Genomic DNA, 115,343 nt, shown 5'->3' on the forward strand with positions numbered 1-115,343 from the left:
GTGCGTATACAACGGTTGAATTGGCAATAGATCAGTCTGCAGTTTCTAAGGATGGTTTAATTGAAGTTCGCAAACCTAATCCTCATGAAAATGATAGAAAGCTGAGGGAGAAATTATTTCATAAGGCTCAAAACCTCTACAGCCATTCTGATAACAGAGGTGATTAAGATTCAGTATTTTACAGACGAATTGTGGTCTAAGATAAACAGTGAAGATGAAGAAGAACGAAACGAAGCGAACCGCAAATGGGATGAGAACGAAGCTCTATACAACCAGCGATTCCAAAAGTTAAAAGGTAAATTGCCTAGGCAAGTATTTGATTTATATAACTCTAGGAGCTTTCATGATTCAAACCTGATCGAAGTTAAAATTAAGCAACTAGATACAAGCATTAAAAGACCGATAAATGTAGAAATAACCTTAACGGATGGAAAGAATTGTTGGCGCATTATTTATAAGAAGATTATCAAACTTCAAGTTGATTATTCTGAGAATGAATCTGCAGTTAGACCTCATGGATTTGGTGACTGGGGGTACGAGGAGATACTAGATGTAAACGAGGATGTCCTGTCTCACGAAATTCTTTTTTCATCAGGCTCTAAGATACTCGTACACTTTAGCAATAAAATGATTGAGATATCTAAAATATAAACTATAGAGGGAGTTAATGCTATGGAAGAGTGATATGCACAAAGGCGAAGGCGTTTCCCCTCCCTGTAAGAGAAGATAGTTTAGTAGTATTTTGTAATAAAATATACGGTAAAATAGGGGGCTAGAGATGAAAGTCCTAAATATTAGTTACCCAACACCTCTATCGGAGATTTCTAAAAAAGATGATAATAATATTGATATTTTTATTGAACTTGAAGATGGATCAACTATTACTGCGGTGGTTAGCACTGCACAAAACTTAATTACTCGAATGAAGGAAGACAATGTTAACTTTGTATCGCCTCCTCAACCTGATATTATTGTTAGTACTTTAACAGAAGAAAATATTAAAAAGGCAGTAGATGAATATGCAATTGGGGATGCCTTCTGGTTAAAATTGTTATACGTAGCTAGTTTAGATAAGAGTGTAATTGATATGGACAGAATTAATCAATATCTAAGCCAGTTAAAAAAGCTAAATGAGGAATTGCTTAACGGGGGATAATATTGAGATAACCAAATTCATATTAAACAGAGGGAGCCTCTTAAAAGCTCTAATAGACTGTACTTCTGGGAACTTGGTATAGAGATCGTTTGGTTGAATTTAGGGACTATGTAAAAAATGAGACATCCGCAAAGATCCTAATACAAGCCAGGAATAAAGGTAAGGGCTGTAAGTTAACTGTTTCTCAGCCCATGTCTATTAAAGCTAAAAAAAAGCACCAACCAAAACGCCCGTTACCACGGCTAAAGTGGAAACGGGCGTTTGTGCTTTATATATTTACTGTTCTCCTGTACACGGGAAGAACAACTTTGGTTCCTGCTCAGACTACAACCACAATCATTTTCTAAAACAACAAAAGCCCTGCCTCTCTTTTGTCCTTGCGGCTCCGATGACCGCGCCAGTGTGAATCAGAAATCCATTAAATCCTTACTTTGGGTCATTCATAGGAATTATCATACCTGGTCAGGTATAGGAGGGCTATAATCTTGTGAGGAACTACATTTAAAAGCGGTTTGCAACTCAAATTATAATAATACTATAGTTCTGTCGTTAAAGCAAGAATATTTTATGAAAATAAAATACCGCTCCAGCGAAAGGCTGAAGCGGGAAGGTGGGATGCGGTCTTTGCGAGTCTATCATCGAGGCGCTCACGCCTAGTTGGCAAAGGTATAGCTGTCGTTCGTTTTTTTCAACATGTCCTTGAATCCGGAAGTAGCGTACAGCTTCTTCTCTTTGGAAATGAACAAGGCCTCCGTATCCGGCGTATCCTCGATGAACTTCAATCCGTCCTCAATGCCGAGTACGAATAGCGACGTGGACAGAGCATCCGCATCGGTAGAATGCTTCGTTACGACGGTGACACTGCTGATGCCGTTTTCAACCGGATAACCGGTTCCGGGATCGAGAATATGCTGGTAGAGCTTGCCGTCTTCTATAAAAAAACGCTCATAGATGCCGGAGGTGACGATGGTCTTGTCGGCCACTTGAATCGTGCCGATCGAATTGCCGCGTTCTTTACCCGGGTCCTGAATGCCAATGTTCCACATCTTGCCGCCCGGCTTATTGCCCATGGCATAAATGTTGCCACCGAGATCGATGATCGCGCTGCTGAAGCCTTGCGCCTCCAGGTACTCGTAAATCGCGTCTGCCGCATAGCCTTTGCCGATGGAGCCGAGGTCGATGGCCATGCCTTCTTTTTGCAAATAAATTTCGTGCGTTTCCTTATTCATTTCTATTAAATGATAGTCGCTTAGCGCTTTGGCGGCTTCGATCAGATCGGCGTCTGGGACCTTGGCGCCTTCATGGCCGATGTTCCACAGCGTGACCAGGTTGCCGATGGCGGGATTGAACTTTCCATCTGTTCGTTTCGCATAGTCGAGAGCTTTCTCGATCAATTCGAACGTCTCATTCGAAACTTCAACTGGCGACTTGCCGGAATGGCTGTTCACCTGGTAGATTTCGCTGCCCTCCAGCGTACGGCTGATTTTGCCGTCAATGTCATTTAGCAGGGCTTCAATTTCGTTGAAATGCTGACGTGTGGCGCGATCATCATATATTTTCACGTTGACGACGGTGTCGAATATGAAGAACGTTTCTCCCATCGGCTTCATGGTCTCATGCGAATTTGCCGTCTTATCGCTAGATTCGCCGGAGGCCTTGGATAGGCCTGGGTCTGTGCCGCAGCCAGCCAATAGAGCCGTTGATAGCAAAAGCGTTAATCCTAAGGTAAGTAGTCTATTGTGCTTCATAAACGCCGCCTCATTTCATTTGCATCTAAATTGATTCATTCAAATTTATTGTATCAAGGGTGGGAAAATGTTTAAAGTACTTTTTTTCACAAAGTAATGATTATTCCATTAAAATCCTTATAAAGTGAGGGATTTGTGACAACTGGGAAAATGAGAGAAATCGCACAGGTTAGTCATTGAACAGGGGTTATAATGAGATCATCTAAGATTTATATAATCAAAAAATAAGGGAGTTTTCTCTATGAAACGTGGAGATATCCTGCTGATCGGCTTGATTGTTGTCATTGCTATGGCATTTCTTGTTCCAAGGTGGTTTTTTGGAGATTTAAGTGAAAACAATCACAATAACAATCCACTTGTTGCAAATATCAAGGTCGATGGCAAGCTGGTACGATCCGTGGAGCTCACGGAAGAGGAGCAAATCATTGAAATTGAAACCGAGGATGGCCTCAACATTTTGAAGGTACATGATTATGGCATAGAAATGATTGAGGCCGATTGCCCTGATCAGTTATGCCTGACCTTCGGGTTTGTCCAGCGTAACGGAGGCACGATCGTCTGTCTCCCGCACAAAATGATCGTAGAAATTGAAGGAGCTTCCGGGGAAGGAGATGAGATCGATGCCGTCGTTAAATAAACCAGCCGCGCCGAGAACGCTTGGCAGCGAGTCATCCACTCTCATGTTGAAAAGAACGGTTATCGTCGCGATTTTCGCTGCGGTTGCGGTTGTACTGAGCCTGATTGAATCGCTGATTCCGATCAATATGGGCGTGCCCGGCGCCAAGCTGGGGCTGGCGAATATTATGGTGCTGACCTGCCTTTATTTTCTGCGGGCGAGGGACGCCTTGATGATGGTGCTGCTAAAAACGCTGCTTACCGCTTTTATTTTTGGCACATTTTCCAGCTTCTTGTTCAGTATTATGGGCGCACTGTTCAGCTTCGCGGCGATGTGGTTTCTGCTCCTGGTAGGACGCAAGAGACTAAGTATGATCGGCATAAGCATCGTCGGGGGGATTGCCCATAATATCGGGCAGCTTACTGCGGCATCGCTGTATTTCCTGACAACGAAAATATTCTATTACCTGCCAATGCTGCTCATTACAGGAGTGCTGACGGGGATTGCAGTCGGGATTGCGGTTCGTTATTTGATTCCTGCGCTTTCCAGATTGTCGTTATTTGAATCTTTTCTGACGGATTAAGGGGGGTGAAAAGATGGCCGCAGCAGCATACGCTTACGAATTGAACGGAGTTTCCTTCGCATATTCGCCGGATACCCCGGTTCTGGATGAGGTGACGCTCCGCATTGCTTCTGGAAGCTGGGTATCGATCGTCGGGCCTAACGGCTGCGGCAAATCGACCCTTGCCAAGCTGCTGGGCGGACTGCTGGCCGCAAACAGCGGCACGATTGTGGTGGAAGGCCGCGAGCTGACGCAGGATTCAGTCTGGGAGATCCGTCCCCGGATCGGCATGGTGTTCCAGAACCCGGATAACCAGTTTATCGGCTCCACGGTAGAGGAGGATATCGCTTTTGGACTAGAGGGGCGCTGCCTCTCCCGCGAGGAAATGATAGACCGGGTGCAGCGTTACGCTGAGAAGCTGGAAATCAGCCATCTGCTGACCAAGCACCCGGCAGAGCTGTCCGGGGGGCAGAAGCAGCGTGTAGCCCTCGCCTCGATCCTAGCGATGGAGCCGGGCATCGTAATTTTCGATGAAGCCTCCTCCATGCTGGATGAGAAGGCGCGCGGAGAGCTGCTGCACATCTGGCAGGACATGCGGAGCAGCGGTGATTACACGCTTATCTCGATTACGCATGACGCGGAAGAGATTATGGCCTCGGACCGGGCGATCGTGCTCCGGGGCGGGGCCATTACTGCCGATACAGCTCCGGCGGAGCTGTTCGAGGATGAGGAGCTGCTGCACGCTTGCCGATTGATCGCGCCTTACCAGGTCAGGCTGCTGCAGGAATTGCGGAAGCGGGGGTTGGATGGGGACTGCATTTTCCCTGGCCGGCAAACGAGGAGGCGGTGACACTATGGCTATTACATTCGAGGAAGTCAGCTATGCATATGATGACCGCAGCTTATGGCGGAGCGGGGCGCTAGAGGGTGTCAATCTCCATATTCAGCCCGGAACGTTCACCGGGATTGCCGGCACGACAGGCTCTGGCAAGTCGACGCTGCTGCAGCATTTTAACGGCATCCTGAAGCCGACCGCAGGGCGTGTGCGGGTCTTAGATGTGCCGATAGGCGCCCAGGAAAAGGCGCCGGCAATGCGCGAGCTGCGCAGGCGGGTCGGACTGGTCTTTCAATTTCCCGAACAGCAGCTGTTCGAGGATACGGTGGAGAAGGATATTTGCTTCGGACCGCTCAACTTTGGAATGTCTCTCGCGGAAGCAAAGGAGCGGGGGAAATGGGCCTTGTCCCTGCTTGGGCTGGATGAATCGATTCTGCAGAGGAATCCTTTTCACCTCAGCGGCGGGCAGATGCGCAAGGTAGCCATTGCTTCCGTCCTGGCCATGGACCCCGAGGTCATTGCCCTAGACGAGCCGACGGCCACCCTTGATCCACAGAGCCGGGCCGAGCTGGCTGAGCTGCTGTCGAAGCTGCACCGGGAGCAAGGGAAGACGGTCATCGTCGTGACGCACCAGATGGAGGAACTGCTGCCCTATGTGGACGGTTGGATCGTGATGAAGGGCGGCCGGACGTTATTCCAGGGGACGACCGATGCCCTGGTCAGGGAAGCCGCCTTCCTGGAGCGGGAAGGGCTGGCCCTTCCGGAATGCATCACGTTATGGAATAGGCTGGCCGCCGAGTACGGGCTGGAGGCGGAGAAGCCGTGCTTAACGCCGGAATCACTGGCGGAACGTATTGCCGAGGTGCTTTCGGCTGCAGGCACATTAAGAGGCAGAGAGGAGAGAATGGCATGCGGGGAAAGCTGCTGATTGGCCGGAGCATCGATACGGGCTCCTGGGTGCATGGCGTCGACCCCCGGGCGAAGCTGACGGCCATGCTGCTGTATCTCATCGCGATTGTCGCTGTCGGTTCATGGCCTGCGCTTGGCGTCGCTGCCGTTTTTTCCCTCGCTTATATGACAGCAACGAAGATTCCGCTCAAATACTACGTCAAAGCGGCGAAGCCTCTCTGGGTGCTGATGGTGTTTATCTTTGCCGTGCAGTGCTTTACGGTGACTGAGGGAACGGCGCTGTGGCAGATCGGCTCATGGACACTTTATTCCGGAGGAGTCAGCCTTGGGCTGATCTCGGCCTCGCGGATGGCGTTGCTTGTATCTTTTACGGCGATTCTTACGTTTACGACGACGCCCGGGCTCCTAAACCAAGGGATGGCTGGCGTGCTGAAGCCGCTGGAGTCAGTAGGATTATCCGCGCAGCGCCTGACCTTGATGATGAGCATTGCGCTGCGGTTCATCCCGACGATTCTGGATGAGGCGCAAAAGATCGTGAAGGCGCAGGCCGCCCGGGGCGCCGATTTGCGGGAGCTGCCTTGGAAAGAGAAGGGGAAAATGCTGGTGTCCCTGCTCGTTCCGGTGACGGTAGGAGCTTTTCGCCGGGCCGAGGAGCTGGTGCTGTCGATGGAATCGAGAGGCTACCGGATCGGGGCGCCGCGTTCGGAATATCACCTGCTCGTCTGGAAGCGCCGCGACACCTGGTTCATTTTATCATTTGCAATCCTGACTGCCAGCGTGCTGATGTATAGGATTTTGATGTGAAAAAGCATGGGGACGAGGGATTCATCGCGTGCGGGCAACACAGGGCTGTTTGGAATGACGGTTGTATAGTGAAAAAAATCACAATAAATTTAACTATATCAATATAGACTGCTAGTACAGCTTAGTTGAGGCAGGAAGGGGAGAAACGCTGTGGCTCGTTATTTTAATGGAAAAGAAGTCGAATTGCTTGCGCCGGCGGGAACATTTGAAATCTTCAAGGAAGTGATCCGTGCCAATTGCGATGCCGTTTATTTCGGGGGACCGAGCCTCAATATGCGCATGATGCGCAAAGGATATAATTTTAGCCGCCCGGAGATGGTGGAGGCGATTGAGCTGGCCCATGGCTTGGATAAAAAAGTGTACGTTACGGTAAACAACCTGCTGAACGAAGGGGAAATCGAAGAGGCGCGGGAATATTTGCGCTTTCTGGAACAGGCGGGGCCGGATGCCATGATCGTGCAGGATTTCGCTGTGCTGGCGCTCATTCAGGACATGGGCTTGCAGCTTCCCGTGCATTCCTCGGTCATGATGAATGTGCATAACCGCGAGATGATCGAGGCGCTGAGCCAGATGGGCGTCACTCGGGTCGTCACGTCCCGGGAGATGGATCTGAAGACTACGCGGTATTTGCGGGAGACGACTGGCATGGAGCTGGAGTACTTTATTCACGGCGATATGTGCTCCGTGCATGGGGCGAATTGCTACTTCAGCTCGTTGGTGTTCGGGATGAGCAGCAACCGGGGCAAGTGCCTAAAGCCGTGCCGCTGGGACTACCGGGTGAAGAAGGACGGCTTCGTGTATCCTTCCGAATATCCGCTTGCCGTGAAGGATATGTTCATGTACGAGCATATTCCCGAACTGATTCATGGCGGGGTGACGTCTTTTAAAATCGAAGGGCGTATGCGCGACACGGAGTTTGTGCTGATGCTGGTCAATGCGTATGGAGACGCGATCGATCGGTACATCGACGATCCGGTCGGCTTTGAACGGAGCCGGGATACCCGGCTGCTGTACGACAACCGCAAGCGCGATTTGTCCACCGGTTATGCATTTGGCCGTCCGGGGCTGTCCTATATGAATAAACGCTATGAGGGGACAGGCAAATTTTATAGCACGGGCAAGGTATTTAGTACGCCGACGGAAGAGCGGAGCCTTGGAAACAAACGGTTGGGTGAGGTTGCGGCTTATCTCGCTGAGGCTGCAGCAAGCAGCAAAGCGGGGCGGCAAGAGGGCGAGCGGAACAATTTGAGCAAACAAGCCGAACAAGGTAAACGAATGGAACGAGGCAAACCAATGGAACGTGGCAGTCAAATGGAACAAGGCAACCCATACAACCAATGCTACCCAAACAATCACAACAGTCGGAATAACCAAAACAATCGAAACAATCAAAACAATCGAAACAATCAATATAGCCAAAATAACCTGAACAACCTGAACAACCGAATGGAGCTGTCCGTGCATGTGAATAATGCGGCCCAAGCGCAAGCAGCGTTTGAGGCAGGGGCCGATCATGTTTATCTTTCGGGCGATGTGTTCGAGCCGGATCGGCCATTTACGAAGCAGGAAATTAAACAACTGGCAGTGATCAAGGGGAACGCCAAGCTGTATTTAGGTTTGCCGCGCATGATGAACGAGCTGCACTTCGAAATATACGACGGACTGCTGTCTGGTGAACGCCTGCCGATCGACGGCATACTCGCGACGAACCTCGGCGCAATCCATAAATTTGCCTCCAAAGGTTATCCGCTTGTGGGCGATATCAATTTGAATATTTTCAATCATTTGGCCGCAGAGATGTATAGGAAGCTTGGTGTAGAGCGGTTTACAGCTTCCATCGAACTCCCGCTCCATGATTTGACCAAGCTGCTGGTGAATGCGGCGGCTCCAATGGAGGTCGTGGTGCACGGCTCGCCTGCCCTGATGTACATGGAGCTTGATTTGTATGAGAACACAGAGGTGTTCGAGCCAATAGGCGAAGAGGACAACCGGTACGTCGATAACCGTACTCTGGTGCTGATGACTGACAAGGGAGAGAACCCGGTTTACCGCGATGTACATGGGCGCTGCCATTTGATGCTGGCCAAGGAGCTGTGTCTGCTGCCCGTAATGAATGAGCTGCAGGATGCCGGACTGTCTGTTTGCCGGATCGAAGGCGCGACCTACCAGCCGGAGCAGTTGCGGTCGATCGTTAGTACGTACAGGGCGGCGATAGAGAGACCAGAAACTGCTGGTGAGCTGTTTGCTGGAATGACCCCAGTCTACGCGGGATATACGCTGGGAGCGCTGCAGTTCGACGGCGTTGCGCCGGGTCAAGTCGAAGCAGTGGATGGAGCTTGTGAAGGGAAACAGGAGAAAGAACGAGTGCAGGTGCGGATGTAGGTGGAAGTGCAATACAGGTTTAGGTGAAGGTGTAGATAGTAGGTGTAACGCAGAGTAAAGAGTAAGGGTAAGAGAGTAAGAGTAAGAGTAAGAGTAAGAGTAGCAATAGCAATAGCAATAGCAATAGCAATAGTAGTAGTAGTAGTAGTAGTAGTAACGAGTTGCAAGCAAGTTTAAATGCAGGTGCAAGTGTAGAAGTAGAAGTAGAAGTAGAAGCAAGAGCAGGTGTAGGTGTAGGTATAAGTGCAAGAGCAAGTGCAAGAGTAAGTGTAAGAGCAGTAGCAATAGCAACAATAGCAGCAGTGCAGTATCAGCATTAGCAGTAAAGTGTAGCTGTAAAGACAAGAACGACAAAAGACTATCTGGCCCCAGACACGATAAATTAACTGTATTTCATGCAGTTATTTAAGAGACTTCTACGTTTGAGGCGGGATTAACTGGATTTCCTGCATCTAATCGGGATATATCATACCTGTCTAGCGGGAGCCTGGCTTTTAACTGCAAGAAATCCATGTAATGAGGCGGAAATGCGAAACGGCCTACTTTTAGATACATGAAATACAGTTAGTATTCTGTTCTTACAACGCACCCCAGCACCAAAGATATAAAAAGTACCCTAAGGGTCTTATTGATCGCCAAATGTCCCACAGTAGCAGTAGGTGGAAGAGCAAGAGCAGTAGCAATAGCAGCAGTATCAGCAGTAGCAGTAAAGTATAGGTGTAAGACAAGAACGACAAAAGACTATCTGGCCCCAGACACGATAAATTAACTGTATTTTATGCAGTTATTTATGAGACTTCTACGATTTAGGCGGGATTAACTGGATTTCCTGCATTTAAACCGGGATATATCATACCTATCTAGCGGGAGCCTGGTTTTTAACTGCAAGAAATCCATGTAATGAGGCGAAAATGCGAAATGGCCCACTTTTAGATACCTAAAATACAGTTAGTACTCTATTCTTACATCCCACTCTATCGTCAATAAAAAGGAGCGGAAACGAAAATGGCGCAATACAGCGGGCCAGATCACATCCTACAACAACGGCAGCAGCATTTTTACCCGTGCACGAGTTATTTTTACCGCACTCCGCCGCAAATCGTCAAAGGGGAGATGCAGTACCTGTACGATCACGTGAACCGGAGGTACACGGATTTTTTTGCAGGCGTATCCGTCGTTGCTTGCGGCCACTGCAACCCCGACATCGTTAGACGCACGGAGGAGCAGCTGAGAACACTCCAGCATACGTGCACCATCTACTTGACTCAGCCGAACGCCGACTTGGCGCAGCGTATGGCGGAGGTGCTGCCAGGAACATTGAAGCGCACCTTCTTCGTGAACAGCGGTTCAGAGGCCAATGAAGGTGCTCTGCTGCTGGCCCGTCTGCATACGGGAAAAAGAGGCTTCATCGCGCTGGAGCAAGGCCTGCACGGCCGCACCTATTTGACGATGAGCGTGACGGGCCTGCGCATGTGGCGGACCGATCCGGAGCTGGAGGCGGATCGGGACGTGACGTTCATTCCCCGGCCTTATGAACGGGGAATGAGCGGGGACGAGGCGGCACAGCGCTCCCTCGCTGCCCTGAGGAAGGCGCTCGAAGAGAAGGGCGGCGAAATCGCCGCCATGATCGCCGAGCCGATCCAGGGCAACGCAGGCATCATCGTGCCGCCAGCGGGGTACTTCGCCGAAGTGAAGGCGCTGCTGGCGGGGCACGGTGTGCTTCTCATCGCGGACGAAATCCAGACCGGCTTCGGCCGGACGGGGGAGATGTTCGCGATCGAGCACTACGGCGTGCAGCCGGACATCGTCACGATGGCGAAAGCGCTTGGCAACGGCGTGCCGGTTGCCGCATTCGCCACGACGGACGAGATTGCCGCCAGCTTCAATCGGCCTTCGGCGTCCACGTTTGGCGGCAACCCGGTATCGGCCGTAACCGCCCTGGCAGTGCTGGACTACATCGAATCCCACCAGCTGGTGCAGCGCTCTAAGCAGCTTGGGGGCATTCTGCAGGAAGGCCTGCGCAGTCTGGCCGCTCACTACCCGCAAGTCATCACGGAGGTGCGCGGAGCGGGTCTGATGATCGGCGCCGAGCTGTGCGGAGAAGACGCCTCTCGCGGCGCCGCCCTGGTAGACGAAATATTAGAACAGATGAAGGACAGAGGATTTATCATTGGCAAAAACGGTGTGGATCGTAACGTCCTGGCCTTTCAACCGCCGCTAGTCATCACGGAGGAGGATATTGCAGGCATGCTCACCGCCTTGGAGGAGACGCTGCGTTCCATAATATGAGCCCAAATGAAATGAACGACTTTTCTCAATATATTGCGTCATTATCAATAGAATAGGGCGGAAGCAACCCGTCTCGTGGGCGGAATAGCGTCCGCTGCTTACTGTGCCAAGGAGTGTGGAAGCTATGGAATACGCCCGCAAAGTCGGGTCCAAAATCAAGCTGTATAGCGAGCTGGTCATGTTCTCGCATACGTTGTTCTCGCTGCCCTTCGCCATCATCTCGATGGTCTGGGCCGCGAACGGACTGCCGTCCGCGCATGTGATGATCTGGGGCCTGATCGCCCTGGTGGCTGCGCGCAACGGAGCCAACGCCTTTAACCGGATCGTGGACCGGATATACGATGCTCAGAACCCGCGCACGGCGCACCGCCATTTGCCGCAGCAATTGCTGGAGGCGAAGGAGGTGCTGCTGTTCGTCGTTATAAACTACGGCATCTTTATCGCCGCCTCGGCGATGCTGAATCCGCTATGCTTCCTGCTGTCTCCGGTGGCGATTTTCCTGATCTCGTCGTACTCCTATACGAAACGTTTTACCTATTTGAGCCACTTGTATCTGGGATTTACGATTGCTTCTGCGCCGATCGGCGCCTGGTTTGCGGTGACCGGCAAATTCGCGTTTACGCCATTTGTGCTCGGAACGATCGTCATGCTGTGGATCGCGGGCTTTGACATCATCTACGGCTCGCAGGACATCGAATTCGACCGCAAGCACGGATTATGGTCGATTCCCAGCTACTTCGGCTTGAAGAACGGCTTGCGCATCGCTGCGGCGCTCCATCTGCTGATGGTCCTGCTGCTGCTCGCTCTTATCCCGCTGCGGGGGCTCGGCTGGACGTACGGCATCGGCATCGGCGCCGCCGTCGTTCTCCTGCTCACGGAACATCGCATCATTAAGCCGGGCAACCGGCAGGTCATGAAGGTCGCCTCTTACAATCTGAATCAGGTGATTAGCATGGTGATTTTATTCATGACATTAATTGACTTTTATTTGGGATAAAAAAAGCGCCTGCCATAACAACAGCTCCCCTCCAATACCGAAGGGGAGCTGCCGCTGTATGCAGTTTATTTTTTCACCGTTTTATTATAGTTGCCAATTTTATCTGTAATCGCTTTGGCGGCGTCGTCCAGCGCCTGCTTGGTGGATTTGCTGCCGCCGAGCGCTTCCTCGATGGCGCTTTCGACGATTTGGCGGGCCTCCGGGAATACGCCCATGACCGCACCCTGTGTGGCCAGGCTAGGCTTGCTGGCATGAAGCTGGTCGACCGCCGTCTGGAATTGCGGATATTTGGCCAGATTGTCCTTCACGATCTGCTCGTCGTAAGCCTTCTTCGTGATCGGGAAGTATCCAGTCGCGATGTGCCATTTGGCTTGCGTCTGCGGCTCGGCAAGGAACTTGATGAACTCCCAGGCAGCCTGCTGCTCTTCTGCCGGCTTATTATTTAATACCCACAAGCTTGCTCCGCCGATAATGACGCCTCCATCAGAGCTGCCGTCCGGCTTAGGAAGGAACGCAGTGCCTACCTCGAACTTGTCGCCTACGCTGTCTACAATGCCCCGCAGCCCTGCCGTGGAGTCGAGCGTCATGCTGACCTGTCCGGCAACAAAGGCTTTCTTTGTGTCATCGGTTTTACGGCCAAGGTTAATAGCTGCCTGGCTGTCGATGAGGCCCTTCCACCATTCCAGCGTTTTTATGCCGGCTTCTTCGTTGACGAGAGACTGGGTTGCCGCAGCGGTGCGGCCGTTGCCGTTGTCCACATATTCGGCTCCCTGATTCGCGAAAAACTGCTCCATAAACCAGCCGTAAATGGCAAAGGAGGCGGGGGCTCCGTTTTTGCTCAGCGCTTCGGCTGCCATTTTCAACTCTTCATAAGTGGCTGGAGCTTTGTCGGGATCAAGGCCTGCAGCCTTGAACAAGTCCTTGTTGTAATACAGAATCGGGTTCGAAGTATTAAAGGGCATGGAGTACTGCTTGCCATCAAATGTATAGTAATTCATAATATTCTCTTCCAAATGGGTGAGATCGTAGTTCTCTGCATCGATGAACTGCTGCACCGGGGTAATGGCGCCGGAATCGATCATGAAGCGGGAGCCAATTTCGTATACCTGAATGAGAGACGGGCCCGATTTGGAATCCATCGAGGCTTTCATTTTATTCAAGCTTTCATCGTAAGTGCCCTGAAAAATCGCCTCAACCTCCACCTTGTCCTGGGAGGCATTGAAATCGGCCACAAGCTGATCAGCGGCTGTGCCGAGCTCGCCGCCCATCGAATGCCACCATACGACCTTCGTCTTGCCGGCCGGTGCGGAGTTCGTGCCGCTTGCTGTATCGCCGGAACCAGCCGCATTACTGGCCGAGGCTTCACCTCCCGTGCCGGTTCCTGAGTTTCCTCCAGCTCCGCCGCAGGCGGATGCGAGCATGGACAGCAGCAAAATCGTGATCAGCAAAAATGAGCGCTTGAGCTTGAACGGTTTCAGTTTCATTTGGTTTCTTCTCTCCCTTTTGATCTGCATTAGAATCATTTATAATCATCCGCCCGTCAGGACGGGTGGTGCTGTATAGAAAAGCTATCCCTTGACCGCCCCGGCCGTTAACCCTCGTACAAGCTGCTTTAGCCCGAGGACGATGAGCAGCAGGGAAGGAAGCAGCACGAGTGCAACTCCGGCAAGAACGACGTTCCAGGCGGTCATTTCCTCAAACTGCAGCATGCTGATGCCGATTTGCACGGTGCGCATGTTAGCGGTGTTCGTAATGAGCAGCGGCCATAAATAACTATTCCAGGTATTCAGGAACACGTATACGGCCAGCGTCGCGAGGCCCGGCCTAGCCAGCGGCAGAACGATACCGGCGAAGTAGCGCGTATGGCCGCAACCGTCGATGCGTGCTGCCTCGAACAGCTCCCGGGGCAGCTGCAGGAAAAATTGCCGCAGCAGAAACACGCCAAAAGCGGATGCGAGGAAAGGAAAGACGAGCCCGGGATAGGAATCGAGCCAGTTCCATGATTTGATCAAGAGGAAATTCGGGATCATCGTCACTTCCCAAGGAATCATCATCGTTGATAGAAAGACCGCGAACCAGAACGCCTTGCCGCGAAATGCGATAAAAGCGAAGGCATAGGCGGCCAGGCTGGCCGTAATCAGCTGTCCGATCATAACGAGTGTCGAGACAAGGAAGCTGTTAGCGATAAAGCGAAACACCGGGATTAGCCGGACGACCGCCTCCAAGCTGCCCCAGTACAAGCTGGACGGGAAGAGAGCCGGAGGGAACTGGCTCGTCTCTTCCGGCGTCATGAAAACCGAGAGAAAGGTGTACAGCAGCGGATAGATAATGAACAGCGACAGCAAGCACAGGAAGAAATATACTATGCCGTGGCGCAGCAGCGGACGGAACAGCGTCATTGATAATGCACCTTCTTTTCCAAAATGGTGAACTGAATGAGCGTCAAGGCCAGAATAAGCAGAAACAGGATGATGGCCATGGCGCTGCCCGTACCGAATTGGTAATTGACGAAGGCTTCCTTGTAAATGGAATAGACGAACACTTCAGTTGAGCCTGCTGGACCGCCTTTTGTCAAAATATGCATTTGCCCAAACGCTTGAAACGAACCGATAACCGAGACGATTAGCAGGAAAAACAGCGTGGGCGATAACAAGGGCAGAATGATGCGGATAAACGTGCGAATAGGTCCCGCTCCATCTACCTTGGCGCTGTCGTACATATCCTCAGGAATGCCTTGCAGGCCGCTGAGCAATACGATGAAGTTAAAGCCGGAATTCATCCAGATTGTCATAACGGAAATCGAAACTAGCGCCCAGCGCGAATCGGTCAGCCATTGTACCGCGGGAAGCCCCGCCAAATCGAGGAAGTAATTGAACATCCCCAGCGTAGGATGGAACAGCATCATCCAGATGACCGCCGAGGTGCTGACCGAGACGGCGAGAGGAAGAGAGAATATAAACTGAAACAGGCGCATCCCTTTGAGGCGGGAATGGGCGAGCGCAGCCATGATCAGGCCGAGGGCAAGCCCGCCCGGAACGGTGAGCAGCACAAACTTTCCAGTAACCTCCAGGCTGTTCCAGAACTGGGCTGAGCCCAGGAGCTGCCTGAAATTGTCTAGTCCGACGTAAGCGGCAATATTGCCGCGGGGGTCGGTCAGGAAGAAGCTGAGGTATACCGATTTAACGAGGGGATATAAGAGAAAAAGGCCGAAGATTACAATGGACGGAGCGAGAAAAAGATAAGCCAGCGCATGCTCCTTCAAGCTTGCCGTTAACCCTCTCCGATAAGCAGACTTGTAGGAGCGAGCGGTGACTGCAGCAGGGGCTGGTGCGTTTCTGACGGTGGTGTTCATAGCGGTTCCCTCCTTGACTAGCGTACAAAGATCATACCTAGTTTAGACAGGGGGAATTAACATGGCATCAACGCGGGGTTAAGCGGCCGTTAAATTTTTGGGAGATCACGATAGAAAGATAGAAAATATAGAAACTTTATTGATGAACTAAAGGCTAATGCAGGCAAGGAGAACAAAGCTGCGAACCTATATCGTCCAGAAAATCTGGGAACAGCAGGGATTGCAGCAGCATTTTACGCATTTGCCCGCATTCATTCCACAGGTTCACCTTTTTTAAATGGATTTTTAGCAGTTAGTTTCTGCGTCAAGAAAGGAGAAGCAGATTTAAATGGATTTCATGTCATTAAAAGAAGGAGAATAGCCAATATGGACTGGGTTCTTGATTTTAGGTGCATAAGATCCATCTAATCCCCTGAAACATGCGCTTAGAGCATAATTAGATACATGAATTCCATTTAGTGCGAGTCACAGATTAGTAGATATAGCATAGTAGCACACAGCGATATAAGGAATATTTACGTAACGGCCCCATGTTAATTTCAACAGTTCACAGAAAATAGAATAAGAAAAATAGAAGAAGACACCTCGATGATGACGAGAGGTGCCTTCTATTGAATATAACAGAACCTGCGGCTTATTTATCCCGCCCCCCAAAGAAGCTGAGCAGCGCCTGTAAATCCCGGTGGGCCGGATAGCTGCTTAACCGATCGATAATTTGCTGCGCCTCGTTCAAATACTGCTGGCTTAACGCCTCGGTTTGCTGGAGCGCCCCGCAGCTTTGAATTGTGGCGATAACTTCGCTCGTATACTCGGCCGGCGTATGCGCTCCGATCGACCGGATTCTAGGTGCAAGCCCTTCATCCTGCAGTGCGAACAGGACGGGGAGCGTCACTTGGCCGCTGCGCAGGTCGCTGCCTGCAGGTTTGCCCAGCTTGGCCGAGGACTGGGTGAAATCCAGAATGTCGTCGCGAATTTGGAAGGACATGCCGAGCTTCTCCCCGAAGCTGTACAGCAGGCCAGCCATTTCCTCGCCTGCACCGGCGGACAGCGCTCCGATCCGCAGGCAGGCGGCCATGAGCTGGGCGGTTTTATTTTTGGATTTTTCCAGGTATTGCTCAATCGTTACGTCGTAATCAAACAGATGGGATAACTGCTGATATTCGCCCAGGCAGAGCTGCGTCGTAACCAGTGAAGACAGATCGTAAGCGTAGCGTTCGCGTTCTGCAGAATAGGCGGAGATCAACTCAATCACCCGGGCCGACATATAATTGCCGACGTGGATTGCCCGGCTGATCCCGAGCTTGATATGTACCGCTGTGTCGCCCCGGCGAACTGGCGAATCGTCGATAATGTCGTCATGAATCAGGGAAGCGGCATGGATGAACTCGGCAGCAGCGGCCAGCCGCCATGTCTTGCGTTCGTCCGGTGCGGGGCCGAAGCGGCTTCCTACGATCACCATCAACGGGCGAACCCGCTTGCCGCCCGAGCGAATAAGTTCTAGAATGCTGCGGGCCAGCTCCGAGGAGCGGGGAACATCTCTGTCAAATTTAACTATATTCTCGATTTCTTTATCTACCGCTCTAAGGGAGATGCCGAGCTCTTCATGCAGGATCATCCTGTTCCCCTCCTCGTCGTAAGTCGCCGCTAAAATAACTTAATGACTAAATCGCTAAATAGCCTTTCGGGTAGTGTTGCGATGATGCTCCAGGCGAAGGAATACTTCAAAGGCTTTCTCCAGCCGCTCATCTTCCGGACGTCCCTCGACGCGCTTGATTTGAATTTGCTTCACCGTAGGGGCCAAGTGGGTGAGAAGGCTGAATTCCTCATAACGCAGGCATTGCTGCACGTAGAAGCTGTATAAATAGTCGCCATCCAGCACTTTGCGGGTGAGCTTGTCGCCGGGCTCAAACAGCTGGCAATCCCGGTGGCGCTGGAGAGCGAGCTTGATGGCAATGTAAATGGAGAGCAAACGAATTTGCCGCTCCGCTGGCAAATCATACTGCAGGAGAAGATGGCCTGCTGTTAGCACATCCTCACGGTCCAAATTAAGGGTAATGCCGGTGTCGGGCGAGATGTCGCCCTGCAATAATTGACAAGCATCTTGAATGAGAGCAGTAATCATAAGAAACACTCCTTAACAAGCAGGTAGGGTTTGCAGGGGATTTCGCACCGATTTCGGCGGTTTCATATCCACTAACGATAATCCTCGGTTAAAAATCAGAGTAATGCGCGCAACCGCACATTACTCTGGAATAAGGGGCATAACTGTGTGCAGTTGTAATGCTTAATCCGTATAAAGATACCATCTGCGAACGAGCGGTATTCTCTTCCAATGCTTCTTGAGCCAAGGCAGTACGTAGTAGTCAAGTCCGAACATGCTGCCCGACCCGCCAATCAGCGCTACGCCAGCCGTCATGTACCAGAGCATTTCGCCCGATGCCATACTCGAGGACCAGATCATGATGCCGAGTCCAACCGTGATGATGGAGGATACTGCGGTGAACAGGCCGGCAATGAGCAGGAGGCCGATAATGATTTCTGCAAAGACCATCCCGGTCTGGAATACGGTCGCAAGTCCGGTATAACCGCCGTCGGATGTATAGAAGAAGAGACCCATAAACCAGTTCACCGTATTTGTGATAAATCCGGGTACCGGGAGTGCCGTAACGGCGGTAGACGCGCTTTCTACAGCGGATGCGGCTGCTTGAGCGTCAACCGTTGTCGTCACAGCCTGCGCCGCTTCGCTTGCCGCCGATATCGCATCGCCTGCATTTGGCGGCGCCGGAATCAGAAAGATATCCGAAGGGTTCTTGAGCACTTTAGGCAGCTTGTCGAGACCTTCCTGCAGCCATTTGTAGCCGACGAATACCCGAAGCGGCAGCAGCCAGAAGTTAGGTGAACGCTTGGAGAAATGGCCGCCTACGAAGCTTCGGTGATTGTTCACGTGGAAAAATTCATGCATCATATAAGTCCATACTTTATTGAAGCCAACCACCGTGAACAGATAGTACATATTGATCAAGTGCTTGAAGAGCATCGCCATGAATCCGCTGACCATGAACATCTTATTCGGCAGTCCCACATTCGCTACGCCGTAGCGGCTGCCGATGCAGACCATCGTACCGTGGAAGCCGGGCTTGTAGGATTTCTTCGGTTTGCCTTTGACATCCGCATAAATGTTATGAGCGATGAGCGGACCTGCTTGCTCGGCGTTTTCGACCATTTGCGGAACCGGACGCGTCTCGCCTTCCGGGATATAGAAGATGTTATCGCCAACGATGTATACGTCCTCATGATCCACGCTTTGCAGCTTGTCGTTCGTAACGATCCGTTTGCGGCCTTCCTGCTGCACGTCGAGCTTGCCGACGAGGTCGGAGCCTTCAACACCCGCCGTCCAGACGATCGTTGCCGCTTCAAGCTCCTTCTCTCCGAGCAGAACGCTCGATTTCGTAACGCCGGTAATTTTGGCGCTCGTTACGATTTCGACATTCATTTTGTTCAGGCGTTTGACCGCCTTGCCGATCAGTTTGTCTGGGAGAATCGGCAGGATTTTTGGCGCCATATCCGCTACGACGAGGCGAACCTCGCTCGGATCGATGTAGAATTCCTTGCACAGCTCATCGCGGAATTCGGCAAGCTCGCCAACGAGCTCTACGCCGGTAAAGCCTGCTCCGACGACAACGAAGGAAAGCTTCTTCTTGCGGATCGCCGGATCTGTTTCCTTGGCAGCTTCGCTGAACATGCGGCGAACCTGTATTTTCAGCTTTACAGCGTCCTCATAAGACCATAAGGTCATCGCATGCTCCTCGGCGCCTGGAATGCCGAAGAACGTTGGCTTACAGCCGGTACCGATAACGAGGTAATCGTATTTGTACGTTTGTTTCTTGGAGCGGAGCTCTTTCGCTTTAAAATCAATGTTGTCGATGTAGTCCAGGACGACATCCACTTTCTGTCCCGCGAAAATTTTCTTTAAATCAATCTGAATGGAATCCTCGGGTGCCCGGTTTGCCGCGACTTCGTGCAATTCCGTCAGCAGCGTATGGTACGGGTTCTTGTCAATCAGCTGGATCTCGACATCTTTGTCTTTTTTGAACAATTTGGCCAGATGCTTAGAGGTGACGACACCGCCGTAACCGCCGCCAAGAACGACTATTTTCTTCAACATATTCACCTTCTTACTTTAGGCTGGTAATCGTGGAGATGTGCTGCTATATAAGCTGAACTGTTGAACTCGATGCGGGGCAGGTACGTAAAATATTCTACGGTCGCTGTTGCTCCAAACATCTTGGATGAAATAGATTTACCCGCATCTCATTCTTTAGTTCATCTTATATAGCGAATGATTTAAGACTATTATTATTTAGCTTGCTCAAGCGCATTGGCTGCAAGATCGTAGTATGACTTCAAGCTGATCGATACGCCGGAGATGGCATCTGTTTTGCCTTCGTCATTGAAGCTAACCGCAGCTGGATCTTGTTTCTCGACCAGGTATTGCTCGGCTTTGGCAGCTTGCTCATGCCATTCTGCTTGCGCGCCGCCATTGGCAACCATGCCGTACTTGCCGTCAATGGAGTTTTGTTTCTTATCTTCGCCAGCTTCGTTCACGCCGCTGAAGTTCACTCTGACGATATTTCCTGCGGATACGATGACGTCAACGGTTTCTTTCCAGCCGGATTTCTCGGCGAATTTATCTTCTTCGGCGTGGTAGTTGCCATCTTTATAAGGTCCTGGCTGGATTGGGCCTGCAGCCAGCGCTTGGTCAGCCAGGTCGAACAAGTCGTTAACGTGAATGGATACGCCGGAGATAGCATCAGTTCTGCCCTCGGCATCAAGGGTTACAGCCTTCGTGTCTTGCTTCTCAATCAGGAAGGCGATCGCTTTGGCTGCTTGTTCATGCCATTCTGCCTGTGCGTTTCCTTTTTCCTTCATGCCGTATTTGCCTTGTTCGGAATAAGTAACTTTGTCTACCGGAACGGTTGCGTTGGTGCCGTTCCAATCGACGTCCGTGATTTTGCCGCCTTCCACCTGCAGCTTCACGAAGTATTGCCAGCCGGATTTTGGATCTTCCTTACCCATGGCGAAGTACAGACCGTCCTGGAATTTGCCTTCTGCAGCTGGAGCTTCGGCAGAAGCGTTGGCAGAGCTGTTCTCGGTAGCTGGAGCGTTGTTGGCCGGCTCCGCCGTATTAGCTTCATTTTTAGCCCCGCACCCTGCAAGAAGTCCTAGCAGTAAAGCGCTGCATAGTAGAATGGATGCTTTTTTCATGTTAAATGACCTCCAAATAATAAAATTGTATATATTAAAATGTGAACCATTTTAATAACGTGGGGGATATTTAATAAGGAAATTCAGGTGTCCAGGACAAACGAGCAAATACCTTTGAGCGCGCCTGCACCAATCTATAGTTCAGCCTATATAAGCTGCGTGCCACTAAGTAGTGAGTCACTAAGCTGCGTGCCAAGTAGTGAGCCATTAAGCGGTGTCATATACTAGATGGAATTCATGTATCTAATTCGGCCCAAAACGAATGTTTCAAGGGGTTAAATGGATTTTATGCACCTAAAATCAAGAATCCAGCCCGAGATAGCCATCTTCCCTCGTTTAATGACCTGAAATACATTTAAATCACCCTTCCCTTCCTTGTCGCCGAAACTAGCTGCAATAAATCCATTTATACAAGTTGAACTATGGAATTGAATGTTGAAAAAGGCTGGAAATCCTTTGTTTGAGGAAAGTTTAGCATATAAATAAAAGCATATATGTGAAATAAATCACTTAGTGTGTGATAAAAAACATCTCCTCTAGACCAATAAGAGGCAAGAGGCTTGATGCAGAGCCAATAAAAGCGGTTACTTATATTTTAAAATTTATTTTTTAAAATATATTACGATATCTTTCTGCTCATTTATAGTTCTCAAGCTCCGGTTAAAACGGAAAAAGGTGTCAATTCTTCATACTTTTGAACCGATAATGTATATACAAGGCAACATCCATTATTTGTGCTAAACGGAAGGAATGAGCATTTCATTGTCGGTGTATAAGAAGTTTTATTCACGCCTATTGCTGAACTATATCGCAGGCTCGCTCGCCGCCGTCATTTCCATTGCCAGTCTTATCATCTTCGCCTTTAAGGAGATCCCGAGGAACGAATATGCCTGGATGCTTGCAGTCATGTTCGTCTCCATTGCGGCCATGCTCGGATTGGAATGGGCGGTATTCTCCAGGCAAATCAGGCCGATCCGCCAGGCGTTCCATGAACCTGTAGGCACCTTCACTGATATGCAGTCGATATATTTAAAGACCCATCATCTGCCTGCGCTGACCGTCAAAAGAATTATCGGGCCGCATTTATTCGGTCTGGCCGTTCCTGCGGCCAGCTTGTCGCTATGGCTCGTGTCCGCAGGAGAACTATCGATTCCGCCTTATTATGTGCTGCTGGCGTTGCTTGGAGGTGCTTTTTTAGCCGGCATGCATGCACTGATTGAATTCTATCTTACCTCTCATTTTATCCGGCCCGTACTGGAAGAGATGCAGTTCCAATCCTTGCAGCTGTTCGGCAGGGAGCTGACGCTCGGCGGCCGTGTGCTTATCTCAATCAAACGCAAGTTAAGCTGGAGTTTTTTTCTGATCGGGGCTTTTCCGCTTCTGTTATACAATCTCGCTGTTCAATTTAGGCTGGGGGATTGGAATGTCGACCATTCTGCCTATTGGAAATGGACTGGTATTGTTCTTCTGATCGGGCTTAGCTTTGCCTTCTTCGGATCGCGGCTGCTGACCCGGGAACTGGAGACGCCGATCCAGCATTTGTACGAAAGAATGGCCGAGGTCAAGGTCGGATACCTGCGGACGGAGGCCAGCGATCTGTTCTCCGACGAGTTCTCCCGGCTCGTCTCTGGCTTCAATCATATGCTGCGAGGAGTACGAATCCAGGCAGCACGCAATGATCAGCTGGTGGAGAGCTATTTTGCGACGCTCGCCGCAGCGCTGGATGCCCGCGATCCATATACGGCCGGACATTCCTTAAGGGTCGCCGAATATGCGGTCCAGATCGGCAATTTAGCCAGGCTCCCGAAGCATGTGGTCGATCAGCTCCGCAAAGCGGCTCTGCTCCATGACATTGGAAAGATTGGCATACCTGACGCTGTACTGCTGAAGGAAGGACAGCTTAGCGAGGAGGAATGGGAACAGATTAAGGCTCATCCCGTATTGGGGGAGGCCATCCTGAAGCAGATTGAGCCAGCCGATGAGATGGCGGCATTTCTGCCGGGCGTCCGCTCCCATCATGAACGCTATGATGGCGCAGGCTACCCGGACGGCTTAAAGGGAGAAGAGATTCCGCTCTTCGGCAGAATTATTGCCGTTGCCGATGCCTTTGATGCGATGACCTCGGACCGCCCTTACCGCAAAGGGATGGATGCGGCAACGGCGATATGCATTCTGGAGAAAGGGAAGGGAACGCAATGGGACCCTTATTTTGTCGGATTATTCGTACAGGCGTATTACGAGAAGCAAACGTCTTGATGATTCCTGATGCCGCTTCATGTTAATATGGTATGAACATAGAAATGCAGAAAGTTCCAATACCTTTTACTTTGAACAAAGCGGGTGGAAAACAGATGGGTCTTGGAAATTCCTTCTTGATGAATTTGGCTATGCTGGTTACCGTCGCTTATTTAGCGAATGTTTTATATAAGTATTGGTTTTTGAAAACGCCGCGCAGGATCAATTACGTATTATCCGTGCTGCTTATGATTTTTTCCGGTTGGATCTGCATGAGGTTTGGCTTCAAGCTGAGCGACAATGTCATCTTCGATCTGAGGTTCGTGCCTCTCCTGATCGCTACAGCCGTATATTCGCAACCACTTACGCTGGTGGTTATCGGCTTTGGAATCGGCTTGGTTCGATTCACGTTTGGCCTGACTGAGGCTGCCCTCGCCGGATTTATAAATTTGACGATTCTGGGCATTGTGTGCGCTGGAATCAACATATGGATGCAGAGAAGCAATTTTCGCTTCGTTATTAAAGGCGGGATCGCTATACTGATCGTCAATGCGGTAAATACGATTAACATTGCTGTATTCGGCGTAATTCCATTCCGAAAGTACATGCTGGAAATTATGCCTGTCGTACTGCCGCTCGGCATCGTATTAAGCGTCGTATTCGCCATGATGCTGCGTGATTTCCAGCTGGACCGCCGCCGCTCGATTGAGCTAAAGCATGCGAACGAACTGCTGCAGAGTCAGACGGAGGAGCTGCAGATAGCGAAGCTGGCGCTGGAGGAACGGGCACAGCAGCTTGCGCTCGCTTCCCAATATAAGTCGGAATTTCTGGCGAACATGTCCCATGAGTTAAGGACACCGCTCAACAGTATTATCAATTTGGCGCAGATGATCTCGGAGAATTATCCTGAGAAGGATTCAGGCTCTGCGGATTATGGACGAATCATCTACAGATCGGGGCAGGAGCTGCTGCAGATTATTAATGATATTCTTGATTTGTCGAAGGTGGAGGCGGGGCGGCTGGAAATCGTCCAGGAGGAAGTAAACGTAAAGGAGCTGCCGCAGCTGCTCTATTTACAGTTCGAACAGACGGCCCGGCAGAAGGGAGTAGCCTTCGACATCAGCACAGCTTCCGATTTGCCGGCTACGGTCATCTCTGATCCCCAGCGAATTGGGCAAATATTGCGCAATCTGCTCTCCAACGCTTTTAAATTTACGGATAAAGGCAATGTCAGGATGGAGATATACAAGGTACAAGCGAATGCGCGGGGCAGAGGCGAATATATCGCATTTGCCGTGAAGGATACCGGGATCGGGATTCCGCCGGACAAGCACAAGGTGATATTTGAACCGTTCCATCAGGGGGACGGCTCCATCAGCCGCAAGTATGGGGGGACAGGGCTTGGTTTGCCGATCAGCAGGCATTTGGCTTGTCTGTTGGGCGGATGGATCGATGTGGAGAGCCAAGAAGGCGAAGGAAGCACCTTTATACTCTACCTGCCTATGTCTCCTTCTGCGCATGTTAAAGCATCCGGTTTGCCTCCAGCTGCCGGGGATAAAGCGATGTTTGCCGGACGCGGCATATCCGGTTAATATTTATACTAGATCAATGAGAAAGGTTGGAATAGATGATGGAAAAGCAAGTATTATCGACAGCGGCAGCGCCTGGAGCGATCGGGCCGTATTCGCAGGGAGTAGTCATCGGCGATCTCATATATACCTCCGGGCAGCTTGGCCTCGTTCCGGAGACCGGACAATTCGCAGAGGGCGTGGAAGCTCAGACAGCTCAAGCGCTGAACAATGTGAAAGCGATTCTTGAGGCGGCGGGAAGCGGCCTAGACAAGGTCGTGAAAACGACGGTATTCTTAAAGGATATGAATGATTTCGTAAAAGTGAATGAAATCTACGGCTCGTTTTTTGCCGAGCCTTATCCGGCACGCAGCGCGGTTGAGGTTGCCCGTCTTCCGAAGGACGGCTTGGTCGAGATCGAAGTTATTGCATTGAAGTAATACTGAAACAGGCAGGCCGGATACCGTAGCCTGGTCAAAGGTCACGTACATTACCTGGGTTATTGCAAGGGATGTAAGTGGCCTTTTTTAAAATGCCGGTCAATCCCGCTCTCGCGAACGCATAAGTCCAATCCATAGCGCATACAGCAATAAAATGAAGGCGAGCACGGCAGCGGTCATACTGAGTCCAGGGATGCTCTTCTGTTCAATGGCAATGGCCGCATAAGCCCAGACGAATACGAGCGGCAGCACACCGTCGCGAGGGCGGAGGGTTATTCCGATAGCAGCAGCGGTCCCTGCGGATAGCAGGATAATCCCTGCTGTTTTGGGATTCAGGCTTATCCCGAGATCTCCATGAAAGAAAATAACAGCAAGATTAACCAGCGTGGCCACGCAAATCCATCCGAAATAAATGCTGAATGGCAGCCGGAGCAGCCAAGTCTCTCCGGAAGTTGGCGTGTATACGTAGCGAGTCTTGGCATAGATGGCGGCAAGCGATAGAAGAAGGGCGATCATGGCGGCAAAGGATAATGCGATATATTGGTACTGCCATAAGAATACCCAGGCCATATTAAAAATGCAGGACAGGATGAACCAATAGGAAATGGCCAGCACGGAGTCCTGTTTTCCGGTATTTCCTCGCAGCTGATATACGATATATCCGGCGAGCAATAGATAGATTAGCGCCCAGATCATAAACGCGTATCCGGCCGGCGTGATGGGGGTATGATACTTGTCGGACAATTGCCCGGTGGTCATCCCGCCTATCGGGATCGCCATGGCCAAATAATTGACGCCGAGGACAGCCGCATAGAACAGCGCGTTCCACCAGCGGAAGGCATTGTTACGAAACATATATATACCTCCTGCGATAGCTTGATTTAGAAATGAACCAAGGATGTAACCAATCTTTGTTTATGATATGAATATACCCAATTAGAGCGAATGATATCAGGCGGTGTGTTATCATATTCATTGGATGCCGATCACCTGGCGAAGCGTTTGAGAATGGCCGGGTTATGGGCAAAATGGATCAGAGGAAATGGAATAGAAACGACGGGAGATCACCATGAATCAACGTCTTTATGCGATATGGCTGGGAGAGGTATTGTTCTGTTTCTCGGGTGAAACATCCGAATCTAAGATTGATGCCTGGGCAGCCTCGCTGCGCAGACTGGAGACGGCGGTAGGGAAGCGGCCATTTCAGCAGGCCGCGCTTCGGCTCGCCGAAGTGCGTTATCCAGCCTCCGCTGGAAGAAGCGCCTTTAAATCCGGCGAACGGAGGGGACTGATAGGGCGAACGCTGGAAGGGCTCGCACTGCCTGTTCAAGACGCATGGCCGCTGCTGCTGGGCTGGAACGAAGCCAAGATAGAGGCGCAGGGGTTTTTGCCTGGGCAAGAGCTGGAATTTTGGAGCAAGGCGGCAAAGTTTGCGCTTGAGCTCATGATGAAAGGGCGGATAGCCCCCGGCATGGCAGAGGTTCCTCTGACCGGGAATCGGCGGCCGAAAGGCCAAGCTTCGGCAAAAGCGCTATGGGGGCCGGAGCTTGACGATCCCGTGGATGAAGAACGGTTCAGGCTGTTGGCTGGAAGCATGCCGCCGATCTGCCTGGCTGCCGTCCAGCTTGGGGGAATGCAGGAGGAAGACGTCGAGGCAAGGCAAATTGCCGTGCTCTACTCTTTTATGAGCGCCATTCTTGACCATGAGGTTCGCAAAGCTGTCGGCGGATTGGGAAGGAAGCTGAATGCGAGCCGGGCTGATTATCGCCGGGGCACCTCTCCGCTGGCTGAGCTATGGTGGAACGGCCTGCTCGCCGCCGTGCCGCACGGGGATATGCAAGGTACGGTGTCGGAGCTGGCTGAGCTGGCTGAGGGCATCAGGGATGCTGGCGGGGGCGAGCCGAAAGTTCAGCACGAGGATGATGAAGGGCGGAGTCCGGGAACATTCCGTTTATGCTTGCGGCTCGAACCGGCGGAAGAGGAGGCGGCAATGCCTGCCTGGCGTCTGTCATTGTGGGCCGAAGGCGTGGAGGATCCTGGCGTTCTGCTGCCCTATGGGCTGATATGGAGCTATCCGGAGCGGGATATCGAGATTCGCGGCAGGGTATATCACGGTGCCGGCGAGCAGCTTTTGCATCGGCTTGGCAAGGCGGCCAGGCTTTCCCGGGCAGTAAGGAAAGCGATGGAATGCCCGCGCCCGGAAGGTACGATGCTCCAGCCGGAAGAGGTATTCGCCCTGCTGAGCAAGGAGGTAGCCCAGCTTCGCAGGCATGGCATTACGGTACAGATGCCCTCCCGCTGGACGAAGGAGGGGCGCCGGACTGCCGGGGTAAGACTGCGGACGGAACAGTGGGGAACGCCTTCGGAATCCGGGCAAGGGCCAGGCAGTACGCCGCGGCTGGGAGTCGAGCAGCTTGTTGCTTACGAGGCGGAGGCGGTGTTCGGCGGAAGCCCCCTGTCCGAAGAGGAGCTTAACGAACTGGCATCGTCCAAGTCGCCTCTCGTTTTTTTTCGCGGGGAATGGGTTGAGATCGATGTGAAGGAAATCCGCCAGGTGCTGAAATTCATGAAGCGCTATAAGACCGGAGAGATGAGCTTCCGTGAGCTGATGCATCTGACCGTGCAGGAAGAAGGCAGCTACTGGGACGGCCTGCCGATTGAGCAGGTGGAAACCGCAGGTCTGCTGTCGCTGCTGCTGGAGGGGCATTCGGTGCGCGGCATGGATGACAAGCCGGTCCCCAGCTTGCTGCGAGGAACCTTGCGGCCCTATCAGGAGCGGGGCTATCGCTGGCTGGTCATGATGCGGCAGCTTGGCTTCGGGGCTCTGCTCGCCGATGATATGGGACTGGGCAAGACGGTACAGGTCATTGCAGCGCTGCTTGATGGAATCGAGGCTGGAACAGTGCTGATCATCTGTCCGACGTCGCTGCTGGGCAACTGGCAGAAGGAGCTGTCGAGGTTCGCGCCGGAGCTGAAGCTGCACATTCACCATGGCAGCGGCCGGCTGCACGGAGAGGAATTCCGGGAGGAATGCGCCAAGCAGCAGGTTGTGCTGACAACTTACCCGCTGGCCGGGCGGGATATGAAGGAGCTGCAATCGGTTGAATGGGCTTCGATTGTGCTTGATGAGGCGCAGTACATTAAAAATTACGGTACCAAGCAGGCACAGAGTGTTATGAAGTTGAACGCCCCGCATCGGATTGCAATGACGGGAACGCCGGTTGAGAATCGGCTCAGCGAGCTATGGTCCATCTTTCAGTTCCTGAATCCCGGCTATTTGGGCGGCCATTCCTCTTTCAAATCGAAATATGCCGGTAGCAGCGAGCAGCAGCCAGCAGAGCTGGCGAGGCTTCGCCAGCTGATTGCGCCGTTTCTGCTGCGCCGGCTGAAGAGTGATCCGGACATCCGCAAGGATTTGCCGGATAAAATTGAATTGAAGTCCTATTGCCCGCTTATGCCGGCGCAAGCTGAGCTGTACCGGGAAGCTGCGGAGGACTTGCTTGGGCGGATCGCGGGCAGCACCGGCATAACCCGCAAAGGGATCGTGCTGTCTACGCTTACCCGTCTGAAGCAAATTTGTGATCATCCGCTGCTGGTGACCGGCGCAAAGGAAACAAGGCCAAAGGTAGAGGCATCCGGTAAAATGGAGCGCCTGCTCGAACTGCTGGATTTGATTATCGACAATAACGAGGCCGCGCTTATATTTACGCAGTATGTGCAAATGGGCAAGCTGCTGTGCGAGGCGCTTGAACAGAAGTACGGCATGGCTCCCGCTTTTCTTCACGGCGGAGTCAGCAAGGCGGAGCGGGACCAGATGGTAGAGGATTTCCAGCAGGGAGGCGGTTCCCCGTTCTTCGTACTGTCGCTCAAAGCTGGAGGGGTTGGCCTGAATTTGACGCGGGCCAATCATGTGATTCATTATGACCGCTGGTGGAACCCGGCTGTGGAGAATCAGGCGACCGACCGTGTGTTCCGCATCGGACAGAAGCGGAATGTCGAGGTTCATAAGCTGATTTGCCAAGGGACGCTGGAGGAGCGTATTGACGAGCTGATCGAGCGCAAAAAAACGCTGTCAGAGCAGGTCGTCGGCTCCGGCGAGCAGTGGCTGACAGAGATGTCGAACGAGGAGCTGCAGCATCTGATTGAGCTGCAGAATTAAATCTGCGAGGAGGGGCGTGCAGGACGATGGAACAGCCTATGGACAATAAGGTTGTGGCGGCCGGTGTGCAGATCGAGCCGGAGCCGGGCGGCTGGAGAATCACGATTCCAGCCGCCGGGGAAGGCACAGAACAGCCCGCTTGTTCTGTGCTGCTGCTGGAAGCAGACGCGCCCGGCCCAGGCCGGCGTCTGCTCCAGGCTCTTGCGCAGCAGCCGCTCAAGCTGGCTGCGCTGCAGGAGGCCGGCGCAACGGCGATCGCCGGCCTCCTGCCCAAGACTCCGCCGTGGCAGCCGGCGGAGGGCCCTCCGCGCAGCGGCAGCAGCAGCTGCAGCTGTGCGGAAGCGTCTTGCGGCCATGCGGCGCAGGCCGCAAGAGCGGGCGCGGCAGCATGGCGCGCGGCCACGCCCGAGCAGCGGCTAACGCTGCTCGGCTGGACGCGCGAGACGCTGCTCGCGGCAGTGCTGGCGGCGTGGGCGGAGGCGGAGCCCCTGCCCGATGCCGCCGAGGCCCTGCGCGCGGCGCTGGGGCCTCAGCAGGAGGAGGCCCGCGCCCGTGCGGGCGGGCCGAGCATCGCCGAGTGGCTCGCGGAGATGGCGGAGCAGGGCGGCCTGCATGCCCCGGGCCCGCAGTTCCACGACGTCCAGATTCAGCTGGACGCCGTGGAACCCCCGCCCCCGGACGCGGATGCCGAGGCCCTGGCCAAGCTGCTCCCTGGTGTGCGGGGTGCAGCTAAAGGCCTCGGTCTTGTGCGCGAGGGCGTCATGCAGCGGGCCGAGGAGCTGGCGCGCCAGCTGGGCCATAAGCCTCGCTAGCCACAGCCAAGGCTGGCGCAAGCCCCTTACGCGCCCGCAAAACAGGACAGCCGTCAAGGCTCCACTCCTTGACGGCTGTCCTGTTATATATCCCGGCTTATGCCGGGCTCGGGAAGAGACGCTTCTGCGGCGCCCATGATCTCCCTGCGCAGGCCGTGCATCTTCTTGTCAAGCGCATCGGCGGCTTTGGCCGCTTCCGTCAGCTCTTGAACGACGTGCGGCGGCACCTGCTTGTCATATTTGTAGAACAGAATATGCTCCATGCTGGCCCAGAAATCCATAGCCAGCGTGCGCATTTGAATCTCCACCTTCATCCAGCGCTGTCCCTCAAACAGCGTTAGCGGTACAGCAACGATCACATGAAGGCTCTGGTATCCGTTCGGCTTCGGCTTTGCGATATAGTCCTTGATCTCAATGATTGTAAGATCGTCGCGATGGCGCAGATGATCCAGCAGCTTGTAAATGTCCTTCACGAACGAAAAGACGATACGCATGCCGGCGATATCGTGAATTTTGTTCACCATATTATCAACGGTCATTTCGAGACCCTTGCGTTCCAGCTTGTCGAGTATGCTCTTCGGTTCCTTGATCCGCGTCTTGATATGTTCGATCGGGCTGTACCCGTTCAAAATTTTCCACTCGGTCTGAATCAGCTTGATTTTGTTCTTCAATTCATCCAGTGCGAGCTGATACAGCGTAGGAAGCTTCTTCCACTCCTCCAGCTTGCGCAGCTGGTCGTCTCCGATTTCCCATTGATACAACTCCCGTAAATCCAGCTGATTTAACAGGGCGCCTTTATCGTTAGCATCTACTCTGTCCAGGATAATCTACTCCTAAGCTAAAAAATGGTTTCGTACGTTTCGTACTGCTCCCTTATTGTACCTTGAACGCCCTGGCAAAATCAAAGCGAATCATTTGTTTAGGGGACTTTTTCCATTATAGCCGGGATCGTCATAATCAGAGTTATGCAGCTTGCCAAGGACGCCCAAACCGATGATGGATCGGCGGGTTTGCTCATCGCCGTACTGGTATAGCAGCGTATAGACCTCTATCATCCGAGCGTTAAATTGTTCTGTAGCATCGTCATGATCCGCGGATTTATAAGGGACCGGTGCGCGCCTGAACGTATAAATATCCTCTTCTGACAGCTCCGCAATTTTGTCGCTTAGCTTAGCGAAATCTTCTTCGTCCAGCAGCACTCTGAATTCCGTGGAGTCCTGGTTAGGCGCTTCCTGGATGCTGCGGTGAGCGACGGATACATAATAGGGCTTTCTTCCTGTTTTCATCCCCAAATTCCCCTCCAGCCTCATTTTTCATTCGATTAATGTCTTTATACACAACGGTTATGCAGCTGAATCAAAGGGAGGATTGGGATTTTCACTAGGCCGCCAAATCTGTTATGATAATTACGATTTCACAGATTGCGCAGTCAGCAAGCTGTTTAATAACTGAGAAGAAACATCCAAGCATTCCCGGCGAACGGGACAATATAGCACAACCACATCAAGGAGTCGGGGAACACGGGAGGAGTATGTCATGAAATTTTTACAGCGGATTAAAGATGGTGCGGGCAAGGTAACCGATAAGGCGCAGAACGCGGTTGAAATCGGACGCTTTAACACGCAGATCAATAATATTGAGCGTGAAATGGGCTTATACTTTCAAAGAATGGGCGAAGTATTCTACGAAGGATACCGTAATAAAGACATGTCGTTAGCGGAGAAGGAAATGATGGATCTAGCGAAAACCTGCGATCTGCTCGCCGAAGAACGGGATGAGATCCGGGGCAAAATCGCTGAGCTTAGAAACGAGCGCCTGTGCTCTTCCTGCGGCAAAGTGGTTACGGAAGAGGCGCTATTCTGCCAATACTGCGGACATAAATTGGGTAAGGCGAATAAGCCGGCGCAGGTTCGTGTGGAAGCGGAAGAGGAGGAGTCTGGGGCTAAGAACGAGCGGCTCAGCGATCCGCTCGCCCTGCTGGAAGAAGGCGCGCTGTTCAGCCATCTCGGTCAAGAGGAACCTGCCCGGTATGAAGAGGCCGAGCCGATTGATCCCGAGGAGGAAGAACGGCGGCTGCGGGAGCTGGAGCGGGAACGCGAGCGCCAGGAGGAGCTGGATCGCCGGATCAGAACATGGAAAGAGAATGTGAAGCTGACGGAGCATGTCTCGGCGGCGAAGGAATCTCTGCACGGCGAGGCGACCTGCCAAATATGTTCGGCGACGCTGGTAAAGGGAACGAAATGGTGTCCGCACTGCGGCTCAGAGCAAATTTAAGCAGGTATGACTGGCCGTCTGGTCAAAAGTTCACCGAGTTGTTATAAATGATGTTTGCTGCGGGGACATTTGAACCGTAGTAAATAGTAGGCGCCAGTCCGGATGGGGACGGCAGCTGCAGGGAAAGCTGTAATTGCGCCTTTTGTTTACTATGATACTTTTAGGAGTGTGGACACCATGGAATGTATCGTTCATTTTGAAGTGGAATACAAGCAACAGACCAAAGAGCTTCGCGGACTTATTTTCCTCGATAAGGGCAAAAAACCATCGGAGCAGGATTTTCTATCGATGTTCGGGGATATGGGGTACAAGCTTCGGCTTGCCGACCAAGAGAACTTGGTATTTTTGCCGACCGAGCCGAGTGCGGAATACCAGAAAATCAGGATCCGCCGGTTGGACACCGGCGAAGAGAACTATCAGACGGAAGGCGAGCTGAAATCGATCATATCGAATCTGCTTCCAAAGGATACGCGCCCGATCTAAGTGGCGCCAAGCGTCTCGAAAATGGTTCATCTGCAAAATATTTGACCAATCCACGAAATACCTCTTTATTTCTATCGAATGTATGAGTTATACTACTAATCATTGTAGAGATAGTTTTCGACAAGATTCTTCATTAGCTTCTCGTATATGTGCAGGAATCGGCCTGCATGTTTCTACCTGATCACCGGAAATGATCGGACTACGGGGAGAATTCGTATTGCCGTGCCAAGGGCGGTTATTTGAGGTTGCTCCTGACCTATACTTTGACCGCAGTTTGGCATGTCATCCCTGGATTAGGGCGAATTCTGCCAGGAGGTCCATTTCCCAGCCTTTGGGAACTGGGCTTTTTTTTATTCCGGTTAACGGTAAGACATGATGAAGAGGATAGGAAACCAAGATAACTTAAGGAGGAAGAGAGATGAAGCTGCTCAAAGATAAGGTGATGGCGGAAGGGATCGTCCTGAGCGATCAGGTGCTGAAGGTGGATTCCTTTCTGAATCATCAGATGGATCCGGTGCTGATGAAGGAGGTTGGCGCCGAGTTTACGCGGAGATTTGGCGATGAACGGATTACGAAGGTGCTGACGATTGAATCCTCGGGCATCGCGCCAGCGATCATGACATCTCTGGAGCTGGGGGTGCCGATGATCTTTGCCCGCAAACATAAATCCCTTACGCTGCGGGATAATATTCTGGTTGAGAAGGTTTACTCTTTTACGAAAAAAGAGAGCAACGAGATTACCGTGTCGAAGAAGTTTCTGAGCTCGGAGGACCGTGTGCTCATTATTGATGACTTCCTGGCCAATGGGGAGGCCGCCTTTGGTCTTGCCCGGATTGTGGAGCAGGTTGGCGCCAGCGTAGTCGGTATTGGCATCGTCATTGAGAAATCATTCCAGCCTGGGGCAGGACTGCTCAATAAGGCCGGATACCGGGTTGAGTCCCTGGTGCGCATCGCGTCATTGGAGAACGGCGCCGTTTCTTTTGTAGATTAATAAATAGACCAGATACGATATGGGGAGGAAAAGATATTTTTATGGAGCGGGAAGCCATTTTTCAAAGAAATAGACATCCATTCAAAACCTTATCGCTAGGCATTCAGCATGTGCTGGCGATGTATGCGGGCGCGATTATCGTGCCGCTGATTGTCGGCAATGCGCTGCAGCTCAGCCATGAACAGCTTACGTATTTGATCGCTATCGATCTTTTGGCCTGCGGTGTAGCTACGCTTCTCCAGGTGTGGGGCAACCGCATCTTCGGGATCGGGCTGCCGGTTATGCTAGGCTGTGCGTTTCAGGCCGTGTCGCCGATGATCGCCATCGGTTTGACCGACGGGATGGGCGTATCGGCCATCTATGGGGCGATTATCGCTTCCGGGCTGTTCGTGTTCCTGTTTTCCGGATTGTTCGGTAAATTAATAGCCTTGTTCCCTCCAGTGGTTACAGGCTCCGTGGTAACGATTATCGGGGTGACCTTGATTCCGGTAGCTTTGACGGACCTGGGAGGCGGCAATCCGGGGACGAATCCCGAATTCGGAAGCCCTCTGAACCTGTCGCTGGGCTTTGGCGTGCTGCTATTCATTATTCTGATGAACCGCTTTGCCAAAGGGTTTCTGCGTTCCATTTCCGTCCTGCTCGGCCTCATTGCCGGCACGATTGTCTCCGCGCTTGCGGGCGGTGTGAATCTTAAGCCGCTTCAAGAAGCGAGCTGGTTCCATATGCCTCAGATGTTCTATTTCGGGGCGCCGACATTTCACGCGTCAGCCATTCTGACGATGATTCTGGTTGCGATCGTTAGCGTTGCCGAATCGACCGGCGTATTTATGGCGCTTGGCAAAATCGTGGATAAAGACATTACGTCGAAGGATTTGGCCCGCGGTTACCGGGCCGAGGGATTGGCGATCGCTCTGGGCGGATTGTTCAACTCCTTCCCATACACGACCTATTCCCAGAACGTTGGTCTCATTCAAATGAGCCGGGTCAAAACACGCGATGTGATCGTCGTCGCTGGCAGCTTGCTCGTCTTGATCGGCTTCGTGCCAAAAATCGCCGCATTGACCCAGCTTGTCCCGGCTTCCGTCCTCGGCGGAGCGATGATCGCCCTGTTTGGACTGGTGCTGTCCTCGGGCGTACGCATGCTGGGGGATCAGGTAGATCTTAACCGTCACGAGAACCTGCTCATCATCGCCTGTTCAGTAGGCATGGGCCTCGGTGTTACCGTCGTGCCGGAGATTTTCCAGCGCGTGCCGGACTGGCTTCGCATTCTCGTTGACAACGGTATTGTTGCCGGCAGCTTCACCGCCATCGTGCTGAATCTGTTGTTTAACGGCTTCCGGGGGCACCAAGCCAAATCGGCATCTGCACCGGGACAGCAGCCGACGGCGGCTGATGAAGCAGCTTCTGCGTCGGCATTATAACATCTATTAGTGCGGAGCATGGTTTGTTCCGGCAAATGTAAGAGAATGACCAAGCCTGTACAGGCTTGGTCATTTTTTGATCTCGGTCATGATAGTTCGGCGCTGCTCCTACATCCGGTTCAATTGCTTCTCGGCAAGCTCGCCGATCCACGGCAGCTTAAGCCACTTGCCTTGCAGAGACGTCAGCATCAGCAGGAGCCAAAGCGCGATTCCAAGCGCGCTTAGCAGCAGCCCCACTACGATGCCGATCAACGGCAGGAAGCCGGCAGCGGCATGGGCGATCATGAGCCCGGCGAACAGCATCACGGATTGAAGCGCGTGAAAAAGAACGAAGCGGCTTCTTTTCTCTACCGCCAGGAATACGACGCCGCCGACAAAAGCGAACAGATAGCAGAGGAAGGCCGCTACATTTTCATACAGACCCGTTGAGGATTTGAAAGGGGACATGAGCATCTACCTTCTTTCTGTCAGTCAAATAAAGGGAATTGGACTGGTTCCCTGTCTCAATAGACAGTGTATGACGAGCCTGCTGCTCACAGAACGGATTGACATTAAAAATAGGATTGGCATATACTATATTACAATGCAAGATAGTTGGAGATATGTTGTGAACTTCCCTTGCAGCACAGCGTATTATCCTCAACTATCTTGCTTTACAAGTTAGTTGGATTTCTAAAATTGCGGACTGTCGAAATGCCGAACTGCCGAATTACAATGTCGAGCTAACTGGAATGGAGAAATGATACATGACGACCTACAGCCAAATGCTAAAGGGCATTCTAGAGGGCTGCATATTGGCCTTGATGGAGAGTAAAGAGGTTTATGGGTATGAGCTTACGACATTGCTGGAGCAGTCGGGCTTGTCGTTTGTAAGTGAAGGGAGCATCTATCCGCTGCTGCTGCGGATGCAGAAGGAAGGGCTGATCTGCGGTGAGCTGCGGCAGGACGGGGTGTCCGGCGGGCCGCCCCGGAAATATTACCGATTAACGGATGAAGGCGTGCAATCGCTGCGGCAGTTTCGGAAGTCCTGGGATGGGCTGCGGCAAAGCGTGGATCACGTACTGACGAAAGGAGCTGGAGGACATGAAGATTAATCAGATGGCAGAGGAGAATAACCGGCTGAGAGCGCAAATGACACAAGAGAATGAGGCGTATTTTGATAATATGGTTGTTTATTTACGCTCAAGCCGAGTCGATCAGGCTAAGGCAGAAGAGCTGCTTCTAGAGACGGCTCAGCACATGCTCGAGGCCCAGCGGCATGGGAAGACTGCTGCGGAGGTATTTGGAGAGGATCCGGAGCAGTACTTCCGAGAGCTGCTGGAACACTTGCCTAAGAGAAGCCTAAGGGAGGCGATATCGGAATATGCGATGATCCCGTGGATCGCCTTAACCTGGATGTTTGCGGTGCAGGCCCTGTTCGGCTTCATCGCCATGGGGTTTGGGAACAAGACGGGTGCCTTCAACCGAATCAGCCTTTTTTCTGTGCTAATGCTGGTTTTTGCCTCGATTGCTGTAATTGAATTGGTGTTGAGGGTGCTGAAGCGCGATAGCGTCAAGCCGGCCGGCAAAGGGCGCGCCTTCAGCCTGAAGATTGCCGTGATTTATGGCGTCTATCTGGCGGCAGTCATATTAGCGGCAGTCTATTTGCACGATAAGCTGCCTGTTATTGAAGCAGCGCCATGGGTAAGCCTGGGGTTGTTCATCGTTGGCCTTCTCGGCCAGAAGTTTATTTTCATGCGAAAAAATTCATGATAGCAACGATATTGTCGTTTTGCCTACAGCAGGGATGTGCTGCCGGCCAGCGAGGGGGCAGGTGTGAGCCACTGCTCGATAATGTCATTGACGATCGTTTTGGCCGCTTCGGGTCTGCGCACAAGATCGATCTCTCCATAAACATGGGCTAACCGCTCCTCGTTTAAGAGAAGCCCATCGATTTGGCGGATCAGGGTGCCCGGGTCATTCGCGATATGGGCGATTCCTTTGCTCTCCAGATACAGGGCGTTATTCAGCTCCTGGCCTGGTACAGGGCGGTACACGAATATGGGAAGACGGCTGACAAGCGATTCTGAGAGCGTAATTCCGCCCGGCTTCGTTACGATACAATGGCTCAGCTGCATTAGCTGGGCTATTTCGCTAATATAGCCGAACAGGTGGAAGTGCGGGTGCTGTCCGAGCTCCTGATCCAGCTTGCGGTGGAGCTCTTTGTTCCTTCCGCAGACGGCGATAACCTGATAGTTGTCTTTAGCGAGCAGCGTCTCGCAAATATCACGGATGCCCTGCATGACGCCGAACGCCCCGGCCATGATCAGAATCGTTCGCCTCGAGGGATCGAGCCGGCAGAGCTGCTCTGTTGCCATACTGGGACTTCGACCGAAATCAGGCTTTAGCGGAATCCCGCTGACCAGCACCCGTTCCGCCGGAATGCCGCGTCTTACGAGATCCTGCATCAACTCCTCCGTAGCTACGTAATAACGATCCACGCCAGGGTGAACCCAGCGTCCGTGCAGGTCAAAATCGGTAACGATGTTGATCAGGGGAAGCTTCAGTCCCGTTTTTTTCAGTAATTTCGGCATGGCTAACTGGGGGAAAGTATGAATGATAAGATCGGGCTCGATGCTGGCGATGGCCTGCTCAAGCTTCCTCATTCCGAGGGAATTGAGCACGCTCAACAAAGATGTATCCGGCTGCAGGTCCTTTGTGGCATTGTACACCCAGCCATAGAGCATTGGCATCGTTTTGAAGCTCTGCATATAGACGAACTTGGTCATTTCGTTCAGCAGAGGATGCGCCTCTGCCATCAAGTCCAGCAGTTCGACATCCGTAATCCCCGACCGATGAAAGCTTGCTTCAAGGGCTTTGGAAGCCTGGTAATGCCCCTCGCCATAGCTGGCATACATAATCAATACTTTGGGCGAGCCTGAGAGCATAGCTAAATCCCTCCCGATGAACTTAAGAATTGGTTATTCAGAAAATAAAGAATCCTAGTTATTGCGGTTAGCTGTGCTTCAATGCAGGCATAATGAACTTTTCCAGCAGCGGCCTGGGGTTCTTCCAGCGGTTTAGATCACTGGCCGCCGTAAATACGACAACGGCATCGAGCGAAGGAATCACATTGATTTGCTGCCCTCCATGCCCATGAGCATAGGCGAATGGAATCCCGTTAGCTTTGGCCGTCCACCAATGATAGCCATAACGGCCATAGCCGGGACTCTCCGGGGCTAAAGGAGTCATTGAGCGGGTCAGCCACTCGGCGGAGAGAAGCCGCTCGTTTTCCCAGACACCGCCCTGCAGGCAGAGCAGGCCGATCTTCGCCATGTCCCGTGCCGTTAAATGAAGTCCGATATGACCCATCGAATGGCCTTCGGGACTGGCACTCCAGGAAACATCTTTAATGCCGAGGGGACCGAACAAGTATTTCCCGGCATACTCCGCCGCGCTCAGCCCTGTCCATTCCGTCAGCAATACGGAGAGAAGATGGCTATCTACACTACAGTATTGGAAGGTTCCGATTTTATGCTGCTCGATGGGGAGCTGCATCATGTATTTTGTCCAATTTCGGCTCTGGTGCAAGCGATGGATGAGTGCCTCTCCCATTTTAACACCTGTTTTCCAATGAAATCCAGAGGTCATTGTGAGCAAATGACGCAAGGTTAGTTGTTCCCAGAGCGGATCCAGCGTCCGGTCAGCGTATTTCCGCAAGTGTGCAGCGATGGGTTCATCCAGCTGCGGAAGGTCTCCCCGGTAACTGGCAACGCCTAGCAGAAGGGAAAGGATCGACTTGGTGGCCGACCTTAAATCATGAAGGTCGTTCGTCTCAAATCCGTTATAATAACGCTCGGTAAGCACGGCATCCTGCCGGGCTACGATGAAGCTGTTCATTTTAGGGAACCGTTGGATGATTTCTTCGTCCGCGGCACAAAGCAGGCTGGCAGCCTCCTTGCTTGGAGCAGGGGGAGTGCTGTGTAAGCCAGCGGTGTGAGCCTTGGCAGAAGGAGCGGTAATGCTGCTGATGGACTGCATGTCATTTTCTCCTTTACTCAGTCTTATATATTTATTGTAACCAGAATTAAGGATGAGCAATAATTTTGCCGATTGTATGAGTATGCTGGGTTTTGATATTTTTCAAAAAAAGTGTGCGTATGGAAGAAAGCTGTAAGGCCTGAGCTGAATATGTTACAATATAAGAGATAGGAGGTTATTCCATCAAGTCTGCGGATTGTCCGGGCTATTCGGACATGTATGGTTGCCAGCTTGATTAAACAGGAATTTCTATGGGTATGTAATAGTGTCAGGTGCCTGCCGAGAAGGCGTAATGCAGCCCAAGACTTCATGAATCAACATCACTTTTCGGCGTTCTCGAAATCGGAGCATTAATTACAAGCGTTCTGGGAGGGAATATGTATGGCAACGAAAGGTCACAATGAAGTAAAGGAAAGTCTGCGGGAGATGACCCGGATATATAAGCCGAAAGACCCGAAAAAATTCGTAAAGGAATACGTCCGGAAATATCGTATCATGGGCGGCTATGAAGAAGAATTAACGGACCTGGTTGAACATGAAATGGGCAAGCTGAATTCAGTCAACTCGTCCGTATCTTGACGCCTCCTGCTGAGTGTCAAGCACTTGCAGTCGTTCATTTAATGAGGAACAGTGGATATCCGTCTTGCAGCGTCATGCCGCAGGGCGGTTTTTTTCTGCTTATTCCTACATATATTATAACAACGCTTATTAACGGGGTGTTAAAGCTCTCGAGAGGAGACGGAAATATTGAAAATCAACCTGAAGACGAGGGAAGAAATATTAAAAATCCGGGAGGCCGGCAAAATCCTTGCCGAGTGTCACGGCGAGCTTGCCAGCCGGATCGGCCCGGGAATGACAACGCTGGAAATCGACGAATGGGTGGAGCAGTACTTGGCTGGCAGAAAAGCAACGCCGGAGCAAAAGGGGTACCGGGGTTACCCGTTTGCAACCTGTGCTTCGGTGAACGATGTCGTCTGCCATGGATTCCCGAACCATCGCCAGCTCCAGAACGGAGATATCGTGACCATTGACATCGTCGTGAACAAGAATGGCTGGCTCGCCGATTCAGCCTGGTCTTACCGCATCGGAGAGGTTAGCGGAGAAGCTGACCGGCTGCTGACCATCACGCATAAAGCCCTGGAGAAAGGCATCGCGCAGGCTGTGGCGGGCAAACGCGTGGGAGATATCAGCGCGGCGGTCCAAGGGGTGGCGAGAGAAGCAGGCATCGGCATCGTGAAGCCGCTGATCGGGCATGGCATTGGCCGGTCCATGCACGAGCCGCCGGATGTGCCGAACTTTGGGCGTGCCCATACTGGACCGCTATTGCGGGAGGGGATGGTCATCACGGTAGAACCGATCCTAACCTCCGGGGATACGGGCGCCGTCCTGTGGGATGATGACGGGTGGACGATCCGTACGGCCGACGGAAGCTTGGGCGGGCATTATGAACATACAATAGCGATAACAAAAGGAGCTCCCGTCGTCCTTACTTCCTTGTGAAGAGGACGTGCGATGGCGGTGCCTTTTTGCCAAGTATAACAAGATCTCCGTATCTAATCCGACTCCTCGTTACTCTTTATGCCAAGATGAACTAGCGTCAAACAGTGGTTTGCGGTCTGTTTTCCTTGAATATACGACGAGAACGATTGTCTTATATGCTGGCTTCCCGAAGGCTAACAGCCCTCAGGCGAAATTGGAGAGAAGGCAGAATTCAGGGGGGGCGGACCGCAAGCAGGGAGCGAAGGGGATTATAATGGAGATGTTGGCGGTAGATGGATAGGTAGATGGATAAAGTACGGGTATAGCCTTAAGTTCAGATTCAAGTACTGGTACAGATACAAGTAGAGTTATACGCACAAAGTAGAGTTACAGGCACAAAAAATACAGTTGCAAGTACAGATAGAAGTAGAGTTACACGCACAAAGCACCGTTATAAATACGGCATAAAGTGTGGTAGGTAAAGGTAAGGGTACAGTAAACAGTTAACGGGGCGGGAGTGCTGGTACGGGTCGAAACTGTAATCTATCGCTGCCGTTAGAGTTATCCTTTCGTCGAGTCGCCGTCAGTAGCAAATTGAATGGGACTGCGAATTAGAATATCTCTTGGATATCACAATAATCTAACCCAAACGGCAGAGATGTCGTTTTTTTATATTTGTGGCTTTTACTTTTCGTTGCTGGTACATATTCGATCATTTGCTAAGTGCAGCAATGATAAGGTCGGGTGTTGAGCCCAATCGGACAAACCCATCATGTACTTCGAAAGAGGCCTGCGACGGATAGCCCGAATATAACGAATCTCATTAGCGTTATATGTACATATTAGCTATTAATTTAATTCTAATGAATCTCAGTCACCTTATTTGCGGTTTATTTTCTTATTGGAGTGGTTAAGCATGAAATAACGTTACATAGCTTCGTTACATTTTAATGTTGGCTCTTTTTAGGTAAATAGCGTTCGTGAGATTCGTTAAAATGCCACGATCCCGTGCTTCAGATCTAGCACCTCGTGTTTCGTATTCCGATCTCACGACCGGCCGCGCGTCTCCATTTCGTTCGGTCGACTATCGTTCGCGTCACGTATCTCGTTCAAGGCCTTGCGTTCTCGTTCCGATCACACTATCATCCGTGTCGTGTTCTCAATTCACGACCCGGTCCCGTGCCGCGTGTACCATCCCGATCCCGGTCTCGCTCTTGATGCCGAATCCCGATCCCGAATTCAGATCCTGACCCTGATCTCAGTCCAGCTCTCCGTTTCACAGCCAGATCTTGGTCAGGTCTCCGTCTAGCTACAATCACGGGAGCACGGGGTTCGGCAGCGCAGTTTGCCACTTGCTGCCAGCGGTAATGGCTCGCTAGCCAGAGGCTTGGAGTTTTTCTGATGAATTGTGACAAGAAATTCGCTGAAATGTCGAAAATGGTTCAAAATGATTTGGCCGAGGGCAAAATGGGAAAGCGCCTCTCACAGTCTAGCGGCAAGAAACGAGGCGCAGGGGGAAACAGAAGGGTGGAAACGCTCGCAAACCTTGTTATGGCGGGCTTTTTCAGACATTTGAACAATTTGTGAACTCCCTTGATCTCATTGACAAAAGAGGGGTTCACTCTTATATTTAATAAGTGATTGTTTTAATTGACAGGATTGCAGTTTCCGTGCTAGGGCAGGAAAGTTTTTCCCCGGGCAAGGGAAAAAGCCTGTAATCATCGGAAGAATACGTAAAAGTGGGGTAGATCAATGATGAAACGGTGGAAGGCTGGGAAAAGGCTTGTTCCTTTGTTTGTTGGGCTGACGTTCTTACTGTCTGCTTGCGGTCGCGAAGACTTGTCTGCACTCAGACCACAAGGCCCGGTAGCACAAGGACAATTCGATTTGATGAAGCTGGCGATTACGATCATGCTCTCCGTGCTCGTAATTGTATTCGGTATTGCGGCCTATGTACTGATTAAGTTCCGTCGCAAGCCTGGGGATAAGGAGATGCCGAAGCAAGTGGAAGGAAATCACCTGCTGGAGATCATCTGGACAGGGATTCCGCTGATTCTCGTTCTTGTCCTTGCTGTAGCGACGGTTCAGAAAGTGTTCGCTTATGGGGAGAACTATTGGGAGGATAAGGATGCCGTTCGGGTAAAGGTAACCTCGCATTTGTTCTGGTGGGAGTTCAATTATCCGGATTACGACATTACGACGGCTCAGGATTTGATTATTCCTACGAATAAGAAAATCGCTTTTCAATTGAAGACTGCAGACGTCATTCACTCCTTCTGGGTACCTTCACTTGGAGGAAAGACGGATACGAATACCGAGGGAACGATTAACACAGCTTGGCTAGAGGCCGAGAAAGAAGGCGTTTACCTCGGGAAGTGTGCGGAGCTGTGCGGACCGTCCCATGCCTTGATGGAATTTAAGGTGAAGGCGGTAAGCCAGGAATCGTTTGATAATTGGGTAGCCGCAATTAAGCAGCCGGTTGAGCCGATCCAGGATCCTGCACTTGCTGAAGTGTTCAAGACGCAATGTCTGAGCTGTCATGCGGTAGGGGATCAAGGCGGGCCGATGGGGCCGAACTTGACGGGTATCGGAAACCGCGAGACGGTCGCGGGCATCCTGATCAACGAAGAAGGCTCGAACAAACCGTTCCCGGGCAAGCCGGTCAAAGACAATTTGATCGAATGGTTGACCAACCCGCAAGAAGTCAAGCCGGGTAACCATATGCCTTCCCCGAAGGAAGACCTTGGGCTGACGGACGAAGAAATTGAAGGAATTGCGGAGTATTTGGCTAACGTTAAGCTGAATTACTAGGTTTTCAGATTATCAGACGGCATTGATGCACAGGACTTTAAAGGGGGTACAAACCTTGGCTCACGCTCACAGTGTCAAGCGGCACAAGGGTTTGATGGATTGGTTGACAACGGTTGACCATAAGAAAATAGCCATTCTGTATTTGATTGCAGGGGGCTTCTTCTTTGGAATAGGCGGGATCGAAGCGCTATTGATCCGCGTCCAGTTATGGAAGCCAATGAATACGTTTGTAACTGCTCAGCAGTTCAACGAATTGATCACGATGCACGGAACAACAATGATTTTCCTTGGGGTAATGCCGATTATTTTTGCGATCATGAATGCGGTAATCCCGCTGCAAATCGGGGCTCGCGACGTTGCGTTCCCATTCTTGAACTCGCTCGGCTTTTGGACGTTCCTGTTCGGGGGATTGCTGCTTAACCTCAGCTGGTTTATGGGAGGCGCTCCGGACGGAGGATGGACGGCTTATGCCCCTCTATCCTCAACGACATACAGTACGACGCACGGCGTCGACTTCTATACCATTGGTCTGCAAATAGCCGGCCTCGGTACGCTGATCGGGGGGATTAACTTCCTCGCGACGATCATTACCATGCGCGCGCCAGGCATGTCCTTCATGCGCATGCCGATGTTTACCTGGACGACTTTCGTTACATCGGCGATGATTCTGTTCGCTTTCCCGGCGATTACGGTCGGTTTGGTGCTTCTCAGCTTCGACCGGATTTTGGGAGCCAATTTCTTTAACGTTGCGGGCGGGGGCAACCCTGTTCTCTGGCAGCATATATTCTGGATCTTCGGGCACCCTGAGGTTTATATCCTTATTCTGCCTGCGTTCGGGATTATTTCTGAAGTCGTGAGTACATTTTCGCGCAAGCGCCTGTTCGGATACAGCTCCATGGTATTTGCGACCATCCTGATTGCCTTCTTGGGCTTCATGGTATGGGCGCACCATATGTTTACGACAGGTATGGGGCCGGTAGCCAACGCGCTGTTCGCTATTGCGACGATGCTGATTGCGGTTCCTACAGGAATCAAAATCTTTAACTGGCTATTTACGATGTGGGGCGGACAAATTACATTCAACACGGCGAACCTGTTCGCCATCGGATTTATTCCAACCTTCGTAATGGGTGGAGTAACCGGGGTTATGCTCGGTTCTGCTCCTGCGGATTATCAGTTCCACGATACTTATTTTGTTGTAGCGCATTTCCACTACGTTATCGTAGGGGGGCTTGTTCTAGGATTGTTCTCTGGCCTGCATTACTGGTGGCCGAAAATGTTTGGTCGGGTATTGAACGAAACGCTTGGAAAAATCGAATTCTGGACGTTTATTATCGGGTTCCACTTGACCTTCTTCCTGCAGCATTTCCTAGGCCTGGTCGGAATGCAGCGCCGCGTATACACATACTTGCCTAACCAAGGCTTTGATCTTATGAACGTGTTGAGTACGATTGGTGCGTTCTTGATGGGTGTAGGGGTTATCCTATTCCTGATCAATATTGTAATTACGGCAAGAAAACCTGTAGGAGTTGAAAACGATCCTTGGGGAGACGGCCGCACCCTGGAATGGGCAATTCCGTCGCCGCCGCCGGAGTACAACTTCAAGCAGCTTCCGCTTGTTCGCGGTCTTGACGCATATTGGAAAGAGAAAATGGCTGGACATAAGGAGATGACTCCTGCTGAGCCGGTAGGTCCGATTCATATGCCATCGCCGACGATTATTCCGTTTGTCATGTCTGTAGGCTTGTTCATAGCCGGCCTTGGGTTCATGTTTACGACGGATGATTTCGGCAATAGCTTCCTGAATTTCTTGTTCAACAACTACATCGTAGTTATTATCGGTTTAGGTATCACCTTCGGCTCGATGATCGTTCATTCCCTGTACGACGATGCGGGATGGCATATTGAACCAGAAGAAATCGATGGGAAGGGGGCAGAAGCATGACCACTCTTCATGCAGAGCAAGCTACAAACAAGCTCCCCCATGAACCGGAGAAGGCAACGTTAGAAGGCCGTAATAAAATTTTAGGCTTCTGGCTGTTCCTTGCAGGGGAAGCGGTTCTGTTCGGTACGTTATTCGCAACATTTTTGACGCTGCGGAATCAAGTGGCTGATGGTCCATCAGCCTCCGAGCTGTTCAGCCTGCCGATTACCGCTGTTGCGACGTTGATCCTCCTGGTGAGTAGCTTGACGAGCGTATTCTCAATTCAGGCCATGCACCGGGGCAACGTGAAGTCGCTCTTAACTTGGCTGACGGTTACGGTATTGCTGGGCCTGGGTTTCCTATGCTTGGAAATCTATGAGTTTTATGAGTATGTTACGCATTACGGATACGGCATGACGACAAGTGCTTTCAGTTCCTCGTTCTACACACTCGTCGGATTCCACGGAGCGCACGTTATTTTTGGTATCTGCTGGATTTCGCTTTTGATCTTCCAAGTAGCGAAAAAGGGACTGACGGTGGTAACTGCACCGAAGGTATATGTCTCGGCAATGTACTGGCACTTCGTTGACGTTGTTTGGGTATTCGTCTTTACGGTAGTTTACCTGCTTGGAAAGGTGGTAGGCTAAACGATGGTCAATCAGCATAACAACGAAGGTTCAATGGTGAAGCACCGGCATCGGCATGAAGGACCTCAGAAGCATGTCGTGGCCTTCATATTCTCGATCGTATTGACCGCGATCGCATTTGCGACGGTAGCGGCAGGGGGCGTGAACACGGCGTTTACGGTCATCCTGCTGATCGCGATGGCTATTCTTCAAGTACTCGTTCAGCTTGGCTATTGGATGCACTTGAAGGATAAGGGACATATGATTCCGATCATATTCATGGCTGGAGGATTTTTTGTTGCCGGGCTGTGTATTATTGCGGCGCTTTACTGGATGTGGTGGTAAAATAAAAAGAGGCGGGCTTGTATATAAGCCCCCTCTTTTGTATATTATGGGGTTAGTTCACAATTTGGACAGAATTCCAAGCGGCGGAGGGAGTTTTTAAATTGCTGGGATTACAATATTTTAGTTTTAGTGATGTTTGGAGTCCCGTCTTTATGTCATTCATGCTGTTAATTACAGCTGGCTATTTCTTGATTGTAGGCCCGCTTAGCGAAAGGTTCCCTCATAGCGAACCGACTTCGGCGGGCCGCAAAGTGATGTTCGTTGCAGGGATGTTCTTGATGCACTTGGCCCAGGGGGGACCAGTCAATTTGCTTGGACATACGATGTTCAGCTTCCATATGCTGAGCATGGCCTTGTCCTATATCGTTGCTCCGCCGCTGCTTATGTTAGGAATACCGCCATGGATTTGGCGTTCGTTCGTACGTTTTTTTGAACGGACTCCGCTGAAGAAGCTGAAATTCATGGTTCATCCCGTCGTTTCTGCCGTCTTATTTAACGGATTGTTCTCAATCTACCATCTCCCCGTAGTTCATGATTATGTTATGCTTAACTTTGGGGTTCACCGCCTGTATTATTTAGTTCTGTTCATTGCAGCGGTACTGATGTGGTGGACGTTCGTCAGTCCGATCCCGGAACGCGCAACTCCGCAGGGCTTGAAGAAGCTTGGCTTCATTTATTTGAACATGGTACTGCTGACGCCGGCCTGCGGTTTGATCATCTTCGCCAGCGAGCCGCTTTACGCTACGTACAGCGATCCTAATATATGGGCTCAAGCGATGGGCTACTGCGTACCCGGCGGAGACCCGGCGGCGCTGCTAAGCCAATTCGGCGGGCCGGAGTTTTTCGGTTTTCTGGAGACCCGCGTAGATCAGCAGGTCGGCGGAATCCTGATGAAATTTATACAGGAGCTTATTTTTGCATCGATGTTGGCCTATGTATTCTTCCAGTGGTATCGGCAGGAGAATAAAGAGGACGAAGAAAATGAGCTGATCGCTGATGTGCCACCGCATGAATTGAATCAGGCGTAAGATCAATAAGACAATTGGAGGATGGAAATGGACCTGTTTACCCTATTCCCTACGCTAAGCACCTCTTTTATCGTTATTAGTGCCATTTTGGTAGCCATTGGCTGGGGACAGATTATTAAGGGCAAAAGAGAAGCCCATAAGAAAACGATGATCGCGGCGGCGATCGCGGCAATCATTTTCTTTATTATCTATACGTCACGTACGGCCTTTATCGGCAACACTGCTTGGGGCGGCCCGGAGTCGCTTAAGCCTTACTACCAGACGTTTCTTATTTTCCACATAGTTCTGGCGACAGTGGCTGCCGTATTCGGTATCACGACCTTGACGCTCGGCTTCAAGGAGAAGTATGCAAAGCATCGCAAGTGGGGCAAAGTTACGTCGATCATCTGGTTCTTCACAGCCATCACCGGGGTAGCTGTCTATGTATTGCTGTACGTACTGTATCCTGGCGGTCATACGAAGCCGGTATGGGATATTCTGCTTGGCACATAAGGAATAAATGGCAAGGCCTCGATCTTGAGCGGTATGCGCTTGAGAGCGAGGTCTTTTTTTTTCCAAAAAAGGGATTGACGCATGAAAACGACCCGTATATACTGTATATAATGATATACACAGTAAGCACACGTATATACACACTGAACATGAAGGATCGTCAAGATCGCAAATATAATTCTAAAGGGCGAAGAAAGGTTGATGAGTTTGAACAACACCTGGAAAGACGCATGGGTCATTTTTAAAAGAGATTTAAGGCTGGATCGGCTCTACTTGTTTTGGAACGTTCTTTTTATGATATATATGGCAGTTGCAATCGGCGCGCTGGCGACTCCATCGCCCAGAGCAGGAGCATACTTGGATCCATTGCAGGATTTTATGTTTTTCGTATTAATTCCTATCACTGGGTTCTATTTCTCCAGAAGGTCTTTTAACTATCTTAAGGAAGATTCGTATACCCGCATGCTGCAATACTACCGGACGCTTCCCATCCCTGCGATTACGGTGTTGCGCGGGCGGATCATTCAGTTGCTTACGGCGACGCTGTTTAATGGCCTGCTGTTTTATCCGGCTTATTATTGGCTCTCGGGATTCACCAGCGACTGGCTTACCGATGTGGGGAGGATGCTCGCCTTCGCTTTGACATGGACCGGATACCTCCTATTCATCAACGGAATTTATATTTACTTTGAATTTCTCAGTACAGGCCGCAGATATCTCTGGATCAGTACTCTTATCGCGCTCGCAGCAGGCATTGTGGCATTTCTGATTCACTGGTTTGACGGGAATGCACTCACATACACCCTGGAGCAGTCCAAGCGGTATTCACTCCTATCGCCGTTGATGTGGGGAATGTTGATCCTTGGTGGATTATCCTTGGCTCTATTTTGCAAAATGACGCTAAGCAAGCTGGGAAAGAGGGACTTGATATGATCGCGGAAATGATTTCCGACAGGGATAAGCCGGAGGTGAGACAGAAAGGTGTGGATCCCCATTCAAATCAATGAGAATAGTGCGGAGCCTTTATATTTTCAAATTGAGACGCAGTTGCGTTCTCTTATCGTAAGCGGGCAAATTGAAGAGGGAACGCTGCTGCCCTCTATTCGGGAATTCGCCAGCAGCTTAAAGTGCAGCGTTATTACCGTCCGGAGGGTATACCAGGACCTGGAGAATGAAGGGCTGCTGCTTACCAAACAAGGAACGGGCACCTTTGTAGCCCGGGTTGGACATAACGAGAGGAGTGAATACCGCCGAATGGTCGTGCAGGAAGCCGTCGAAGCCGCCGTAGAAGCGGGCTTATCCGTGCAATATAGCGAGGAGGAGCTGAAGGCTCTTTTTCTAGAGATCATTAAGAACAAATACCGTTCGCATATGGGGGAGGGGAGCTAGGAATGAACGAAACTTTGGCGCTGGAGCTTAAAGACGTCATAAAAAAACGGCGGCGTAGAATGATTGGGCCAGTCAATCTCCAGATTCCCCAGGGACACATCGTCGCGCTGGTTGGGTCTAACGGTTCTGGGAAAAGTACGATTCTCCACATGCTGACTCGGAGCCTTATTCCGGATGAAGGGGAAATCAGGTGGTTTGGGGACAAGAGCGCCGGCGATTTGCCGCAGGAAATCAGAAGCAGGATTGCCTATGTGTCGGAGAATCCGCTAGTAGAGGAAAACTACCAGACCGCGGAGCAGGCCGCGAGCTTCCGGGCTCACTGGTATCCATCCTGGGATCAAAAGAAATTTGAACGCTTGATGACACACTTTGAGGTGCCGCGAAATGAACGGCTAAACCGCATGTCCAAGGGGGAGCGCCGTAAATTTGAGGTTGCTGCTGCCCTGGCCGCAAGCCCCAAGCTGCTTATTCTCGATGAACTATCGTCCGGGCTTGATCCATTTATCTGGAAGGATATGCTCGCAGAGCTTCAGTATAGCATGCTGGAAGAGGATGTTACCATCATCATGGCGACCCATGTCGTAGAGGAAGTAAGACGGCTTGCCGACTACATTGTATTGGTGCATCAGGGTAAGGTGCTGGGCATGGCGGAGAAAGACCTGCTCTACGGAAGCTGCTATGAGGTATGGGTTCGCGGTGATTTAGGCGAATGGACGGGAAGGCCTGAGCTCATTCGGTGCGATGAGGATGAGCAGTCGATGCATAAATTGATCGTCCGGGATGAAGCTTTTATGAGTGAACTCCAGCAGTCCAAGGATCTTCAGGTATTGCGGACCCGGGCCCTTGAATTGGAAGAGGTGCTCCAACTATGGATCCAAGGGCACGCACCGGAACATAGATGATATTTATTTATGGAATTGATAGAAATAGAGGCATGGAACAAGGAGGCTGAAACGATGGCTAAACCATTGGTATTGGAACAGGTAACGAAGCAGTTCGGGGAGAAAACGGCGGTAAACGGCATTTCCCTCCAAGTCGAGGAGGGAGAAATATACGGGCTCCTTGGCGGCAATGGAGCAGGTAAAACAACGACTATGCGGATGGTGCTCGGGTTAATATACCCCGATGCGGGGCGAATTCTCTACCATGGGCAGGAATACAGCAGCGAATTGCAGCACAAGATGGGTTATTTGCCGGAGGAACGAGGTTTATATCCGAAAGTAAAGGTCAGTGATCAAATCATTTATTTGGCCCGGCTGAAGGGAATGTCGGCTCAAGAGGCGGACAAAAGTCTGCGTTACTGGCTGGAACGCTTCGAGGTGCCGGATTATTATAACAAGAAAATTGAAGAGCTCTCCAAAGGGAACCAGCAAAAAATGGGCTTTATCGCAGCTGTCGTACATAAGCCCAAGGTGCTGATCCTGGATGAAGCCTTCAGCGGACTTGATCCGGTTAATGTCGAACTGCTTAAAGAGACTGTAAAAGAGCTGCGGGATGGAGGAACGAGCATCCTGTTCTCTACCCACCGCATGGAGCACGTGGAGGAGCTGTGCAGCAATATTACGATTCTGCAGCGTTCCAATACAGTACTGCAAGGGAATATTCAGGACATCAAGAAGCGCTATCCGCGCGAGGAGGTTCTTCTTCATACGACGGGAACGGTTTCCGGCCTGGAGGCCATCCCGGGGGTAGTGCGGGTTGAACACCGCGAGCGCGGCTATTCCATCCGGATTTCCGATGTAGCGGCCGCTCAGGACATTTTGCGCCGGGCGATGGAAGAGAGCACAGTTGAGCATTTTGAAATCAAGGAACCGACGTTGAATCAAATCTTTATTAAAGAGGTAGGTGAGTCGCATGAATAAACTGCTGCCGATCATTAATTTCACCTTTGCCAATAAGGTCAAGACGAAATCATTTGTCGTTACTACCGTTATTTTTGCCCTGCTGCTATCCATCGGTATTCATGTGCCGTATCTGATTCAAATATTCTCGGGAAACGAGGGCGCTGCAAGTTCCCAAATTGGCCTTGTCTATGGCAACCAGCCTGAGATTGCAGCGTCGCTGGAGGCGTTTATCGACAAGCAGCCGGATGGCAAAATCAAGCTCGTGAAATACGAGCAAGCGAATGATCAGGCGCTCATGAACGATATCGAGAACGGAACGATCAAGGGATACCTGGAGTTCGGCGAGGCTGAAGGGCTGCAATTTCCGAAGGTTATGTACACCTCTAAGAAGAACAGCATGGATTTAACGCTTCACTCGACGCTCCAGCCCGCACTGGAGAACGTGAAAATGCAATACGTCACTCGTGGAAGCTCCCTAACCGAGGAGCAAATCGCGGCGATAAGCGCTCCAGTTATCGTCGAAGAGCTGAAGGCTGAACAGGCCGCAGGGACGGGCAGTACTGCCGTTGCAAATGAAGGCTCTAAGACGGCTGCGGTCAATTACGTTATTGTATATGGGCTTATCATTCTGTTCTTCATGACCAATATGATGACAGGCAACATGATTGCTGCTGAGGTAACTTCTGAGAAAAGCTCGCGGATCATGGAGATTCTGGTAACGAGCGTTTCACCGCTGACGCAAATGTTCGGCAAAATTCTAGGCATGTTCCTGGTCGGTCTGCTGCAGATCGCCATCTTCATCGCCGTAGTTGCCATCAACCTTGCATTGCCGTACAATCAGGCATCCTTGGGCGAGTTGAATTTGGATTTATCGCAAATGGATCTATCCATTCTGCTTGTTGGACTTATTTTCTATATTCTGGGCTATTTCCTCTATGCAACTTTGTACGCAGCGGTTGGCTCCATTGTCAGCCGCACGGAGGATCTTGGCCAGGCGGTGATGCCGATCACGATGCTATCTCTGGCAGCATTCTATGTGGCGATGTTTAGCTTATCGTCTCCGAATTCCCTTCTGCTCAAGGTGTGCTCTTACATTCCGTTCGTGTCTCCCGTCACGATCCTGCTGCGGTATGGCGCAGGGGATGCAACGCTGCTGGAGATAGGGCTGTCTCTGCTGGTCCTTATTGTCGCTATTGTCTTCTTCAGCTGGCTGGCCGCCAAGATTTACCGTACGGGAGTCCTGCTGTACGGCAAGCGTCCGACGATGAAGGAGCTGCGCAAAGCGATGAAGGCGTACAAGATTTAAATCGTGTGAATTTTAAAAATATCGTTGTAAACAAAGGAGAAGATGAACATGAAAAATTGGAAACGATCGCTCTTATCCCTCTTTATTTCTGTAGGCTTGCTTGCTGCGGCGGCCCCGGCTATGGCTGCTCCACAGCCAGCTTCGGTCAAGATCAACAACCAAAACGTTGAATTCGCGACAAATGCGCCTATTGTTGATCAAGGAACTACGATGGTGCCGCTGAGATCAACGCTTCAAGCAATGAATGTTCAATTAAGCGATGTACAGGATAGTACGATTCATGTCGTGATGGACGGCAAGGAGATTGTGCTGAACAGCAAGACAGAGCTGATTAACGGCGATACGTACGCGCCGATTAGAATCGTCGGCGAAGCGGCAGGCTATAAGGTGCATTGGGATCAGCAATCCCGCACAGTGTTTCTTATCTCCGAAGCTACGGGAGAAGGTGCCCGCGGCTTCATGTGGGAAGTCAAACATGACGGCAATACGGTCTATCTGGTAGGATCGATGCATATTGCGGACGACAGCTTTTATCCGCTGCGTTCGGAATTCGAGGATGCTTTTGCCGAAGCGGATTATTTGGGGGTAGAAATTGACCTTAGCAAGGCTGCTGATGAAGCCAATCAGAAGCTGATCTTGGATGTGGGAATGTATCAGGACGGTACGACTTTGAAGGATCATGTGTCCAAGGAGACATATGCAAAGCTTCAGGATATTTTGCAGCAGAACGGCCTGGAGCCAAACGCCTTTGATGTCTTCAAGCCATGGGTCGTCGAGAGTACCATCAGCACGCTTAAATCGATGCAGTCAGGTTATGAAGCCTCTGCCGGAATAGACCTGTATTTCATCCAGAAAGCCATAGAACGCAAGCTGCCGGTGCTGGAACTGGAAACCTACGAGTCCCAGCTGAGCATGCTCGACGGGTTCTCCAGCGAATTGCAGGAGAAAAACCTAAATACCGCCTTGGATAACTTCGATGTTTCAGCTGAACTTGTGGACGATATGGCCGATATGTGGAAATCAGGGGATGATCAGAAACTGCTTGAGTTCACCGAGAGCATGATCGAGGATCCGGAGTATTACAAAGCGATGCTGACCGACCGGAATATCGTTATGGCCGATAAAATCGATGGATACCTGAAAAGCGACAAGAAAGCGGAATATTTCATTGTAGTTGGCGCCGCGCATTTCGCCGGCAAAGACGGCATCGTTCAGTTGCTGCAGGATAAAGGCTATTCCGTCGTTCGCAAATGAGCGTTCGGATAATCTTGCCAAGGCTACTAAGGTAAGTTATAGTGAAAGTAACTGAATATGGAGTGCGGGTGCTGGATAAAGTCCGGCTGAGATTGGAACCTGATGTTCCGGACCGTTAATCTGATCCAGGTAATGCTGGCGTAGAGAACATATCGAATTTAAAGCCATTCGTGTATTCTCGAATGGCTTTTTTGTGTCTTGCAGCCGGTAAATACAAAACGGAGGTAGAGTTGGCAGATGAGAGATTTTCGTTTGTACGCTATTACCGATGAAAGAAGCCATCCTGGCAGGGAGCTTGTCGAAGTGATGGAGGAGGCTATTCTTGGCGGCGCAGATATCGTGCAGCTTCGGGACAAGCACAGTGATCGGAAAGCCGTGCTGGAGAAGGCAAAGCGGCTTCGCGAATTGACCCGCAGGTATGATGTCCCTTTTATCGTCAACGATTATATTGATATTGCGCTTGAGGTAGATGCGGACGGCATTCATCTGGGCCAGGGCGACACGCCGCTTCCTGCGGCCAGGGAGCTGGTCGGCGGCAAAATCATCGGCATTTCCACGCATGCGATCGAGGAGGCGCTGCTGGCAGAACAGCAGGGAGCGGACTATATCGGCGTTGGTCCCGTATACCCGACGGCTACGAAGGCGGGTGCAGCACCAGTAACGCTTTCCTATGTTCGCGAGGTAGCGGAGAAAATTCGCATTCCGTTTGTGGCGATCGGCGGCATCAAGCTGCATAATGCAGATGAAGTGATCGCGGCCGGGGCAACGCGAATCTGCGCGGTGACCGAAATTGTAGGTAATCCGGACGTGCGAGGGACGTGCGAGGCTTTTATTCGCAAATTAGAGCAAGGGGGAACGGCTCATGGGAAATACGCACAGCGTTGAGCTGAAGGTGAATGGTGTTAAGCACTGCTTGCAGGCGGGAACTGTTCAAGATGTTGTCGCCCATTTTGGCTTGACGGGCAAGCCGGTTATCGTGGAAGCGGACGGTGTGATTTTGACCCCTGAGCAGTGGGCGGATACAACGGTGTCTTCAGGGATGGTTATCGAGCTGGTTCATTTTGTGGGAGGGGGTTAAACGGATGCGGGACGATGCATTGCGTATCGGCGGTCGCTCGCTGTCGTCGCGTTTTTTTATTGGCACAGGGCTGTTTCCCAACCCGTTCGTGCAGAAGGAAGCGATCAAAGCTTCCGGGGCGGAAGTGCTTACGTTTGCTATTCGGCGCATTAATCTCGACGCGGTAGAGGATGATTCCATATTGCAGCATATCGAGGATGACGCTTTTCAATATTTGCCGAACACATCAGGCGCAAGCACGGCCGAGGAAGCGGTCCGGATTGCGCGGCTTGCTAGAGCCTCCGGCCTCAGCGACTGGATCAAGGTTGAGATCAGCGCGGACGCGAAGACACTGCTGCCCGACCCGATTGAGACGCTTAGGGCGACGGAAATGCTGGTCAAAGAAGGATTTACGGTGCTTCCTTATATTTCGGACGATCCGGTCATCTGCCGCCGGCTTGAAGAAGCCGGGGCTGCTGCAATTATGCCGGGAGCAGCGCCGATCGGCACGGGGCTCGGCATATTGAATCCTTACAATTTAGGCCTGATTGTAGAGGAAGCGGGCGTGCCCGTTATCGTGGATGCCGGGCTGGGGACGGCAAGTGACGTGACGAAAGCGATGGAACTAGGCGTAGACGGGGTGCTTATGAACACTCCGGTAGCCAAGGCGAAGGATCCGGTCATGATGGCGGCCGCCATGAAGCACGCGATTGAGGCAGGAAGGCTAGCTTATTTATCCGGACGAATTGCCCGGAAGAAGTATGCTTCCGCGAGCAGTGGCCTGGAACAGTTTATTTTGAAATAGCCCTATGAAAAATGGCGCCTGGGAGCGATAGCATGATGCAGAATATAGTTATTATGGGCGGCGGCGTTATCGGATTGTCCTGCGCCTTTGAATTGCGGAAGCGGGGGCATAACATAACTCTGCTGGAAATCGGCAAATGCGGCGGTCAAGCTTCGGGAGCAGCCGCCGGTATGCTGGCGCCATACTCCGAAAACCTGGAGGAGCCGGACGAATTCTTTCGACTGTGCCTGGACAGCCTGCGGCTGTATCCCGCATGGCAAGCGGAGATCAGGCAGATGTCAGGAGAAGCCTTTGAATATGCCAATTCTGGCAGCCTTTATGCGGTATACCACGAAGCGGATATTTTGGCCTTGGAGGGCAGGCTGCTCTGGCAGCGGGAATTCGGTTCCTCCGGCCGGATTGTCGAGGGAGAGGAGCTTCGGCGGATTGAGCCGGGGATCTCCAGCGAAGTCAAGGCGGCATTATATACCCCGGAGGAGAGCCATATTTATGCGCCGCATTATGTGCAGGCGTTAGAGCAGGTTTGCCGGAATATGGGCGTGCGTATTTACGAGCATTTGGAGAGCGTGGACATTGTCGATTGGCTGCCAGGCCCTGGTAAAATGCCGGAGCAAACGCAAGCACCACGGGCACAGGGTCAAGGACAGCTGTTCGGTCTGCTGCAGGGGCAGCAGCAGTCTCTGCGCCGCGAGATCGTCTTGAAGTCCAAGGATGGCCGAAAATTTCCGGCAGATCGCTTAATTGTATGCTCCGGCGCTTGGGCCCAGGAACTTTCCGGAACGATTGCGCTCCCCCTTCCGATTTATCCGATCCGCGGGCAAATATGCGCTTACGATAACGCTCGGCATACGGTGAGGGGTATGGTGTTCAACAATCAAGGATACGTGGTCGCCAAAGATAACGGTACCGTCGTATGCGGCGCATCCGAGGATATTGCCGGATTCGATACTTCGGTAACGGAGAAGGGCATCGGGCGGCTGCGCAAATGGAATAAACGGCTGTTTCCTTCTCTGGAAGGGGAAATCCCCTTTCACCAATGGGCCGGACTGCGGCCTTCCACCCAGGATGGCCGTCCTTTGCTGGGGTCCCTCGAAGCTTCGGATCAGATTGTGTTGGCGGCTGGCCATTATCGCAACGGGATTTTGCTCAGCCCGATTACGGCCAAAATCGTAGCGGATGTTATCGAAGGCCTGGAATTGCCCAGCTATTATCCGGCGTTTGCGCCTGAAAGATTCAATCATATGATGATGCGTTAAACGCAGTAATTAGAAAATCGGAAGCAATCGCAAGTGAAAAACCTCTTCTTGTGGGCGGCATCGCCTTTCTCAAGAAGAGGTTTTTTGTCTTGGTTATTATTACCGCCCCAAGCTTCGGCAATCTTTGTTGACAAAGTAAAGGTTATGTTCTAAGATTTATACCCATAGAGGTATATGTATTATATATCGCGATGAATCAAAATTAGGCTCGTTTGGAAAGTTATTAAATCATGATGAAAGGGAGGAATCGAATTGTCTGAACCACAAGAAGTACAGACGCTGCAAGTCGATAAAACGCTGGACTGTAAAGGACTTTCGTGTCCGATGCCCATAGTAAAAACCAAGAAGGCCATGGATGAGTTGAATCCTGGCCAAGTGATCGAGGTTCAGGCCACGGATCGCGGTTCGCTGGCGGATATTCAAGGCTGGGCTAAAAATACAGGCCATCAATATATAGGCACGATTGAAGAGAAAGGCGTTCTCAGGCATTATCTTCGCAGATCGCGGTCCGATGAGATCAAAGCGGAGCAGAAGCACCCCTATGTCGCTTTGAATGAGGATTTGCAGGTCAAAATCACAGCGAAGGATGCCATTACGATTCTTGATGTTCGCGAGCCAGCGGAATATGCCTTCGGCCACATTCCCGGTGCGAGATCTATTCCGCTGGGAGAACTGGAGTTGCGTGTGGACGAACTGAATCCGGACGAGGAAGTCTATGTAGTGTGCCGGACCGGCAGCCGCAGCGACTTGGCTTGCCAACTGCTTGCCGATAAAGGCTTCAAGCAGGTGAAGAATGTAACACCGGGGATGACAGATTGGAAAGGGCCTATGGAACAGGCAGTTGAGAAGTAACCCGCACCATTTTTTAAATTAAATCAACTAATTCATGGAGGTATTATGATGACAACAAAAGTAGCAATCATTGCAAGTAACGGCGGATTATTCGACGCGTACAAAGTATTCAATATCGCCACGGCATCGGCAGCCACGGAGGCTGAGGTAGCTATCTTTTTCACATTTGAAGGGCTGAATCTGATCCACAAGCAGGGTCACCAGCAATTGCCGCTTCCAGCCGGGAAAGAACATCTTGCGGAAGGCTTCAAGAATGCCAACATTCCATCTATTCCGGAATTAGTAAGCATGGCTCAGGAGCTGGGCGTGAAATTGATCGCCTGCCAGATGACGATGGATGTCATGAACCTGGCTAAAGAAGATTTCGTCGACGGCATTGAAGTCGGAGGGGCTGTAACGTTTTTAGATTTTGCGAAGGATGCTAATGTGTCCTTGTCCTTTTAATTAACGATCCATATATCGAAAGGGGATAACTCGAATGTCAGCAACTACTTCACCATTGCAAAAAATGACGGCCGGCGAGTTGACCCGGCGGGTTCTGAACAAGGAGCCATTATTCATTCTCGATGTCCGCAACGAAAGCGACGCAGCCGATTGGCAAATCGAAGGGGAGAGCATTGAGCTGATTAACATTCCTTATTTTGATTTGCTGGAAGGCGTGGACGCTGCACTGGAGCAGCTGCCGGAGGACAAAGACGTACTCGTCGTCTGCGCCAAGGAAGGCTCCTCCAAGTTCGTGGCGGAGCAGCTCGTGGAAGCGGATAAAAGCCGTGTGTATTATTTGGAAGGCGGGATGAAGGCATGGAGCGAGCATTTGGAGCCCGTGCTGATCGGCAAGCTGCAGGATGGCGGCTCGTTGTACCAGTTCGTACGAATCGGCAAAGGCTGTCTGTCCTACATGGTCGTTTCCGCAGGGGAAGCCGCGGTGATTGATGCGGCAAGAATGACTGACGTATACTCGGCCTTTGCCGCAGAGCAAGGTGCTGCGATCAAGTACGCGCTGGACACGCACCTGCATGCAGACCATATCTCTGGAGGCCGTAAATTGGCGGAGCAGACGGGAGGAACGTACTGGCTTCCTCCAAAGGATGCGGAAGAAGTAACATTTGATTATGAGCAGCTGGAGGAAGGAAAAGTCGTCACCGTGGGAAATACTAAAATCGAAATTCAGCCGGTGTATTCTCCGGGACACACAATCGGCAGTACTTCCTTCATCATAGATAACCGGTATTTGCTGACCGGCGATATTCTGTTCGTCGAGTCTATTGGACGCCCGGATCTGGCTGGCAAAGCAGAGGATTGGGTGGGTGATCTGTATACCACCTTGCATGATCGCTATAAATCGTTACCGGATGAATTGATCGTACTTCCTGCCCATTTTGGCAAAATAACGGAGCTGGGGGAGGGTGGAGCTGTCTCCGCGCGACTCGGGGATCTCTATGAGCGCAATCCTGGCTTGCAAATTACTGCCGAAGCCGATTTCAGAAGGATGGTTACCGAAAATTTACCGCAGCACCCTAACTCCTATCAGGAAATCCGCCAGACAAATATGGGCAAAATACATCCGGATGAAGATCAGCAGCGTGAAATGGAGATCGGTCCGAACCGCTGTGCCGTGCATGATAAATAATCCGCGAACCTGCGGAGAACCGCGATGACCCAGTAACTACGCAATACATTCATTTCATTGATCATTAGGAGGTATGAACCAGTGGAAAGCAACAAAAAAGTCGATACAACAGGATTGATGTGTCCTATGCCGATCGTAAAGGCAAAGAAAGCGTTAGATGAGCTGAATCCGGGAGAAATTATGGAAGTCATTTCTACGGACAAGGGCTCCCTGAATGATTTTCAGGCTTGGGTTAAGCAAACGAACCATGAGCTGCTTAAGCATTCAGAGAAGGACGGCGTCTACACTTTTCTGGTGAAAAAAAATGAATAAAATCAGCGAACACGGCTTTGTCCGCTGATTGCTTATTTCGAATCGTAGACGATGCGCACGCCGAGGGTGGCATAAGTTTCTTCTTTATAGTGGCCTTGTGGACAGTACTTTAGCACGTGCAGGCTATCCTGCCGTGATTGCATAGTCCGCTGGCATTGAGGACAGCGATTGGCGAAAAGGGCGCGAAACGCTTTTAGCATATGACTTCACCTTTTTCATATAAGTTTACTTGGTTTTGAGTATAACTTATTATTTTCAATTCGTACAGCCATAAATGTTGGGGGACCGGCTTCGGTAAAGCAATCGGAAAGGAGGGAGCTATGGATTTTCTGTTATTCATTGTCATGCTAATGCTCGGATTAATTGGTTCCTTCTTTTCGGGGCTTCTCGGAATAGGCGGAGCGATCGTGTCGTTTCCACTATTGCTTTTCGTTCCTTCGGCGTTTGGCGTTGCGGATTTTTCGGGTCAGGAAGTCTCTTCGATCAGCATGTTTCAGGTGTTCTTTGCCTCGCTTGCCGGCGTGCTGACGTATCTCAAAAACAGCAAAAGTCAAGCGGCCGTCATTCATAAAGGCCTTGTAGTATATATGGGCGCCGGGATTTTGTTCGGGAGCCTCGCCGGAGGGCTTGTCTCCGGATACCTGGACGGCAGGATCATCAACATCATTTACGGGGTTCTGGCCATCATTGCGGTTATCCTGATGCTGATCCCAAGCAAAGGCAAAGAAGGGGAAGCGGCTGGCCAGCCTATCGTATTTAATCGGGCGTTCGCTGTTATTATATCGTTTCTGGTCGGCATCGTCTCGGGAATCGTTGGCGCCGGCGGCGCATTTATTCTGATCCCTGTCATGCTGACGGTCATGAAGATTCCGACCCGTATTACAATTGCTTCTTCCTTGGCAATCGTGTTCATATCAGCGATCGGCGGTGTAGCCGGCAAATTGACCACAGCGGCCATCCCCTGGGAGGCTACGCTGTTCACCGTCATCGGCAGCTTGCTTGGCGCGCCGCTTGGTTCTTGGCTCAGCGCGAAAATGAACGTCAAATATTTGCGGTACGGGCTTATTGTTTTAATCGCATTGACTGCCATTAAGGTGTGGATGTCGATATTGTAAGGCTTGAATTCACATTATTTCATTTGCTATTTGCTGAATGGTTTATGGGGGTTATTTCCTCAGCTGGATTGCGGTTGAAGATTGCGCTGGCTGTTATTTTCGAATAATATACCCTTAGGTGTATAGGTTAAGTGAATGAAATGGAGTGAACCTTAATGGACTACAATTATAACGAGGATTTAAAACGGCGCCTGAGAAGAATAGAAGGACAAGTGCGGGGAGTTCTGCGTTTGATGGATGAAGGAAAATCCTGCAAGGAAGTGGTAAGCCAGCTGTCAGCGGTCCGCAATGCGTCGGATCGGGCTATCGCCCAAATCGTAGCCGAAAATTTGCAGCAGTGCATTCTGGAGGAGCAATCGTCAGGCGGGAACACCGATAAAATCGTGAAGGAAGCGATCGAGCTGCTGGTCAAAAGCCGGTAATAATTCAGAATTTTTTAAAATAGACAGGAGAGAGATCACGATGGCAGGACGAGTAAGCAAGGAGATTTCGCCGCAAGAGCTATCCGCACGCTTGAAGAAGGGCGAGTCGGTCAAGATGCTGGACGTCCGTGAACCGGAAGAATGGGCGGCAGGCCATATTAAAGGAGCGAAGCATATTCCGCTTGGACAAGTCTTGGAGAGACTGCGTGAACTGGATGCGGATGAGGAGCTTATCGTGATTTGCCGCAGCGGCAACCGCAGCGGACTAGCCTGCGAGCTGCTGGAGGAAAAGGCCTTCAATGTCGTCAACATGACTGGCGGGCTGATGGCTTGGGAAGACGAGTTGGTCTAAGCCATATATATTTAGGCGAGTAAAGGATAGAGGGTTAGCGGACACCGCTTTAATTCTTGAATTGGATATCAAGTTTAGTTTTAGCTTAAGCTCATAGAGTTTGGGAGGAAGAAATACTCATGTGGCTCATTGTTTTAATAATAGCCGGTCTGGCATACATGCTGCTTCGCAATTTGCTGCCTGTAAAAGGGCTGGCTTATGTCGACGCCCACATTCTGCATAACGCATCAGAGCTGCCGGAAGAGACGAGGATGCTCGATGTCCGGGACGAGGTGTTCTACCGGGAATGCCACGTACAAGGGGCGATCAACATTTCGATCGGTCGTCTTCCTTTCGTTTGGAGCAACGAACTCTCACCGGATGAGCCGATTCTGATTCTCTCAGACAGCAACATCAAGAGCAAGCGGGCGGCGCGCCTATTAAAAAGCCGGGGCTTCCGGCGAATATACGCTGTCCGTGGGCACTTCTGTGCGTAATAAGCAGAGAAAGCGTGGTTAACCATCATGGGGACAGGTACATTAATCAATATTTTATTCATTCTATTAGTTGTTTGGTTCGCATATACCCGTTTACGGCCTGCTCCCGGTTTGAAGACACTCCGAGAGGAGCAGTTCAGAAATAAAATGCAGAGCTCTAGAGACCCGGTACTCATCGACGTCAGGGAAACGGGCGAATACAGAAGAGGACATATTCCTGGCGCGAAGAACATTCCACTATCTCAGCTGCATGGGCGGCTTGGTGAAATTCCGCAGGATAAAGACCTTTTGCTCTATTGCCAGAGCGGGATGCGCAGCAAGAACGCGGCTCGAATCCTTGGCAAGAACGGCTACAGTAAACTGTTCCATCTTGCCGGGGGAATTAGCTCCTGGAGAGGCAAAATCACGAAGTAGATGCCGGCGTAGCAGTAAAGAGGACTAGGGATTTCCCGGATCAGGGACTTCCCTAGTCTTGTTTCTGCTGGTGATAATGGATCTAGAGAGCCAGCTTCACCAGTATGCTGCGGCTGTACCAGCAAAGCTATGGTGCCTACACGCTATGGTGCTATGGCAATACCGCACCAAACGCACGCTATGGCTATACCAGCTAGCTATGTCTGCACCAGCGAGCTATGTCTTCACCGGCTAGCTGGAGCTCCCCCATCACTGGAGCTGTCGTAATCCCTCTCTAAATGGCAATGCTGGCGGCTGCGAATGGCTAATGTGATTAGTGCTAATCATTGAGATGGCTAACGAAAGCGGCTGGGTTGGGTCAACCAACTGTCCGTGATGACCAACGGACCGTAGTTCCGCTATTCGGCGAAAAAGCAGAAAAAACTAAGGTCAACGGACACAGGTTCCGCTATATCGCTAAAATGGAATGGAAATGAGGAGGTATGTGGTAAATAGCTGCCTCTCTGTCCGTTAGGCTATGTCAAAAGGGTATATCTTCACAAATAGCGGATCTCATGTCCGTTAGCATTCGCCAAGCTCATCTGTAACCTAAAGACCGTTCCCATTATAGTTACATCTGCAACAGTTACTCCAGTTACTCAAACCACGTTTACGATGCTCAGTTACTTCAGCTACTCAAACCATGTTCACGATGCTCAGCAACTCCAGTTACTTAAACCACGTTCACAATACTAAGTTACTTCAGCTACTCAAACCACGTTCACGCTGCTCAGCAACTCCAGCTACTCAAACCACGTTTACGATACTCAGCAACTTCAGTTACTACTCAAGCCCAGCGACTGCTCAGTTTCTTTTCAAACAGTCCTTGTTCTCGGTTCTTACTCCGTCTCCAGTGCTTACGAACAACTCTCTGAAACTGAACAGCCATTGACCGGCTTGGCCAGAGCTTGTTAGAGCAGATCACCCGTCTGTCTGAGCCTCTTACTTGATAAAGATACCGCCGAAGGGGATGGCCTCGCGCAAGAAGCGCTTCATGATGCCATCTTCGTTCTGCAAGTCACGTTCCAGCTCGCGACTGCCAGAGCCGGCCTGGATGAGAACATGGCCGCGTCCGGTCATCTTCCACTGGTAGCGCATATGCTGGCTGGCGAGATGATTACCGTAAACGGATAGCTCCAGTTTGGCGTTCTCTGGGTAAGCGATGACGCTGCCTGCCTCCACGTAGATCGGCTCTACGGGATCAAGCGGCAGTTCCAGGACCTGGCCTTGCGTCAGGATTCCGATGAGGCCCTCCCCCGAGAATTTCATTTTGATTGCATCGCGGGTGATCATCATGTTTTTCATGCTGAGAATCCGGGTTTCCATTTGCACGCCTTCAGTATAAAAAAACAAATGCTTGAAATCGTACAGCAAATCGCTCCCCGCTGTAAGCGCAATCGGCTTCATCGAAACAGAAGGAGGAAGGGAGGCTACGAATTGGCAGGGGCCCTGGATATCCGCACGGATCAGCTTGCGTTTCCGGTACATTCCTTTCATGTTCATCAGCTTGTCGCTCCGCAGGCTGCTCGCTCCCCGAAAGGCGATAATTTGCCCCGGATGCAGCACATGGGCGATTTCCCCGTCTTGCAAATGAAAGGTAACCGCCTGCCCGGCCAGCAGAGCGGATTCATTATTATACTCAATGTCCAACCGTGTTCCCCCTTTCTCCCCTCAAACACTTGCGAAAAACCAAGTTTAAGCAGTTCTACAACCGGATACCCAAGCCTTTCAGAACCGCGCTTCTTAACTGCAAGGTTTTACAAAATTACAACACCTTAGATCGCTATCTCAGCATTCCGCTTCTTATTGAACATAAAACAGTGCATCTTCTGAGGTCTGCCAGCCCGGTACTCCCTGGGGAATTACCTCCGCAACACAACGCGAATCACGCGAAGGAGAATGAAATAACCTGCAAGAAGAGCGGCGCCCGTGATCAACATAATCCGCGTTTTGCGGGCTTTGGCATCGCGGACTTCCTGGGCTTCGGTCAAAGCGGATACCGTTGCGGCCAACTCCCTGTTGCTGGCCATGAGCTCTTCGTTCTGTTGACGGTAGGCTTCCAATGTCCCCTGCGCTTGCTCCAGCTTGTCCAGGGTGACCTGATAGTTTTCTTTTATTTCATTGATATCATTAGGGAGCTCGGACAGCACCTTAACACCTTTGAAAAAATCGTCGAAATATCCCGCCTCGGCGCGGGAGGCATTTGTTAATCCGGCGAAAAAAACAGCTGCCAGTACGACGGAGACGATGCGCACTAAACCTTGCTTCATTCTCTTTTCACCTCCGGTGTCATCCGTTAGAAATACGAGTTCCTCTTTATGAGATATTACGTAGTATTTGCTCGAAAAGTTTCCATATGCAATGTCGAAGCAGCTTTGCTTCGAGTACTATTATAGCAAATAAACCGCTATTTACCGGCCATTACAATCAAACCGGGAAAACAGCGGTCCATCAAGGCACTATTAAATTCAGCAAAGTTCCACAAAATTCGCCAGGCAAAAACTAGGCCTGGGCAGCTTTGCGCATGTACATAATGGCAACGGTACGAGGGCCGCAATGGCAGGAAATTGCGCAGCCGCCTTCGATAATGGCCACTTCTTTTGCATCCGTCTGCTCCAGCAGCGTTGTGCGGATGTAACCCGCAGCTTTCTCGGCAAGCGTCTGGGCCACGATAATTAAATCACGATCGATCTTGTGAAAATTGTCGAGGAGATGCTGCAGCATCCGCTGGACAGCCTTCTCCGTTTTGCCTCTATATTTATCGGCGGAAATGACGAAGCCGTCCTTGATTCGCAGCACGGGGCGAATTTTGAGCAGGCTGCCGATCATATGCTGAACGCTGGAGACACGGCCTCCCCTGTGCAAATAATCAAGGCTGTCCACAAGCACTTCCATCTCGACGCGTTCGCGCCACTCCTCAACGAGCTCGACGATCTGCTGCGGACTGGCACCGTCCTTTGCCGCCAAAGCCGCCTTGATGACAAGGAGCGCGACGCCGCCGGATACGTGCATTGAGTCAACGACCCTTACACGTCCAGAAGGGAACTCCTCTGCAGCAATAAGCGCATTCTGGTAGGTGGAAGAGAGCTTCGAGGACATGCTGATAAATACGATGTCCTGTCCTTGCTCGATGCAGGGCGCGAAGGCTGTGACAAAATCAGCCGGCGAAGGCGCTGCAGTCCCGGGCAGCTCTCCGCCTTCATCCACCCTGCGGTAAATGTCGGTTGTGGTGATTTCAAGCTTGTCCTTATAAGCGGTTTCACCAAACACGACATATAGCGGAACGATACCGATATCATACTGTTCGATCCAAGAGTTCGGTACGTCAGAAATACTGTCCGCGAATATTTTAACTTGTGTCAACGTATTTCCCCCAGTAATAGGTTTTGGTCATAATGAATCATAGAAGAGACCTACTTGAATTATAGTAGAGTTGATCAGCTATAGCAAAGACTCGTGTCACATTTTGTCGTCAGAGCCATTACTGATTAATCCAGGCAAAGCGCTGACGATACTTGCGGGGCGACAGCCCCTCTATTTTGGTAAAACTGGCGGTAAAATAGGCGGGATGGTTAAACCCCACTTCCTCGGCGATCCGCTCTACCGTGTAATTGCTCTGCAGCAGCAGCAGCTTGGACTGCTCTATCCGGTAGCGCTGCAGGTAGGCCGCAGGCGAGCAGCCGAAGACCTTCTGCATGCAGCGGGCGATATAGACCGGATGAAAGTTGATGCTCTCGCCGAGCCTCTTGGCCGAGAACTGTTCCTTGTAATGCTCCCTTAGATACGAGGCGGCCCGCTCCGCGCAAATCGATTGCGGGGACGGTCCGTTCATGCCGATGGAGGCGGACAAGAGGGAGATCACTTCCTGAAACAGCGTTTGCTGGCGCAGCTTGGCGCCGGAGATATGCAGGCTCCGGTTCAGATCGGTCAGCTCCGTAATGGTGTCACTCAGCTTCTGCGGCTGCACCACCTTCGTAAATTGGGGGACCGGCACACTGAACGTCCATGTGGAAAAAGCCGATGCCGGCATATATCCCGGACGATCGTCGCCTGAGCAGAAATGCTCGCCGCACCTCTCCGTCTCGATGGACCAGCTGGAGCTAGTTTGAAAGTGAACCCAATGATACAGCGTATCCTCCTTGCAGTCGGCTACCGCATAGTGATAGCTGTCCGGCCGTAAAATAAGCGCATGCCCTTCGCTGACTTCATAGCTGCGACCTTCCTCGCCCATGTAGAGACAGCCTTTGTCGACAAAAAGAAGATCGAACACATCGATATTTTGACGGCTGGGATGCTTTTGTCCCGCACTCAGCAGAGACAAGCCGCTGGCGATATAATGGGGCAGGGGAGGAACCGTAAATTGAATGACAGACATGCGAACTACCTCCTAGTACAATTGCATTCAGGTTTGAATATTTAAAGATTCAGTTGGTTGAGTGATACATCCATTCCAATATAACATCTATAATGTGTCTCATGCTAAAAGTTAGTTAAAAAGTATGATTGTCAGGCATCTGCATCCTGAATTGCTTTTGAAGGAACGGAGCAACGCTGCGGCTGGAAGCCTGCGCCAGCTTAATGCGAATCCCCGTCCGAAAGCGAAACGGGACTTTTATAACGGCTTTTACAAGTTATATTACGGATGGTTGATATCTTCTCCGCCATACTGGAGGTTGTAATAATGAAAAAAATACGGAGTAGAGAGAAAGATAAATTTGGCCTTTGGATTCTGGCCTGGCCGATTTTCATTGAAATGTTCCTGCAATTCCTGTTGGGCGCCGTCGATACGTTGATGGTGAGCCGAATCTCAGATGACGCTGTAGCGGTTGTCGGCTTCTCCAATCAGCTGTTCAATGCGTTGACGACGCTGTTTGCTACCGTCGCGAGCGGAGCCGGAATCGTCATCGCCCAGAAGCTTGGCTCAAGGCGCGAGGAAGATGCCAGAACAGTCGCTGTCATATCGGTGAAAGTGACGGCATTGATCGGCCTGGGCCTGAGCCTGATGCTCGTGGCTGTTCCCGCCCCTATCGCGAGAATGCTGCAGCTGCCTGAGGAGCTGATGCCGCTAGCCATACCGTACATCTCGATCGTCGGCGGTGGAATGATCCTGACCGCGCTGATGTCTGCGCTCAGCACCGCGATTCGCAACACCGGCAATACGAAGGGGCCGATGTACATTGCCGTAGCGATGAACATCATCCATATTGTGATGAACTATGGCTTTATCTTTGGAGAGCTTGGATTTCCGCAGCTCGGCCTGACCGGGGTGGCGATCTCCACAGTGACGAGCCGTTTGCTGGCGACGGTGATGCTGCTCCTTCTTTTCCTGGTTGCCTTCGAACGGAGAATCGGCATTCGCGACATCTCCCTGTTTGACCGCAAGCTGTTCAAGGAAGTACTTGTCATCGGCTGGCCGCTCGGAGTCAACTCGGGCAGCTGGGTATTCTCACAGCTAGTTATTTACTCTTTCATAGCTACGCTCGGCTCCATGGAGCTGGCGGCGAGGACGTACATGAGTACATTGGAAACCTTCTGCTTCCTGCTTGGCTTCTCCCTCGCTCTTGCCGTACAGATACAAATTGCCCATCTGTACGGAGCAGGCCGGACGAAGGAGGCTTACAAGGCGGTATACCGTTCGTTGTCGGCAGGGCTGCCGCTGGTTATTATCAATACCTGGCTCCTGGTGCTGTTCGGCAAGCATATATTGGGACTGTTTACGCAGGACGAAGGGATATTGCTGATATGCGGAGCGCTGCTCTGGCTGAATCTGGCGCTGCAGCCGGCCAAAGTCCTGAATATGACGCTGGGGAATGCACTGAATGCTGTAGGGGATACGAGGTATACGATGTACGTGTCGCTGTCGGTCATGTGGGTCGTGGCTACCGGCTGCTCGTACCTGCTTGGGATTTCACTCGGCTGGGGGATCGTTGCCATTTACGGCTGCATGATCGCGGATGAATATATCCGAAGTATCTTCTGCTACGTCCGCTGGCGAAAACGGAAATTTTTGCGGATGAAAGAAGCAGAGCTTCAGGCAGCCTAAATGCAGGAATCCTCTGGAATGGATTATGTTCTACACAACACAATAAGCGGCGCACACGAATGTGCAGCCGCTTATTGTGCTTTATCTGGAAGGGGCGAATCAATCGCCCGCTTGTTCAAGTTATTCTGCAGGAACGTCTGGAAGCTGACGCACGTAGCTGTCGGACAGATGCAGCAGCTGCAGCGCGCGGTCATACTCTTTTTGCGTAGATAAATTTTGCGCAGTTTGAGATCCGTTACCGTCATAAGGGAAATGAATTCCGTCCTGGTACTCGATGCCTGGCACGAACAAAGCTTTATCATTCAGGAATGACCCGGAAGGCAAATAATAGCGCTGCGGCAATAGGTTATAGGTCTGGTTAAACAGATCCTGGCCGAAATGGATATGCTGGTCTAGCGACAGGCCGAGCAGATTTGCTAAGGTTGGCAATACGTCGACCTGACCGCCGATCGTATTAACGACTGCCGGCTCGGAAACGTTAGGCGCCGAAATGATCAGCGGAATGTTAACCATGTCGATATAGCTGTATTCTTTGCCGTAGATTTCCTTCATAAGCTCCAGGCCTTGTTTGTCCAGGGAGTACATCGGAAGCCCGAGATGGTCGCCATAAATGATAACGATGCTGTCGTCCCAGATGCCCCGCTGCTTCAAATCGTTGATAAATTCGCCCAACGCGTGATCCGCGTAACTTTGCGCCTGAATATAGTCGCCGACCATGTTGTCCTGATACCGCTCAGGTAGGGGGAACAAGCGCTTCTCCTCCGGGAGGGTGAACGGATGGTGTGCGGTCATGGATATCACCTGCGCGTAAAACGGACGATCTGCGTCATGCATTTTTTGAATTTCATCGGCTGTTTTCTTGTACAGCACCTCATCGGAAGGGCCGAAGAAGACCGTATCCTCGCTTCCGAAGAACGTTTTATCATAGAAGCGGTCAAATCCGAGCGCTTCATATAATGCACGGCGGTTCCAGAAGTCGACCACATTCGTATGGAAGGTGGCTGTATCATAGCCCTGTTCTTTCAGCAGCTTCGGCAGACTTGGGAGCTGTTTGTAGGCGTAATTCTGCGTAGCCGCTTCGTTGTAAGGAATATAGAAGGACGTGTTCACAACGAATTCGGCATCAGAAGTGTTGCCCTGCCCGACCATTTGATAGAAATGCTTGAAATAAGTATTTTCCTTGGCGAGCTTGTTCATCGTTGGAGTCACTTCCCGGCCGCCCAGCTTGAAATCGATCAGGAAATTCTGGAACGATTCCATTTGAATGATGATCACATTCTTGCCCTGGGCTGCCCCAAAAAGAGCAGGCTCCGCAACCGGAGCGGTAACGCCCTTGATCTGATCGATTTTGGCTTGCGTAATCTCTTTCTTGTCGGTGAGCGCGGAATCCTTGCTTTTGAAAATGACGTAGGTCTCATAATTAAGAATTCCCATTTGCTCGGCCTGCTTGATTTCATTCATGCTGGCTCGATTCGGCCAGATATTAAAAATACAAAGCGCAAAGGAAACCGCAAAAATAACGGCTGCCACGCTTCCCCGGACCCGGCCCAGGTTGAAGAAGCTCTTGAGCTTGTGGGCGCGTTTTTTGCGCATGAGCCAGAAACCAAGCAGTACGATGTCAAGGAAAATAAACAGATAATAAGGGTCAAGCAAGGAGAATACGCTGTTCTTGACCGCGGTGACCTGATTGACCTGCTGCAGCGCGTGATAGGTAACCAATACGCCGTAATATTTGTAGTACATAATCGCCGCGAACAGAACGGCCGTAATCACGAAATTAACGGCGAGATAAATCCCGATTTTGCGCTTGGACGAGAACCATTCGATCAGCATGAACGCAACCCAAATAAACGGGATTTCCTTCAGCAGCGGTCCCCAGGGCTGTACCCCGTCGAAGATGGCGAGCCAAGCAATATAGATTTTCAAAATCATGATAACGGAGAAAAAAACAAACGGCTTCGTATGGATTCGACGCATGCGATGTACTAAGGACACCTTGTTCCCTTCCTTTCAAAATATAGATGGAAGTGTAAGTCGGCTGCATACCGATTACCTTCCGTTAACATAGTGTATAAATACTTTAATATAATACCTCATATTACTGTGAGATGAAAATGTCGCTGAAAGCGGCTGGTCATTGACTACGGGCCGTAATAGCTGGTAAATTAGAATTAACCTCGCAAAAGGAGAGAATTTGATGTTGGTGGCCGTTCTTAACTAATAAATTCCATATGGACTGTAATCCGAAACGGAAGAAGTGCCGTTGCTGCCGCAGCGTGCGCTAGGTTTCGTGCACCCGAATTGCAGTCTGCGAATTAGTTAAGAACACGCAGGACATCATACAGCGCCTTTTTGCTGTTTGTATCTATCGAGGATGAATCCCGTGCTGTAGTTCAGCGCGGTTTTTTTGTTTTCGGAAGGTATAGCAGCGAGGAATCAAGGGCTAAGGATGCGCTATGTGCATTCTTACGCCCTTTTTTTGTTGTGCAAATCATGAACGGGAAAGAAACGGAGGTTGACACAATGGTGGAACAATTTACACTCGGCATGCTGGAATACGAAAGCATTAAGGAGGAAATAGCCAGCTACGCGGTCTCCTATGAAGGGCGGCTGCGCATTCAAAAGCTGGTTCCGATGGAGCGGAGAGCGCAGATCGAGCAGGCGATCGAGGAGACAGCGGAAGCCAAGGAGCTGCTCTTGACAGGGGCAAGCGTTCCTTTGCCTTCGTTAGAGGGCATTGACACGGTCATATCTTTGCTCGGTACAGGATATCTGTTCACGGAGAAGGACTTTACAGCGATTCAGACGTTTCTAAACAGCTGTGGCCAGTTAAAGAAGTACATGGCTTCCAAAGGAGCGCTCGCGCCGCGGATCGGCTTATATGCCGCCTCGCTGTATGAACTGGCGCATCTTCAGCAGGAAATACTGCGCTGCATCCGCCATGGCGCTATTCTAGATGGGGCAAGCCGCGACCTGGATCGGATTCGCCGGAGGATGGGGATGCTGAAGGATAAAATCCAGAAGAAGCTGCAGGCGGTGATGTCTAGGCATTCTGCTATATTGCAAGAACATCTGGTCAGCATGCGGGGAGGAAGGTATGTGATCCCCGTAAAGAAGGATTATTACAAGCAGGTGAAGGGAAGGACGCTGGATCAATCTACGAGCGGGCAGACGGTGTTCGTAGAGCCGGATGAAGTCGCATCGCTGCAGGCCGAGCTGGAGGTGCTGGCAGGAGACGAGGCGCGTGAGGAAGCGAAAATACTGGGGTATTTGACAGAGCTTGTAGAGAGGGAGGCGCACGAGCTGTCGCAAAATATTGAGATTACGGGGACGTATGACTTCATTTTCGCCAAAGCGAAATATGCGGTTGCCATCGGGGGAACGGCGGTTCGGATCAATGAAAACGGAGCCAGCAGAATTACCGGAGCCCGGCATCCGCATCTGCTCAAAACGATGGTGCCCCTGGATTTGGAAATCGGCTCTGCCTACAGGACGCTTATTATTACCGGTCCGAACACGGGCGGCAAAACCGTTGTGCTGAAAACCTTCGGTCTGCTCGCATTAATGGTGCAATCGGGCCTGCTTGTCCCTGTGGATGCCAATAGCAGCTTTGCCATTTACAACCGCATTATGGCTGTGATCGGCGATGGCCAAAATTTAGAGCAGTCCTTAAGCACCTTCTCCGCGCAAATCCGCAGTCTTGTCCATATGATTCAAGAAGCGGGTCCAGATGCGCTGCTGCTGATCGATGAGCTGGCTGCGGGAACCGACCCTGGAGAGGGCATCGCCTTATCGATGGCGATTCTTGAGGAGCTTAGCCGCAGGGGGGCGACTGTCCTGGTTACGACGCATTTTAACGAGCTGAAGACGTTCGCTTCGCATACAGAAGGTTTCCAGAATGCGCGAATGGAATTTGACCCGGAGACACTAATGCCGCTGTATCGCCTGACGATTGGCCAGGCGGGACAGAGCTATGCGATCGAAATCGCCAGTAATCTCGGAATCTATTCCGGCATTATTGAGCGTGCAAGGGAAATGGCGGCTCAGCAGGGTGGCGCTGCATCAGCTGGGGAACTTGATGGACAGGAATACAGGCCGTGTAACAAAAATACAAAGAAGGAATCCGAAGCAGAGACAGAGCGACTTGAGGACGGGTATGCGAATTCTGAAGCAGAAGAAGACCGGCACGAGACAAATGACGGATATACGGAAAAAAATCGTAGCGCAATTGGCAAATTCTCCTCAGATGAAACCGCTGCTGAAGAACCGCAACGCCCCGTGTTTGAAGTTGGGGACGCTGTGTGGGTTACCGCATACGGTAAAATTGGCATCGTCTTCGCAGCAGAGGATAGCCGGGGACAGGTCGGCGTCATGATTCAAAAGCAGAAGTGCAAAGTGAACAGGAAGCGCCTGAAGCCGTATATCAAGAAGGAGGAGCTGTATCCGGAAGACTATGATATGGATATTGTCTTTGAGACGAAGGAGAACAGGAAGAAAAGCAAACTGATGCGGAAGAGGCATGTGGAGGGACTGGAGATTGTCCGCCGGCCGGAGGATGATTAACGATTCAAACATAGGGTATTGAAATTCAAAGGCCAGGGGATGATGCGTCCCCTGGCCTCCTTCGTCTCCTAAAGATCGACAAATACTGTTAATATTTTTCTATTTTTCAATATATGTTTTTTGTCATCATGGGTTATGATGGTGTAGACCAGTAGAGAGAAGGTGAACTTATGGCTTACGAGGCACTGAAGAGCATGGGCCGGACCACCAATCGCCCCAAAGTCAGCGGGGAACTGATGGACACCATCGAGCACCTGCGAGCGGAGTTAATGAATGCTGCTGGAAATAGCAATTTTAGCAGTGAAGCGGTGCTGGAATTAAGCCAGCGCCTCGATAAATATATCGTACAAGCTCAGAATCAAATGCTTGGCAGACAAGATTTTGCGGCTGGAGTAGCCAGCGCTTCGCGGATAAAGGAATGCACTTCCTCCGAATACCGTTTCGGATCGACGCTGTAGGCGTCCGCATGCACTGCTCCATCCACAAGCAGCAATCTTTTGGGCTCCGGCTTATGTTCATAGAGATCTTTACTCATGTGGGTAGGTACATACCGGTCTTCCGTACCATGCACGAACATAACGGGTAGAGAGCTTTGCTCAACCGCTTTAAGCGGACTTACCTGTTTTAACCTAAACCCCGCCTTCCGTTCCAGCTGCCTGTCAATCAGGGAGAGGAGCGGGAAGGCGGGGATTTTGTTTAGTACCTGCAATTGATAGCGCATCAGCTCCGTTAAATCGGAGTATGGACAATCCGCGATTACGAATTTGACGTTGGGATGCGCAATGGAGAGATACTCCAGAACGGTACCTCCGCCGAAGGATTGGCCGTGCAGGCCGATCGTAATGTCGCGGCCGTAATGGTCCAGCAGCCAGTCGACCCAGATCTGCACATCGTATTTTTCGTGGTAACCATAGGTGGTGTATGTTCCCTCGCTGTTACCGTGCCGGCGCTGGTCAATGAGCAGGACATTGAAGCCCTCCTGTTGGAACATGTCCACGTACTGCGCGGATACATGCGAAGATACGGTGTAGCCATGGACGATAATCACCCATTTTTTCGAAGCAGGATCAGTGTCTAGAACGTACCCGCTCAAGGAAAGCCCGTCCTTGGAGGTGACTTTCACTTCCTTTTTGTCGAGTGTTTCAAAACGCTCCCGCGAATAAATTCCTGTCTTCTCCAGGTAATCGAATATATTCTCGTATGTCTGCAATTTCATCTGCGTAATTTGGCGGAAGCCAAAACGCGTCAAGAAACTGGCAGCCAGTATAACTACCAGTATAATAGCGACTAATACGGTGTAAATCATGTGCAGGCATCCTCCTATATTCCTTCCAGTTTTATCTCTTTGTCACTATAGTATCACCGAAACGAGGCCAAGAAAATCGAAGAAGCTCCAAAAAATTTACAAAGGATTAGGGAGAATAAAATATCTTTGACTCGTCATCCCTGTTTGTGATTAGCTATATACGGGTCACTAAAGGAGGGTTATGGATGTACAGATGCGGGGGGCATATCCCTGTCATTGAAAGCGAAAGGCTTCGCCTGAGAAGGATGGAGCAGTCGGATGCGGAGCGGATGTTCCTATTCTGGAGCGATCCTGAGGTCGTTAAATACATGAACGTTCCGCCGTTTGCTTCGGTGGAGGATACCCTAGAAATGATTCAACTGCTTAACGGGCTGTCGGAAAGCGAGGACACTTTGCGCTGGGGAATCGAACTGAAAGAGGAAGGACAGTTGATCGGCAGCTGCGGTTTTAACGTTTGGGAGCTGTCGGGGGCTTACCGCGGGGAAATCGGATATGATCTCGGCCGCGAATATTGGGGATTCGGCTACATGTCCGAAGCGATGCGGATGATGCTGTCATACGGCTATCAGACGATAGGCCTGAATAGGATCGAAGCGCTGGTGGATCCGCGCAATACCGCTTCCAGAGGACTGCTGCAAGCCTTTGATTTCACTGAGGAAGGGCTGCTGCGGCAGTACCAGAAAACGGAGGAAGGCTTCGTGGATCTATTGATGTTCTCGCTGCTTAGGCAGGAATACTATTCAGGAGGGAAAGCATGGTGAAGCAACATAACAGGGACAGCAAATTCCCGTTGCGGCGGCTCGATCCGCTTAGCAAGCTGGTCGCCCTGTTCTGTCTGGCTATTCTGGCGATGAGCATCGATCGGCCGCTTCCGCAGGCTGTAATGCTGCTGCTCCTACTGGCAGCGGCTTTAGCTGGAGCGGGCATGAATGCTGCGCGGCTTGGGAGGAGGGCCCTGTTTATCGCAGGCTTCGGACTGCCGCTGTTTATTCTAACCTCGATATCTGCGGCGGAAGGACAAGCCTATTTCAGCCTGGGGCCGATTCCGGTTACGGAAGGCGGGGTGCTGTATGGGGCGGCGATTACGCTGCGCATGATGGTTTTATTCCTCTCGTCGCTTATTTATATTGAATCCACGGACCCCAAGGATTTTATCGTCATTATGGCTCAGCGTCTGAAGCTGCCTTACCGCTTCCTGTTTGGCGTGTCGATGGCGCTTACGTTCCTGCCCCTGCTGGAGGCTGAGGCTAAAATTTCCGGGGCTGCACGCCGGATTCGCGGCGGACGTGCCCCCGCCGGTATGTCGGAACGCATGCAAATGGGGCGCAGCCATTTGTTCTCGATCTTTGCCGGGGCGATTCGCCGTGTGCAGCAGACCGCCGGGGCAATGGATGGCAAGGGTTTTGGGGCCTATGGGAACCGCACTTATCTTCGTGAGGCGGAGATGGGGCTGAGCGGCTATGTCGTTTCCGCAGCCAGCGTTGCAGCTCTGCTGATTCTTATGCTCGTTTAAAAAAGTCTTGACGAATTCTGATTGTTAACCTAAATTCATCTATGTGGTTAACAATTAGTAAACGAGAGGAAGATTGCAGTGAACAAAGGGAACGCAGCAAGAACGGTCTTCGCCGCTTTTACGACGATGGATATCGTACTCATGGCGATGCTGGCTGCAGCAAATGCGGTCATGACGGTATATTTGTCTCCCGTCAATCAGGCGCTGAACAGTATTGGGGGGCCGGTGCTGACCTCCACGATAACCGGGCTATATATGATTTACGGGCTTCTTGCTTATTATGTTATTCGTAAACCGGGAACCGCGGTCATTACATACAGCATCGGTGCGGTTGTTCAATCCTTCATGGGAACCGCCTACGGGATTGTTTCATGTTTTGCGGCTGCGGCCTGCTACATGGTTATTGCGGAGTTGATTTTCGCGATGTTCAAATACCGCAATTGGGGTTGGCCGGTGATGCTGCTTGCCGGGGGAGCGATGGTGCCGATTTGGTTTTTTGTCGCCGCGCAAATGTACGGATACACGAAGTGGGGAATGAATATCCTTCTGATCGCCCTCGTTGTCCGCACGCTTAGCGGAGTGGTGCTGTGCGGCTTGCTCACTAAGCTGTTGGGAGACGCCTTGGCTCGAAGCGGATTGCTCCGGCGTTTTGCTGTTGCCAGCAAGAACTGATGGAATTGGAGGCAGCCATGGATACAGCGGCGTTGGAGCTGCGGGGCGTCACCTTTCGCTATGAGGCGGGCGGGAAGCCGGCGGTAGAGAATGTTACTTTCGCAATCCGCACCGGGGAGTGGGTTGCCATTACCGGCCACAGCGGGAGCGGGAAATCGACGATCGCTCAGCTGCTCAGCGGCTACTTGCCGCGGGCGGGCGGGGGATGCCGCGAAGGCGTTCTGCTGGTGGACGGGCTTGATCCGGCCGAGGCCGCCATTGCTGAGGTGGTACAGCGTATCGGGATCGTGTTCCAGGATCCCGATGCCCAGCTAGTGCAGGGCCGGGTGGAGGACGAGGTCGCCTTCGGCCCCGAGAACCTGTGCCTGGACGTGGCCCAAGTCGATGAGCGGGTCACGGACGCGCTTGCCGCGGTGGATCTCGCAGAGCGGCGCCATGACAGCGTTCATGCGCTGTCAGGCGGCCAGCGGCAGCGGACGGCCATCGCGGCCGTGCTGGCGCTGGCGCCGCCGGTGCTCGTGTTCGACGAGCCGGTGGCGAGTCTGGACGCGACATCGCGGCGGCGGTTTCTGGCTCTGCTGCGCCAGCTGCATGGGGAGGGCCGGACGATCGTTACGGTGTCCGGCCGGCTTGACGAGCTGGCGCAGGCGGCGCCGCGGCTCATTGTGATGGACGGCGGCAGAGTCGCGCTCGACGGGCCGACGGCACCGCTGCTGAGCACGCAGCGTACGCGTCTGGCCGAGTTGGGCGTGCTGCCGCAGGGGGCTTTGGCAGCTGCGCCAGGGGCGCTGCCGCAAGCAGAGGGGCTGCCATTAACGGCAGCCCCAGTCGCCGCCAGCCCCGCTGCAGCTTACCGCCGCCAGCCCGAATCGGCAAGCGCGCCGCTGCTTCAGATCCAAGGCCTGTCCTTTGCCTATGGCAAAGCCGGGCCGGCGGTGCTGCAGAATGTGAACCTGACGCTAGGCGCCGGGGAGTGGCGCTTGCTCTGCGGAGACAATGGTTCGGGCAAGACGACATTGTCCAGGCTGCTTATGGGTCTACTGTCCCCTCCCCGTGGAACGATATGGTGGGAAGGGAAGGACGCTGCGAAGCTGAAGCTGTACGACCTCGCCGCTGATATCGGATATGTCTTTCAGCAGCCGGAGCACCAGTTCGTGGCTGCTACGGTGCTGGAGGAGCTTCTGTACGGACCGCGCTTTCAGCTCCGCCTGAAGCCGGGGGCGCCGCTGCCGCAGCATGTCGCCGAACGTGCTGCGGAGCTTCTGCAGGTGATCGGGCTTGCCGGGCGAGCCGATGATTCCCCGTATCTGCTTAGCGGCGGGGAGAAGCGCCTGCTCAGTGCAGCTGCAGCCATGATTGTGCCGAAGAAGCTGTATATACTGGATGAACCCACCGCCGGGGCGGATTACAGGGGAGCCGGGATTCTGGCTGCATTATGCCGGCGCTCAGTGGATGAGGGAGCATCTGTAATCATCATTACCCATGAGCCGGAATGTTTTGCGGGCGAGAATTTATCGGTTTGGACCTTGGATCGGGGCAGGCTGCAGCTGTAGCCTGCTCCTTCCTTTTTATTGGGGCTTCCTTTATACTATTAACTTGCATACTTTCACTCGGAAAGGAAGTAATCCCCTTTGAACAAACCATTGAAACGAAATTATATTTTGGGCGGCTTAATGCTGTCCACGTTCCTTGCGGCCATCGAAGGCACCGTGATCGGGCCAGCCGGACCAAGGATTGTCGGTGAATTGGGCGGAGTGGCGCTGCTGAGCTGGGTATTTACCGCCTATCTGCTGACGATGGCTGTCTCCACTCCGATTTTCGGCAAAATGAGCGACCTTTATGGCAGAAAGCCCGTCTTTATTATCGGCTCCGTATTGTTTTTGGCGGGATCGTTGTTATCCGGACTCTCGCAGAGCATGGAACAGCTGATTTTGTTCCGTGCGGTGCAGGGGATCGGAGCCGGTGCGCTGATTCCGGTTACGTTTACGATCATCGGCGACATTTATTCCATCGAGGAAAGAGCGAAGGTTCAGGGCATGATCAGCTCGGTATGGGGAATCTCCTCGCTCGTCGGCCCGCTGCTGGGCGGGTACGTTGTCGATTATTTCAATTGGCGGTGGGTGTTCGGCTTCAATGTCCCGTTCGGTCTGCTATCGTTAATATTTATAATGAAGTTTTTGCATGAGAACATCGAGAAGCGCAAGGTCAAAATCGATATCAGCGGGGCGGTCACTTTTACGGTGGGGGTCACGGCGCTTTTGTTCGGGCTCGCTACGGGCGGACAGCAGTTTGCCTGGACTTCGCCGTGGCTATTGGCTATCATGGCTGTCGCTGTCATCTCTCTCGCTCTGTTTCTGATCGTAGAGAACCGGGCGGAAGAGCCGCTTGTGCCGCTGAAGCTGTTTAAAGTCAAAGACATCGCTTACTCTAATCTCGCGAGTCTCGTAGGCAGCGCCCTGCTGATCGGCCTGACCTCCTATCTGCCCCTATGGGTTCAGGGAGTGCTGGGGAAGAATGCCACGATGTCCGGGCTCATACTAGCGCCGATGTCGATTGGCTGGCTGTTTGGCTCCGTATACGGCGCGCGCTGGATTATTAGCAAAGGCTCCCGCTATACCTCCCTGATCGGAATGGTGCTGATTGCCATCGGAGCGGCGGGAATCGCGTTTATGACTGAGAATACGCCGCTTTACCTGCTGCTGTTCTTCAACGCGATGTACGGAGTTGGCTTCGGCTTATCTTTTACGGTATATACGATCATTGCCCAGTCATCGGTCGGCTACAGCTTGAGGGGAGCGTCGAACGCTCTTAATACGTTTACGAAATCGATCGGGCAGACGATCGGGGTTGCCGTGTTCGGCACGCTGATCAACTTGCGCATCGTGGCCCAGACTTCGGCTGGAAAAGCGTCTGGACTTGAGGTATCCCAGGACGACATCAACAACCTGTTGTCTCCGGAGAAGGTCCATGGGCTGTCACCGGAGCTGTGGAGCGAGCTCAAGCATGTGCTGCAAAACAGCCTGCACACGCTGTTCATCGTCATGGCCGTGCTGGCGGTTGCCGGGGTGCTCTCGGTATTCGGGCTGAGAAACCGCGCGCCTCAGGCTGCCGAAGAGGATCATGCATAAAATAGGCAGCATTTGACACACCTTAACTGAAAAGGGGAGGTGTTAGGATGAATGAGGAAATGCTCGTCGATCAAGGAACATTAGTCGAGGCCTGGCAGCAGCAATTGCCGGATTATCTGAATCCGGGAGATACATCCATCGTCCAGGCTGATCTTGCCGACCCTTACGGCTTGCGGATACATATCAACGCGGAAGGGCGCCAGGATTATTCCTTTGACTTTCAGTGTACCTATATGGACCGGCGGGAAGTGAAGGTGCAGCTGGTAGATGTGGAGCGAGAGGGTGCGACGGTGAATGAGCAGTCCGAGCAAGTCCAGAATCTGACCGAGGATTACGTTCGGCATATTCACGAGTGCGCCCAGGCGCTTCAACGCATTACCAATCCATAATCCGGCAACGATTGCTGCAGGATACAAACAAGGCTGCACCCCGCCTGGCGGACGGATGCAGCCTTGTTGTGCTTGGTTCAAGCGCAACGCAGTGCCGACTATTTGCGCTCGAACTCAGTGCGGTGTCAAACTACTTACGCCGGACTCAAAGCAGCATTACGCTAGCGTTCGAATACAGCGTGTAGCATTAACTGCTTACGCTTGAATTCAGCGCAGCTCAATTATTTGCGGGCAAGAGGCGCGAGCTTCTCGGCCTCTCGGCCCATTTTCTTCAACAGCGTAATCATAAGCTGCTTCTCTTCCTGATTCAGACCGCTTAGGGCATAATCAATCCGCTCGGAAAATTCAGGATACAGCTTATTCATCAGTTCATTTCCCTTCGGAGTCAGTTCGGCAAAGATGACCCGCCGATCCCGGGGACAAGGCTGACGCTGCAAGTACCCCGCCGCCTCCAGTTTGTCGATGACATACGTGACGTTGCCGCTTTGCAGCAGCAGCTTGGCCCCGATTTGCTGAATGGGCTGGGGCCCTTTGTAGTAGAGTACCTCCAGCACGGCAAAGGCTGTCGGATTGAAGCCTTGAATTTTGCTTCCCGTTACGGCATGTTCATTGACACTTTTGAAAGACTTGGCAAATACCCGGTACAAGTGCAGTGATAAATCGGTTCCGCGCTCCTCGGTCTTCAACATCATCATCCCGCCTTAATCTATATTTTCATAAAGCCATAGAAAGTAGAATCACTTCGCGATTGCTTCACACTTATCATGTTAGAGGACTGCCGATTTTTTAAAAATATAATTTATCACAATTTACGGTTTTCATATTTAAAACTTGAATAAAAACAGAAAAGTTCATGCTTTATCCAAAATTTGGGCCGGAATATGTCCTTATTGTATTGCTGGCTTCTGTTGTTGTTGCCGAAATTTTTTATAAGCAAGTTCAGCAAGGTAAGGTCAGTGAGATTGTCCGTGTGGGCCAAATTATTTGCCCTCCGAGGGTGGCAGTCGGCTGTTGGAGCGGGTCTAACGAATCTTACCAACGTTATTTGTACGTATTTGCGAAAAATTGAAATCTAACGAATTTCTGCCACGCTATTGATGGTATATCTGCTGTTTGAAGCAATAAAAGGGCGAAATAACGTTCTCCAGGTTCGTTACATTTTTGTAGGTGGTACTTTTGGACAGTTAGTGCTCCTGAGATTCGTTAGAACGTTTCAGTCATGCTCTAGTACTCATCCCGCTCTGGCTCTTGGTTTCAACCTGTCTCAAGTTCTCCCCCGCCCTCGGTCCTGCTATCAGCCCCGCTTATTGGCCTACGGCTTCGCTCCTAATCTTATCCCGCTCTCAGGTTCTGTTGATTTGACCTTATGCGGAGGCCTCCTGTCTGTGTCTGGCAGCCCGCGCGAGCGGTCAGATGCGTATGTTCGAAGCAAGGGACGCCAAAAAAAGGGAGCGAGCCAAGGCTCACTCCCTTTTACCTGCATGATGGCCGGCGGTATAGCCGGTGGCGAAGGCTGCGGTGATGTTGTAGCCGCCGGTATAACCGTGTACATCCAGCACTTCTCCGCAAAAGTACAGGCCTTGCATAAGCTTGGAACCCATTGTCTTCGGATTGATCTCCTTTAGATGCACGCCGCCTCCCGTCACGAAGGCTTCCTCAAAGGGGCGGGTTCCGGTGGCTTGCAGGGTGAAGTTTTTGAGCTGCTGAATCCAGGCAAGCCACGCCTCCTTCGGCAAATGCTCATAGGTCGTTTCCCCGGGAAGGCCGGCTCGTTCAAACAGTGGGGGAAGCAATCGTTCGGGAATAGTGCCTTTAAAAACGTTTTTGAGCGCTTTTTTCGGCTCAGCTGCGGCCAGCTGCCGCAGGTCCTGCCCCAAGCTTCCTGCCTTCTTGTTCGGAAACAAATCGATGGACATCGTGACCTGGGATACGTTGTGCTTCTTCTTGACGCCCCGGATAAAACCGCTGCAGCGCAGGGCGATCGGTCCGGACAAACCGAAATGGGTGAAAATCATATCGCCCTGGTGAGCGATGACGGTTTTGCCCTTCGGATCGATGAGTGACAGCTTCACGTCCCGCAGCGAGAGCCCTTGGAGCTCCCGGCTCGCAATGAACGGCTCCTTGGAGACGATCGGCGTTTCGGTTGGATACAGCTCTGTAATCGTATGTCCTGCCGCCTCGGCCCATGGATAGCCGTCTCCAGTCGATCCGGTATGCGGCACCGACTTGCCGCCGGTGGCTACGACGACGGCCGGGGCTTTGAATATTGTTCCGGAGCTCAGCTTCACGCCCTGTACGCGGCCTTCCGCATACATGATTTCCTGAACCGGATGGTGCACGAGCAGTTCAACACCCAGCGATCTGGCCTTGCCGATCAGCGCGTTGACCACGGTTTTCGCTTTGTCGGACACGGGGAACATTCTTCCGTTATCCTCCTCTTTAAGCGCAATGCCGAGCCCCTCGAAAAAAGCAATAATATCGCGGTTGCTGAACAGGGAGAAGGCGCTGTGCAGAAAGCGCCCTCCTCCTGGTATATAGGTAATCAACTCGTCGATTTCCTTCGCATTCGTTACATTGCAGCGCCCTCCGCCGGAAATTCCCAGCTTCCTCCCCAGCTTGTCCCCTTTGTCCAGGAGCGCTACGGCTGCGCCTTGCTCTGCTGCGGCGATGGAGGCCATGAGTCCTGAAGGGCCCCCTCCGATCACGATGACATCATATTTGTTCATAGGATGTTCCTTTCATTTGTACTTTTCAGACTATTTTTCGAATAAAAGCACAGAAATGATTTTCATTAAACATGAAATATTGTAAAACTTTGTCGGCTATGCTTTAATCGAAATTAGTATAGTATTTCCCGCCTGAGGAGGGAGAACTTGGATGCAGTAAAAGAGATTGTGATGCAAGTTCTAATTGCCGGTTTGCCAACATTCCTGTTTCCGTTAATATACCGGAAAGGGAGTAAACCCGGACTGCTGTCCCCAAGACAGGATCCGGAAACGACCCGTTCTATCATGCTAGCGGTTCTTTGCGCTGCGAGCGTGCTGTTTTGCGCCTTGTTCTCCCGCCCATATCATGATGTCATTCCCATGGAATTTGGGAACCTGCCCTTATTTGCACTATTGTTATACGGCAGACTGCGTACGGGCCTCGCTGTGGCTGTCTTTCGGGTAGCCTTATTCCCGCTGTATGCTGTTAATCACAATTTGACAGGCTTGCTGCTGGAATCGGGACTGGCGCTGTATCCCTTCATCTTGATACTGTCCAGGTGGTTTAAAAGCATGCAGCGTCACGACAAGGCGGTAGTCCTGTTTCTATGGTTCGCTGCGGGTCAAATGGCGGCTGTGGTCTCTCCCCTGTTGTCCGGCAGCATTCAACAGCCTCGTGTTTCTGACCTCATTTTTGCTGTCATTCTCCATCTGGCTGCCGCAGCCATCGTGTGCTGCTTGTATAACTATTACGTGGAGAACGCAATGGAGATGGAGCAGCTGCGGGGTCAGGTGGCGGAGCTAACGGTGAAATATATCGGAGAAACGGACAAACTGCAGCAGATCATGGATGCTGCTCCGCTGAACATTATTTTGATCGATCGCCAGGGCTGCCTTGTCTCAGTGAATGAGACATTTCTTCAATTATACCGAAATGAACATCCTTCCGCGACCAGGGAGGACTTAATTGGCAGGAGGCTCGGCGGGAATTGCGGCGGATTCGATATAGGCATGGTTGCTTCGCGGGTTGAGAAGACGTTGATGGCGGGCGTCAAGACGACGGAGCTGCTGCAAGAGGGGGAGAAAGTATTCTTCACGAGCACCTCCCCGATTATCGATGGGCGAACCAACGATGTAACCGGCGTAGTGATTATCGTGCAGGATATTACCGAACTCGAGACACTGCGGATGGAGCTGATCCATGTGGAGCGGCTGAGTCTTGTCGGCCAAATGGCGGCCGGAATTACCCATGAAATCCGCAATCCGATGGCGGTGGTCAGAGGTTTCCTGCAGCTGATGCGCGAGAAGAGCGCAAATGATCTGGATCATTATTACCGGATTGTGATGGAGGAGCTTGACCGGGCAAACAGCATCATCAATGATTTTCTGGCTTTGGCGCAAAACCGGATCGTCACGAAGGAGCTGTGCAGCCTGCATCACATTATTGAAGAGCTAAAGCCGCTGTTATGGGCCGATGCCAATTTGCGCGGGCAGAGCATCGAGGTCAAAATGGATGAGCGCGTGCCCATGCTCTACCTAAATCCGAAGGAAATCAAGCAGTTGATCCTTAATTTAGCCCGGAACGGCATGGAAGCGATGGGGGAGAAAGGACTTCTGACGGTAAGCACGCGTTTGGACGAGGACGGCGTCAAGCTGTACATTACAGATATGGGGGCGGGGATTTCTCCTGCACAGCAGCAGAAGCTGTTTGCCCCTTTTTATACAACGAAGGAAAAAGGAACCGGACTGGGCCTTCCGTTATGCCTCAGCATTATGGAGCGTCATGGCGGTAAAATTACCGTTCGGTCGAAGGAAGGCATCGGCACGACTTTTATTTCCGTTTTTCCGCTAGATGTGAGCTCCTCGCAAGGAGGGAACTGAGGAGCCGCCAGACTTTAAGTTGCTTTCCTCCTTTATGAATGTATAATAAAGTATAGCCAAACACAGATGAGATAAAAGTCACAAATCTGTGTCAATCAGTGTTTAAGGAGTGAAAGTAATGTCCATGTCATTTGACCAATATATGCGCGATATGGTTCAGCCGATGAGAGATGAATTAACGGTCTTGGGAATCCAGGAGCTGAGAACGCCGGAGGATGTCGAGGCTAAGCTGCCTGCAGCGAAAGGCACGGCACTTGTTGTCGTGAACTCAGTATGCGGCTGTGCCGCCGGGCAATGCCGTCCGGGCGTAGCCAGAGCGCTGCAGCATGATTTGACGCCGGACCACCTCTATACGGTATTCGCCGGACAAGATAAGGAAGCGACAGCCAAGGCTCGCGAATATTTTGCGCCATACCCGCCTTCATCTCCTTCCATTGCGCTGCTGAAGGATGGCGAGCTTGTTCACTTTATCGAGCGCCATCAAATCGAGGACCGTTCGGCTGAGGAGATTGCCGCTGATTTGACCAGCGCTTTCGACCGTTTCTGCCGCTAAGGAGAATCGTCTAGCCCCGCTGATTTCGGCATATTTGCCGATTGGCGGGGCTTTTTTAGGATAAAGACAGTTGTTCCACGTGATTATAGAAGGGAAGAGGGATTAGACCATGGGGATGCAGCAGGAAATCATTGAAGCGTTAGGGGTCAAGCCGAGTATTGATGCCGATGAGGAAATTGCGGCTCGTGTCGAGTTTCTGAAAAATCACGTGAAGAGCTCACGGGCGACCGGACTGCTGATCGCCATCAGCGGCGGATTGGACAGTGCCGCAGCTGCAGGGCTCTGCAAACGGGCAACGGATGAATTGACGCAGGAGACAGGAATGGACTATATGACGTTGGGCGTCTTTCAGCCTTATGGGGAGCAGGAGGATATCGAACATAGCTATGAGACGGCAAGGTCGCTTGGGCTTACGCATACGGTGGAGACGAATATCGAGGATACAGTGGACGAGATCGCTCTAGAAGTGGAGCATGGGATGAGAAGCATCGGCCAATACAGGCATTTAAGCATACCCGGCAAAGGAAATGTGAAAGCCCGGGCGCGAATGGTTATGCAGTATGCCTTGTCCCAAGAGCTCAATCTGCTTGTCGTTGGCACCGGCCATGCCTCGGAGGCTGTCGCCGGGTTCTATACCAAATGGGGCGATGGCGCTGCCGATCTTATGCCGCTAGGTTCATTGACCAAGCGCCAAATCCGGCAGATCGCTGTGGCCCTTGGCATTCCAGACAGCATCATTAATAAAGTTCCAACTGCCGGTCTATGGGCGGGGCAGAATGACGAGGAGGAACTGGGCGTAAGTTACGAAGATAACTGCGATTATTTGGAGGGTAAAGCTATAGATTCTAGGGTACAGAAGCGGCTGGAGTCCTATTTTATGAAAACAAATCATAAGCGCAATCCGATTCCTCGCATATAGCGTGAAAGAGCAAGCGAGAAGAAGCCCTGCATTCTCTAAGGAACAGGGCTTCTTCTTGCTTCCTGCAGGAGGGGCGAGGCTGGCTCGTATGAAAATTTGTTGAATCTTTCTTTTGGGCTAAGTCGTATATATAGCTAGAGTGTTCAAAGATTGTATGGTATATTTTAACAAAAAATAAATTCATAGAAATGGGAGGAGTAGTATGAAAAACTTAGTGACAATATTTTCTTCACCAAGAGATACCTTCGAAAGAGTAAGAGGGAGTAAGGTAGCCTGGATCCTGCCGACGATTTTTGTAATCCTCATTAGTCTTGTTTCACTTGTTTTGCAGATGCCTTATTTACTGGATTACACCAGACAATCACTGCTGAAGGCAGGGAATATCGATCCCGCCCAAATCGATCAGATTCTTGGCGTGACTACCATAACAACTTATGCCGGAGGCGTTGTCGGAATCGTCGCCATGCTGTTCCTGGTGGCGCTCCTGCTCGTGTTATTGAATCTCATCGTACGAGGCGAAGGAAAGTATATGCAATTTGTCAACGTGGTTGCTTATGCGAACTTGCCGTCAGTCATTGGCGGATTGTTGACAGCTGTATTGCTGGTAGCCATGAATGCGCAATCCCTGACCGATGTCTCGCTGAGCCTGGGGGCGCTTGTAGCCGACAAGACGAGTATGGCTTATCGCATACTATCGCTAATTAACCCTTTCACGATATGGGGCTTGTATTTGTATATTGTGGGCGCGGCAACTATGATGAATCGTCCCCGGAAGAAGGTTGCAATCTGGATCGTGGCTGTCTGGTTAATTTACTCGCTCGTTACGGTTCTTTCCGCTCCAGCAGTCTAAGTACATAGGATAGGGTGATGATTTTGTTAAGGAAAAAATGGTTTTGGGGTGCCATACTGGGTTTAGTGATTATTGTCTTAGTTGTCGTCAATATGTCGAACATGAATCGCGCTGTCGCCGTAGAGACGACCGAGGCAATTGAAGGTCTGATTACGGAGGAAATCTATACGAGCGGCAAATTGGAAGCAGGTAATAGTACGGATATTTATTCGCCGACCAGCGGAGTTGTCGAGTCGGTTGAAGTGAAGCAGGGCGACACGGTCACCAAAGGGCAGGTTCTTATGACGCTGCAGATTGACGACGTTAAGGAACAGATTGAGAAGGAGCGTCTCAACATTGAAATGATCGAAACGGAGCGCCTGAATGCGAAGAAGCAGCATTTCGAAATGTTCAAGCAGAAGGTGACGGAGGATCCGGCAGCGGAAATCGAGGATTTGGATTTGTCATCCTACGATCTGCGGATTCAGAGCAGCAAATTGACAATCGCTTCCCTGGAGAAACGCTTGAACAATCGCGTTGTCAGCGCCAAGGATGAGGGCGTTCTTACGCAGGTGCTCGTCAATCCCGGCCAAATGATTGCGGAGGGCGGCCACATTGCCACCGTTGTAGATTTATCGTCTTACAAGGTCAAAGCAAATCTGAACGAATTGGATGCCGGTAAAGTATACGAAGGCATGAAGGCGGTAATTTCCGGAGAGTCGATCGAGGAGAGCTATGAGGGTGAAGTCACTTATTTGTCGCCGATCGCTGTTCTGGCCGATCCTACATCTAAAGATGCTTCCGTTGAAATGACGGTGGAGCTAAGCCGCATTTCTCCAGAGCTTCGTCCAGGCTACAACGTGACGATCGAACTGGAAATTCCGGATAAGGAGCGGTTGCTGCTGCCGCTGGACACGGTTCAATATGATGGGGACAAGGCCTATGTATTCAAAATTCAAGATGGAATCGCAGTCAAAACCGACGTTACGACGGGTAAAGAGAACGAGGAGTACGTCGAGATCGTATCCGGGGTCACCAAGGGGGAAAGTGTCGTATCGGAAGGGGCCAGGCAGCTCCGGGACGGCGATAAGGTGAAACTGCAATGATTACTCTAAAGAACATTTCAAAGACTTATAAGAACGGCGAGTTGGAAGTACAGGCCCTGCAGCCGCTTAACCTGAAGGTAGAGCAGGGGGAGTTCGTCGCGATTATGGGTTCGTCTGGATCCGGCAAATCTACGCTAATGAACATTATAGGCTGTCTCGATGTGCCGTCTTCCGGCGAGTACGTGCTGGACGGCGAAGAAGTCCATACTTTGGATGAAGAGCAGCTTGCGCGGGTGCGCAACCGCAAAATCGGCTTCGTCTTCCAGAGCTTCAACCTGCTCGGCAGACAGACGGTGCTCCAGAACGTAACCCTGCCGATGATGTACGCGGGGATCGGCCGCGAGCAGCGGAATGAGCGGGCGCTCGAACTGCTGAAGAAGGTTGGGCTGGAGGGGCGCGTCAAGCACCGGCCGACCGAGCTGTCGGGGGGACAGCGGCAGCGGGTAGCCATTGCCCGAGCCCTGACGATGAATGCCCCAATCCTGCTTGCGGATGAGCCGACCGGTAATCTGGATACGAAATCATCCCATGAAATCATGCAGCTGTTCAAAGAGATTCATCAGGAAGGAACGACCATCGTGCTGGTAACCCACGAGCCTGATATTGCAGAACACGCGGACCGAATTCTGCTGTTCGGCGATGGGCAAATGCTCAAAGATACGCGCAAAGGAAGTGTAGTCACATGAGCATATGGGAGAGTATATGGGTCGCGCTTGATAATTTGCGGCTGAACAAGCTGCGTTCGTTCCTTACGATGATCGGTATTGTGTTTGGCGTCGCGGCGGTAGTTACCGTCGTATCGATTGGCCAGGCCGGACAAAGCTCCATTCTGTCCATTGTGTCTGTTTATGAAGACGGGTATTTTGTCATTTACCAGAATCCGATGGAGAGCGGCAGCGACGGCGACACCGATTTTCGCCTTCGGGATTTGACGGAAATCCGGAAGCTGGATGGTGTGCGTTACGCTTCTTCGTCACTGCCTTATTCCATGACAATGAAATATAAGAAGGACACGCTACGTTTTACCATAACGGCTACGACTCATCAAACGAGCAGAATGCAAAAAATCGACATCGTTGCGGGACGTTTCTTTACTTCTCAAGAGGAGCGGGCCAGACAGAAGGTTGCTGTGGTGGACAGTAAGTTTGCCGAAAAGGTATATGGCTCGGAGAGAGCGGCTATCGGGCGGAAGCTGGTGCTTTCGGATGGAACGTTCCGCATCGTCGGCGTCTATAAACCGCAGGATTCCATTCTGAGCGGGATGCAAGGGGAGCAATATTCTGCTTTTGCGCCGATTACGGCTATGCCTCCGGGGAAAAATGGAGAGGGCGAGCGTTTTCAGGCACTCGAAGTGGTTGCTGCGTCACCGGAAAAAACGGATGAAACGGTGCAGACGGTAAAGAAGTGGCTCGCTAATCTGAATAATGTGAATACTAGTGCTTATGCATCACAGACCGGGAAGGAAGCGGAGCAGATGGTATCCAGCACCTTCTCGATCCTTCAGACGATCATCGGTTCGATTGCCGGCATCTCCTTGCTGGTCGGCGGAATCGGCGTCATGAACATCATGCTCGTCTCCGTCACGGAGCGGACACGGGAAATTGGGATCCGCAAGGCGATTGGAGCTACGCCAGGTACAATCATGCTGCAATTTATGATTGAGGCGGTCGTGCTGTGTTTCATTGGTGGAAGTGCCGGCGCGCTGCTGGGACTCGGAGCAGCCTTTCTCTTCTCGACCATTTCCGGCTGGCCGTTCGTCGTATCGTTATGGGCCATTCTGCTGGCGTTCGGATTCTCTGCAGCCGTAGGTATTTTCTTTGGCTTGTACCCGGCCAATAAAGCATCCAAGCTGCATCCGATCGAAGCTCTGCGTTATGAGTAAGAGGGGTTTAAACGATGGATTCGTGGGTATACGCAGAAGCCGGGTTATCCGTATGGAACGGATAACCCGGCTTCTTGGCGATTTATTTAACGGTAGACAACGTTTGGGATATAAACAACAGGCTTGCCTTAATGGCTTCTTCCAGCGGTGGAGTTGATCCCTGGAAGGGATGGACGGTATTGAATGTATGATTGCCTCCCGGAATATGAATCCAGGGAATATCCGGTCTGATGGATACGAGACGGCTGGAGCCTTGGCGCAGATGCGCTCCGTCATCCGAGCCCTGGATCAGGGCGACCTTAAAAGCAGCCGAGGAAATGCGACCAAGGATATCGTAGCGCTCCTTCTGGCGATCCATATCCTCCAGGATGGCAACGTCAAGCGGCATCTGCTGTCCTGTTCGGCCGTTCATCACATAGCTTCGTCCATTCTCGCGCATTTCCCGCTTCTGAGACTCCGTGAACACATCGAGGTTTGTCACTCCGTTCCAGGACAGAACACCGGTTACGCTGCCCGGATGATCGAGCGCATACACGAGCGACACGCCGGCTCCGCGGCTGTGTCCAAGCAGGAATAACGGCAGGGAACGCAGCTTCTCTTCCTGGTACAGGCCGGCGATCAGTGCGCCGAGATCGGTTAGCTCCCGCTCATATGTATTCGTTGCGAACCGTTCGAGCTCCGTAAATTCAAAGGGGTCGTCGCCGATTCCGTTATGGGAGAAGTTGAACGTGACTACCTCGTGCTGCTTGCTCAGCTGTTCAGCGACGTAAGGGAACATGCCCCAGTCTTTAAAGCCCTTGTATCCGTGAGCGATAATGATAAGGCTTGCTGCTTCTTCCTGGGCGGGGAATCGGGTGCAGCGCAGCAAATGGCCGCCTTCCAGCGGAATGTTGAAATCCATCGGCATGATCAAACGCATCCTTTCGTGACAGGTTTGAGACGCTAAATCCTTATTTTGTGCTATTATACCATACTGAATCGGAAGGCTCTCGCTTCACAGGATGTTCCCTGTTACAATTGGGAAGGGATTCGTGAGACCGCTGAACGGACTGCGAATACAGCCTTTTTTGAAGGAAGTGATGTCGTTGATATATGGCATAGGTCATGATGTGGTTGAAATAGATCGGGTTCGTAAAATACTAGACGGAGCCTCGGGGGACAGGCTGCTGAAGCGCGTGCTGACGCCGGACGAGCAGAAGCTGCCTGGCAGCATGTCGCGTCCGGCGGAATTTCTGGCCGGCCGGTTCGCGGCCAAAGAGGCCATCAGCAAAGCTTTTGGCTGCGGCATCGGCAGTGTGCTTGGCTTCGCGGACATGTCCATTCTGCCGGATGTTCAGGGGAAACCTCATGTCGTATTGACGCAGGAAGCATGGCAGCGGCTAGGTCTGGCTGAAGGTCAGGAAGGCTATGCCGTGCATCTCAGCATCACGCATGAGCGCCAGCTGGCTTCAGCATTCGTCGTTGTAGAGAGAGTGTAACGAAAGGGAGAGCTACTGGATGATCGAAGAAAAATGGAGCAAGGAGAGCAGAACATATTTCAGCACGGAGCTGCTGTCCTGGTATGAACGGTCGAAGCGGGATCTGCCGTGGCGCAGGCATCGCGATCCCTATTATATTTGGATATCGGAGATTATGCTGCAGCAGACCCGTGTGGATACGGTCATTCCGTATTTCCTCCGGTTTATTGAGCGTTTTCCGACGATAGAGAGCTTGGCCGAAGCGCCGGAGGAGGACGTGCTAAAATGCTGGGAAGGGCTCGGCTATTATTCCCGGGCCCGGAATTTGCAGGCGGCCGCCCGCCAGGTGATGGAGCGCCACGGCGGCCAGGTGCCGCGCGACAAGGCTTCTGTCGCGGCGCTTAAGGGAGTCGGCCCGTATACGACCGGGGCGATCCTTAGCATCGCCTTCGATCAGCCAGAGCCCGCCGTCGATGGAAATGTAATGCGCGTGCTTTCCCGGTATTTCTTCATCGAAGAGGATATCATGAAGACGGGAACGCGGGCGCTGATGGAAGGGCTCGCGGCGTCGCTTATTCCGGCAGGCCGGGCCGCTGATTTCAATCAGGCGTTAATGGAGCTGGGGGCGCTGGTATGCACCCCGAAGGCTCCGCAATGCCTGACATGCCCGGTCATGGCGCATTGCTCGGCGCGCCTGGAAGGCGCCGAGCTTCGCCTGCCGGTGAAGAGCAAGGCGAAGCCGCCGCGTCCCGAGCATCGGATCGTCGCCCTCGTGGAGGGCGAAGGAGATCGGGGGGGACGCGTGCTCGTGCGCCGGCGGCCGGACACGGGGCTGCTCGCGCGGATGTGGGAGCTGCCCCATGTGCTGGCGGCCGCGAAGCCTAGCGAGGGCGCCGATTTGCCGGATGGCGCGGCGATGAGCCGACTGGCGGGGGCGCTGGCCGAGGAGGGCAGGTACGTCCGGCCAGAAGGGCCGTTTATGACCGCGGAGCACATATTCAGCCATATCCATTGGTATATGCGTGTGTTCCGCTTCCAGGAAGCCGCCGCCTTGAGCGCGTTGGCCGGCTTTGCCGAGCTGGCGGTGGCGGAGCCCAAGGCTGCATATGATGAAGGGGAGCGGGCTGAGGAGTATCGCTGGATTACGCTTGAGGATATGGAGGAACTCGCTTTTCCCAATGTATTCTTAAAGATTCTTCATCAATATTTCAATGATAAACAGCAGAAGTAACTATAAAAGCAGACCAGGAATCGGGAACGTTCTTGGCCTGCTTTTTTGTATGCGGGTTATTGATGGTGAACGTTAGCTATTTCTTGGTTTGGCTGTGGGCAGCAGTATATGTGCCAGTTAGTGTCGAATGATGCCGGAGCTTGCATGTTCCGGCAAACCCGGCTATTCAAGCATCCGGTTCTCGACGTCCTTCATATTGTTCTGTTGGTCGGTTTCCCGGTGCTGCGGCTCTACGACCTGTCCTTTTTCTGTTGGAGCATCGCCGCTAACGCTGCGTACGAAGCTGGTGAATTGCAACTTTTGCTTGTCAGCCTCCTGCTTGGCCGCAAGCAGTTCTTGCGGGTCATTGGTCAACGGTTGTAACGTGTCATCGGTCAATGTTATACCTCCTTTCAGGGTCATATATTTTAAGATTACCCGAAGCGCCGTTTTTCAATCGGTATTTCAGGCGAAGGAAAAAAGGCTGCAAAATGCCCCGTTATCCCTGTCAATATGATATAATGTGTGGCGTGTGGCAGGTCTTTCCTGAATTGAAGTTATAATTCTTTTGTTAATTTTCCGTTTAAGAACTCTCTGAATATAGCAATATCCCCCTTGGAATTAACCCCGCTTTAACAAAACCTATTTCTGGCAGATCCCTTTTTTATGCACTTACATTTCCAGTATTAGCATTAATTTTATCGATAAATAATGTAAACGCTTAATATAAAGCGCTTTCAGAAGAAAAATGGTGTATTTCCCTGATTATTATGGTTTAATGGACAAGTAAGGAGTTTTTCCTCGGTTTTTGTCTAGATTTAATTATTCGTTGGATGTTAAAAATGGACCGTGTGTTTTACATGATTCTATCAAAGCAAAGGAAAAGGGAGATCATAGCATGCGTATTCGTTCCTTCCAGTTGAGTGATGCCAATCAAGTGATGGAGCTTCTGCAGGTATCCTTGTCAGAGCAGTGCTACGAAGACACTAAGCGGGCTTTTGCCAGACAATTGTCCTGGGATTCGGAATTAATCATGGTTGCGGAAGCCGAAGAGGAAATCGTGGGGGTCTTAATCGGGACGATCGATCAAAATCTAGGCTGTATTTATCGGACTGCGGTTCATCCCGAATACCGTCGTCAAGGGTATGGCAAGAGGCTGGTTAGCGCTATGGAGCAGCGGTTCCAGCAGCGCAACGTTCGCCGGATCGTTGTAGCAGGCGATGAACACAATAAGGCTGTTATGCCGCTGTATGAAGCGATGGGATACGGAGCAAGCAAGTTTCTGGAAGCGTTCCATAATTTGGGTATCGCAGCAGTCCGTTCGCTGTAAGGTTCTATAAATAAATCCAATGCCGCGCTGCGGTTAAATTGGATAATGATCTCATGTGATGATGAAGCATATCTTCCGTCCGTTGCAATTGGGCGATAGATATGCTTTTCTATTATTATGCCTTATTTTTGATAAGTAGGTCATTTTTAGGCATGGATTTACATGAATTCAATGAATTACGATATAGAAGAGGTGCAGTATGAAGCCAGTCAATTTACCGGAGCACCGGGATACGGACCATCCAGAGTATGTTCGCAAGCGAGCTGAAGTTGACAAGGATTACGCGGAAGCCAAGAGGCGTGCAGCTGAGGAATCTGCTCAGCCCGTGCTTCAGAACAAATGGGTTCGTGAGCTGTGGGACTTGGGCAAGACGGCCGCAATTGCATTTATTATTATGCTTCTGCTGAATATGTTCGTGTTTAACCTGTCGATGGTGAAGGGCGAGTCGATGCAGCCGACATTGGAAGAGCAGGAGCGGTTATTCGTCGACAAAATCGTTTATTACTTCTCATCACCACGCAGCGGGGATATCGTTGTGCTCAAAGATCCCAGCACTGGACCTGATAAGAAGCATTACCTCGTCAAACGGGTTATAGCTGCCCCTGGCGAAACGGTGGAAATTCGCGACCATGTCCTGTACGTGAACGGACAAGCTCTGAACGAGCCTTATACCGATGTGCAGATCGAGGATCGGGATTTCGCGGAAATAAGGCTGGGCGAGAACGAATATTTCGTGATGGGAGACAATCGCCGCTACGGTCGCAGCAAGGACAGCCGCAGCTTCGGCAGTGTGCAGAAGAAGGACATCGTCGGCCGCGCAGAATTCGTATTCTGGCCGGTGACTAAAATAAGAGGTTTGTAAAAAATACAGTAGGTTGGAGGATATCCCGTGAAGGAGATTACGATTTATACCGATGGAGCCTGCTCCGGAAATCCAGGCCCTGGGGGCTGGGGAGCCATATTGATGTATAACGGCCATCGTAAGGAACTATCTGGCGGCGAGCCGATGACGACGAATAACCGCATGGAGATCCAAGCGGTCATTTCGGCATTGGAGCAGCTGAAGGAGCCGTGCCTTGTAAAGGTATACAGCGATTCTGCCTATGTCGTCAATTGCTTTAAGCAGGGATGGATTCGCAACTGGCTGAGAAATGGCTGGAAGAACAGCAAAAACCAGCCGGTCGAGAACCAGGAGCTGTGGCAGGAATTATGGCGCCTGATGCAGATTCATCAGGTTGAATATATCAAGGTCAAGGGACACAGCGATAATGAGCTGAATAACCATTGTGACTTCTTGGCGAGGGAAGCGATCAAGCGGTTGTCCCGGTAATTGGGGCGGGACAGAACGCGGGAGCGCGGAGTACTTGCCTATTACATCTAAGGAGGGATCGGAGATGACGGAAGCGCGACCTATTGCTGAAGGTGAGCAGAACAGTTCACAGGACTGGGCCAAGCTGAAGCAGGAGATTAAGGACGCCGCATATTCCATGGGAATCGATGATATCGGATTCGCCTCGGCCGATCCGTTCCTATCATTAAAAAATGTGCTCCTCGATCGCCGGGCTAAAGGTTATGAATCCGGGTTTGAGGAACCTGACATCAATAAAAGGATATACCCTGAGTTGTCGCTGGAACGGCCGGCTTCCTTGATTTCTATTGCAGTAGCCTATCCTTCCAAGCTCAACAATCCACCGAAGTCGGAGCCAGGCCTTCGCCGGGGGATTCTGGCCAGATCAGCTTGGGGCCAGGATTATCACACCGTGCTGCGTGAGGCAATGGCCCGGCTGGAGGAGTTCATCAAGGAGAGGGTGGAAGGAGCCCGCATCGAAAGCATGGTAGATACGGGGGCACTGGTGGACCGTGCCGTGGCCGAGCGGGCCGGAATCGGCTTTAAGGCGAAGAACTGTATGGTCATTTCGCCGAAATGGGGCTCTTGGATCTACCTTGGCGAGCTGATTACGAATATTCCGTTTGAGCCGGATACTCCTGTAACCGAGGACTGCGGCGAATGCACGAAGTGCATCGATTCCTGTCCGACGGGCGCCCTGGTGGGACCCGGCGAGCTGAATGCGCAGCGGTGCATATCTTTTCTGACCCAAACGAAGGGCTTCCTTGAAGACGAGTTCATGAGGAAGATCGGCAACCGCCTGTATGGCTGCGATACCTGTCAGATGGTATGCCCGAAGAACAAGGGCAAGTCGTGGAATCACCGGCCAGAGCTGCAGCCTGATCCCGAAACGGTGAAGCCGCTGCTTCTCCCGATCCTTGATCTGAGCAACCGGGAGTTCAAGGATCGATTCGGCTCCAGCGCCGCTGCCTGGAGAGGAAAGAAGCCGATCCAGCGGAACGCGGTGATCGCGCTGGGTAACTTCAAAGATCAGGCCGCCGTGCCGAAATTAATAGATATCATGCGAAATGATTCAAGGCCGGTATTGAGAGGAACGGCAGCTTGGGCTTTGAGCCGGATTGGCGGAGAGGAAGCGCTTCAAGCTGTCAGCCAGGCCGTATCTGCCGAGAAGGACGAAGAGGTGCTTGCATACTTGCAGAGAGCTTTGACAGTGCTGCAGGAGCACGAAGTACAGCGGGAGGATGGGATGGAGTGAATTCAGATGCAGTGAAGAAAGTTAGCTTGTACTATGCGGAGATGGACTCGCCCATCGGCATGCTTACCCTTTGCGGAAGCGACCAGGGACTGTGCCATATTGAATTCGGCTCGTACGCGGACCGGGCAGATTTTCTCGGGACATGGGCAAACCGCTACTATTCGGGTGCTGAGTATGTGTATGTCGCGGAGCCGCTGGCTCCGGCCATGGCTCAGCTTGGCGAATATTTCGCCGGGAAACGGCATAGCTTCGACCTTGCCTTGGACATGCGAGGCACAGAGTTCCAGCAAAAAGTATGGAAAGCCTTGCTAGATATTCCGTATGGCGCGGCCGTCTCTTATAAGTCGATTGCCGAGCAAATCGGCCAGCCCAAGGCTGTTCGGGCTGTTGGCGGCGCAAATAATAAAAATCCGCTGCCTATCGTTGTTCCTTGTCATCGCGTCATAGGCTCAGGCGGAGCGCTTGTCGGTTACGGAGGGGGATTATCCATCAAAGAAAGCCTGCTCTCTTTAGAGCGCCAGCATCATGATTGTACATTGACGACATCAGGCGAATAGCGATCGCTAAGGGGGATTAATTCATGAGATTCATGAGTGTTGAGGATATCGAACCGGGGCAGTACCTTGGCAAGACGGTATATTCTTCCAACGGGACGGTGCTACTGTCGGCTGGAATCCAGCTTACGGTCTACATGATTACGACGCTGAAGCGTATCGGTGTAACCATGATCTACATCAAAGATCCGAATTTCGAGGACATTGAGGCGGAAGAAGTGCTCAGCGAATCGACGAAAGGCGCGGTCTTCAAGGAAATGAGCCATACGCTGGAGGCGGTAAGGTCCGGCAAGGACTGGAGTACGAAAAAAGTCAGCGTCAGCGTGGACACACTGCTGGAGGATATTTTGAATCACCGGGGCGTGCTGCTTCAGTTGACGGATATTCGCACTGCGGATAATAACGATTACATTCACGCGGTGAACGTATGCCTGCTGTCCTCAATGATCGGGCTTAATATGGGACTGAATTACTCCCAGCTTAAGGATCTGGCGATCGGAGCTTTGCTGCATGATATCGGTAAAGCGAATCCATTGGCGGAAGGGGCATTCGGGAGTGGGATGGAAGATCACCATACCTGGAGAGGCTTCGAGGTGTTGAAAAATAAGCGCGAGTTCAGTCTGCTGATCGCGCACACCGCTCTTCAGCATCACGAATGCTTGGACGGCAGCGGTCTGCCGCGCGGGCTGGAAAGCGACGACATTCATCTTTTTCCTAAAATTGTAGCTGTGGCAAACCGGTATGATAATCTGATTGGCGGTGGCGGAAGCAATGGCCGCCCTATGCTCCCTCATGAAGCGTGCGAACAACTGATGGCCTTCTCCGAGAAGGAGCTGGATCATGAGGTGCTTGTCGAATTTACAAGAATCGTCTCGGTTTATCCGAACGGAACTTCCGTGCGCCTATCGACGAAGGAGACTGGCGTCGTAGTGCGGCAGCATCGGGGCTTGCCCGGACGTCCGGTTGTTCGCGTCATTTTCGGCTCAGGAGAAGATATCGAGGTCAAGGAAGTTGACCTTGCCGTAGAGACGACAACTTTTATCGAAGCAGTATTGGCTTAAATTTTTAAAGATTCATTTGCTAGGTATGTTGCGGAAATGATATTATATCTTGAGGTACTGAAAGCATACCACAACAAGAATGAAACATTTGATCACAATACAGGGGTGGCTGAACCATGAATTACGTAATTCCTATTATTACACTTATCGTCGGCTTGGTCGGCGGTTTCTTCATTGGCGTAATCTATTTGCGCCAACAATTGATGAAGATGCAGAATGATCCGCAAATGCTTCAGAAGATGGCGAAGCAAATGGGCTACAATTTGAACGGGCAGCAAATGCAGCGCGCTCAGCAAATGATGAAGAAGCAGGGCATGACGCAGCCGCAAGGCCGCCGGAAGAAGAAATAATAGGTAGTCTATTTTTACGACAGACACACTCTGCTCCCTGGATAGGGAGAACAGGAAGGAGGAGGCGCGAGTGGCAGGCGTCAAAGATTATGTAAATACTCAGGTTGGAGCCAACCGGGAGAAGATTGAACACCATGTCCGCGAAATATTGAAGCTGATTGGTGAAGATGTTGAGCGGGAAGGCCTTATCGATACACCGGCACGGGTAGCCCGGATGTACGAAGAAATATACGGCGGTTACGAGGTGGATCCTCGCGATGTGCTTGGAGTTACGTTCGAGGAGAACCATGAAGAACTCGTAATCGTAAAGGATATCGTGTACTACAGTCAATGCGAGCACCACACGGCCCCTTTCTTCGGCAAGGTGCACATCGGCTATATCCCGAGCGGCAGAATCGCCGGACTTAGCAAACTGGCCCGTTTGGTGGAAGCGGTCACCCGCAGACTGCAGGTACAGGAGCGCATTACCTCGCAAATCGCCGACATTATGGACGAGGTTCTTAAGCCGCAAGGTGTGATGGTCGTCGTGGAAGGCGAGCATCTCTGCATGTGTGCCCGCGGCATCAAGAAGCCGGGAAGCAAGACGGTGACCTCAGCCGTACGGGGAACGTTCCGTTCCGATGCAGCTTCTAGAGCAGAGTTTTTGTCGCTGATTAAGGAATAGTGAACGGGTTGCTCTAGCTCAAACCCTAAAAACAAAACACGCCTTCATGGCGTGTTTTTTTATTTACTTTTAAATTTGTTAATTCAACGCATTCCGTTATCCTCTAAGGATGCCTTCTTCATTTAGTTTGGATAGCTTATGTGTCCTGAAGCGGGATGGTAAAGCGTACCGTCGCCCCGCAAGCTGGATTGTTCTCGGCGCAAATCTGTCCCCCATGATGCTGAATCAGAAGCTTGGCGATATATAACCCAAGCCCCGAGTGTCCTTTTTGCCTGGAGGATGAATGACTCCCCTGATAAAACTGCTTGAATGCCTGTTGCAGATCCTGCGGCTGTGCAAACCCTGCTCCATTATCCGTGATAGACATCATCACCTGCTGCCCGGTAATTTCGATGCGCCATTGAATCCGTCCGGCTTCAGGCGTATACCGGATGCTGTTCGACACGAGGTTATCGAGGACCTGAATGATGCGATACGGATCGAAGATGACAGGATTGTTGACCGTTCGGTAATCGTTAATCTCAGTATCGAAAGTTATATTCTTATCCTTACATAAGGCCGCATATTCCACGGTTTTATGATCCGCAAATTCTTCAATATCCACGGGAAGCGGCTGGAGCCGAAACGACATTTTCTCAAGCTCCGCAATGGTGTTCATATCCTGCAGGAGTTTTGAAGCACGGATGGTGTTGCGCCGGATAACCTGCAGATATTGCGCTCTTTTGTCCGCATAAGCTTCTCCCTCCAGCTGTTCCATACCCTCGACATGCCCTTGAATAATCGTAAGAGGCGTACGCAGATCGTGGGCGAGCGCTGCAAACATGGTGCTTCTTTCTTTTTCCATTCTCCATTCCCGCTCAATGGAATGCTCCAGCTCCTGCCGCATGTCTTCAAAAGCATTCGTCAAACGGTTTACTTCCGTTATGGGTGAAGTCCCGGTCATGGAAAAGCGTAAATTTTGCGCTGTAATCATTTCTGCTCCTTGCAGAAGCTGCTGTAATGGAGCGTTGATCATCCGGCTGAACCGCCTTCCGAATATGAAGGTGAACAAGATGATATATAGAAATGGCGATAGGAAAAAAGTCAGGAATCCAAAGGTTACGATAGGGTTAAGCGCTGGATTGGCTGCCGTCACTTTGAGGTGATAACCCAGCAGAAGAACGCCTATGAATTCTCCATTCCGGGACATAACCGGCACATATTTAACAAGTTGGTTGAGGCTGCTGTGCGTCTGGTTCAAGCGTGCCAGGAGCTTCTGCCGGTTAAGTGATTCTGTAATTTCAAGATCCCCGTATAAGCTTTCACCCGCAGGCGACACAACGAGGAAGTTTATGCCCTGTGAGGGGATCACCTTTTCCAGCCCGGCTTGTCCCTGCGTGTTCATGATAGAATCACCTTGGGTTTTTGCGTACTCTGAAATGACGGGAATTTGCGCTTCGTAATGATTCGCCGGGAACAGATTGTCATGGTTGAACAAGTAGCTAAGCAGCAGCACGAGTAATCCCCAGGTTATCAGTGTAGCCAGCAAGCTGCAGGCTAGAATGGAGGCGAAGTGTCGGGCAAACGTATTTTTTATGGAACGTTGCTTGCTCATTTGGGGTCCCACTTGTAGCCGATGCCCCAGACGGTTTGAATATAGGTACGGTCTTGTGCGTAGGCAGCCAGCTTAGCCCGGATTTTCTTGATATGCTCCGTGATCGTGGAATCGTCACCCTCTGCGTTAAATCCCCATAACTTCTCATAGATTTGCTCTCGAGCAAAAACCTGCCCCTGATGCATGGCCAACAATTCAACGATCCGATACTCCTTATTCGTAAGGGCGATGTTGTGTCCATTGCAGTTCACGGTATGTCCCTTGCAATTGATCGTCAGGGACGGGAATCGAAGGACGCCTTGTTCTTTTTGCATATGGATTCTCTGCTCTCTCCGCAGATGGGCATGGATTCTGGCCTTTAATTCAGCGAGGCTGAAGGGTTTAAGCAGATAATCATCCCCGCCTGCGGCCAGCCCCCGAATACGGTCCACTTCACTCTGACAGGCACTTAGAAACACAATGGGACATTGCGTCGTTTCCCTAAGCCGCTCGCATACTTCAATGCCGTTCATCTCGGGCATCATCACATCGAGGATGATCAGCGAGGGCTGCTGTTGGCTCTGGATTAAGGCATCCCGCCCGTTACCGGCCGTAAGCACGCGATAGCCTTCATGTTCAAGCGCATCTTGTATAAAAGCAATGATTTCTTCTTCATCATCCACCAATAGGATCGTTTCGTTTGCCATATGTGATTACACCCTCCAAGAACTAGCTATAAAAAGTTCCATCTTGTTATTGTACACGTCAATTCTAAAGAATAAATAAAGAAAGTCGAATTAGTCCAATATGTAATTCTTTATCCTTTCTTTATGATTGTACCTTAACCTGAAGGCATAATGAGAAGGAGGCACGAGGATGGCAATGAAATCACAATCAAGAATAGAGCTGTTAGACAGCTTAAGGGGATTTGCTCTATTAGGAATCATTCTGGTCAACATCACCTTTTTCACAACATCGCTTCAGACGATTTCATATGGGGTTGATTTATGGTCTGGCTGGTATAATGAGGTGGCTATGCTGCTGCGCGGGATTGTCATTGACGGCAAATTTGTACTCATTTTTTCTTTTTTGTTTGGTTTTGGGATGGCAATGCTGCAGGAGAGCAGTCAGGCTAAAGGAAGAAGTTTCAACCGTATTTATATTCGAAGATTGACGGCTTTATTATTGTTCGGTTTGCTCCATGGAATCTTCATCTGGTATGGAGACATACTGACACATTATGCGCTTCTGGGCTTTCTCCTCATGCTATTTCAGCGCTGCAAGCCGAGAACGCTGCTGATTTGGTCTCTGATCCTGCTGTTGATCGTTCCCGTTCTCGTGACGGGCGCCAGTCTGTTGAGCAGCACTGCAGGCCAAGCGCTTGAGCCGATGAGCCAAGCGGATGCCCGTCAGATAGGGGTCTATTACCAAGAACGGGATGCCGCCATTTACGGTGAGGGGACCGTTGCCCAGATGACCATTCAGCGGGTGAATGATTTTATTGGCTCCATCTTTAATATGCTGCTCTTTTACCCGCAAATACTAGGCATGTTCTTGATGGGCGCCTACTTCTGCAAACGCCGATTCTTGCATAAGATTCAGGAGAACCGGAAGGGAATACTCCGACTGGTTCTCATTGGCGGAAGCGTAGGTCTTGTGCTTCAGCTCGTTATATCACTGACGAAGAAAGGGCTTCCGTTCTGGGGCGAGGCGGCAGCATTGTTCGTAGGGGCGCCGCTCTTAGCTCTGGCCTATATCGGAACATTTGCACTTTTATATCAACACAAACTCTGGAAAAAGGTACTCCATTGGTTTTCCTACCCTGGGAAAATGGCCTTCACAAACTATCTGCTTCAATCGGTCCTTTGCGGATTGATCTTTTACAGCTACGGTCTGGGATGGTATGGAAAGATCGAGCCAGTCTTGCAAATGTTAATTGCTGTCGGCATTTTTGCTCTGCAAGCGGTATTTAGCCGGGTCTGGTTCAATTGGCTTCCGATCGGACCTCTCGAATATGTTTGGCGCCTGTTCACTTATTGGGGAAATCCGCTGAATCGAGGCGAGAAAGGGAAGGCTGCTTCTGTTCATGAAGCACCATGAATTAAATCTTCACTGCATCAAAGCACCTAAGCTTTAAATAAAAGCCTTGCAATTTTGTTCCGGGGTGTAATACAATGCTTCTAAATTCATCAACACAATATGTTCAAACAAGCGATGATGGAAAGAGTAAGCGAAAGAACGTTCCTGACAGGAAAGGGCTGCCACCGACTGAGAGCGCCCGGGCGAAGGTTCTCCGCTGAAGTTCATTCCGGAGCTGGTAGGCTGATAATCTGCATGCTTCGTGCAGAGAGTAGGTTTACCCGTAACCCTTGCGTTAAGAGGTTCAAGTGAGATGTGCCTGCTTATTTCGGCATATCTAATAAGGGTGGTACCACGACTCCTCGTCCCTTTCCGGGCGGGGGTCTTTTTGTTTTATACACTGGAAAATGGGGAGAGGAGAATGTAAATGAGTCAACGTTTGGAACAATTAAGATCAGAGCTGGATTCCGTGAATCTGCAGCTTCTGGAACTGTTGTCGGAGCGGGCGCGGATCGCCCAGGAGATCGGTCAGGAGAAGCAAAAACAGGGCGTTCCTGCTTTTGATCCGGTACGCGAGAAAAAAATGCTGGATGCTCTGGTGGAGCATAACGAAGGTCCTTTCGATAATGAAACGGTACGTCATTTATTTAAACAGATTTTTCAGGCATCGTTAAAGCTGCAGCAGGTCGATCATAAGAAGCATCTGCTCGTCAGCCGGAAGAAGAAGCAGGAAGATACGCTGGTTCAGCTGGGCAGCACGGTGATTGGCGGCGGCACACCGGTAATGATTGCAGGGCCATGCTCGGTTGAAAGCTATGAACAAGTGCGCCAGGTTGCAGCGGCCTTGAAGCAAGCGGGGATGACGGTCATGCGCGGCGGTGCGTTTAAACCGAGAACATCGCCCTACGATTTTCAGGGCTTGGGCATCGATGGCCTGAAAATTCTGAAGGACGTGGCGTCCGAGTTCGGGCTGAAGACGATTAGCGAAATCGTGGACCCAGCGCATATTGAGCTTGCGTGCGAATACATTGACGTCATTCAGATTGGTGCGCGGAACATGCAGAACTTTGAGCTGCTAAAAGCGGCAGGCAACGTTCGGACGCCAGTGCTGCTGAAGCGTGGTCTCGCGGCTACGATCGATGAATTCGTACACGCTGCGGAATACATCGTTTCCCGCGGTAATACGCAGGTCATGCTGATTGAACGCGGCATACGGACGTATGAGAAGGCTACGAGGAACACCTTGGACATCTCGGCGGTGCCGATACTGAAGCAAGAAACGCATCTTCCGGTGCTGGTGGATGTGACGCACTCCACAGGGCGCAAAGACATCCTGGCCCCTTGTGCCAGAGCGGCTCTAGCTGCCGGTGCAGACGGTGTCATGGTGGAGGTACATCCCGATCCGGCAACAGCGCTCTCCGATGCGGCGCAGCAGCTTAATATTCCGGAGTTCCATGATTTCCTGGCAAGCGTGAGGAAGTCGGGTTTGCTGTAAACATTGTGCAATAAAGTTTAATAAGAATGAATGGCTGCTTTTCGGAGAGATTCCGAGAGGCAGCCATTTTGTTATTGAATATCCACTTAGAACGGCTGCCACTTCAGCTTCCTCGCCTTTTCGAAACGTTCGGCGACCTCCGGCCAGTAGACGACCTGCCACCAGTCTGCGATATATTTGGCCCGTTCATTCTGGTGCTTCAGGTAATAGGAATGCTCCCAGACGTCAATCGGCAGCAGGGGAACCACATCCCATTGTGATAAATTCTGATGCTTCTCGGCCATCAGAATTTCCAGCCGGTGAGCACGCGGACTCCAAACGAGAATGGCCCAGCCACCGCCTTCTACTTTATCGGCGGCATTGGTGAACTGATTTTTGAAGGCGTCATAGTTGCCGAAATCCCTGCGGATTTGCTCGGCCAGGTCGCCCTCGGGCTTACCGCCTCCTTGAGGGTTCATCGTATCCCAGTAAATGGTATGGAGATAATGGCCTGCCCCGTTAAAGGCCAGCTCCCGTTCCCAGTGCTTGACTAGGTCGAAGTTGCCCGACTTACGGGCTTCTTGAAGCTTCTTCTCGGCCTTGTTCAAATTATCGACGTAGCTCTTATGATGAATGTCGTGATGGATTCGTACGGTTTTCTCATCGATATGCGGCTCTAAAGCGTTGTAGGCGTAGGGCAGGGGAGGGAGAGTATGTCCGCCGATCGGTACCGGACCGTCGCCGGATTTGCGGGGTTGGTCAGGGACGGGGCTGAGAAATACACTGTTCTGGACTGTGGAATCGAATTCGTCTGATGAGGAAGCGGCCGAATCATTCGAGAACGGTTCTTCGACACTAAACGGCTGGTATGGTAAAGCGGAAGTCTCTTGCAGGTCGGTTATGGCGGGCAGCTCTTCCATATTCCGCTTTATAGCCCCAGGAGAATTTAGTGTCTCGAGCACTCCCAGGAAGTATTCGGATTCGCGGATAATGTGGAGCAGCACCGTTTTTGCTAACGGAACGGATTTGACCGCAGCGCTGTATTCCAAAATGTAATAAAGCTGTCTTATGAATTCCCGGGACTGCCGGAACGCTGTATCCAATAAACGTTCCGTCTGCTGGACCAATTTCGGATCGCAAGCGGCCTCTGGGGAGGACAGTGCGTACTTGAGCAATTGATTGGCCACGTGCGTTGTTTCTTCCAGTACTATTTTCCAATCATTCAATAACTGGACGTAGCCCGGCTCCAGTCCGGGAACGATCGCTTTGATTACGTCCGTATGCTCGCTTTCCTGCTGCTTCCAGAAGCGGATTTCCTCAAGGATGCGGACAGGCAAATAAGGCCCGTAAACCAATAGCATCGGGTTAGCCTCCTTCACGTTTAATCGCCATTAACAGTTTATGTGAATGAAGGCTTGGCTTATGCTTGTTGGTTATACGAGCCTGGTCGGTTTAAGTTACTTGGCGGATTCTATCCGGCTAAGGAATGAGGACACTTTGCGTAAATAATCTTTGGGGTGCTCCCGAAAAATCATTTCATGATGGGAGCCTTCGACAATCCATACCTCAGATGCCTCGTTGGTTTGATTTTCGGCCAGTTTTTCAGCTATTGGATAAGGCGCCTTCTCGTCTTCGGTTCCGTGAATGAACAGAGTCGGGAAGGGGTAATCCATTGATTTGACCTCCGTATACGGAATCTGGCGCATGCTAGTGCCGTTGAGCACCGGGAGCAGCATGCCGATGATTTCCAGCGAGGGACGCCGCGGCAGGTCAATATGCTGACGGATATTATGATACATCGTATCCGGCTCCAGCAGGAAGGTACTATCGAGAATCATTCCGTCGATGTCCTTGCTCGTCAATGCGGCTTGCAGAGCCGTACCTGCGCCCATCGAAAATCCCCATACGACGATTTCATCAGCGCCTCGCTGTTTGGCCAGGTTGATGGCCCCAAGCAATTGCTCGGCTTCTTTTTTGCCGCCGGTGGCGACCTCTTTGCTCTTCTGGGAGGCAAACCCGTAGTCAAACATCAGGACGTTGTAGTTCAGCCGATGGGCATAATGCGCAAGATCATACATGGGAACCCAGGGCTCCTCACGATTAGCCCCGTAACCATGGCTGAAGACGATAGTTTTGCGGGAATTCTCTGCAGGAATGTACCAGCCCTGCATCATGCGGCTGCCGTCGGCTGCCTGGAAGAGAACATCCTCATAAGCCAGGTTCTTGGATAGCTTTGGATTGGAATAGAGCGGAGCCACATTCGGGTTGGACAATACCCAGGCAATATAGCCATGCAGCACAATAAAACAGAACAGCAGAAAAAATAACGCGGATAATAACAGTGCCACTAGAATATGTTTGAGGCTGACGTGACGTGCAGTCAGTACATCGATCGATGGTGTTGGAGTGTCCGTCTTTAACCCTGTATTTAAGGGAAGATCACTCCGGGTTGATGGACTCATGTTCTTCCCCTCCTAGTCGTATTCATACAATATATGCTCGGTATGGCTCCGAGATCAAAGACTAGAGTGACTTCGCAGTTTCTGTCGAATGTGGACGAATCATATAGAATAATCGTAAGGCAACAGGTTCGGTAAAGTCAATAATAGCCTGATAAAGCATGACTCGGTGCATTGACGAGCGGGAATGGATTACATATAATTTATGTAACCACGTTTCACGTAGTGAAACTTATGGAGAGGTGAGGTCGTATGGAAGACCGTAAACTAACCGTGCGCGCGGTAGAGCGGGCGCTTGATATATTAATGTGCTTTACGAAGGGCAATGAGTTTAGCTTAACGGAAATCGCCAGCAGCATCGGTCTGCATAAAAGTACGGTTCACCGGCTGATGACAACGTTGGAGGAGAAGGGATTCGTCATTCGGGACAATGCTACGGAAAAATATCGGCTTGGCCTAAAAATATGGGAGCTGTCCGCGCATTTATCGCATAGTGATGATCCAGCCGTTCTACTGCTTCCGCAAATGGAACAGCTTCGCGACCGGCTTGGAGAGACGGTCAGCCTGTATTTGCGGGATGGTACGGACCGGCTGAGAATCCAGGCTGTTCAGAGCAACCAAGCGATCCGCAGGGTCGCAGCGGTCGGTGCGAGACTGCCGCTCTACGTCGGGGCGTCCAGCAAGGTGTTGGTCGCCTACGCCGATGAATCGGTGCTGCAAGCCGTGCTGGACAGCCCTGATTGGCCCGCAGCCGTGGATAAAGGCCAATACGTGGCTCAGCTTCAGGAGATTCGCCAGCTTGGTTTTGCGACGAGCTACGAGGAGCGGGAGCCCGGAGCTGCAGCGGTGTCGGCGCCGATCTTCGATCGAAACGGCAAGGTGGCGGCAGCCTTATCCGTCTCGGGTCCGGTCAGTCGGCTGTCGCCGGACACGCTGATCGAATTTGGCCCTGTGCTGATCGAAGCGGCGCGGGATATGGGAATGATGATTCATGCCTAACATCCTGTAGATCATGGATGTTATTGATGCGTGCGTCGAAATTGTTGCCGTTATCCGGTGCAATGGGTCAGCGATAGATAGTGTGAAAGAAAGGAGAGGCCTTATGGCCTCTCCTTTTTTTTGTGATATTTTACGAGAAGTCAGTGGCCTGAAACAGCGAGATCATAGCTTCACGATATTCTAGCGTGTCTGTAGCGGCTTGCGCCTCCTGTGCCGATCATCTACTGCTTCACGCGGTATCACCTACTGGCCAAGGAAGGCAGGAAGGGCGATGACGATGATGATGCCTAAAAGTATGAGCCAGACCATGGGGTGGGCGAAGTTGAGCGTCCAGCCGATGCCGAATCTTTTTTCCACGAAAAACGAGGGGTCGTTCGGATTATAGTAAATAAAGCCAAGCTTCCATTGAGCATCGTCGTTGACCGGCTGTACCGGAGATCCGGTCTCTGAGCGTGCGACCCGGCTGCCTCCCTGTCCCGTTGTAAAGGAGAGAGCGACAGCGAACAACACGACAAAGATTGGGATGAGCAGGCTGACAAGCATCATGATGCTGCTCTCAAGCTGGTATATCATATTCAGCTGGATGAATGAGAACAGGCTGACCATAGCTAGGCCGGACAACACGGTGAACATCGACCAGCGGCGGCGGAAGACCGCATTTTGCCGGACCGAACGCTCCGGATCTCCGGCGCTAAGCTGCTGCTTGCTCCGCAGAATACTCCAATTCACAAAGATAAAGATGGCGATAATTAACAATTGCATGATGTTAGGAAATAACACAGTAGTATAAGATTTGGCCGCACTGTTGATCACGTTGCCCTGCATATCGAATTTTAGGGCAATCTGCTCAGGGAATCGATCGTAATTGAAGAGCGCAGCAGCCGTGCTGGCCAATGTCAGGCCTACATGGATAAAGAACCATTTATTCGATAGAACCAGCTTCTGGCGGTGGAAGGAGGTATCGACGGCAAGCACCGTTTTTCCTTTAGCCGCTGCGGGGAGGGAAGCCTTGATTTTCTTCATTTTGAAATGAAAGAGTATATTAAGCGCGATCGATATCACTGCGATTAAACTGATGACCACGCCGAGCAGGGTTCCTTGCAGCGCCGTATTGCTTTGCATGGAAGCATAAAGTCCGGCAAAAAGCAGCGGAATATAAATAACCAGGCTGATTGTCGCATATTGCTTGCGCATCCGGCGAAGCTGCTCGCTGCGGAAGGTTTCCTCGCTGACCGAAATGCCGAAGCTCACCGTCTCACGTGTCAGATAGGGCATGAAAGCAAGAGAGGCTACGATGGGAATAAACATTAATACAAGCATAAGCGTAAATAAAATAGGCATTATGCATTCTCCTTTTCGTTGTCGGTTTCAGTGATTTCCTGATGGATTCGCTCTACCAAATCCATTAACTGCTGTTTATCCATTCCCCGGCATATCGCTTCTGCGACGATCGGCTTCAGTTGGCTGCGCTGCTTGGCCATGAATTCCTCCGTGACCGCAGGCATGCCATCCGGATCAACGACGACCCCGCGCTGCCGATGCACCTGAATGTATCCGTCCTGCTTCAGCAGGGTGTACGCCTTGTTTACGGTATGAAGATTGATGCCAATATCCGAGGCCAAGCTCCGAACCGAGGGGAGCGGCTCTCCGAGCTTCAATCGTCCGCTGGCAATCCCTTCGATAATTTGATTGACCAGCTGTGTGTAAATAGGAACATCCGACTGCATATCCAGCTCTATAATCAAAATGGCACCTCCATCTGATAACTGTTATACATTTAATATAACAGTTAAAACGAATATACACAATAGTTTTAGAAAAATAGACGGTCGATTGGATGTGGTTTTTCAATATTCTGGCGTTCTCATAAACTGTAGTGGCACTACTGCTCGAATGTCGTACAACTAGTGAGCACGATAGCGAATCCCCTGGCATGCCGGATCATTGATGTGTCGCTTACAGCCCCCTGCGCTTCGGTGCCTGGAGTCTCATGAAGCTGGTCAACCGATCAGGTACCCGGATCACCGAGCATATCGGATTACCGAGGGTATCGGATCTCCGACGTGCCGGATAGTCCTAACGGACACAGAGGACGTTATATGCACATATTTCGAGTAAATCCCTAAGTTACGGACACAGAAGACCCTATTTAGCAATTTACGGCTTGATTAGTGGGCGTTTTAGGCAAATAGGTGCACCTCAGTCCGTAAGTCTTCATTTTGGACCGATATTGGCCAAATAACGGATTCAGGGTCCGTTCGCGTGCTGCTTTGTCCTGAATCTGCCGACCTTGCCAATGTTACCGAACTGACGAGCCTATCAACACTCACCGAGCCAACTGAACCACTGGAAAATCCAACCAAGGCAAACAAGCCGAACCAACCAAACCAACCAAACCAACCAAACCAACCAAACCAACCAAACCAACCAAACCAACCAAACCAACCAAGCCGAACCAACTAATTCCGGCGAATAGGCCTTAACCTTCCATCTGGCCGTGCCAGTCCTTCATCAGCTCCAAACGGGCCTTCAGCCTGTCTATGACAGCCGAACGGAGCTTGCCAAGTCCACAGTCGGCCTTGAGTCTTTCCCGTATCGCACCCGCACCTGTACTCCCCTTAGGCGAATTGCCAATGTCCCATATACTTCCTATAGCCGATACCGATGATCCCTAATTTGGCGCAAAAAAAGAATGCCCCACCCGAAATCGGGCAGGACATTCCTTATGAACAGGTTATATATAATTACTTGCCAGCTTGAATCATCTGGCGCAGAACGGTTTGCAGAATGCCGCCGTTATGGTAGTAGTCGACATCAACCATGCTGTCGAGGCGGGCGATGACCGTAAATTCGAACTGCGTGCCGTCTTGGCGGGTTGCTACAACGGTCAGCTCTTGGCCAGGCTTGACGTCATTGCTCAGTCCGAGGATATCGAACGTCTCGGTGCCGTCAATGCCTAGCGTCTTCCAGCCATGTCCCTCTTGGAACTGGAGCGGAAGAACGCCCATGCCGACCAGGTTGCTGCGGTGAATCCGCTCGAAGCTTTCGGCGATGACCGCTTTAACGCCAAGCAGATAAGTTCCTTTGGCCGCCCAGTCGCGGGAGCTTCCCGTACCGTATTCTTTACCGGCGATGACGACGAGGTTCTGTCCATTGGCTTGATAATTCATCGAAGCGTCGTAGATGGACATCAGCTCATCCGTAGGCAGGTATTTCGTTACGCCGCCTTCCGTGCCAGGAGCAACCTGGTTGCGGATGCGGATGTTGGCAAACGTACCGCGCATCATGACTTCGTGGTTACCGCGGCGGGAGCCGTAGGAGTTGAAGTCCTTGCGGGCAACGCCGTGATCGTTCAAGTAGATGCCCGCCGGGCTTGTTGGCGAAATGTTACCGGCTGGCGAGATATGGTCGGTAGTGACCGAATCCCCGAGCAGGGCGAGTACGCGTGCTCCGCGAACGTCGGCGATGTCCTGAAGCCCTTCGCCGATTTTCTCGAAGAACGGCGGGTTCTGGATGTAAGTGGACTTCTCGTCCCACTCGTACAATTCGCCTTCTGGAACCGGAATCGCATTCCAGCGCTCGTTCTGAGTAAATACGTTCTCGTATTTGCTGCGGAACATTTCCGGCTTCACGGAGAGACCGATTGCTTCTTTGATCTCCGCGGAAGTCGGCCAGATGTCTTTCAGATAAACCGGTTGATCGTTCTGGTCGTAGCCGATCGGATCGTTCTGCAGATCGATATTTACCGTTCCAGCCAGCGCGTAAGCGACGACAAGCGGCGGAGAAGCCAGGTAGTTTGCTTTAACCTGGGCATGCACGCGGCCCTCGAAGTTCCGGTTACCGGACAGAACAGCAGCTACGGTAAGGTCGTTGTCGGCGATTGCTGCGCTGACCTCATCCGGAAGCGGACCGGAGTTGCCGATACAAGTTGCGCAGCCATAACCGGCAACGTGGAAGCCAAGAGCTTCAAAAGACTCCATGAGTCCGGCTTTCTCCAAATATTCTGAAACGACAAGGGAACCTGGCGTCAAGCTGCTCTTCACATAGCCCGGTTTTGTAAGACCGCGCTCGACCGCCTTCTTAGCGAGCAATCCGGCGCCGATCATCACGCTTGGGTTGGAAGTGTTCGTGCAGCTCGTGATTGCAGCGATAACGACCGCACCTGTTCCGAGCTCGCTTGTGCTGCCGTCAGGATGCTTAATAGTTACCTTCTGGTTGATCTTCTCATCGCTGAGCCCGTAACCGCCCTTATCGATCGGAGTCCGGATGATGTCGTTGAAGTTCTCCTTCATATCCGTCAGCTCGATGCGGTCCTGCGGACGCTTAGGTCCTGCAAGGCTAGGTACGACAGAAGCAAGATCCAGCTCGATCAGATCCGTAAACTCAGGATCTGCGGTGCTGCTTGTACGGAACATGCCTTGTGCTTTGTAGTAAGCTTCAACGAGAGCAATCTGCTCTTCGGAACGGCCTGTGCTGCGCAGATATGCCAGCGTCTCGTCGTCTACCGGGAAGTAGCCGATCGTTGCACCGTACTCAGGCGCCATGTTGGCAACTGTTGCACGGTCGGCAAGGCTGATGTTAGCAAGACCCGGGCCGTAGAACTCGACGAATTTGCCGACAACGCCTTTTTTACGCAGCATTTGCGTTACGGTAAGGGCGAGGTCGGTCGCCGTAGCGCCTTCCGTCAGGCTGCCGACAAGCTTGAAGCCGATCACCTCAGGTGCAACGAAATAGAGCGGTTGCCCGAGCATGCCTGCTTCAGCCTCGATGCCGCCGACGCCCCAGCCCACTACACCAAGACCGTTAATCATCGTCGTATGGGAGTCTGTTCCAACGAGGGAATCCGGGAATACGACAGTTTCGCCGTCAATAGTTTTAGTAGCGGCTACAGATGCCAAATACTCCAGGTTGACTTGGTGAACGATACCCGTAGCTGGCGGAACGGCGCGGAAGTTATTGAAGGCAGTTTGCGCCCAGCGCAGGAAGCGGTAGCGCTCCTCATTGCGCTCGAATTCGACCTTCATATTGTATTCCAGCGCTTCTGGCGTACCAAATGCGTCGACCATGACAGAGTGGTCAATAACGAGATCAACCGGGACAAGCGGATTGATTTGCTTCGGATCGCCGCCAGCTTTTTTTACAGTGTCGCGCATCGCAGCAAGGTCAACAACGACGGGAACGCCCGTGAAGTCTTGAAGAACGATGCGGGCCGGAATAAACGGAATCTCTTTATTCTCATCGCGGCCTTGGCTCCAGCCGGCGATTTGCTTCACATGCTCCTCGGTGATGGCTCTGCCGTCAAATTGCCGAACGGCTGCTTCCAGAAGTACCTTAATAGAGAATGGCAGCTTGGAAACAGGGCCTAGTCCTTTCTCTTCCAACAGTTGCAGATCAAAGTAACGGTATTTCTTCCCGCCGGCTTCCAAGGTGCGGGAAACAGAGAAAAAATCCTTCGTTGACATGAATGTACCTCCTTGTTTCACTAGATGAAACGCTATTTCAAAATTATCACTACATTAAGTATAGCGTTCTCCTTGTTGCGAGTAAAGTACTTTTTGCTGGCAAACGGCCTGTTCTTTTGCGGCATTGCACGCTTGCCCGGCGTAATTTTTCCAGCACATACTCAATCCTGTTCTTTCATATAAATGGGAATGATGAGGAGGGGATTTCAAAGTGAGCGATGAATGGAGAAGAACGTTATCCCTATATGTGAATCAGCATAATCAGGACGAAGTGGATTATCGCCCCAAGGCTGCTGAGGCCGAGGCCGTTGTGGCTGATTTGGAATATTTAATGCGCCGCGGTGAACGCAAACGCCGGCTTCAGGAATGGTATAAGGAACGGCGGGCAACCCCGCTTCGCTGTGAAACCCGCGCCAAGCTGCTGCGGGAAATCGAGAATCGGGCCGGCGAGATCGAGGTTGAGCTCCAAATGGCCCGCAGGACATATTATGAAAAAGGGGGAGCCCGCCATCAAGAGGAGGTCATCGACCGGCAGCGGCTGACGCTGGAGCGGGAAGGCGGAGGCTGGATTATAACGCGAATCGAACAGCCTGTAGACGAGCGTCATGCTCCGTTCAAGCTGCCCCTGGATAGAGGCGGCGGGGAAGGGGGAGCCTTAGGCAAGCTGCCGGGTCCTTACCTTAATGCGCAAGTGCTCGGCCCGCGAACCTCGCGCAGCATGCCTTATCGGCGCGAGGATGCGGTACTTTACGCTGATCGCTGGTGGGATGGATTTAATCCCGAATTTGCCGAATTTGAAGTGGATTGCACCAATTATATATCCCAGTGTCTCTTTGCAGGAGGGGCTCCAATAAACTATACTGGAAAAAGAGAATCGGGCTGGTGGTATAAAGGGTATATCAAGGGACGGGAGGCTTGGAGCTACAGCTGGTCTGTCGCTAACGCTCTTGAGCGCCTATTGGCCCACAGTAATTCTGGGCTTCGAGCCGAAGCCGCAGATAACCCGGAGCAGCTCCAATTGGGAGATGTCATCATCTATGATTGGGACGGTGACGGAAGCTATCAGCATAGCACGATCGTGACCGCATTTGATGCCGGCGGAATGCCGCTGGTGAACGCCCATACTACTCCGAGCAAGCACCGATATTGGGATTACCGGAATTCATACGCTTGGAGCGAGAATACCGTGTATCGCTTTTTTCGGATTGTGGATCATTTTTGATGAGTTGAAGCTGGGCTATATGGAAATTCATGCTGCATGATAATTATTACGACGATCAAAGAAAGAGGTTACTCATGGGACAAGACAAACTCACCGTTGGACTTATTTACGGCGGTAAATCGGGAGAGCACGAAGTATCGCTGCAAACGGCCCTCGCGGTTTCACAGGCGTTCAACTATGACAAATACGAGCTGCTTCCTTTTTATATTACGAAGCGCGGGGAATGGCGGGTTGGAAACAAGCTGTCCGGCCCGTTTGCCGCTTTGGAAGAACTTAGGCTGGAGAGCGGAGCGCAAAATACGTCCGCGGCGATCAATATGCTGTTCGAGAAGCTTTCTGTCGGCACAGGGGCGATTGACGTCGCATTTCCGCTGCTGCATGGCACGTACGGCGAAGATGGCACGATCCAGGGCTTGTTCGAAATGGCGGATCTGCCGTATGTCGGCGCGGGAGTGCTGGCTTCGGCAGCCGGGATGGACAAAGTCGCCATGAAGAAACTGTTCGCCGAAGCGGGGCTGGCGCAGTGCGAGTACTGCTACTTCACGGCGTCCGAATGGAGCCGGAGCAGCCATGCCATTGTTCAGGGAATTGAAGAGAAGCTGGGTTATCCCTGCTTCGTAAAACCGGCCAATCTAGGCTCCAGCGTCGGCATATCCAAGGCAAAATCCCGCGAGGAATTGCTGGCGTCCGTTGCTACCGCGCTGCGCTTCGACATAAAGGTTATCGTAGAGGAATTCGTGGACGCCCGCGAAATCGAGGTCGGCGTGCTTGGCAACGACGAGCCGCTGGCATCCGTTCCGGGGGAGATCGT

Annotated in this window: 110 protein-coding genes, 1 pseudogene and 2 riboswitches (2 of these 113 running past the window's edge); of the genes and pseudogenes, 80 read left to right on the forward strand and 31 right to left on the reverse strand. The window is 51.6% G+C overall.

Annotation, left to right across the window (positions count from 1 at the left end):
* From GNP95_RS15820 to GNP95_RS15830, 3 genes are all read left to right on the forward strand, one after another.
* Positions 1-167, forward strand: the 3' end of a protein-coding gene (locus GNP95_RS15820) for a hypothetical protein (RefSeq protein ID WP_155611833.1). It extends 505 nt beyond the left edge of the window; only the last 167 of its 672 coding nucleotides appear in the window; the start codon falls outside the window, past its left edge; its stop codon occupies positions 165-167.
* On the forward strand, positions 160-651 hold the full coding sequence (locus GNP95_RS15825) for a hypothetical protein (protein ID WP_155611834.1): 492 nt from the start codon (positions 160-162) through the stop codon (positions 649-651). Before GNP95_RS15820 ends, GNP95_RS15825 begins: the two co-directional genes overlap by 8 nt.
* 127 nt (positions 652-778) lie before the next feature.
* Positions 779-1,156: a hypothetical protein gene (locus GNP95_RS15830; protein WP_155611835.1), complete on the forward strand. Its 378-nt coding sequence runs from the start codon at positions 779-781 to the stop codon at positions 1,154-1,156.
* 653 nt (positions 1,157-1,809) lie between these two features.
* Here the strand turns inward: GNP95_RS15830 and GNP95_RS15835 are convergent.
* On the reverse strand, positions 1,810-2,904 hold the full coding sequence (locus tag GNP95_RS15835; RefSeq protein ID WP_155611836.1) for an FAD:protein FMN transferase: 1,095 nt from the start codon (positions 2,902-2,904) through the stop codon (positions 1,810-1,812).
* A gap of 241 nt (positions 2,905-3,145) precedes the next feature.
* Here GNP95_RS15835 and GNP95_RS15840 point away from each other — a divergent pair, with 241 nt between their 5' ends.
* The 9 genes from GNP95_RS15840 (at position 3,146) to GNP95_RS15885 (ending at position 12,298) form a co-directional block, all read left to right on the forward strand.
* Positions 3,146-3,541: a NusG domain II-containing protein gene (locus GNP95_RS15840; protein ID WP_155611837.1), complete on the forward strand. Its 396-nt coding sequence runs from the start codon at positions 3,146-3,148 to the stop codon at positions 3,539-3,541.
* Complete coding sequence (locus GNP95_RS15845; RefSeq protein WP_230873860.1) at positions 3,525-4,103, forward strand: Gx transporter family protein; 579 nt, start codon at positions 3,525-3,527, stop codon at positions 4,101-4,103. The genes GNP95_RS15840 and GNP95_RS15845 overlap by 17 nt, the downstream gene beginning before the upstream one ends.
* 13 nt (positions 4,104-4,116) lie before the next feature.
* Positions 4,117-4,932 carry an ATP-binding cassette domain-containing protein gene (locus tag GNP95_RS15850; RefSeq protein WP_155611838.1) on the forward strand — a complete coding sequence of 272 codons (816 nt, stop codon included), beginning with the start codon at positions 4,117-4,119 and terminating at the stop codon, positions 4,930-4,932.
* A gap of 4 nt (positions 4,933-4,936) precedes the next feature.
* Complete coding sequence (locus GNP95_RS15855) at positions 4,937-5,845, forward strand: energy-coupling factor transporter ATPase (protein ID WP_155611839.1); 909 nt, start codon at positions 4,937-4,939, stop codon at positions 5,843-5,845.
* A complete protein-coding gene (locus GNP95_RS15860; protein ID WP_155611840.1) occupies positions 5,827-6,630 on the forward strand; it encodes an energy-coupling factor transporter transmembrane component T family protein in 804 nt (267 codons plus the stop codon). Before GNP95_RS15855 ends, GNP95_RS15860 begins: the two co-directional genes overlap by 19 nt.
* A gap of 150 nt (positions 6,631-6,780) precedes the next feature.
* Positions 6,781-9,012, forward strand: a complete 2,232-nt coding sequence (locus GNP95_RS26255; protein WP_330163471.1) for a peptidase U32 family protein — start codon at positions 6,781-6,783, stop codon at positions 9,010-9,012.
* Between the two features lie 161 nt (positions 9,013-9,173).
* Positions 9,174-9,332 carry a hypothetical protein gene (locus GNP95_RS15875; protein WP_155611841.1) on the forward strand — a complete coding sequence of 53 codons (159 nt, stop codon included), beginning with the start codon at positions 9,174-9,176 and terminating at the stop codon, positions 9,330-9,332.
* A 685-nt stretch (positions 9,333-10,017) separates the two neighbouring features.
* Positions 10,018-11,301, forward strand: a complete 1,284-nt coding sequence (locus GNP95_RS15880; RefSeq protein ID WP_155611842.1) for an aspartate aminotransferase family protein — start codon at positions 10,018-10,020, stop codon at positions 11,299-11,301.
* A 124-nt stretch (positions 11,302-11,425) separates the two neighbouring features.
* On the forward strand, positions 11,426-12,298 hold the full coding sequence (locus GNP95_RS15885; protein WP_155611843.1) for a UbiA-like polyprenyltransferase: 873 nt from the start codon (positions 11,426-11,428) through the stop codon (positions 12,296-12,298).
* 65 nt (positions 12,299-12,363) lie between these two features.
* Here the strand turns inward: GNP95_RS15885 and GNP95_RS15890 are convergent, their stop codons facing one another.
* From GNP95_RS15890 to GNP95_RS15920, 7 genes are all read right to left on the reverse strand, one after another.
* The gene (locus tag GNP95_RS15890; RefSeq protein ID WP_155611844.1) at positions 12,364-13,782 is read right to left on the reverse strand and encodes an ABC transporter substrate-binding protein; all 1,419 of its coding nucleotides are present in this window, start codon (positions 13,780-13,782) and stop codon (positions 12,364-12,366) included.
* Between the two features lie 84 nt (positions 13,783-13,866).
* Positions 13,867-14,697 carry a carbohydrate ABC transporter permease gene (locus tag GNP95_RS15895; RefSeq protein ID WP_155611845.1) on the reverse strand — a complete coding sequence of 277 codons (831 nt, stop codon included), beginning with the start codon at positions 14,695-14,697 and terminating at the stop codon, positions 13,867-13,869.
* The gene (locus GNP95_RS15900) at positions 14,694-15,650 is read right to left on the reverse strand and encodes a carbohydrate ABC transporter permease (RefSeq protein WP_196427206.1); all 957 of its coding nucleotides are present in this window, start codon (positions 15,648-15,650) and stop codon (positions 14,694-14,696) included. The genes GNP95_RS15895 and GNP95_RS15900 overlap by 4 nt, the downstream gene beginning before the upstream one ends.
* Positions 15,651-16,284: 634 nt before the next feature.
* Positions 16,285-17,265 (reverse strand): polyprenyl synthetase family protein, encoded by a 981-nt coding sequence (locus tag GNP95_RS15905; protein ID WP_155611846.1) that lies wholly within the window; start codon positions 17,263-17,265, stop codon positions 16,285-16,287.
* Positions 17,266-17,319: 54 nt separating this feature from the next.
* Positions 17,320-17,772, reverse strand: coding sequence for a hypothetical protein (locus tag GNP95_RS15910; protein ID WP_155611847.1), 453 nt, complete (start codon positions 17,770-17,772; stop codon positions 17,320-17,322).
* A 162-nt stretch (positions 17,773-17,934) separates the two neighbouring features.
* The gene (locus GNP95_RS15915; protein WP_155611959.1) at positions 17,935-19,812 is read right to left on the reverse strand and encodes an FAD-dependent oxidoreductase; all 1,878 of its coding nucleotides are present in this window, start codon (positions 19,810-19,812) and stop codon (positions 17,935-17,937) included.
* Positions 19,813-20,006: 194 nt separating this feature from the next.
* Entirely contained in the window at positions 20,007-20,915 is a 909-nt protein-coding gene (locus GNP95_RS15920) for an FMN-binding protein (protein ID WP_155611848.1), read from the reverse strand.
* A 768-nt stretch (positions 20,916-21,683) separates the two neighbouring features.
* On the opposite strand from GNP95_RS15920, the gene GNP95_RS15925 reads away from it, so the two are divergent.
* The 3 genes from GNP95_RS15925 (at position 21,684) to GNP95_RS15935 (ending at position 25,158) form a co-directional block, all read left to right on the forward strand.
* A complete protein-coding gene (locus GNP95_RS15925) occupies positions 21,684-23,171 on the forward strand; it encodes an HD-GYP domain-containing protein (protein ID WP_330163472.1) in 1,488 nt (495 codons plus the stop codon).
* A gap of 95 nt (positions 23,172-23,266) precedes the next feature.
* Complete coding sequence (locus tag GNP95_RS15930; protein ID WP_155611961.1) at positions 23,267-24,742, forward strand: ATP-binding protein; 1,476 nt, start codon at positions 23,267-23,269, stop codon at positions 24,740-24,742.
* A gap of 38 nt (positions 24,743-24,780) precedes the next feature.
* On the forward strand, positions 24,781-25,158 hold the full coding sequence (locus tag GNP95_RS15935) for a RidA family protein (RefSeq protein WP_155611849.1): 378 nt from the start codon (positions 24,781-24,783) through the stop codon (positions 25,156-25,158).
* 99 nt (positions 25,159-25,257) lie between these two features.
* Here GNP95_RS15935 and GNP95_RS15940 read toward each other — a convergent pair whose 3' ends face one another.
* Complete coding sequence (locus GNP95_RS15940) at positions 25,258-26,013, reverse strand: tryptophan-rich sensory protein (RefSeq protein ID WP_155611850.1); 756 nt, start codon at positions 26,011-26,013, stop codon at positions 25,258-25,260.
* 214 nt (positions 26,014-26,227) lie between these two features.
* On the opposite strand from GNP95_RS15940, the gene GNP95_RS15945 reads away from it, so the two are divergent.
* Together GNP95_RS15945 and GNP95_RS15950 are read left to right on the forward strand one after the other, a co-directional pair.
* On the forward strand, positions 26,228-29,317 hold the full coding sequence (locus tag GNP95_RS15945) for a DEAD/DEAH box helicase (protein ID WP_155611851.1): 3,090 nt from the start codon (positions 26,228-26,230) through the stop codon (positions 29,315-29,317).
* Between the two features lie 38 nt (positions 29,318-29,355).
* Positions 29,356-30,129, forward strand: a complete 774-nt coding sequence (locus tag GNP95_RS15950) for a hypothetical protein (RefSeq protein ID WP_155611852.1) — start codon at positions 29,356-29,358, stop codon at positions 30,127-30,129.
* An 83-nt stretch (positions 30,130-30,212) separates the two neighbouring features.
* Here the strand turns inward: GNP95_RS15950 and GNP95_RS15955 are convergent, their stop codons facing one another.
* Both GNP95_RS15955 and GNP95_RS15960 read right to left on the reverse strand, forming a co-directional pair.
* A complete protein-coding gene (locus tag GNP95_RS15955; RefSeq protein ID WP_230873861.1) occupies positions 30,213-30,890 on the reverse strand; it encodes a GTP pyrophosphokinase in 678 nt (225 codons plus the stop codon).
* A 150-nt stretch (positions 30,891-31,040) separates the two neighbouring features.
* Positions 31,041-31,415 carry a hypothetical protein gene (locus tag GNP95_RS15960; protein ID WP_155611854.1) on the reverse strand — a complete coding sequence of 125 codons (375 nt, stop codon included), beginning with the start codon at positions 31,413-31,415 and terminating at the stop codon, positions 31,041-31,043.
* Positions 31,416-31,665: 250 nt separating this feature from the next.
* Here GNP95_RS15960 and GNP95_RS15965 point away from each other — a divergent pair, with 250 nt between their 5' ends.
* From GNP95_RS15965 to GNP95_RS15980, 4 genes are all read left to right on the forward strand, one after another.
* Complete coding sequence (locus GNP95_RS15965; RefSeq protein ID WP_155611855.1) at positions 31,666-32,403, forward strand: zinc ribbon domain-containing protein; 738 nt, start codon at positions 31,666-31,668, stop codon at positions 32,401-32,403.
* 177 nt (positions 32,404-32,580) lie between these two features.
* Positions 32,581-32,886: a hypothetical protein gene (locus tag GNP95_RS15970; RefSeq protein WP_155611856.1), complete on the forward strand. Its 306-nt coding sequence runs from the start codon at positions 32,581-32,583 to the stop codon at positions 32,884-32,886.
* A gap of 121 nt (positions 32,887-33,007) precedes the next feature.
* Positions 33,008-33,108: riboswitch (purine riboswitch) on the forward strand.
* Positions 33,109-33,304: 196 nt separating this feature from the next.
* Positions 33,305-33,877, forward strand: a complete 573-nt coding sequence (locus GNP95_RS15975) for a xanthine phosphoribosyltransferase (RefSeq protein WP_155611857.1) — start codon at positions 33,305-33,307, stop codon at positions 33,875-33,877.
* Positions 33,878-33,918: 41 nt separating this feature from the next.
* A complete protein-coding gene (locus GNP95_RS15980; RefSeq protein WP_155611858.1) occupies positions 33,919-35,298 on the forward strand; it encodes a nucleobase:cation symporter-2 family protein in 1,380 nt (459 codons plus the stop codon).
* Positions 35,299-35,406: 108 nt separating this feature from the next.
* Here the strand turns inward: GNP95_RS15980 and GNP95_RS15985 are convergent, their stop codons facing one another.
* Entirely contained in the window at positions 35,407-35,745 is a 339-nt protein-coding gene (locus GNP95_RS15985; RefSeq protein ID WP_155611859.1) for a DUF4870 domain-containing protein, read from the reverse strand.
* A 299-nt stretch (positions 35,746-36,044) separates the two neighbouring features.
* Here GNP95_RS15985 and GNP95_RS15990 point away from each other — a divergent pair, with 299 nt between their 5' ends.
* Both GNP95_RS15990 and GNP95_RS15995 read left to right on the forward strand, forming a co-directional pair.
* Positions 36,045-36,392, forward strand: a complete 348-nt coding sequence (locus GNP95_RS15990) for a PadR family transcriptional regulator (protein WP_155611860.1) — start codon at positions 36,045-36,047, stop codon at positions 36,390-36,392.
* A complete protein-coding gene (locus tag GNP95_RS15995; protein ID WP_155611861.1) occupies positions 36,382-37,050 on the forward strand; it encodes a DUF1129 family protein in 669 nt (222 codons plus the stop codon). Before GNP95_RS15990 ends, GNP95_RS15995 begins: the two co-directional genes overlap by 11 nt.
* A gap of 23 nt (positions 37,051-37,073) precedes the next feature.
* Here the strand turns inward: GNP95_RS15995 and GNP95_RS16000 are convergent, their stop codons facing one another.
* Both GNP95_RS16000 and GNP95_RS16005 read right to left on the reverse strand, forming a co-directional pair.
* On the reverse strand, positions 37,074-38,225 hold the full coding sequence (locus GNP95_RS16000) for an MGDG synthase family glycosyltransferase (protein ID WP_155611862.1): 1,152 nt from the start codon (positions 38,223-38,225) through the stop codon (positions 37,074-37,076).
* Between the two features lie 67 nt (positions 38,226-38,292).
* Positions 38,293-39,318: a serine hydrolase domain-containing protein gene (locus GNP95_RS16005; protein WP_155611863.1), complete on the reverse strand. Its 1,026-nt coding sequence runs from the start codon at positions 39,316-39,318 to the stop codon at positions 38,293-38,295.
* 381 nt (positions 39,319-39,699) lie between these two features.
* Between GNP95_RS16005 and GNP95_RS16010 the strand changes: the two genes are divergently transcribed.
* From GNP95_RS16010 to GNP95_RS16140, 27 genes are all read left to right on the forward strand, one after another.
* Positions 39,700-39,897: a hypothetical protein gene (locus GNP95_RS16010; protein WP_155611864.1), complete on the forward strand. Its 198-nt coding sequence runs from the start codon at positions 39,700-39,702 to the stop codon at positions 39,895-39,897.
* A gap of 168 nt (positions 39,898-40,065) precedes the next feature.
* On the forward strand, positions 40,066-40,818 hold the full coding sequence (gene map / locus GNP95_RS16015) for a type I methionyl aminopeptidase (protein ID WP_155611865.1): 753 nt from the start codon (positions 40,066-40,068) through the stop codon (positions 40,816-40,818).
* A 1,731-nt stretch (positions 40,819-42,549) separates the two neighbouring features.
* A complete protein-coding gene (gene coxB, locus GNP95_RS16020) occupies positions 42,550-43,608 on the forward strand; it encodes a cytochrome c oxidase subunit II (RefSeq protein WP_155611866.1) in 1,059 nt (352 codons plus the stop codon).
* A gap of 94 nt (positions 43,609-43,702) precedes the next feature.
* Positions 43,703-45,553, forward strand: a complete 1,851-nt coding sequence (gene ctaD, locus GNP95_RS16025; protein ID WP_196427213.1) for a cytochrome c oxidase subunit I — start codon at positions 43,703-43,705, stop codon at positions 45,551-45,553.
* Positions 45,550-46,179: a cytochrome c oxidase subunit 3 gene (locus GNP95_RS16030; protein WP_155611868.1), complete on the forward strand. Its 630-nt coding sequence runs from the start codon at positions 45,550-45,552 to the stop codon at positions 46,177-46,179. Before ctaD ends, GNP95_RS16030 begins: the two co-directional genes overlap by 4 nt.
* Before the next feature lie 3 nt (positions 46,180-46,182).
* The gene (locus GNP95_RS16035; RefSeq protein WP_155611869.1) at positions 46,183-46,503 is read left to right on the forward strand and encodes a cytochrome C oxidase subunit IV family protein; all 321 of its coding nucleotides are present in this window, start codon (positions 46,183-46,185) and stop codon (positions 46,501-46,503) included.
* 101 nt (positions 46,504-46,604) lie between these two features.
* The gene (gene ctaG, locus GNP95_RS16040; protein ID WP_155611870.1) at positions 46,605-47,531 is read left to right on the forward strand and encodes a cytochrome c oxidase assembly factor CtaG; all 927 of its coding nucleotides are present in this window, start codon (positions 46,605-46,607) and stop codon (positions 47,529-47,531) included.
* Positions 47,532-47,558: 27 nt separating this feature from the next.
* Positions 47,559-48,023 (forward strand): DUF420 domain-containing protein, encoded by a 465-nt coding sequence (locus GNP95_RS16045; protein WP_155611871.1) that lies wholly within the window; start codon positions 47,559-47,561, stop codon positions 48,021-48,023.
* Between the two features lie 201 nt (positions 48,024-48,224).
* Positions 48,225-48,956: a hypothetical protein gene (locus GNP95_RS16050; protein ID WP_155611872.1), complete on the forward strand. Its 732-nt coding sequence runs from the start codon at positions 48,225-48,227 to the stop codon at positions 48,954-48,956.
* A 48-nt stretch (positions 48,957-49,004) separates the two neighbouring features.
* Positions 49,005-49,412, forward strand: coding sequence for a GntR family transcriptional regulator (locus GNP95_RS16055; RefSeq protein ID WP_330163473.1), 408 nt, complete (start codon positions 49,005-49,007; stop codon positions 49,410-49,412).
* A 2-nt stretch (positions 49,413-49,414) separates the two neighbouring features.
* A complete protein-coding gene (locus tag GNP95_RS16060; RefSeq protein WP_155611873.1) occupies positions 49,415-50,314 on the forward strand; it encodes an ATP-binding cassette domain-containing protein in 900 nt (299 codons plus the stop codon).
* 54 nt (positions 50,315-50,368) lie between these two features.
* Positions 50,369-51,274, forward strand: coding sequence for an ABC transporter ATP-binding protein (locus GNP95_RS16065; protein ID WP_155611874.1), 906 nt, complete (start codon positions 50,369-50,371; stop codon positions 51,272-51,274).
* Complete coding sequence (locus GNP95_RS16070; RefSeq protein WP_155611875.1) at positions 51,267-52,562, forward strand: ABC transporter permease; 1,296 nt, start codon at positions 51,267-51,269, stop codon at positions 52,560-52,562. The genes GNP95_RS16065 and GNP95_RS16070 overlap by 8 nt, the downstream gene beginning before the upstream one ends.
* Before the next feature lie 48 nt (positions 52,563-52,610).
* Positions 52,611-53,816, forward strand: coding sequence for a TraB/GumN family protein (locus GNP95_RS16075; protein ID WP_155611876.1), 1,206 nt, complete (start codon positions 52,611-52,613; stop codon positions 53,814-53,816).
* A gap of 54 nt (positions 53,817-53,870) precedes the next feature.
* A riboswitch (TPP riboswitch) is annotated at positions 53,871-53,980 on the forward strand.
* Positions 53,981-54,053: 73 nt separating this feature from the next.
* The gene (thiE, locus tag GNP95_RS16080) at positions 54,054-54,701 is read left to right on the forward strand and encodes a thiamine phosphate synthase (protein ID WP_155611877.1); all 648 of its coding nucleotides are present in this window, start codon (positions 54,054-54,056) and stop codon (positions 54,699-54,701) included.
* Positions 54,679-54,894 carry a sulfur carrier protein ThiS gene (thiS, locus tag GNP95_RS16085; RefSeq protein ID WP_155611878.1) on the forward strand — a complete coding sequence of 72 codons (216 nt, stop codon included), beginning with the start codon at positions 54,679-54,681 and terminating at the stop codon, positions 54,892-54,894. The genes thiE and thiS overlap by 23 nt, the downstream gene beginning before the upstream one ends.
* A gap of 4 nt (positions 54,895-54,898) precedes the next feature.
* Positions 54,899-55,678 carry a thiazole synthase gene (locus GNP95_RS16090; RefSeq protein WP_019635222.1) on the forward strand — a complete coding sequence of 260 codons (780 nt, stop codon included), beginning with the start codon at positions 54,899-54,901 and terminating at the stop codon, positions 55,676-55,678.
* Positions 55,679-55,710: 32 nt separating this feature from the next.
* Positions 55,711-56,934, forward strand: coding sequence for an FAD-dependent oxidoreductase (locus tag GNP95_RS16095; RefSeq protein ID WP_155611879.1), 1,224 nt, complete (start codon positions 55,711-55,713; stop codon positions 56,932-56,934).
* A 252-nt stretch (positions 56,935-57,186) separates the two neighbouring features.
* Positions 57,187-57,786 carry a sulfurtransferase TusA family protein gene (locus GNP95_RS16100; RefSeq protein WP_269058982.1) on the forward strand — a complete coding sequence of 200 codons (600 nt, stop codon included), beginning with the start codon at positions 57,187-57,189 and terminating at the stop codon, positions 57,784-57,786.
* A gap of 48 nt (positions 57,787-57,834) precedes the next feature.
* Complete coding sequence (locus GNP95_RS16105; RefSeq protein WP_155611880.1) at positions 57,835-58,230, forward strand: DsrE/DsrF/DrsH-like family protein; 396 nt, start codon at positions 57,835-57,837, stop codon at positions 58,228-58,230.
* 34 nt (positions 58,231-58,264) lie between these two features.
* Complete coding sequence (locus GNP95_RS16110; protein WP_155611881.1) at positions 58,265-59,416, forward strand: MBL fold metallo-hydrolase; 1,152 nt, start codon at positions 58,265-58,267, stop codon at positions 59,414-59,416.
* Positions 59,417-59,497: 81 nt separating this feature from the next.
* Positions 59,498-59,728: a sulfurtransferase TusA family protein gene (locus GNP95_RS16115; RefSeq protein ID WP_019635217.1), complete on the forward strand. Its 231-nt coding sequence runs from the start codon at positions 59,498-59,500 to the stop codon at positions 59,726-59,728.
* A 320-nt stretch (positions 59,729-60,048) separates the two neighbouring features.
* Positions 60,049-60,843, forward strand: coding sequence for a sulfite exporter TauE/SafE family protein (locus GNP95_RS16120; protein ID WP_155611882.1), 795 nt, complete (start codon positions 60,049-60,051; stop codon positions 60,841-60,843).
* Positions 60,844-60,998: 155 nt separating this feature from the next.
* A complete protein-coding gene (locus GNP95_RS16125) occupies positions 60,999-61,265 on the forward strand; it encodes a metal-sensitive transcriptional regulator (protein ID WP_155611883.1) in 267 nt (88 codons plus the stop codon).
* Between the two features lie 40 nt (positions 61,266-61,305).
* Positions 61,306-61,617 carry a rhodanese-like domain-containing protein gene (locus GNP95_RS16130; RefSeq protein ID WP_155611884.1) on the forward strand — a complete coding sequence of 104 codons (312 nt, stop codon included), beginning with the start codon at positions 61,306-61,308 and terminating at the stop codon, positions 61,615-61,617.
* Between the two features lie 119 nt (positions 61,618-61,736).
* Positions 61,737-62,093: a rhodanese-like domain-containing protein gene (locus tag GNP95_RS16135; protein ID WP_155611885.1), complete on the forward strand. Its 357-nt coding sequence runs from the start codon at positions 61,737-61,739 to the stop codon at positions 62,091-62,093.
* A gap of 27 nt (positions 62,094-62,120) precedes the next feature.
* The gene (locus GNP95_RS16140) at positions 62,121-62,507 is read left to right on the forward strand and encodes a rhodanese-like domain-containing protein (RefSeq protein WP_155611886.1); all 387 of its coding nucleotides are present in this window, start codon (positions 62,121-62,123) and stop codon (positions 62,505-62,507) included.
* Between the two features lie 981 nt (positions 62,508-63,488).
* On the opposite strand, the gene GNP95_RS16145 is transcribed toward GNP95_RS16140, so the two are convergent.
* From GNP95_RS16145 to GNP95_RS16160, 4 genes are all read right to left on the reverse strand, one after another.
* Positions 63,489-64,196: an AIM24 family protein gene (locus GNP95_RS16145; protein ID WP_155611887.1), complete on the reverse strand. Its 708-nt coding sequence runs from the start codon at positions 64,194-64,196 to the stop codon at positions 63,489-63,491.
* 212 nt (positions 64,197-64,408) lie between these two features.
* On the reverse strand, positions 64,409-64,816 hold the full coding sequence (locus tag GNP95_RS16150) for a hypothetical protein (protein ID WP_155611888.1): 408 nt from the start codon (positions 64,814-64,816) through the stop codon (positions 64,409-64,411).
* A 232-nt stretch (positions 64,817-65,048) separates the two neighbouring features.
* Entirely contained in the window at positions 65,049-65,909 is an 861-nt protein-coding gene (locus GNP95_RS16155; RefSeq protein WP_155611889.1) for a DegV family protein, read from the reverse strand.
* 118 nt (positions 65,910-66,027) lie between these two features.
* On the reverse strand, positions 66,028-66,921 hold the full coding sequence (locus GNP95_RS16160; RefSeq protein ID WP_155611890.1) for an AraC family transcriptional regulator: 894 nt from the start codon (positions 66,919-66,921) through the stop codon (positions 66,028-66,030).
* 306 nt (positions 66,922-67,227) lie between these two features.
* On the opposite strand from GNP95_RS16160, the gene GNP95_RS16165 reads away from it, so the two are divergent.
* Positions 67,228-68,589, forward strand: coding sequence for an MATE family efflux transporter (locus GNP95_RS16165; RefSeq protein WP_155611891.1), 1,362 nt, complete (start codon positions 67,228-67,230; stop codon positions 68,587-68,589).
* Between the two features lie 120 nt (positions 68,590-68,709).
* On the opposite strand, the gene GNP95_RS16170 is transcribed toward GNP95_RS16165, so the two are convergent.
* The gene (locus GNP95_RS16170; RefSeq protein ID WP_155611892.1) at positions 68,710-70,566 is read right to left on the reverse strand and encodes an LTA synthase family protein; all 1,857 of its coding nucleotides are present in this window, start codon (positions 70,564-70,566) and stop codon (positions 68,710-68,712) included.
* A gap of 549 nt (positions 70,567-71,115) precedes the next feature.
* On the opposite strand from GNP95_RS16170, the gene GNP95_RS16175 reads away from it, so the two are divergent.
* Together GNP95_RS16175 and GNP95_RS26445 are read left to right on the forward strand one after the other, a co-directional pair.
* Positions 71,116-73,152, forward strand: a complete 2,037-nt coding sequence (locus GNP95_RS16175; RefSeq protein WP_413773753.1) for an endonuclease MutS2 — start codon at positions 71,116-71,118, stop codon at positions 73,150-73,152.
* 236 nt (positions 73,153-73,388) lie between these two features.
* Entirely contained in the window at positions 73,389-73,610 is a 222-nt protein-coding gene (locus GNP95_RS26445; protein ID WP_269058986.1) for an aspartyl-phosphate phosphatase Spo0E family protein, read from the forward strand.
* Here GNP95_RS26445 and GNP95_RS16185 read toward each other — a convergent pair.
* Positions 73,511-74,458, reverse strand: coding sequence for an alpha/beta hydrolase (locus GNP95_RS16185; RefSeq protein ID WP_155611893.1), 948 nt, complete (start codon positions 74,456-74,458; stop codon positions 73,511-73,513). The two genes, GNP95_RS26445 and GNP95_RS16185, sit on opposite strands and share 100 nt — an antisense overlap.
* A gap of 185 nt (positions 74,459-74,643) precedes the next feature.
* Between GNP95_RS16185 and GNP95_RS16190 the strand changes: the two genes are divergently transcribed.
* From GNP95_RS16190 to GNP95_RS16215, 6 genes are all read left to right on the forward strand, one after another.
* Positions 74,644-75,219: a GNAT family N-acetyltransferase gene (locus GNP95_RS16190; RefSeq protein WP_155611894.1), complete on the forward strand. Its 576-nt coding sequence runs from the start codon at positions 74,644-74,646 to the stop codon at positions 75,217-75,219.
* Positions 75,213-75,971: an energy-coupling factor transporter transmembrane component T family protein gene (locus GNP95_RS16195; protein ID WP_155611895.1), complete on the forward strand. Its 759-nt coding sequence runs from the start codon at positions 75,213-75,215 to the stop codon at positions 75,969-75,971. Before GNP95_RS16190 ends, GNP95_RS16195 begins: the two co-directional genes overlap by 7 nt.
* A gap of 126 nt (positions 75,972-76,097) precedes the next feature.
* Positions 76,098-76,643, forward strand: coding sequence for an ECF transporter S component (locus GNP95_RS16200; RefSeq protein WP_155611965.1), 546 nt, complete (start codon positions 76,098-76,100; stop codon positions 76,641-76,643).
* 17 nt (positions 76,644-76,660) lie between these two features.
* Entirely contained in the window at positions 76,661-78,196 is a 1,536-nt protein-coding gene (locus GNP95_RS16205; RefSeq protein WP_196427209.1) for an ABC transporter ATP-binding protein, read from the forward strand.
* Between the two features lie 120 nt (positions 78,197-78,316).
* Complete coding sequence (locus tag GNP95_RS16210) at positions 78,317-79,771, forward strand: MDR family MFS transporter (RefSeq protein ID WP_155611966.1); 1,455 nt, start codon at positions 78,317-78,319, stop codon at positions 79,769-79,771.
* A 47-nt stretch (positions 79,772-79,818) separates the two neighbouring features.
* Positions 79,819-80,160: a hypothetical protein gene (locus tag GNP95_RS16215; protein ID WP_155611897.1), complete on the forward strand. Its 342-nt coding sequence runs from the start codon at positions 79,819-79,821 to the stop codon at positions 80,158-80,160.
* Positions 80,161-80,381: 221 nt separating this feature from the next.
* Here the strand turns inward: GNP95_RS16215 and GNP95_RS16220 are convergent, their stop codons facing one another.
* Both GNP95_RS16220 and GNP95_RS16225 read right to left on the reverse strand, forming a co-directional pair.
* A complete protein-coding gene (locus GNP95_RS16220) occupies positions 80,382-80,849 on the reverse strand; it encodes a MarR family winged helix-turn-helix transcriptional regulator (RefSeq protein ID WP_155611898.1) in 468 nt (155 codons plus the stop codon).
* A 774-nt stretch (positions 80,850-81,623) separates the two neighbouring features.
* A complete protein-coding gene (locus tag GNP95_RS16225) occupies positions 81,624-82,886 on the reverse strand; it encodes a BaiN/RdsA family NAD(P)/FAD-dependent oxidoreductase (protein WP_155611899.1) in 1,263 nt (420 codons plus the stop codon).
* A gap of 147 nt (positions 82,887-83,033) precedes the next feature.
* Here GNP95_RS16225 and GNP95_RS16230 point away from each other — a divergent pair, with 147 nt between their 5' ends.
* The 7 genes from GNP95_RS16230 to GNP95_RS16260 all read left to right on the forward strand — a co-directional run bounded on the left by GNP95_RS16230 (position 83,034) and on the right by GNP95_RS16260 (position 90,035).
* Positions 83,034-84,746 carry an ATP-binding protein gene (locus GNP95_RS16230; RefSeq protein ID WP_155611900.1) on the forward strand — a complete coding sequence of 571 codons (1,713 nt, stop codon included), beginning with the start codon at positions 83,034-83,036 and terminating at the stop codon, positions 84,744-84,746.
* A 118-nt stretch (positions 84,747-84,864) separates the two neighbouring features.
* Positions 84,865-85,299, forward strand: coding sequence for a BrxA/BrxB family bacilliredoxin (locus GNP95_RS16235; RefSeq protein ID WP_155611901.1), 435 nt, complete (start codon positions 84,865-84,867; stop codon positions 85,297-85,299).
* Between the two features lie 109 nt (positions 85,300-85,408).
* Positions 85,409-86,218, forward strand: a complete 810-nt coding sequence (nadE, locus tag GNP95_RS16240; RefSeq protein WP_155611902.1) for an ammonia-dependent NAD(+) synthetase — start codon at positions 85,409-85,411, stop codon at positions 86,216-86,218.
* A 202-nt stretch (positions 86,219-86,420) separates the two neighbouring features.
* The gene (locus tag GNP95_RS16245) at positions 86,421-87,068 is read left to right on the forward strand and encodes a YIP1 family protein (RefSeq protein WP_155611903.1); all 648 of its coding nucleotides are present in this window, start codon (positions 86,421-86,423) and stop codon (positions 87,066-87,068) included.
* 65 nt (positions 87,069-87,133) lie between these two features.
* The gene (locus tag GNP95_RS16250) at positions 87,134-88,153 is read left to right on the forward strand and encodes an efflux RND transporter periplasmic adaptor subunit (RefSeq protein ID WP_330163474.1); all 1,020 of its coding nucleotides are present in this window, start codon (positions 87,134-87,136) and stop codon (positions 88,151-88,153) included.
* A complete protein-coding gene (locus GNP95_RS16255; RefSeq protein WP_155611904.1) occupies positions 88,150-88,839 on the forward strand; it encodes an ABC transporter ATP-binding protein in 690 nt (229 codons plus the stop codon). Before GNP95_RS16250 ends, GNP95_RS16255 begins: the two co-directional genes overlap by 4 nt.
* Positions 88,836-90,035, forward strand: coding sequence for an ABC transporter permease (locus GNP95_RS16260; RefSeq protein WP_155611905.1), 1,200 nt, complete (start codon positions 88,836-88,838; stop codon positions 90,033-90,035). The genes GNP95_RS16255 and GNP95_RS16260 overlap by 4 nt, the downstream gene beginning before the upstream one ends.
* Before the next feature lie 82 nt (positions 90,036-90,117).
* Here GNP95_RS16260 and GNP95_RS16265 read toward each other — a convergent pair whose 3' ends face one another.
* On the reverse strand, positions 90,118-90,942 hold the full coding sequence (locus tag GNP95_RS16265) for an alpha/beta fold hydrolase (protein ID WP_155611906.1): 825 nt from the start codon (positions 90,940-90,942) through the stop codon (positions 90,118-90,120).
* A gap of 178 nt (positions 90,943-91,120) precedes the next feature.
* On the opposite strand from GNP95_RS16265, the gene acpS reads away from it, so the two are divergent.
* Positions 91,121-91,513, forward strand: coding sequence for a holo-ACP synthase (acpS, locus tag GNP95_RS16270; protein ID WP_155611968.1), 393 nt, complete (start codon positions 91,121-91,123; stop codon positions 91,511-91,513).
* Positions 91,514-91,532: 19 nt separating this feature from the next.
* Positions 91,533-92,723: an A/G-specific adenine glycosylase gene (gene mutY, locus GNP95_RS16275; protein WP_155611907.1), complete on the forward strand. Its 1,191-nt coding sequence runs from the start codon at positions 91,533-91,535 to the stop codon at positions 92,721-92,723.
* Between the two features lie 162 nt (positions 92,724-92,885).
* On the opposite strand, the gene GNP95_RS16280 is transcribed toward mutY, so the two are convergent.
* Positions 92,886-93,101: a hypothetical protein gene (locus GNP95_RS16280; protein WP_230873862.1), complete on the reverse strand. Its 216-nt coding sequence runs from the start codon at positions 93,099-93,101 to the stop codon at positions 92,886-92,888.
* A 499-nt stretch (positions 93,102-93,600) separates the two neighbouring features.
* Between GNP95_RS16280 and GNP95_RS16285 the strand changes: the two genes are divergently transcribed.
* The 7 genes and pseudogenes from GNP95_RS16285 (at position 93,601) to folE (ending at position 99,264) form a co-directional block, all read left to right on the forward strand.
* Positions 93,601-94,032, forward strand: a complete 432-nt coding sequence (locus GNP95_RS16285) for a GNAT family N-acetyltransferase (protein WP_155611909.1) — start codon at positions 93,601-93,603, stop codon at positions 94,030-94,032.
* 199 nt (positions 94,033-94,231) lie between these two features.
* Positions 94,232-94,894, forward strand: coding sequence for a signal peptidase I (gene lepB, locus GNP95_RS16290; RefSeq protein ID WP_155611910.1), 663 nt, complete (start codon positions 94,232-94,234; stop codon positions 94,892-94,894).
* A 27-nt stretch (positions 94,895-94,921) separates the two neighbouring features.
* A complete protein-coding gene (gene rnhA / locus GNP95_RS16295; protein ID WP_330163475.1) occupies positions 94,922-95,362 on the forward strand; it encodes a ribonuclease HI in 441 nt (146 codons plus the stop codon).
* A 64-nt stretch (positions 95,363-95,426) separates the two neighbouring features.
* Positions 95,427-97,192 (forward strand): annotated as a pseudogene (gene queG / locus GNP95_RS16300) (tRNA epoxyqueuosine(34) reductase QueG).
* Positions 97,193-97,215: 23 nt separating this feature from the next.
* Entirely contained in the window at positions 97,216-98,250 is a 1,035-nt protein-coding gene (locus tag GNP95_RS16310; protein WP_155611912.1) for an HD-GYP domain-containing protein, read from the forward strand.
* A 116-nt stretch (positions 98,251-98,366) separates the two neighbouring features.
* Entirely contained in the window at positions 98,367-98,600 is a 234-nt protein-coding gene (locus GNP95_RS16315) for a YneF family protein (protein WP_155611913.1), read from the forward strand.
* Positions 98,601-98,670: 70 nt separating this feature from the next.
* Complete coding sequence (gene folE / locus GNP95_RS16320; protein WP_213595010.1) at positions 98,671-99,264, forward strand: GTP cyclohydrolase I FolE; 594 nt, start codon at positions 98,671-98,673, stop codon at positions 99,262-99,264.
* Positions 99,265-99,400: 136 nt separating this feature from the next.
* Here the strand turns inward: folE and GNP95_RS16325 are convergent, their stop codons facing one another.
* Complete coding sequence (locus tag GNP95_RS16325; RefSeq protein ID WP_155611915.1) at positions 99,401-100,858, reverse strand: sensor histidine kinase; 1,458 nt, start codon at positions 100,856-100,858, stop codon at positions 99,401-99,403.
* A complete protein-coding gene (locus tag GNP95_RS16330; protein ID WP_155611916.1) occupies positions 100,855-101,544 on the reverse strand; it encodes a response regulator transcription factor in 690 nt (229 codons plus the stop codon). Before GNP95_RS16330 ends, GNP95_RS16325 begins: the two co-directional genes overlap by 4 nt.
* Positions 101,545-101,713: 169 nt before the next feature.
* Here GNP95_RS16330 and GNP95_RS16335 point away from each other — a divergent pair, with 169 nt between their 5' ends.
* Together GNP95_RS16335 and GNP95_RS16340 are read left to right on the forward strand one after the other, a co-directional pair.
* Entirely contained in the window at positions 101,714-102,937 is a 1,224-nt protein-coding gene (locus tag GNP95_RS16335) for a DUF418 domain-containing protein (protein ID WP_155611917.1), read from the forward strand.
* A 406-nt stretch (positions 102,938-103,343) separates the two neighbouring features.
* Positions 103,344-104,411: a bifunctional 3-deoxy-7-phosphoheptulonate synthase/chorismate mutase gene (locus tag GNP95_RS16340; RefSeq protein ID WP_155611918.1), complete on the forward strand. Its 1,068-nt coding sequence runs from the start codon at positions 103,344-103,346 to the stop codon at positions 104,409-104,411.
* An 86-nt stretch (positions 104,412-104,497) separates the two neighbouring features.
* Here the strand turns inward: GNP95_RS16340 and GNP95_RS16345 are convergent, their stop codons facing one another.
* Both GNP95_RS16345 and GNP95_RS16350 read right to left on the reverse strand, forming a co-directional pair.
* Entirely contained in the window at positions 104,498-105,751 is a 1,254-nt protein-coding gene (locus GNP95_RS16345; protein WP_155611919.1) for a Fe-Mn family superoxide dismutase, read from the reverse strand.
* Positions 105,752-105,847: 96 nt separating this feature from the next.
* Positions 105,848-106,852 carry an alpha/beta hydrolase gene (locus tag GNP95_RS16350; protein ID WP_155611920.1) on the reverse strand — a complete coding sequence of 335 codons (1,005 nt, stop codon included), beginning with the start codon at positions 106,850-106,852 and terminating at the stop codon, positions 105,848-105,850.
* A gap of 249 nt (positions 106,853-107,101) precedes the next feature.
* On the opposite strand from GNP95_RS16350, the gene GNP95_RS16355 reads away from it, so the two are divergent.
* Positions 107,102-107,848 (forward strand): IclR family transcriptional regulator, encoded by a 747-nt coding sequence (locus GNP95_RS16355; RefSeq protein ID WP_155611921.1) that lies wholly within the window; start codon positions 107,102-107,104, stop codon positions 107,846-107,848.
* A 243-nt stretch (positions 107,849-108,091) separates the two neighbouring features.
* Here GNP95_RS16355 and GNP95_RS16360 read toward each other — a convergent pair whose 3' ends face one another.
* From GNP95_RS16360 to acnA, 3 genes are all read right to left on the reverse strand, one after another.
* The gene (locus GNP95_RS16360) at positions 108,092-109,189 is read right to left on the reverse strand and encodes a DUF1648 domain-containing protein (RefSeq protein ID WP_155611922.1); all 1,098 of its coding nucleotides are present in this window, start codon (positions 109,187-109,189) and stop codon (positions 108,092-108,094) included.
* Positions 109,189-109,593, reverse strand: a complete 405-nt coding sequence (locus tag GNP95_RS16365) for a GntR family transcriptional regulator (RefSeq protein WP_155611923.1) — start codon at positions 109,591-109,593, stop codon at positions 109,189-109,191. Before GNP95_RS16365 ends, GNP95_RS16360 begins: the two co-directional genes overlap by 1 nt.
* Positions 109,594-110,592: 999 nt before the next feature.
* Complete coding sequence (gene acnA, locus GNP95_RS16370; RefSeq protein ID WP_155611924.1) at positions 110,593-113,310, reverse strand: aconitate hydratase AcnA; 2,718 nt, start codon at positions 113,308-113,310, stop codon at positions 110,593-110,595.
* 211 nt (positions 113,311-113,521) lie between these two features.
* Between acnA and GNP95_RS16375 the strand changes: the two genes are divergently transcribed.
* Together GNP95_RS16375 and GNP95_RS16380 are read left to right on the forward strand one after the other, a co-directional pair.
* Positions 113,522-114,532 carry an amidase domain-containing protein gene (locus GNP95_RS16375; protein ID WP_330163476.1) on the forward strand — a complete coding sequence of 337 codons (1,011 nt, stop codon included), beginning with the start codon at positions 113,522-113,524 and terminating at the stop codon, positions 114,530-114,532.
* Positions 114,533-114,606: 74 nt separating this feature from the next.
* Positions 114,607-115,343, forward strand: partial view of a D-alanine--D-alanine ligase gene (locus GNP95_RS16380; protein WP_155611925.1) — the 5' portion only. Its footprint extends 361 nt past the window's final position; 737 of the gene's 1,098 nt are visible here — the first part of the coding sequence; it begins with the start codon at positions 114,607-114,609; the stop codon falls past the right edge of the window.

The organism is Paenibacillus woosongensis (genome assembly GCF_009725165.1).
GTDB lineage: Bacteria > Bacillota > Bacilli > Paenibacillales > Paenibacillaceae > Fontibacillus > Fontibacillus woosongensis.

Bases quoted from the DNA above. Each gene is read 5' to 3' on its own strand.
- coxB (WP_155611866.1), top strand. From the start codon at position 42,550: ATGATGAAACGGTGGAAGGCTGGGAAAAGGCTTGTTCCTTTGTTTGTT.
- GNP95_RS16360 (WP_155611922.1), bottom strand. From the start codon at position 109,189: ATGCCTATTTTATTTACGCTTATGCTTGTATTAATGTTTATTCCCATC.
- GNP95_RS16005 (WP_155611863.1), bottom strand. From the start codon at position 39,318: ATGCAGTCCATCAGCAGCATTACCGCTCCTTCTGCCAAGGCTCACACC.
- GNP95_RS15985 (WP_155611859.1), bottom strand. From the start codon at position 35,745: ATGTCCCCTTTCAAATCCTCAACGGGTCTGTATGAAAATGTAGCGGCC.
- GNP95_RS16045 (WP_155611871.1), top strand. From the start codon at position 47,559: ATGGACCTGTTTACCCTATTCCCTACGCTAAGCACCTCTTTTATCGTT.
- GNP95_RS15895 (WP_155611845.1), bottom strand. From the start codon at position 14,697: ATGACGCTGTTCCGTCCGCTGCTGCGCCACGGCATAGTATATTTCTTC.
- thiE (WP_155611877.1), top strand. From the start codon at position 54,054: ATGAGAGATTTTCGTTTGTACGCTATTACCGATGAAAGAAGCCATCCT.
- GNP95_RS16355 (WP_155611921.1), top strand. From the start codon at position 107,102: ATGGAAGACCGTAAACTAACCGTGCGCGCGGTAGAGCGGGCGCTTGAT.
- thiS (WP_155611878.1), top strand. From the start codon at position 54,679: ATGGGAAATACGCACAGCGTTGAGCTGAAGGTGAATGGTGTTAAGCAC.
- GNP95_RS16035 (WP_155611869.1), top strand. From the start codon at position 46,183: ATGGTCAATCAGCATAACAACGAAGGTTCAATGGTGAAGCACCGGCAT.
- GNP95_RS15965 (WP_155611855.1), top strand. From the start codon at position 31,666: ATGAAATTTTTACAGCGGATTAAAGATGGTGCGGGCAAGGTAACCGAT.
- GNP95_RS15920 (WP_155611848.1), bottom strand. From the start codon at position 20,915: ATGAAAAAAGCATCCATTCTACTATGCAGCGCTTTACTGCTAGGACTT.
- GNP95_RS16170 (WP_155611892.1), bottom strand. From the start codon at position 70,566: ATGCGTCGAATCCATACGAAGCCGTTTGTTTTTTTCTCCGTTATCATG.
- GNP95_RS16260 (WP_155611905.1), top strand. From the start codon at position 88,836: ATGAGCATATGGGAGAGTATATGGGTCGCGCTTGATAATTTGCGGCTG.
- GNP95_RS16310 (WP_155611912.1), top strand. From the start codon at position 97,216: ATGAGATTCATGAGTGTTGAGGATATCGAACCGGGGCAGTACCTTGGC.
- GNP95_RS16195 (WP_155611895.1), top strand. From the start codon at position 75,213: ATGGTGAAGCAACATAACAGGGACAGCAAATTCCCGTTGCGGCGGCTC.
- mutY (WP_155611907.1), top strand. From the start codon at position 91,533: ATGATCGAAGAAAAATGGAGCAAGGAGAGCAGAACATATTTCAGCACG.
- GNP95_RS16070 (WP_155611875.1), top strand. From the start codon at position 51,267: ATGAATAAACTGCTGCCGATCATTAATTTCACCTTTGCCAATAAGGTC.
- GNP95_RS16200 (WP_155611965.1), top strand. From the start codon at position 76,098: ATGGATATCGTACTCATGGCGATGCTGGCTGCAGCAAATGCGGTCATG.
- GNP95_RS16350 (WP_155611920.1), bottom strand. From the start codon at position 106,852: ATGAGTCCATCAACCCGGAGTGATCTTCCCTTAAATACAGGGTTAAAG.
- nadE (WP_155611902.1), top strand. From the start codon at position 85,409: ATGGGGATGCAGCAGGAAATCATTGAAGCGTTAGGGGTCAAGCCGAGT.
- GNP95_RS16110 (WP_155611881.1), top strand. From the start codon at position 58,265: ATGTCAGCAACTACTTCACCATTGCAAAAAATGACGGCCGGCGAGTTG.
- GNP95_RS15930 (WP_155611961.1), top strand. From the start codon at position 23,267: ATGGGTCTTGGAAATTCCTTCTTGATGAATTTGGCTATGCTGGTTACC.
- GNP95_RS16285 (WP_155611909.1), top strand. From the start codon at position 93,601: ATGCGTATTCGTTCCTTCCAGTTGAGTGATGCCAATCAAGTGATGGAG.
- lepB (WP_155611910.1), top strand. From the start codon at position 94,232: ATGAAGCCAGTCAATTTACCGGAGCACCGGGATACGGACCATCCAGAG.
- GNP95_RS16225 (WP_155611899.1), bottom strand. From the start codon at position 82,886: ATGAACAAATATGATGTCATCGTGATCGGAGGGGGCCCTTCAGGACTC.
- GNP95_RS15950 (WP_155611852.1), top strand. From the start codon at position 29,356: ATGGACAATAAGGTTGTGGCGGCCGGTGTGCAGATCGAGCCGGAGCCG.
- GNP95_RS16150 (WP_155611888.1), bottom strand. From the start codon at position 64,816: ATGAAGCAAGGTTTAGTGCGCATCGTCTCCGTCGTACTGGCAGCTGTT.
- GNP95_RS16000 (WP_155611862.1), bottom strand. From the start codon at position 38,225: ATGCTCTCAGGCTCGCCCAAAGTATTGATTATGTATGCCAGCTATGGC.
- GNP95_RS16120 (WP_155611882.1), top strand. From the start codon at position 60,049: ATGGATTTTCTGTTATTCATTGTCATGCTAATGCTCGGATTAATTGGT.
- GNP95_RS16075 (WP_155611876.1), top strand. From the start codon at position 52,611: ATGAAAAATTGGAAACGATCGCTCTTATCCCTCTTTATTTCTGTAGGC.
- GNP95_RS15855 (WP_155611839.1), top strand. From the start codon at position 4,937: ATGGCTATTACATTCGAGGAAGTCAGCTATGCATATGATGACCGCAGC.
- GNP95_RS16245 (WP_155611903.1), top strand. From the start codon at position 86,421: ATGAAAAACTTAGTGACAATATTTTCTTCACCAAGAGATACCTTCGAA.
- GNP95_RS16205 (WP_196427209.1), top strand. From the start codon at position 76,661: ATGGATACAGCGGCGTTGGAGCTGCGGGGCGTCACCTTTCGCTATGAG.
- GNP95_RS16215 (WP_155611897.1), top strand. From the start codon at position 79,819: ATGAATGAGGAAATGCTCGTCGATCAAGGAACATTAGTCGAGGCCTGG.
- GNP95_RS15960 (WP_155611854.1), bottom strand. From the start codon at position 31,415: ATGAAAACAGGAAGAAAGCCCTATTATGTATCCGTCGCTCACCGCAGC.
- GNP95_RS16165 (WP_155611891.1), top strand. From the start codon at position 67,228: ATGAAAAAAATACGGAGTAGAGAGAAAGATAAATTTGGCCTTTGGATT.
- GNP95_RS15995 (WP_155611861.1), top strand. From the start codon at position 36,382: ATGAAGATTAATCAGATGGCAGAGGAGAATAACCGGCTGAGAGCGCAA.
- GNP95_RS16185 (WP_155611893.1), bottom strand. From the start codon at position 74,458: ATGATTTACACCGTATTAGTCGCTATTATACTGGTAGTTATACTGGCT.
- GNP95_RS15850 (WP_155611838.1), top strand. From the start codon at position 4,117: ATGGCCGCAGCAGCATACGCTTACGAATTGAACGGAGTTTCCTTCGCA.
- GNP95_RS15845 (WP_230873860.1), top strand. From the start codon at position 3,525: ATGCCGTCGTTAAATAAACCAGCCGCGCCGAGAACGCTTGGCAGCGAG.
- GNP95_RS16065 (WP_155611874.1), top strand. From the start codon at position 50,369: ATGGCTAAACCATTGGTATTGGAACAGGTAACGAAGCAGTTCGGGGAG.
- GNP95_RS15970 (WP_155611856.1), top strand. From the start codon at position 32,581: ATGGAATGTATCGTTCATTTTGAAGTGGAATACAAGCAACAGACCAAA.
- GNP95_RS15890 (WP_155611844.1), bottom strand. From the start codon at position 13,782: ATGAAACTGAAACCGTTCAAGCTCAAGCGCTCATTTTTGCTGATCACG.
- GNP95_RS16220 (WP_155611898.1), bottom strand. From the start codon at position 80,849: ATGTTGAAGACCGAGGAGCGCGGAACCGATTTATCACTGCACTTGTAC.
- GNP95_RS16315 (WP_155611913.1), top strand. From the start codon at position 98,367: ATGAATTACGTAATTCCTATTATTACACTTATCGTCGGCTTGGTCGGC.
- GNP95_RS16330 (WP_155611916.1), bottom strand. From the start codon at position 101,544: ATGGCAAACGAAACGATCCTATTGGTGGATGATGAAGAAGAAATCATT.
- GNP95_RS15940 (WP_155611850.1), bottom strand. From the start codon at position 26,013: ATGTTTCGTAACAATGCCTTCCGCTGGTGGAACGCGCTGTTCTATGCG.
- GNP95_RS16340 (WP_155611918.1), top strand. From the start codon at position 103,344: ATGAGTCAACGTTTGGAACAATTAAGATCAGAGCTGGATTCCGTGAAT.
- GNP95_RS16140 (WP_155611886.1), top strand. From the start codon at position 62,121: ATGGGGACAGGTACATTAATCAATATTTTATTCATTCTATTAGTTGTT.
- GNP95_RS15975 (WP_155611857.1), top strand. From the start codon at position 33,305: ATGAAGCTGCTCAAAGATAAGGTGATGGCGGAAGGGATCGTCCTGAGC.
- GNP95_RS16345 (WP_155611919.1), bottom strand. From the start codon at position 105,751: ATGCTATTGGTTTACGGGCCTTATTTGCCTGTCCGCATCCTTGAGGAA.
- GNP95_RS16235 (WP_155611901.1), top strand. From the start codon at position 84,865: ATGTCCATGTCATTTGACCAATATATGCGCGATATGGTTCAGCCGATG.
- GNP95_RS16255 (WP_155611904.1), top strand. From the start codon at position 88,150: ATGATTACTCTAAAGAACATTTCAAAGACTTATAAGAACGGCGAGTTG.
- GNP95_RS16160 (WP_155611890.1), bottom strand. From the start codon at position 66,921: ATGTCTGTCATTCAATTTACGGTTCCTCCCCTGCCCCATTATATCGCC.
- GNP95_RS16335 (WP_155611917.1), top strand. From the start codon at position 101,714: ATGGCAATGAAATCACAATCAAGAATAGAGCTGTTAGACAGCTTAAGG.
- GNP95_RS15990 (WP_155611860.1), top strand. From the start codon at position 36,045: ATGACGACCTACAGCCAAATGCTAAAGGGCATTCTAGAGGGCTGCATA.
- GNP95_RS16190 (WP_155611894.1), top strand. From the start codon at position 74,644: ATGTACAGATGCGGGGGGCATATCCCTGTCATTGAAAGCGAAAGGCTT.
- GNP95_RS16130 (WP_155611884.1), top strand. From the start codon at position 61,306: ATGGCAGGACGAGTAAGCAAGGAGATTTCGCCGCAAGAGCTATCCGCA.
- GNP95_RS16060 (WP_155611873.1), top strand. From the start codon at position 49,415: ATGAACGAAACTTTGGCGCTGGAGCTTAAAGACGTCATAAAAAAACGG.
- GNP95_RS16030 (WP_155611868.1), top strand. From the start codon at position 45,550: ATGACCACTCTTCATGCAGAGCAAGCTACAAACAAGCTCCCCCATGAA.
- GNP95_RS16105 (WP_155611880.1), top strand. From the start codon at position 57,835: ATGACAACAAAAGTAGCAATCATTGCAAGTAACGGCGGATTATTCGAC.
- GNP95_RS15830 (WP_155611835.1), top strand. From the start codon at position 779: ATGAAAGTCCTAAATATTAGTTACCCAACACCTCTATCGGAGATTTCT.
- ctaD (WP_196427213.1), top strand. From the start codon at position 43,703: ATGGATTGGTTGACAACGGTTGACCATAAGAAAATAGCCATTCTGTAT.
- GNP95_RS16135 (WP_155611885.1), top strand. From the start codon at position 61,737: ATGTGGCTCATTGTTTTAATAATAGCCGGTCTGGCATACATGCTGCTT.
- GNP95_RS15840 (WP_155611837.1), top strand. From the start codon at position 3,146: ATGAAACGTGGAGATATCCTGCTGATCGGCTTGATTGTTGTCATTGCT.
- GNP95_RS16125 (WP_155611883.1), top strand. From the start codon at position 60,999: ATGGACTACAATTATAACGAGGATTTAAAACGGCGCCTGAGAAGAATA.
- GNP95_RS15935 (WP_155611849.1), top strand. From the start codon at position 24,781: ATGGAAAAGCAAGTATTATCGACAGCGGCAGCGCCTGGAGCGATCGGG.
- GNP95_RS15885 (WP_155611843.1), top strand. From the start codon at position 11,426: ATGGAATACGCCCGCAAAGTCGGGTCCAAAATCAAGCTGTATAGCGAG.
- GNP95_RS15900 (WP_196427206.1), bottom strand. From the start codon at position 15,650: ATGAACACCACCGTCAGAAACGCACCAGCCCCTGCTGCAGTCACCGCT.
- acnA (WP_155611924.1), bottom strand. From the start codon at position 113,310: ATGTCAACGAAGGATTTTTTCTCTGTTTCCCGCACCTTGGAAGCCGGC.
- GNP95_RS16010 (WP_155611864.1), top strand. From the start codon at position 39,700: ATGGCAACGAAAGGTCACAATGAAGTAAAGGAAAGTCTGCGGGAGATG.
- GNP95_RS15835 (WP_155611836.1), bottom strand. From the start codon at position 2,904: ATGAAGCACAATAGACTACTTACCTTAGGATTAACGCTTTTGCTATCA.
- GNP95_RS15910 (WP_155611847.1), bottom strand. From the start codon at position 17,772: ATGATTACTGCTCTCATTCAAGATGCTTGTCAATTATTGCAGGGCGAC.
- GNP95_RS15880 (WP_155611842.1), top strand. From the start codon at position 10,018: ATGGCGCAATACAGCGGGCCAGATCACATCCTACAACAACGGCAGCAG.
- GNP95_RS15945 (WP_155611851.1), top strand. From the start codon at position 26,228: ATGAATCAACGTCTTTATGCGATATGGCTGGGAGAGGTATTGTTCTGT.
- GNP95_RS15980 (WP_155611858.1), top strand. From the start codon at position 33,919: ATGGAGCGGGAAGCCATTTTTCAAAGAAATAGACATCCATTCAAAACC.
- GNP95_RS16325 (WP_155611915.1), bottom strand. From the start codon at position 100,858: ATGAGCAAGCAACGTTCCATAAAAAATACGTTTGCCCGACACTTCGCC.
- GNP95_RS15905 (WP_155611846.1), bottom strand. From the start codon at position 17,265: ATGATCCTGCATGAAGAGCTCGGCATCTCCCTTAGAGCGGTAGATAAA.
- GNP95_RS16095 (WP_155611879.1), top strand. From the start codon at position 55,711: ATGATGCAGAATATAGTTATTATGGGCGGCGGCGTTATCGGATTGTCC.
- GNP95_RS16210 (WP_155611966.1), top strand. From the start codon at position 78,317: ATGCTGTCCACGTTCCTTGCGGCCATCGAAGGCACCGTGATCGGGCCA.
- GNP95_RS16050 (WP_155611872.1), top strand. From the start codon at position 48,225: ATGAGTTTGAACAACACCTGGAAAGACGCATGGGTCATTTTTAAAAGA.
- GNP95_RS16265 (WP_155611906.1), bottom strand. From the start codon at position 90,942: ATGCCGATGGATTTCAACATTCCGCTGGAAGGCGGCCATTTGCTGCGC.
- GNP95_RS26445 (WP_269058986.1), top strand. From the start codon at position 73,389: ATGGACACCATCGAGCACCTGCGAGCGGAGTTAATGAATGCTGCTGGA.
- GNP95_RS15860 (WP_155611840.1), top strand. From the start codon at position 5,827: ATGCGGGGAAAGCTGCTGATTGGCCGGAGCATCGATACGGGCTCCTGG.
- GNP95_RS16090 (WP_019635222.1), top strand. From the start codon at position 54,899: ATGCGGGACGATGCATTGCGTATCGGCGGTCGCTCGCTGTCGTCGCGT.